At 37.3% G+C, this 115,343-nt stretch carries 110 protein-coding genes and 5 tRNA genes (2 of these 115 cut by a window edge); 41 read left to right on the plus strand and 74 right to left on the minus strand.

Translation table 11 applies throughout. The features are described from left to right. From KRODI_RS01685 to KRODI_RS01710, 6 genes are all read right to left on the minus strand, one after another. A protein-coding gene (locus KRODI_RS01685; protein ID WP_013749837.1) for a PAS domain-containing sensor histidine kinase crosses the window boundary here: on the minus strand, nt 1-327 show its beginning. The gene continues 1,209 nt to the left of window position 1, outside the view; 327 of the gene's 1,536 nt are visible here — the first part of the coding sequence; the start codon lies at nt 325-327; its stop codon lies beyond the left edge, outside the window. A 163-nt stretch (nt 328-490) separates the two neighbouring features. Beyond that, nucleotides 491-2,029 (minus strand): YifB family Mg chelatase-like AAA ATPase, encoded by a 1,539-nt coding sequence (locus KRODI_RS01690; protein ID WP_013749838.1) that lies wholly within the window; start codon nt 2,027-2,029, stop codon nt 491-493. Between the two features lie 497 nt (nt 2,030-2,526). After that, the gene (locus KRODI_RS01695; protein WP_013749839.1) at nt 2,527-4,404 is read right to left on the minus strand and encodes a CocE/NonD family hydrolase; all 1,878 of its coding nucleotides are present in this window, start codon (nt 4,402-4,404) and stop codon (nt 2,527-2,529) included. Then, nucleotides 4,405-6,414, minus strand: coding sequence for a protein-disulfide reductase DsbD family protein (locus tag KRODI_RS01700; RefSeq protein ID WP_013749840.1), 2,010 nt, complete (start codon nt 6,412-6,414; stop codon nt 4,405-4,407). Then, on the minus strand, nt 6,411-7,718 hold the full coding sequence (gene tilS / locus KRODI_RS01705; protein ID WP_013749841.1) for a tRNA lysidine(34) synthetase TilS: 1,308 nt from the start codon (nt 7,716-7,718) through the stop codon (nt 6,411-6,413). The genes KRODI_RS01700 and tilS overlap by 4 nt, the downstream gene beginning before the upstream one ends. Nucleotides 7,719-7,727: 9 nt before the next feature. Then, the gene (locus KRODI_RS01710; RefSeq protein ID WP_013749842.1) at nt 7,728-7,910 is read right to left on the minus strand and encodes a CAL67264 family membrane protein; all 183 of its coding nucleotides are present in this window, start codon (nt 7,908-7,910) and stop codon (nt 7,728-7,730) included. Between the two features lie 161 nt (nt 7,911-8,071). Between KRODI_RS01710 and KRODI_RS01715 the strand changes: the two genes are divergently transcribed. After that, nucleotides 8,072-9,700, plus strand: a complete 1,629-nt coding sequence (locus KRODI_RS01715) for an acyl-CoA carboxylase subunit beta (RefSeq protein ID WP_013749843.1) — start codon at nt 8,072-8,074, stop codon at nt 9,698-9,700. Between the two features lie 123 nt (nt 9,701-9,823). Here the strand turns inward: KRODI_RS01715 and KRODI_RS01720 are convergent, their stop codons facing one another. Then, nucleotides 9,824-11,215 carry an alanine/glycine:cation symporter family protein gene (locus KRODI_RS01720; protein ID WP_013749844.1) on the minus strand — a complete coding sequence of 464 codons (1,392 nt, stop codon included), beginning with the start codon at nt 11,213-11,215 and terminating at the stop codon, nt 9,824-9,826. Between the two features lie 106 nt (nt 11,216-11,321). Here KRODI_RS01720 and KRODI_RS01725 point away from each other — a divergent pair, with 106 nt between their 5' ends. Further along, nucleotides 11,322-12,401: a DNA topoisomerase IB gene (locus KRODI_RS01725; protein WP_013749845.1), complete on the plus strand. Its 1,080-nt coding sequence runs from the start codon at nt 11,322-11,324 to the stop codon at nt 12,399-12,401. Between the two features lie 84 nt (nt 12,402-12,485). Here the strand turns inward: KRODI_RS01725 and KRODI_RS01730 are convergent, their stop codons facing one another. Together KRODI_RS01730 and KRODI_RS01735 are read right to left on the minus strand one after the other, a co-directional pair. Continuing rightward, nucleotides 12,486-13,436 (minus strand): phosphoribosylaminoimidazolesuccinocarboxamide synthase, encoded by a 951-nt coding sequence (locus tag KRODI_RS01730; protein ID WP_041295590.1) that lies wholly within the window; start codon nt 13,434-13,436, stop codon nt 12,486-12,488. Between the two features lie 112 nt (nt 13,437-13,548). Beyond that, nucleotides 13,549-14,505: a PhoH family protein gene (locus tag KRODI_RS01735; protein WP_013749847.1), complete on the minus strand. Its 957-nt coding sequence runs from the start codon at nt 14,503-14,505 to the stop codon at nt 13,549-13,551. Between the two features lie 184 nt (nt 14,506-14,689). Between KRODI_RS01735 and KRODI_RS01740 the strand changes: the two genes are divergently transcribed. After that, the gene (locus tag KRODI_RS01740; RefSeq protein ID WP_013749848.1) at nt 14,690-15,526 is read left to right on the plus strand and encodes an S-adenosyl-l-methionine hydroxide adenosyltransferase family protein; all 837 of its coding nucleotides are present in this window, start codon (nt 14,690-14,692) and stop codon (nt 15,524-15,526) included. Further along, the gene (locus KRODI_RS01745) at nt 15,523-15,819 is read left to right on the plus strand and encodes a putative quinol monooxygenase (protein WP_013749849.1); all 297 of its coding nucleotides are present in this window, start codon (nt 15,523-15,525) and stop codon (nt 15,817-15,819) included. Before KRODI_RS01740 ends, KRODI_RS01745 begins: the two co-directional genes overlap by 4 nt. On the opposite strand, the gene KRODI_RS01750 is transcribed toward KRODI_RS01745, so the two are convergent. The 30 genes from KRODI_RS01750 to KRODI_RS01895 form a co-directional block, all read right to left on the minus strand. Then, the gene (locus tag KRODI_RS01750) at nt 15,816-16,832 is read right to left on the minus strand and encodes a helix-turn-helix domain-containing protein (RefSeq protein ID WP_013749850.1); all 1,017 of its coding nucleotides are present in this window, start codon (nt 16,830-16,832) and stop codon (nt 15,816-15,818) included. The genes KRODI_RS01745 and KRODI_RS01750 overlap by 4 nt on opposite strands. 104 nt (nt 16,833-16,936) lie before the next feature. Further along, nucleotides 16,937-17,512, minus strand: coding sequence for a biliverdin-producing heme oxygenase (locus KRODI_RS01755; RefSeq protein WP_013749851.1), 576 nt, complete (start codon nt 17,510-17,512; stop codon nt 16,937-16,939). A 106-nt stretch (nt 17,513-17,618) separates the two neighbouring features. Next, a complete protein-coding gene (locus tag KRODI_RS01760; protein WP_013749852.1) occupies nt 17,619-17,939 on the minus strand; it encodes a DUF3467 domain-containing protein in 321 nt (106 codons plus the stop codon). 309 nt (nt 17,940-18,248) lie between these two features. Continuing rightward, nucleotides 18,249-18,794, minus strand: coding sequence for a response regulator (locus tag KRODI_RS01765; RefSeq protein ID WP_013749853.1), 546 nt, complete (start codon nt 18,792-18,794; stop codon nt 18,249-18,251). 2 nt (nt 18,795-18,796) lie between these two features. Continuing rightward, on the minus strand, nt 18,797-19,204 hold the full coding sequence (locus tag KRODI_RS01770) for a response regulator (RefSeq protein ID WP_013749854.1): 408 nt from the start codon (nt 19,202-19,204) through the stop codon (nt 18,797-18,799). Then, on the minus strand, nt 19,204-21,411 hold the full coding sequence (locus KRODI_RS01775) for an ATP-binding protein (protein WP_013749855.1): 2,208 nt from the start codon (nt 21,409-21,411) through the stop codon (nt 19,204-19,206). Before KRODI_RS01775 ends, KRODI_RS01770 begins: the two co-directional genes overlap by 1 nt. A gap of 7 nt (nt 21,412-21,418) precedes the next feature. Next, the gene (locus KRODI_RS01780; RefSeq protein ID WP_013749856.1) at nt 21,419-25,021 is read right to left on the minus strand and encodes a CheR family methyltransferase; all 3,603 of its coding nucleotides are present in this window, start codon (nt 25,019-25,021) and stop codon (nt 21,419-21,421) included. Between the two features lie 651 nt (nt 25,022-25,672). Further along, the gene (gene rpoC, locus KRODI_RS01785; protein ID WP_013749857.1) at nt 25,673-29,974 is read right to left on the minus strand and encodes a DNA-directed RNA polymerase subunit beta'; all 4,302 of its coding nucleotides are present in this window, start codon (nt 29,972-29,974) and stop codon (nt 25,673-25,675) included. 96 nt (nt 29,975-30,070) lie between these two features. Next, nucleotides 30,071-33,892, minus strand: coding sequence for a DNA-directed RNA polymerase subunit beta (gene rpoB, locus KRODI_RS01790; protein ID WP_013749858.1), 3,822 nt, complete (start codon nt 33,890-33,892; stop codon nt 30,071-30,073). 194 nt (nt 33,893-34,086) lie between these two features. Then, on the minus strand, nt 34,087-34,458 hold the full coding sequence (gene rplL, locus KRODI_RS01795) for a 50S ribosomal protein L7/L12 (RefSeq protein WP_013749859.1): 372 nt from the start codon (nt 34,456-34,458) through the stop codon (nt 34,087-34,089). Nucleotides 34,459-34,514: 56 nt separating this feature from the next. Then, on the minus strand, nt 34,515-35,036 hold the full coding sequence (rplJ, locus tag KRODI_RS01800) for a 50S ribosomal protein L10 (RefSeq protein WP_013749860.1): 522 nt from the start codon (nt 35,034-35,036) through the stop codon (nt 34,515-34,517). Nucleotides 35,037-35,051: 15 nt separating this feature from the next. Further along, the gene (gene rplA / locus KRODI_RS01805; protein ID WP_013749861.1) at nt 35,052-35,750 is read right to left on the minus strand and encodes a 50S ribosomal protein L1; all 699 of its coding nucleotides are present in this window, start codon (nt 35,748-35,750) and stop codon (nt 35,052-35,054) included. Nucleotides 35,751-35,770: 20 nt separating this feature from the next. Next, the gene (gene rplK / locus KRODI_RS01810; RefSeq protein WP_013749862.1) at nt 35,771-36,211 is read right to left on the minus strand and encodes a 50S ribosomal protein L11; all 441 of its coding nucleotides are present in this window, start codon (nt 36,209-36,211) and stop codon (nt 35,771-35,773) included. 81 nt (nt 36,212-36,292) lie between these two features. Beyond that, nucleotides 36,293-36,847 (minus strand): transcription termination/antitermination protein NusG, encoded by a 555-nt coding sequence (gene nusG / locus KRODI_RS01815; RefSeq protein WP_013749863.1) that lies wholly within the window; start codon nt 36,845-36,847, stop codon nt 36,293-36,295. Nucleotides 36,848-36,857: 10 nt separating this feature from the next. Beyond that, the gene (secE, locus tag KRODI_RS01820; protein WP_013749864.1) at nt 36,858-37,061 is read right to left on the minus strand and encodes a preprotein translocase subunit SecE; all 204 of its coding nucleotides are present in this window, start codon (nt 37,059-37,061) and stop codon (nt 36,858-36,860) included. Nucleotides 37,062-37,167: 106 nt separating this feature from the next. Further along, nucleotides 37,168-37,240 (minus strand) — tRNA-Trp (locus KRODI_RS01825). Between the two features lie 168 nt (nt 37,241-37,408). Beyond that, nucleotides 37,409-38,596 carry an elongation factor Tu gene (gene tuf / locus KRODI_RS01830; protein WP_013749865.1) on the minus strand — a complete coding sequence of 396 codons (1,188 nt, stop codon included), beginning with the start codon at nt 38,594-38,596 and terminating at the stop codon, nt 37,409-37,411. A 118-nt stretch (nt 38,597-38,714) separates the two neighbouring features. After that, nucleotides 38,715-38,786, minus strand: a tRNA-Thr gene (locus KRODI_RS01835). 49 nt (nt 38,787-38,835) lie between these two features. Continuing rightward, nucleotides 38,836-38,908: transfer RNA gene (locus tag KRODI_RS01840), tRNA-Gly, on the minus strand. Nucleotides 38,909-38,951: 43 nt separating this feature from the next. Beyond that, nucleotides 38,952-39,033: transfer RNA gene (locus KRODI_RS01845), tRNA-Tyr, on the minus strand. Nucleotides 39,034-39,135: 102 nt separating this feature from the next. Then, nucleotides 39,136-39,209 (minus strand) — tRNA-Thr (locus tag KRODI_RS01850). Nucleotides 39,210-39,327: 118 nt separating this feature from the next. Continuing rightward, entirely contained in the window at nt 39,328-39,624 is a 297-nt protein-coding gene (locus KRODI_RS01855; protein ID WP_013749866.1) for an HPF/RaiA family ribosome-associated protein, read from the minus strand. Nucleotides 39,625-39,693: 69 nt separating this feature from the next. Continuing rightward, nucleotides 39,694-40,581 (minus strand): tyrosine-type recombinase/integrase, encoded by an 888-nt coding sequence (locus KRODI_RS01860; protein ID WP_013749867.1) that lies wholly within the window; start codon nt 40,579-40,581, stop codon nt 39,694-39,696. A gap of 157 nt (nt 40,582-40,738) precedes the next feature. Then, nucleotides 40,739-40,933 carry a 30S ribosomal protein S21 gene (gene rpsU, locus KRODI_RS01865; RefSeq protein WP_013749868.1) on the minus strand — a complete coding sequence of 65 codons (195 nt, stop codon included), beginning with the start codon at nt 40,931-40,933 and terminating at the stop codon, nt 40,739-40,741. Nucleotides 40,934-41,016: 83 nt separating this feature from the next. Beyond that, the gene (locus tag KRODI_RS01870; protein WP_013749869.1) at nt 41,017-42,201 is read right to left on the minus strand and encodes an acyl-CoA dehydrogenase family protein; all 1,185 of its coding nucleotides are present in this window, start codon (nt 42,199-42,201) and stop codon (nt 41,017-41,019) included. A gap of 128 nt (nt 42,202-42,329) precedes the next feature. After that, the gene (locus KRODI_RS01875; RefSeq protein ID WP_013749870.1) at nt 42,330-43,211 is read right to left on the minus strand and encodes a ComEA family DNA-binding protein; all 882 of its coding nucleotides are present in this window, start codon (nt 43,209-43,211) and stop codon (nt 42,330-42,332) included. Between the two features lie 11 nt (nt 43,212-43,222). After that, entirely contained in the window at nt 43,223-44,914 is a 1,692-nt protein-coding gene (locus KRODI_RS01880; RefSeq protein ID WP_013749871.1) for an alanine/glycine:cation symporter family protein, read from the minus strand. A 96-nt stretch (nt 44,915-45,010) separates the two neighbouring features. Next, nucleotides 45,011-46,030 (minus strand): potassium channel family protein, encoded by a 1,020-nt coding sequence (locus KRODI_RS01885; RefSeq protein WP_013749872.1) that lies wholly within the window; start codon nt 46,028-46,030, stop codon nt 45,011-45,013. Next, nucleotides 46,027-46,257: a hypothetical protein gene (locus KRODI_RS01890; RefSeq protein ID WP_013749873.1), complete on the minus strand. Its 231-nt coding sequence runs from the start codon at nt 46,255-46,257 to the stop codon at nt 46,027-46,029. The genes KRODI_RS01885 and KRODI_RS01890 overlap by 4 nt, the downstream gene beginning before the upstream one ends. 127 nt (nt 46,258-46,384) lie before the next feature. Continuing rightward, the gene (locus tag KRODI_RS01895; protein ID WP_013749874.1) at nt 46,385-48,583 is read right to left on the minus strand and encodes a RecQ family ATP-dependent DNA helicase; all 2,199 of its coding nucleotides are present in this window, start codon (nt 48,581-48,583) and stop codon (nt 46,385-46,387) included. 87 nt (nt 48,584-48,670) lie between these two features. Here KRODI_RS01895 and KRODI_RS01900 point away from each other — a divergent pair, with 87 nt between their 5' ends. The 5 genes from KRODI_RS01900 (at nt 48,671) to KRODI_RS01925 (ending at nt 52,775) form a co-directional block, all read left to right on the plus strand. Then, on the plus strand, nt 48,671-49,636 hold the full coding sequence (locus KRODI_RS01900; RefSeq protein WP_013749875.1) for an SIS domain-containing protein: 966 nt from the start codon (nt 48,671-48,673) through the stop codon (nt 49,634-49,636). After that, nucleotides 49,636-50,475, plus strand: a complete 840-nt coding sequence (gene tatC / locus KRODI_RS01905) for a twin-arginine translocase subunit TatC (RefSeq protein ID WP_013749876.1) — start codon at nt 49,636-49,638, stop codon at nt 50,473-50,475. Before KRODI_RS01900 ends, tatC begins: the two co-directional genes overlap by 1 nt. A 68-nt stretch (nt 50,476-50,543) precedes the next feature. After that, a complete protein-coding gene (locus KRODI_RS01910; protein ID WP_013749877.1) occupies nt 50,544-50,903 on the plus strand; it encodes a carboxymuconolactone decarboxylase family protein in 360 nt (119 codons plus the stop codon). A gap of 220 nt (nt 50,904-51,123) precedes the next feature. Next, entirely contained in the window at nt 51,124-51,864 is a 741-nt protein-coding gene (gene lptB, locus KRODI_RS01920; protein WP_013749879.1) for an LPS export ABC transporter ATP-binding protein, read from the plus strand. 65 nt (nt 51,865-51,929) lie between these two features. Next, a complete protein-coding gene (locus KRODI_RS01925; RefSeq protein WP_013749880.1) occupies nt 51,930-52,775 on the plus strand; it encodes a phosphatase PAP2 family protein in 846 nt (281 codons plus the stop codon). Between the two features lies 1 nt (nt 52,776). Here KRODI_RS01925 and KRODI_RS01930 read toward each other — a convergent pair whose 3' ends face one another. Further along, on the minus strand, nt 52,777-53,151 hold the full coding sequence (locus KRODI_RS01930) for a MotA/TolQ/ExbB proton channel family protein (protein ID WP_013749881.1): 375 nt from the start codon (nt 53,149-53,151) through the stop codon (nt 52,777-52,779). 274 nt (nt 53,152-53,425) lie between these two features. Here KRODI_RS01930 and KRODI_RS01935 point away from each other — a divergent pair, with 274 nt between their 5' ends. The 7 genes from KRODI_RS01935 (at nt 53,426) to KRODI_RS01965 (ending at nt 59,385) form a co-directional block, all read left to right on the plus strand. Then, complete coding sequence (locus tag KRODI_RS01935) at nt 53,426-54,475, plus strand: sensor histidine kinase (RefSeq protein ID WP_013749882.1); 1,050 nt, start codon at nt 53,426-53,428, stop codon at nt 54,473-54,475. Further along, complete coding sequence (locus KRODI_RS01940; protein WP_013749883.1) at nt 54,475-55,173, plus strand: LytR/AlgR family response regulator transcription factor; 699 nt, start codon at nt 54,475-54,477, stop codon at nt 55,171-55,173. The genes KRODI_RS01935 and KRODI_RS01940 overlap by 1 nt, the downstream gene beginning before the upstream one ends. 118 nt (nt 55,174-55,291) lie before the next feature. Next, nucleotides 55,292-55,993, plus strand: coding sequence for a GTP cyclohydrolase I FolE (gene folE, locus KRODI_RS01945; protein WP_013749884.1), 702 nt, complete (start codon nt 55,292-55,294; stop codon nt 55,991-55,993). Between the two features lie 117 nt (nt 55,994-56,110). Then, complete coding sequence (gene cysS / locus KRODI_RS01950) at nt 56,111-57,595, plus strand: cysteine--tRNA ligase (protein WP_013749885.1); 1,485 nt, start codon at nt 56,111-56,113, stop codon at nt 57,593-57,595. Continuing rightward, nucleotides 57,595-57,849: a membrane protein insertion efficiency factor YidD gene (yidD, locus tag KRODI_RS01955; protein WP_013749886.1), complete on the plus strand. Its 255-nt coding sequence runs from the start codon at nt 57,595-57,597 to the stop codon at nt 57,847-57,849. The genes cysS and yidD overlap by 1 nt, the downstream gene beginning before the upstream one ends. A gap of 113 nt (nt 57,850-57,962) precedes the next feature. Beyond that, nucleotides 57,963-58,901: a prolipoprotein diacylglyceryl transferase gene (gene lgt, locus KRODI_RS01960; RefSeq protein WP_013749887.1), complete on the plus strand. Its 939-nt coding sequence runs from the start codon at nt 57,963-57,965 to the stop codon at nt 58,899-58,901. After that, nucleotides 58,888-59,385, plus strand: coding sequence for a DUF192 domain-containing protein (locus KRODI_RS01965; protein WP_013749888.1), 498 nt, complete (start codon nt 58,888-58,890; stop codon nt 59,383-59,385). Before lgt ends, KRODI_RS01965 begins: the two co-directional genes overlap by 14 nt. 265 nt (nt 59,386-59,650) lie before the next feature. Here the strand turns inward: KRODI_RS01965 and KRODI_RS15325 are convergent, their stop codons facing one another. The 7 genes from KRODI_RS15325 to KRODI_RS01995 all read right to left on the minus strand — a co-directional run bounded on the left by KRODI_RS15325 (nt 59,651) and on the right by KRODI_RS01995 (nt 63,423). Beyond that, entirely contained in the window at nt 59,651-59,803 is a 153-nt protein-coding gene (locus KRODI_RS15325) for a DUF4295 domain-containing protein (RefSeq protein WP_013749889.1), read from the minus strand. A gap of 3 nt (nt 59,804-59,806) precedes the next feature. Next, nucleotides 59,807-59,989, minus strand: coding sequence for a 50S ribosomal protein L33 (gene rpmG / locus KRODI_RS01970; RefSeq protein ID WP_013749890.1), 183 nt, complete (start codon nt 59,987-59,989; stop codon nt 59,807-59,809). 20 nt (nt 59,990-60,009) lie between these two features. Further along, entirely contained in the window at nt 60,010-60,249 is a 240-nt protein-coding gene (gene rpmB / locus KRODI_RS01975) for a 50S ribosomal protein L28 (RefSeq protein WP_013749891.1), read from the minus strand. A 195-nt stretch (nt 60,250-60,444) separates the two neighbouring features. Continuing rightward, entirely contained in the window at nt 60,445-61,692 is a 1,248-nt protein-coding gene (locus KRODI_RS01980) for a competence/damage-inducible protein A (protein ID WP_013749892.1), read from the minus strand. After that, a complete protein-coding gene (locus tag KRODI_RS01985; protein ID WP_013749893.1) occupies nt 61,693-62,028 on the minus strand; it encodes an Hpt domain-containing protein in 336 nt (111 codons plus the stop codon). 3 nt (nt 62,029-62,031) lie between these two features. Next, nucleotides 62,032-62,646, minus strand: coding sequence for a fumarylacetoacetate hydrolase family protein (locus KRODI_RS01990; protein ID WP_013749894.1), 615 nt, complete (start codon nt 62,644-62,646; stop codon nt 62,032-62,034). Between the two features lie 3 nt (nt 62,647-62,649). Beyond that, a complete protein-coding gene (locus KRODI_RS01995; protein ID WP_013749895.1) occupies nt 62,650-63,423 on the minus strand; it encodes a 3'-5' exonuclease in 774 nt (257 codons plus the stop codon). Between the two features lie 99 nt (nt 63,424-63,522). On the opposite strand from KRODI_RS01995, the gene KRODI_RS02000 reads away from it, so the two are divergent. Next, a complete protein-coding gene (locus KRODI_RS02000) occupies nt 63,523-63,993 on the plus strand; it encodes a hypothetical protein (RefSeq protein WP_013749896.1) in 471 nt (156 codons plus the stop codon). Then, on the plus strand, nt 63,986-64,645 hold the full coding sequence (locus KRODI_RS02005) for a hypothetical protein (protein WP_013749897.1): 660 nt from the start codon (nt 63,986-63,988) through the stop codon (nt 64,643-64,645). Before KRODI_RS02000 ends, KRODI_RS02005 begins: the two co-directional genes overlap by 8 nt. Before the next feature lie 91 nt (nt 64,646-64,736). Here KRODI_RS02005 and KRODI_RS02010 read toward each other — a convergent pair whose 3' ends face one another. The 4 genes from KRODI_RS02010 to KRODI_RS02025 all read right to left on the minus strand — a co-directional run bounded on the left by KRODI_RS02010 (nt 64,737) and on the right by KRODI_RS02025 (nt 68,665). Beyond that, nucleotides 64,737-66,047: a dihydrolipoamide acetyltransferase family protein gene (locus KRODI_RS02010; protein ID WP_013749898.1), complete on the minus strand. Its 1,311-nt coding sequence runs from the start codon at nt 66,045-66,047 to the stop codon at nt 64,737-64,739. A gap of 79 nt (nt 66,048-66,126) precedes the next feature. Then, the gene (locus KRODI_RS02015; RefSeq protein ID WP_013749899.1) at nt 66,127-67,260 is read right to left on the minus strand and encodes a glycosyltransferase family 2 protein; all 1,134 of its coding nucleotides are present in this window, start codon (nt 67,258-67,260) and stop codon (nt 66,127-66,129) included. An 87-nt stretch (nt 67,261-67,347) separates the two neighbouring features. Continuing rightward, nucleotides 67,348-67,965: a recombination mediator RecR gene (gene recR / locus KRODI_RS02020; RefSeq protein ID WP_013749900.1), complete on the minus strand. Its 618-nt coding sequence runs from the start codon at nt 67,963-67,965 to the stop codon at nt 67,348-67,350. Nucleotides 67,966-68,023: 58 nt separating this feature from the next. Beyond that, nucleotides 68,024-68,665 (minus strand): protein-L-isoaspartate(D-aspartate) O-methyltransferase, encoded by a 642-nt coding sequence (locus KRODI_RS02025; protein ID WP_013749901.1) that lies wholly within the window; start codon nt 68,663-68,665, stop codon nt 68,024-68,026. A gap of 145 nt (nt 68,666-68,810) precedes the next feature. On the opposite strand from KRODI_RS02025, the gene KRODI_RS02030 reads away from it, so the two are divergent. The 7 genes from KRODI_RS02030 (at nt 68,811) to miaA (ending at nt 75,907) form a co-directional block, all read left to right on the plus strand. Then, nucleotides 68,811-69,770: a Gfo/Idh/MocA family oxidoreductase gene (locus tag KRODI_RS02030; protein WP_013749902.1), complete on the plus strand. Its 960-nt coding sequence runs from the start codon at nt 68,811-68,813 to the stop codon at nt 69,768-69,770. Nucleotides 69,771-69,829: 59 nt separating this feature from the next. Further along, nucleotides 69,830-70,720, plus strand: coding sequence for a 3-hydroxyacyl-CoA dehydrogenase family protein (locus KRODI_RS02035; RefSeq protein ID WP_013749903.1), 891 nt, complete (start codon nt 69,830-69,832; stop codon nt 70,718-70,720). A gap of 60 nt (nt 70,721-70,780) precedes the next feature. Continuing rightward, nucleotides 70,781-72,001, plus strand: coding sequence for a DUF1015 domain-containing protein (locus tag KRODI_RS02040; protein WP_041295594.1), 1,221 nt, complete (start codon nt 70,781-70,783; stop codon nt 71,999-72,001). Further along, the gene (locus KRODI_RS02045; RefSeq protein ID WP_013749905.1) at nt 72,001-72,648 is read left to right on the plus strand and encodes a YggS family pyridoxal phosphate-dependent enzyme; all 648 of its coding nucleotides are present in this window, start codon (nt 72,001-72,003) and stop codon (nt 72,646-72,648) included. The genes KRODI_RS02040 and KRODI_RS02045 overlap by 1 nt, the downstream gene beginning before the upstream one ends. Nucleotides 72,649-72,717: 69 nt before the next feature. Further along, a complete protein-coding gene (locus KRODI_RS02050; protein ID WP_013749906.1) occupies nt 72,718-74,094 on the plus strand; it encodes an exonuclease domain-containing protein in 1,377 nt (458 codons plus the stop codon). Between the two features lie 45 nt (nt 74,095-74,139). Next, the gene (locus KRODI_RS02055; protein ID WP_013749907.1) at nt 74,140-75,003 is read left to right on the plus strand and encodes an ion transporter; all 864 of its coding nucleotides are present in this window, start codon (nt 74,140-74,142) and stop codon (nt 75,001-75,003) included. After that, a complete protein-coding gene (gene miaA / locus KRODI_RS02060; RefSeq protein WP_013749908.1) occupies nt 74,996-75,907 on the plus strand; it encodes a tRNA (adenosine(37)-N6)-dimethylallyltransferase MiaA in 912 nt (303 codons plus the stop codon). Before KRODI_RS02055 ends, miaA begins: the two co-directional genes overlap by 8 nt. A gap of 51 nt (nt 75,908-75,958) precedes the next feature. On the opposite strand, the gene KRODI_RS02065 is transcribed toward miaA, so the two are convergent. The 13 genes from KRODI_RS02065 to KRODI_RS02125 all read right to left on the minus strand — a co-directional run bounded on the left by KRODI_RS02065 (nt 75,959) and on the right by KRODI_RS02125 (nt 88,486). Continuing rightward, complete coding sequence (locus tag KRODI_RS02065) at nt 75,959-76,669, minus strand: response regulator transcription factor (RefSeq protein WP_013749909.1); 711 nt, start codon at nt 76,667-76,669, stop codon at nt 75,959-75,961. Nucleotide 76,670: 1 nt separating this feature from the next. Continuing rightward, the gene (locus KRODI_RS02070) at nt 76,671-78,218 is read right to left on the minus strand and encodes a sensor histidine kinase (protein WP_237699375.1); all 1,548 of its coding nucleotides are present in this window, start codon (nt 78,216-78,218) and stop codon (nt 76,671-76,673) included. A gap of 106 nt (nt 78,219-78,324) precedes the next feature. Further along, entirely contained in the window at nt 78,325-78,924 is a 600-nt protein-coding gene (gene coaE / locus KRODI_RS02075) for a dephospho-CoA kinase (protein ID WP_013749911.1), read from the minus strand. Between the two features lie 4 nt (nt 78,925-78,928). Beyond that, on the minus strand, nt 78,929-79,873 hold the full coding sequence (locus KRODI_RS02080; protein WP_013749912.1) for a CdaR family protein: 945 nt from the start codon (nt 79,871-79,873) through the stop codon (nt 78,929-78,931). Between the two features lie 14 nt (nt 79,874-79,887). Beyond that, a complete protein-coding gene (locus KRODI_RS02085) occupies nt 79,888-80,898 on the minus strand; it encodes a glycosyltransferase (RefSeq protein WP_013749913.1) in 1,011 nt (336 codons plus the stop codon). 114 nt (nt 80,899-81,012) lie between these two features. Continuing rightward, nucleotides 81,013-81,840, minus strand: a complete 828-nt coding sequence (locus KRODI_RS02090; protein ID WP_013749914.1) for an enoyl-ACP reductase — start codon at nt 81,838-81,840, stop codon at nt 81,013-81,015. A gap of 91 nt (nt 81,841-81,931) precedes the next feature. After that, complete coding sequence (gene recN / locus KRODI_RS02095; protein ID WP_013749915.1) at nt 81,932-83,584, minus strand: DNA repair protein RecN; 1,653 nt, start codon at nt 83,582-83,584, stop codon at nt 81,932-81,934. 120 nt (nt 83,585-83,704) lie between these two features. Next, nucleotides 83,705-84,592, minus strand: coding sequence for a DUF4835 family protein (locus KRODI_RS02100; RefSeq protein WP_013749916.1), 888 nt, complete (start codon nt 84,590-84,592; stop codon nt 83,705-83,707). Further along, nucleotides 84,589-85,797 (minus strand): bifunctional phosphopantothenoylcysteine decarboxylase/phosphopantothenate--cysteine ligase CoaBC, encoded by a 1,209-nt coding sequence (coaBC, locus tag KRODI_RS02105; RefSeq protein WP_013749917.1) that lies wholly within the window; start codon nt 85,795-85,797, stop codon nt 84,589-84,591. The genes KRODI_RS02100 and coaBC overlap by 4 nt, the downstream gene beginning before the upstream one ends. A 4-nt stretch (nt 85,798-85,801) precedes the next feature. Next, complete coding sequence (locus KRODI_RS02110) at nt 85,802-86,143, minus strand: DNA-directed RNA polymerase subunit omega (RefSeq protein ID WP_013749918.1); 342 nt, start codon at nt 86,141-86,143, stop codon at nt 85,802-85,804. An 11-nt stretch (nt 86,144-86,154) separates the two neighbouring features. Beyond that, complete coding sequence (locus KRODI_RS02115; protein ID WP_013749919.1) at nt 86,155-86,967, minus strand: outer membrane protein assembly factor BamD; 813 nt, start codon at nt 86,965-86,967, stop codon at nt 86,155-86,157. A gap of 113 nt (nt 86,968-87,080) precedes the next feature. Continuing rightward, the gene (dapA, locus tag KRODI_RS02120; protein ID WP_013749920.1) at nt 87,081-87,965 is read right to left on the minus strand and encodes a 4-hydroxy-tetrahydrodipicolinate synthase; all 885 of its coding nucleotides are present in this window, start codon (nt 87,963-87,965) and stop codon (nt 87,081-87,083) included. Further along, complete coding sequence (locus tag KRODI_RS02125) at nt 87,965-88,486, minus strand: DUF6913 domain-containing protein (RefSeq protein WP_013749921.1); 522 nt, start codon at nt 88,484-88,486, stop codon at nt 87,965-87,967. Before KRODI_RS02125 ends, dapA begins: the two co-directional genes overlap by 1 nt. Before the next feature lie 56 nt (nt 88,487-88,542). On the opposite strand from KRODI_RS02125, the gene KRODI_RS02130 reads away from it, so the two are divergent. Continuing rightward, complete coding sequence (locus KRODI_RS02130) at nt 88,543-89,316, plus strand: 5'-nucleotidase C-terminal domain-containing protein (protein ID WP_013749922.1); 774 nt, start codon at nt 88,543-88,545, stop codon at nt 89,314-89,316. Beyond that, the gene (locus tag KRODI_RS02135; RefSeq protein ID WP_013749923.1) at nt 89,313-90,236 is read left to right on the plus strand and encodes a bifunctional metallophosphatase/5'-nucleotidase; all 924 of its coding nucleotides are present in this window, start codon (nt 89,313-89,315) and stop codon (nt 90,234-90,236) included. The genes KRODI_RS02130 and KRODI_RS02135 overlap by 4 nt, the downstream gene beginning before the upstream one ends. Nucleotides 90,237-90,290: 54 nt before the next feature. On the opposite strand, the gene KRODI_RS15515 is transcribed toward KRODI_RS02135, so the two are convergent. From KRODI_RS15515 to KRODI_RS02165, 6 genes are all read right to left on the minus strand, one after another. Next, nucleotides 90,291-90,623: a hypothetical protein gene (locus tag KRODI_RS15515; RefSeq protein ID WP_144783256.1), complete on the minus strand. Its 333-nt coding sequence runs from the start codon at nt 90,621-90,623 to the stop codon at nt 90,291-90,293. A 539-nt stretch (nt 90,624-91,162) separates the two neighbouring features. Beyond that, nucleotides 91,163-91,879 carry a hypothetical protein gene (locus tag KRODI_RS02145; protein ID WP_041295595.1) on the minus strand — a complete coding sequence of 239 codons (717 nt, stop codon included), beginning with the start codon at nt 91,877-91,879 and terminating at the stop codon, nt 91,163-91,165. Beyond that, nucleotides 91,872-93,866, minus strand: coding sequence for an NAD-dependent DNA ligase LigA (gene ligA / locus KRODI_RS02150; protein WP_013749926.1), 1,995 nt, complete (start codon nt 93,864-93,866; stop codon nt 91,872-91,874). Before ligA ends, KRODI_RS02145 begins: the two co-directional genes overlap by 8 nt. Nucleotides 93,867-93,980: 114 nt before the next feature. Continuing rightward, a complete protein-coding gene (locus KRODI_RS15705; protein ID WP_013749927.1) occupies nt 93,981-94,577 on the minus strand; it encodes a TIGR00730 family Rossman fold protein in 597 nt (198 codons plus the stop codon). Between the two features lie 63 nt (nt 94,578-94,640). After that, on the minus strand, nt 94,641-95,507 hold the full coding sequence (gene prmC / locus KRODI_RS15710; protein ID WP_013749928.1) for a peptide chain release factor N(5)-glutamine methyltransferase: 867 nt from the start codon (nt 95,505-95,507) through the stop codon (nt 94,641-94,643). Next, nucleotides 95,504-95,989: a GNAT family N-acetyltransferase gene (locus KRODI_RS02165; RefSeq protein ID WP_013749929.1), complete on the minus strand. Its 486-nt coding sequence runs from the start codon at nt 95,987-95,989 to the stop codon at nt 95,504-95,506. Before KRODI_RS02165 ends, prmC begins: the two co-directional genes overlap by 4 nt. Before the next feature lie 26 nt (nt 95,990-96,015). Here KRODI_RS02165 and ribD point away from each other — a divergent pair, with 26 nt between their 5' ends. From ribD to KRODI_RS02180, 3 genes are all read left to right on the plus strand, one after another. Then, a complete protein-coding gene (gene ribD / locus KRODI_RS02170; RefSeq protein ID WP_013749930.1) occupies nt 96,016-97,017 on the plus strand; it encodes a bifunctional diaminohydroxyphosphoribosylaminopyrimidine deaminase/5-amino-6-(5-phosphoribosylamino)uracil reductase RibD in 1,002 nt (333 codons plus the stop codon). Further along, on the plus strand, nt 97,014-97,880 hold the full coding sequence (locus KRODI_RS02175) for an EamA family transporter (RefSeq protein ID WP_013749931.1): 867 nt from the start codon (nt 97,014-97,016) through the stop codon (nt 97,878-97,880). Before ribD ends, KRODI_RS02175 begins: the two co-directional genes overlap by 4 nt. Before the next feature lie 211 nt (nt 97,881-98,091). Beyond that, nucleotides 98,092-98,400 carry a hypothetical protein gene (locus tag KRODI_RS02180; RefSeq protein WP_013749932.1) on the plus strand — a complete coding sequence of 103 codons (309 nt, stop codon included), beginning with the start codon at nt 98,092-98,094 and terminating at the stop codon, nt 98,398-98,400. A gap of 14 nt (nt 98,401-98,414) precedes the next feature. Here KRODI_RS02180 and KRODI_RS02185 read toward each other — a convergent pair whose 3' ends face one another. The 3 genes from KRODI_RS02185 to KRODI_RS02195 all read right to left on the minus strand — a co-directional run bounded on the left by KRODI_RS02185 (nt 98,415) and on the right by KRODI_RS02195 (nt 100,843). Further along, entirely contained in the window at nt 98,415-99,590 is a 1,176-nt protein-coding gene (locus KRODI_RS02185; protein WP_013749933.1) for a GlmU family protein, read from the minus strand. A gap of 80 nt (nt 99,591-99,670) precedes the next feature. Next, on the minus strand, nt 99,671-100,138 hold the full coding sequence (locus tag KRODI_RS02190; protein WP_013749934.1) for a DUF4442 domain-containing protein: 468 nt from the start codon (nt 100,136-100,138) through the stop codon (nt 99,671-99,673). Between the two features lie 78 nt (nt 100,139-100,216). Next, nucleotides 100,217-100,843: a hypothetical protein gene (locus KRODI_RS02195; RefSeq protein WP_041295596.1), complete on the minus strand. Its 627-nt coding sequence runs from the start codon at nt 100,841-100,843 to the stop codon at nt 100,217-100,219. 342 nt (nt 100,844-101,185) lie between these two features. Here KRODI_RS02195 and KRODI_RS02200 point away from each other — a divergent pair, with 342 nt between their 5' ends. The 6 genes from KRODI_RS02200 to KRODI_RS02225 all read left to right on the plus strand — a co-directional run bounded on the left by KRODI_RS02200 (nt 101,186) and on the right by KRODI_RS02225 (nt 106,164). Further along, a complete protein-coding gene (locus KRODI_RS02200; RefSeq protein WP_013749936.1) occupies nt 101,186-101,719 on the plus strand; it encodes a DUF4870 domain-containing protein in 534 nt (177 codons plus the stop codon). 132 nt (nt 101,720-101,851) lie between these two features. Continuing rightward, nucleotides 101,852-102,193 carry a PadR family transcriptional regulator gene (locus KRODI_RS02205; RefSeq protein WP_013749937.1) on the plus strand — a complete coding sequence of 114 codons (342 nt, stop codon included), beginning with the start codon at nt 101,852-101,854 and terminating at the stop codon, nt 102,191-102,193. Continuing rightward, nucleotides 102,190-103,986 (plus strand): PspC domain-containing protein, encoded by a 1,797-nt coding sequence (locus tag KRODI_RS02210; RefSeq protein WP_013749938.1) that lies wholly within the window; start codon nt 102,190-102,192, stop codon nt 103,984-103,986. The genes KRODI_RS02205 and KRODI_RS02210 overlap by 4 nt, the downstream gene beginning before the upstream one ends. A 9-nt stretch (nt 103,987-103,995) precedes the next feature. After that, nucleotides 103,996-104,442: a nuclear transport factor 2 family protein gene (locus KRODI_RS02215; RefSeq protein WP_013749939.1), complete on the plus strand. Its 447-nt coding sequence runs from the start codon at nt 103,996-103,998 to the stop codon at nt 104,440-104,442. Nucleotides 104,443-104,548: 106 nt separating this feature from the next. Next, the gene (locus KRODI_RS02220; protein WP_013749940.1) at nt 104,549-105,298 is read left to right on the plus strand and encodes a hypothetical protein; all 750 of its coding nucleotides are present in this window, start codon (nt 104,549-104,551) and stop codon (nt 105,296-105,298) included. A 128-nt stretch (nt 105,299-105,426) separates the two neighbouring features. Continuing rightward, on the plus strand, nt 105,427-106,164 hold the full coding sequence (locus KRODI_RS02225; RefSeq protein ID WP_013749941.1) for a head GIN domain-containing protein: 738 nt from the start codon (nt 105,427-105,429) through the stop codon (nt 106,162-106,164). 82 nt (nt 106,165-106,246) lie between these two features. On the opposite strand, the gene KRODI_RS02230 is transcribed toward KRODI_RS02225, so the two are convergent. Then, nucleotides 106,247-107,002: a helix-turn-helix domain-containing protein gene (locus KRODI_RS02230; RefSeq protein ID WP_013749942.1), complete on the minus strand. Its 756-nt coding sequence runs from the start codon at nt 107,000-107,002 to the stop codon at nt 106,247-106,249. 266 nt (nt 107,003-107,268) lie between these two features. On the opposite strand from KRODI_RS02230, the gene KRODI_RS02235 reads away from it, so the two are divergent. The 5 genes from KRODI_RS02235 to KRODI_RS02255 form a co-directional block, all read left to right on the plus strand. Beyond that, nucleotides 107,269-107,664, plus strand: coding sequence for a molecular chaperone Tir (locus KRODI_RS02235; protein ID WP_013749943.1), 396 nt, complete (start codon nt 107,269-107,271; stop codon nt 107,662-107,664). Nucleotides 107,665-107,675: 11 nt separating this feature from the next. Continuing rightward, the gene (locus KRODI_RS02240) at nt 107,676-108,389 is read left to right on the plus strand and encodes a PspA/IM30 family protein (RefSeq protein WP_013749944.1); all 714 of its coding nucleotides are present in this window, start codon (nt 107,676-107,678) and stop codon (nt 108,387-108,389) included. A gap of 59 nt (nt 108,390-108,448) precedes the next feature. After that, on the plus strand, nt 108,449-109,165 hold the full coding sequence (locus KRODI_RS02245; protein ID WP_013749945.1) for an OB-fold-containig protein: 717 nt from the start codon (nt 108,449-108,451) through the stop codon (nt 109,163-109,165). A 65-nt stretch (nt 109,166-109,230) separates the two neighbouring features. Next, the gene (locus KRODI_RS02250) at nt 109,231-111,297 is read left to right on the plus strand and encodes an SPFH domain-containing protein (protein WP_013749946.1); all 2,067 of its coding nucleotides are present in this window, start codon (nt 109,231-109,233) and stop codon (nt 111,295-111,297) included. A 153-nt stretch (nt 111,298-111,450) separates the two neighbouring features. Then, nucleotides 111,451-115,343 carry the 5' portion of a DNA repair ATPase gene (locus KRODI_RS02255; RefSeq protein ID WP_013749947.1) on the plus strand. The gene runs 985 nt beyond the window's last position, so 3,893 of the gene's 4,878 nt are visible here — the first part of the coding sequence; the start codon lies at nt 111,451-111,453; its stop codon lies beyond the right edge, outside the window.

Here is a 115,343-nt window from a genome sequence, read left to right on the forward strand (position 1 = left end):
AGCCCCTGATGGCAAAAGAAATCTAAATTGCTGAATCCAAGGATTAAAGGTTCTCATAGATTCATAAATAGCATCTAGAACCAATTTTCTATCATCTATATATATTAAATCGGAAACTACATGCGCATTATCTTGAAGATATTCTAGTGTGAGACCATACAGTGATTCTGCATTCTCTGTAATAAAGGGAAATGAATATTTTTTAGACCGCTTATCGAATTCAATTCTAAAGAAAAAACCTTCTACTTGATCTAAGAATTTCTTGAAACTATTGAGGCTTACTGCCTCGTGAGCGGTCTGGTCTAGAGATTTTTTTTGTGATATCATAGTAAGGGGGTGCTATCATGTTAAACAAAGATATTGTTTAATAAAAAGCAACACTCTTACCGTTATCATAAATTAAAAAAATACCAAAATCATCGATTAAATACAATATTAATCGATAAAGTGCAAATATAGATAGTTTATGAATTAACTAGTTATGAAAATATTAACCCAACCATCCATCACGATCTAAGCTTCTATATTGTATTGCTTCAGAAATATGAGTACCTGTTACGATAGCGGCACCTTCAAGATCTGCTATGGTTCTTGATACTTTCAAAATACGATCATAAGCCCTAGCAGATAGATTTAAACGTTCCATCGCAGTTTTTAATAACTCTTTTGATGCATCGTCAAGTGCGCAATATTTTCTTATTTGCTTCACATTCATCTGAGCGTTATAATTGGTTTTTACGCTTTCGCGAAAGCGTTCTACCTGTAATTCTCTCGCTGCAGTTACACGTTTACGTATGTCAACACTTGACTCTGCCTTCGTCTCATCACTAAGCTTTTCAAAAGGAACAGGCGTTACCTCAATATGTATATCAATTCGATCTAGTAAAGGTCCAGATATTTTACTTAGATAGCGCTGCATCTCTGCAGGGCTACTAGTAACCGGAGCATTAGGATCATTAAAATAGCCTCCCGGACTAGGATTCATACTCGCTACGAGCATAAAACTAGAAGGATAAGTAACCGTAAATCGCGCTCTGGATATAGTAACTTCTCTATCTTCGAGTGGCTGTCTCATCACTTCTAATACCGAACGCTTAAATTCTGGTAATTCATCTAAAAATAGTACGCCATTGTGAGATAAAGATATCTCACCAGGTTGAGGGTAAGCTCCGCCACCTACGAGTGCAACATCACTAATAGTATGATGCGGACTTCTAAAAGGGCGCTCAGACATAAGACCTTGATGCTCCTTAACTCGCCCTACTACAGAATGAATCTTAGTAGTTTCCAGCGCTTCTCGCAATGACATGGGAGGTAAAATACTAGGTAATCTTTTACTAATCATGGTTTTACCAGATCCTGGTGGCCCTATGAGTATGATATTATGCCCTCCTGCTGCAGCAATTTCCATACAACGCTTTATAGATTCTTGTCCTTTTACATCTGCAAAGTCAAACTCTGGATGCTCAAGATTTTTATAAAACTCGGCTCTAGTATCTATAACCGTAGGTTCAAGAGGTGTCCCTTTATCAAAAAAGGCAATTACTTCACTTATATTTTCTACTCCGTAAACATCAAGTCCATCTACTATAGCTGCCTCTTTTGCATTTTGAGCGGGTAAAATAAACCCTTTATATCCTTCTTCTCTTGCTTTTATGGCTATGGGCAAAGCTCCTTTTATAGGTTGTAAACCTCCATCGAGAGAAAGTTCTCCCATAAGGATATATTTCTCTACCTCATCTCCCTTAATTTGTTCGGTGGCAATAAGTATACCTGTAGCAAGAGGTAAGTCATATGCAGATCCTTCTTTACGTAAATCTGCGGGTGACATATTAAGAATAAGTTTCTTCCCTGGTATCTTGTAGCCATTATTCTGTAATGCTGCTGCAATACGATAGCTGCTTTCCTTAATTGCGTTATCTGGTAGCCCTACAAGGTGGTAACCTACTCCTTTATCTACATTTACCTCTATTGTAATTGTAGTAGCATCTACCCCAAAAACAGCACTTCCATAAACTTTAGTTAGCATCTAATCAATTGTTTGCATAAATATAGGTAATACTCTGGTAATCAAACCCTACAATTTCAACAAGCTGTTTTAGGGGCAAACACCCCTACATCATCTTGTAAAATCCCCCTATTTTTACAGTACATAAAGGGATTCTTAATTCAATTATCAAAAAACTATACTCAATAAATCATATTAAGAATATAACAATACGATAGACATTATTTAGGGGTGAAAGGCATCTCTGCGCTCGCAGAGGTGCTTTTCTTTTTTAAATCATTAAAAATTACCTTTTTAGAATAAAATATTATCGCTAAGTAAAAAATGTAAGTTATATTTGGCGCTCCTAAGAAATTAGGGGACTGTGAGCTATTCATTTAGCTATCATGAATTTAGGGGTGAAAGGCATCCCTGCTTAGCAGGGGTGTTTTTCTTTTTAAAACTATACTTTACACAAAAAAGCCTGAGAAATTAGTTTCTCAGGCTTTTTTGATTATTGTGATTATTGATTAGTACTCTTATTTGGTAAGAATATTAAATTCAATTTTTGAAGAGTGGAACACGCTATGTGTTTGTTTAGTAAAATCTTCTTCTTTTGCCTCAAAGATATTATCCACATACGTTTGCGGATTTAAATCTATAAGAGGAAACCATGTGCTTTGTATTTGTACTTGCAATTTGTGTCCCTTCTTAAAAGTATGAAGCACGTCTTGTAGCTTAACAAAAACCTCATCTTTCTCTCCGGCAACAAATGGTTGAGGGCGCTCAAAGCTCTTTCTAAAACGACCGCGCATTACCTCACTACGTACCATCTGGTGATATCCTGCCATCTCTACACCTTCTTCTGTTTCTTGAGTATTAGGAACATCATCTGGGTACACATCAATAATTTTTACAATCCAATCTGCAGATGTTCCTGTAGTGGCTACATTAAGTTTTGCCATGATGTCTCCTACTAGCGTCAAATCATCATCAAGTACCGGTGTTTCATATACCAATACATCCTCACGCGCTGCAGCAAATCGCTGATCGTCAGACATGTATTTACGTGGTGTAAATACCATCTTTTTACCTTCTGCATACGGAACTGGGTTTGCTGGGTCACTTACAAACTTCTCTGCATCGTATTTACTGGAAGGGCTTCCAGTAAGTGCATTATCTTTTCCTAAGAAGAATGAAGCCGGCATAGCCTTTTTAGGTGGCCATTGTTCAAAAGAGTTCCACTCTTTACTTCCTGAATCAAATATATGTGCTTCTGGCAATCCTGTAGCTCCGTCTTTATCACCACCCTTTAAGAAGTGATTAAAGAATTTTGTCTCAATATCTCTTTGAAAATAATCTGAAATATTATCACCAAAATATACATTACCCACTGCTTGTCTCGGCTTATTACGAGCCCAGTCTCCATGACTCCAAGGTCCAAAAACAACCGTATTGTAATTATTACTGCGTTTCTCGATGTTCTTGTACGTCTCCCAAGGTCCGTATAAATCTTCGGCATCATATAGTCCTCCTACAACCATTACGGCTGGCTCTATATTTTCTAGGTGCTGTATAAGCCCTCTAGATTGCCAGAACTCATCATAGTTAGGATGTTCTTTTAATTGCGTCCAGAACTCATTAGTCTCATCATAATATTTATCCAAGTTTGATAAAGGACCTGTTTTCAAGAAAAAGTCAAACTGGTCATCACTATCTAAATCTGGAAAATCATACCAAGACTCTGTAGTAGGAGCATCTTTCTGGTAACCAAAAACTGCAGTTGCTCTCCAGTAGCTTAACAAATAAGCTCCGTTATGATGAAAATCATCAAAAAAGAAATCGCCTATACATGCTTGTGGTGATGCCGCTTTTAAAGCTGGATGACCACTTAACAAAGAATAAGTTGCATAAAACCCAGGGTAAGAAATACCCCATGTCCCTACGTTTCCGTTATTATTCTCTACGTTATTTACTAACCACTCTATCGTATCATAGGTATCACTAGCTTCATCTATTTGGGTTCCTGTTTTATTAGGAATAAATGCTCGCATGTTATCATACTTACCTTCACTCATCCAGCGACCACGCACATCTTGATATACGATAATATTACCCTCCTGCATTAAATAAGCATTAGGAGCTATCGCCGTACGCATTTGCCCCTCACCATAAGGCTTTGAACTATATGGCGTGCGCTGCATTAGAATAGGATACGATTTTGAGGTATCCTTTGGAGAGTAAATGGTTGTATGAAGATGCACGCCATCTCTCATTTTGATACGCACTTCTTGTTTGTTATAATGCTCAGAAACTTGATAGGTGGTATCCAAAATAGTTTCTCGAGATTGTGCAGATGACGCTTTCGCGAAAGCAAAAAAGCATACTATACAAAGTAGTTTAAAGGTGTAATTCATTTATTGATTGTTAAAGGTTGTGATGGCAGTTTTAAGCCAGTTTTCATACTTTTTTGCATCAGGAGTATAAGCTACAGGCTTGTTTAACGGTTTTTCATCATGATCCAGCATTACATAATATGGTGCTGCGACAAGATTATAACGTTCTATCTGGAAGTTACTCCACTTGTTACCTACTGTTTTAATGCGACGTCCTGAAGCACTTACTCCCTGCTCGGCTTCTGGAAGCTCTTCTTGAGAGTCTCCGTATAAAGATATCAAAACAACATCATTCTTTAAGATATTTAACACGCCCGGTTTAGACCACACTAGCTCTTCCATACGACGACAGTTTACACAAGCTTTTCCAGTAAAATCTAGCAGTACAGGTTTGCTCTCATTACGAGCATACTCCATACCTGCTTCATAATCTGTAAAGGATAATAATCCGTGCGGTCCTATTTCTGCATTTTCTGGAAACTCTGCCGTACTATTAGAGAGTGTAGGCTGCCCTCCTATTCCATAAGGCGACTCGCTATAATTCATAGGCGGTGGGAAACCACTTATAAGTTTAAGTGGCGCACCCCATAATCCAGGAATGAGGTATAAAATGAAAGCAGTAGTCATTATCCCAAGTAGTAATCTGCCCACAGAGATATTCTTTACTTCTGTGTCATGTGATAGTTGGATTTTACCAAATAAATATAGTGCTAGCCCAACCATGATTGCAATAAGCAATACTAAAAACACCTCGCGCTCTAGGTAATGACCATCAATTACCAAATCTGCATTTGATAAAAATTTAAGTGCTAGTCCAAGCTCTAAAAATCCTAAAACTACTTTTACTGTGTTAAGCCATCCGCCAGATTTTGGCAAACTATTTAACCACCCTGGAAACATTGCAAATAATGCAAATGGCAGCGCTATCGCAGTAGAGAATCCAAGCATACTTATAACTGGGGTAATACCGCCTTCTGTGATAGATTGTACTAGTGCAACGCCTACTATAGGACCCGTACAGCTAAAGGAAACGATAGCGAGTGCAAGCGCCATAAAAAATATACCTGCAAATCCTCCACGATCTGCTTTGCTGTCTATCTTATTTGCCCATTTTTGAGGAAGCATAATCTCAAAGGCTCCGAAAAATGAAACGGCAAATACTACTAGTAATATAAAGAACACTAGATTAAAAGTAACACTAGTAGAGACCTCAACAATTGCGGTAGCTCCAAAAATACCAGTTACTGTGAGTCCCAGTACTACATATATAATAATGATAGAGATGCCATAAATGATAGCATTACGTATACCAGCAGCTCGAGATTTACTTTGTTTTGTAAAGTAGCTCACCGTCATAGGGATCATAGGGAACACGCAAGGGGTAAAAAGAGCTGCAAGACCTCCTAGAAAAGATAGAAAAAATGTAGCCCACGAACCTTTGTTACTAGGTCCATTATCATCTATCACACCTTCCTCTTCTTCTCCTTTATCTTTTTGTGCTGGTGTTGCTCCATATTTTTCAAACTCATTATAATCTGTAAAGGCTTTGACTTTACCCGTTTTGAGGTTGTGAGCAATATAAAAGTCTTGTGGAATACACACTTCTTTACATACCTGATAGTTTATAACCGACTTGACAATGGTAATATCTTTATCTGTTAGCGTAATAGGCATAGATAGCTTAGGACGCTGTCCTGCATATTTAATCACATCCTCTTCAAAAATCTCATCGTAAGCGGTTTTGGTCTCGCTCTCTCGTGCAAATTTCTCACGGATAACACCTGCATCCTTTTGTAAAAACTCAAAGTTAAAAGGAATTCCAGCTGGAGTTTCTTGAGCATAGATATACCATCCATCTTCTACAGTGGCTTGGTAATGCAAGACATACTCAGTGTCTGACACTTTCTCTACAGATCCTTCCCAGGCTACGGGATCAAGTGTTACTTGAGTGATGCCAAATCCTTGTGCGGCCACTCCACTTACTATAAATAATAGTAGAGAAGTTGCTATAATGAATGCTTTACGCGTCATACGATTGTAAATTTTATTGTTTTTAGTGTAGTATCTACTACTTTAAAACGGTCGTCTGCTCTGTGGCCTATCACCCATATTACAGCATTATCACTGCACAAAAGCCAGACCTTTTTCTTTGCTATCAAAGATAACTTTTCATCTTTAAGATACTTACTCAACTTCTTCCTTCCTTTCATCCCATAAGGATAAAAGTAATCACCATCTTTCCACTTTCTGATGGTGAGTGGGTACCCTATAAGCGATGCATCTACTACTATCTCTTTTTTAGATAAACTAGTTACAACAGGTCCTTCTCCCACAGACAGTATTCCAAAATCTCCTTTAATACGTTCCTCTCCTTGCTGCCATTGATAAGAACGTGTGGTTTCCATCTTAATTACAGAAATAATTAACTTCTCTCTATTTTTTAATAAGCGATGCGTACTAGAGGTTATCTCTTTTCCAGACTGCGCCTGTGGCAACTTATAAATGTCATCCCAAGCAGTAAACCCATAAGGGGATAATAATTGATACAACACGGCTTCTGGTTCTGGATGACTTGCTAGTTCAACTAGATCCATGACTTCATCACCGTTAGAAACAGTCATAAACTGTTGTCGTAATTGGTCTGTATAAACTTTCAGTAAACGTTCACTTTGTTTTAAGTGCTCCTGCGTATGCTGCAACCCTTTGAGGATATTGGGTTGAGCTTCCTCTAGATTAGGTATTGCATGATGGCGTATATGATTACGCACATAATTATCTGTTCCATTACTGCTATCTTCTCGCCATTGCAAACCTTCTTTTAAAGCATAATTTCTTATTTGCTTTCGCGAAAATTTGAGCAACGGCCTCACAATCTCTCCATTTACCACAGGGATTCCTGTGAGTCCTTTTATACCTGTACCGCGACCTAAATTAATGAGAAATGTCTCCAAATCATCATTGAGATGATGAGCAGTTAAAATGTAGTCGAAATCTTCGGCAACCGAAAGTTCTTTAAACCATTGATAGCGAAGTTCTCTTGCTGCTATCTGAGTTGATGTCTTGGAAGTTTTCGCGTAAGCGGAAGTATCAAACCCCTTTATATAAATAGGAATGTTGTGGAGCGTACAATAGCTTGCAACAAAAACTTGATCACCGTCACTCTCTACTCCTCTTAAATTAAAATTGCAGTGTGCTACACTCATGGTAAGCCCGGCCTGACGACATAGCAATAATAAGAGCATACTATCAAGCCCGCCACTTACAGTAACGAGTATCTTACTATCAAGAAGAAATGGTAAATCTTGTGCGATATGGTGCTTAAAATCCTCAAGCATCCTTGTACATTATACGCGCCCCTTAAGGGCATTAAATACCCAAGCAATAGCAAAAAAGCCAATACCCACAGATGCAAAACCCCAGCCGGCTACATCAGTATATCTAAAAACGCCTAGAGCAATAAGTCCTAAGCCTACTAAAATCATTATAAAAGTGGCCCAAGCCAGAACGGTATTTTTATTCATACCCATAGTTTAATTTTTAGGGAAAATCTTATTAAATAAGATAAGCTACAAATATCGGTTATTTATTGGAATTTGGGTAGCTGGTAATTTTTACAATTCTCATTTCAAGCTTGTGCTACAATACTTACCTTTATAGACAGAAAAACATTCAAGCACACACACATTTTATGGATTTAAAATTCAATAAAAACGAAGATCATAATAAGTTACTCTTATCAGATATGAGAAACCGCCTTGCCGAAGTAAAACTTGGCGGTGGTCAGAAAAGAATAGATAAGCATAAAGCAAAAGGTAAAATGACTGCTCGCGAGCGAATAGATTACCTAGTAGATAACCCAAACAAGTGTATCGAGATTGCTGCTTTTGCGGGTGAAGGTATGTATGAAGAACACGGCGGTTGCCCTTCTGGTGGTGTGGTTGTAAAAATAGGGTACGTATCTGGCAAGCAATGTCTCATTGTTGCAAATGATGCTACTGTAAAGGCTGGAGCTTGGTTCCCTATAACAGGGAAGAAAAATTTAAGAGCGCAAGAAATCGCAATGGAAAATAAGCTGCCTATCATCTACCTAGTAGATAGTGCAGGTGTTTATCTCCCTATGCAAGATGAGATTTTTCCAGACAAGGAGCACTTTGGACGCATCTTCCGCAACAACGCGGTGATGAGTAGTATGGGTATTACGCAAATATCTGCTGTAATGGGTAGCTGTGTTGCCGGTGGTGCATACTTACCTATTATGAGTGATGAAGCGCTTATAGTAGATAAAACGGGAAGTATTTTCCTTGCGGGAAGCTACCTTGTAAAAGCAGCAATAGGCGAGTCTATAGATAATGAGACATTAGGAGGAGCCACTACGCACTGTGAGATTTCTGGTGTAACAGATTACAAGTCTAAAGATGACAAAGACGCTCTTGATACCATTAAAAAATTGATGGGAAAAATAGGCGATTATACAAAAGCAGGTTACAACCGTATTGAACCTGCAAAGCCTGCAAAAGATCCAGAAGAACTTTTCGGACTATTACCTGCTTCTCGTGCAGATCAATATGACATGCGTGACATTATTGATAGACTAGTAGATAACTCAGAGTTTGATGAGTATAAGGAAGGATACGGGCAAACAATCCTTACAGGATACGCTCGCATTAATGGATGGGCAGTAGGTATAGTTGCAAATCAGCGCAATCTTGTAAAAACTAAAAAAGGTGAAATGCAGTTTGGTGGAGTGATCTACTCAGACAGTGCAGATAAAGCGACGCGCTTTATAGCCAACTGTAACCAGAAAAAGATACCGCTTGTATTCTTACAAGATGTAACTGGCTTTATGGTAGGTAGTAAAAGTGAGCACGGTGGTATTATTAAAGACGGAGCAAAAATGGTAAATGCTGTTTCAAACTCGGTTGTGCCTAAGTTTACGATTATTATAGGAAATTCTTACGGAGCAGGAAACTATGCAATGTGCGGTAAAGCTTACGACCCAAGACTTATTGTAGCATGGCCTAGTGCTGAGCTTGCAGTAATGTCTGGTAATAGTGCTGCAAAAGTATTACTACAGATAGAAACTGCATCTCTTAAAAAGCAAGGAAAAGAAATTACACCAGAGGTAGAAAAAGAACTTTTTGACCGCATTAAGTCTCGTTATGATGATCAAGTGTCACCATACTACGCAGCGTCAAGAATTTGGACAGATGGCATCATAGACCCGAGAGATACCCGTAAGTGGATCTCAATGGGTATCGAAGCCGCAGACCACGCTCCTATCGAGAAGCCTTTTAATCTTGGGGTGATTCAAGTGTAATTGAACAGGCGATATTAGATAAAAAAGCTAGGTCATTTATTAAGTTAAATGACCTAGCTTTTTTTATGTCTTACAGTATTAATTCTTCAGTTGGCCAACTTTAGAAAATAGCCATCAATATTTCTATTCTTTTAAAGCCTTAAAATACCTCCTCGCTTCCTTCATCACTCTTGGTGCGAGATACAAGGTTGCAATCATTGTTGGGATTGCCATGATGGCAAAAAATCCGTCTATCAAATTAATCATCATACTAAGTGATGTAGTTGCACCTATCAAGATACTTGCGATATAAGCGATGTTATAATACTTTTTATTATGTGCTCCAAAAAGGAAACTCAAACACTTGGTACCATAATAACTATATGAGAAAAGTGATGAGATACTAAACACGGCGATGCACAATAATAATATGTATTTACCTGCAGGTGATAACGCTTTCGCGAAAGCGGAAGCCGTAAGTGTAACTCCATTTGCATCGCTCGTTTGCCATACATCTGTTACTAAGATCGCAAGCGCCGTAAGAGTACACACCACGATGGTATCGATTGCTGGACCGAGCATTGCTACGAGTCCTTCACGTATAGGTTCTGCTGTTTTTGCAGCGCCGTGCGCCATAGGTGCCGTACCTACACCAGCCTCGTTTGAAAAAGCACCACGTTTAATACCGAGTAATATGAGACCACCTACAACGCCACCCAGCAGTTTATCTCCCGTATAAAAATCAGCAGAGAAGGCGTCTGTAAATATGAGACCTAGATACTTAGGAACTACATCTATGTTTACAAAGAGTATTGCCATTACCGCTACAAAATAGATGAGCACCATGGCTGGAACAAGTTTGGCAGCTGTTTTTGAAATACGATCGAGACCTCCTAAAATTACTACAGAAGTAATTGCAACAAGCACAAGACCAATAATTAAATTCGAAGTAAAACCTACCTCAACACCCTGCGGAACGAGTAAAATATCATTTGCCGCCTGTGTGAGTTGGTTTACATTAAAAACCGGCAATGCTCCCACGAGTCCCGCAATACTAAAAATTACGGCAAGCGGTTTCCAAGCTTTACCCATTCCTTCTGTGATAAAATACATAGGTCCTCCCTGTGTTTTGCCCTCACTATCTTTACCTCTATACATTATGGCAAGTGAGCCTGTAAAAAACTTTGTTGCCATACCCACAATGGCACTCATCCACATCCAGAAAACAGCACCTGGACCTCCTATCGCAATTGCTACTGCCACACCTGCGATGTTACCCATACCCACAGTTGCACTAAGCGCTGTAGTGAGCGCCTGAAAGTGTGTGATCTCTCCTTCGTCGTTTTCTCCATCATATTTCCCTCGCAGTACTGCAACAGCATGACCTAGATATCTAAACGGTAAAAACCTCGAATAGATGAGCAAAAACAAACCGCCACCTATAAGTAAGCATACGAGCGGGATTCCCCACATAGCGCTAGAAAAATCTGCTATAAGTTCATTAGCCTGATCGTAAAATGATGGTTGTGCTTGCATACAAGGTCTATTTATATGGTGAAGAAACAAAAATTAAGAGCAGTTTACCAAAACGTTCACATATATTTTTGAACAGTCATTTGTTTTCATAACTAAATTTACTATTATGACACTCACCGCCAACCAAATTGAAAACATCCTGAGAAACCCAGAGGAAACTGCAGCCGCAGCAAATCTCATTTACGTCTCTGATGCAGACCTCAACATAAGAAGGAAAAAGAAGAAGAAAAACTTTCATTATTACTTTAATGATAAACCTCTTGAGGACGAGAAGGAACTAGATCGCATCAATAATCTCGTAATACCGCCTAACTGGGAGAAAGTGCGCATTGCATATCCTCCTAACGGACATTTACAAGTGGTAGGACGAGATGCTAAAAACAGAAAAGTATACCGATATCACGATCTGTGGTCAAAAATTAGAAACCAAACTAAGTTTTATAAACTAGCCAATTTTGGAAACGCACTGCCTAGCATACGCGAGCGCATAGATGAGGATCTTGATGCTCCAGAGATGTCAAAACGCAAGGTACTTGCACTTGTCCTCAGGCTTATGGAAGAAACCCACATACGCATAGGTAACGACTACTACGCAAAGCGCAATAAAACCTACGGCCTCTCTACCTTACGCACCAGACACGTGACAACCACCAAGGAAAAAATCCGCTTTGAGTTTGTGGGTAAAAAAGGTAAAAAGCACAACATCACCCTACGCAATAAGAAACTCGCAAAGCTTGTAAACCGTTGCGAAGAAATACCTGGCTGGGAGTTATTTCAATTTTATGATGCAAATGGCGAAAAGCACCGCGTAGATAGCTCGATGGTAAACAATTATATACACGAGCTAAGCGGAGACTTGTTTTCGGCAAAGGATTTTAGAACTTGGGGAGCTACAAAAACTTTTTTTGAAACCGTGCACGACCTAGGCTACACAGAAGACGCAAAAGAAAACAAAGCAAACATACTCACCGCTTTTGATGCCGCTGCAAAAGCTCTAGGTAACACACGCAACGTATGTCGCAAGTACTATGTGCATCCTCAAATAGTAGATGCCTATGAGTCTGGATCTATCGTCGCTGAGTTTAAAAAGGTAGATGCTCATCAAGGAGCAAGACCATTTTTTACAGAAACTGAGGAAGTCTTACTGCAAATGATTTCAAAGTTTGAATTAGATTTTAGTAAGTGATATAAGTACGCTTTCGCGAAAGCGTAACACAAAAAAAGCCCCTTCGTAACGAAAGGGCTTATTAATTTTTAAGATGCTATGCTCTTATTTTGCAAGGTATGCGAGCACGTTCTTCTCGATACGATTAAGGATATTTGAAGTATCCGCTTTCGCGAAAGCGTCTCCCGTAATATTCTCATACAACTCAATATACCTTTCTGATACAGTCTCAATGTACTCGTCTGTCATCTCAGGCACCCTTTGTCCCTCTAGACCTTGAAAGTCATTTGAGATGAGCCACTGTCTCACAAACTCTTTAGATAGTTGTTTTTGAGCTTCGCCAGCTGCTTGACGCTCCTCATAACCTTCGGCATAGAAGTAACGAGAAGAGTCTGGAGTATGTATCTCATCTATGAGAACAATCTCACCATCTGCTGTTTTTCCAAATTCATACTTGGTGTCAACCAATATAAGTCCTCTAGATGCTGCTATCTCACTTCCTCTTTGAAAAAGCTTGCATGTGTAATCTTCTAGCACTAGGTAATCTTCTTCTGAAACGATAGCCTTTTTAATAATATCTTCTCTTGAGATATCCTCATCGTGGTCACCCATCTCTGCCTTAGTCGCTGGTGTAATAATAGGCGCTGGAAATGCATCATTTTCTTTCATCCCTTCTGGCATTTCAACACCACAAAGAACTCTGCGTCCCGCCTTATACTCACGAGCAGCATGACCAGACATGTATCCACGTATTACCATCTCCACTTTAAAAGGCTCACATCGCTTCCCTATTGCCACATTAGGATCTGGCGTAGCCACGAGCCAGTTAGGCACTAGGTCTTCTGTATCCTTCATCATTTTAGTAGCAATCTGATTTAAGATTTGTCCCTTAAAAGGAATTCCCTTAGGCATTACCACATCAAAGGCACTAAGCCTATCTGTTGCAACCATCAGTAATAAATCATCTTCGAGCGTGTAGACTTCTCTCACTTTACCCTTATAGATAGATTTCTGACCAGGGAAGTTAAAATTAGTGTCTGTAATAGTGTTCACTATAGGTTTGTTTGAACAGTTGTGATAAACCTTTTAAGGCATTAAAACAACACGATTATTTATTTTTCAAAAGTAAAATTCTAAATGCTTAATCAAGCATTATGCTTAACAAAAATTAATCATTTCTATTTTCTATCTCTCTATAAGCTGCAATCATTTTCTTAACTAGAGGATGGCGTACTACATCTTTATCATCTAAGTAAACCATACCAACTCCTTGTACAGTTTTTAAAATAAGAAGTGCCTCTTTGAGACCACTGGTAACTCTCCTTGGTAAATCTATTTGCCCTGGATCTCCTGTAATCATAAATTTGGCATTGCGACCCATACGAGTAAGGAACATTTTCATCTGAGCGTGTGTTGTGTTTTGCGCCTCATCAAGAATCACAAACGCATTATCTAAGGTACGACCGCGCATGAACGCCATAGGAGCAATCTGTATAACTCCCTTTTCAATAAAAGTCTCTAGCTTTTCATGAGGTATCATATCGCGCAATGCATCATAAAGTGGCTGCATATAGGGATCTAGTTTTTCTTTTAAATCTCCTGGTAAAAAACCTAAATTTTCGCCAGCTTCAACTGCTGGACGCGTGAGTATAATGCGCTTTACTTGTTTTTCTTTGAGTGCCTTGACAGCAAGTGCCACTCCCACATATGTTTTTCCGGTACCTGCTGGTCCTATGGCAAATGTTAAGTCATTCTTCTTTGCCAACTCAACAAGTTTTCGCTGGTTTGCAGTTTGCGGCTTTATAAGCTTACCACTTACACCATGTACAAGTGTATCCCCGCTTTCAACTGGAGTTTCATAATCTGCTTTGCTTACACTAGTCAATACGCGTTCAATAGAATTCTCATCGAGCTTATTGTATTTACCAAAGTGCTCCATAAGCATTGTCATACGCCTATCAAACTCCTCAAGGAGATCTTCATCACCATAGGCTTTAATTTTGTTACCTCTGGCAACAATTTTAAGCTTAGGGTAATACTGTTTTAAAAGTTCGATATTTGAGTTACGCTGACCGAAAAATTCGCGCGGATTGATTTCTGAGAGTTCTAAGATTAATTCGTTCAAAAGGCAGAAGGATTTAGTGAGTTACGTCCGTAAAATATTTTAGATTTGTTTACTACTAAAATACGTCTTTTTTAACCAGCATTTGCATAACTCATGCCTTTCTAAGTTAAGAAATAATAAAAAATTTTAGTTTATAACTATAACAGAATTATATGCTTTTTAATAAGCATACACACATAACTCGATGAAAATTATCACTCTTACTACAGATTTTGGAGAGAAAGATCCCTTTGCAGGTGCTGTGAAGGGTGCTATATATTCAGAGTTAGAAGAAGTACGCATTGTAGATATATCGCACTCTGTTTCCCCTTTTCACCTTATGGAGGCAGCATACATTATTCAAAATGCTTATCAAAATTTCCCCAAAGGAACCATACACGTTATAGGTGTAGATAGTGAGCTTACACCAGAGACTAATCATATTGCTGTAAAACTAGACGGTCATTACTTTATATGTGCTAACAATGGTATTATTTCTCTCCTAACTAAAGATATAGTACCTGAGGAAAAAGTAGAGATAAATATTCATGACCGCACGCAAACCAACTTCACCGTGCTTGACGTCTTTGTAAAAACTGCTTGCCACATTGCACGTGGCGGAACATTAGGAGTTATAGGAAAAAATATAGATACCATCAGACAACTTACAGGAATTTCTCCTGTAATAAACACCTCTCGAAATCAAATTTCTGGAAATGTAATTTACATTGATAATTACGGTAATGTGATTAGTAATATCACAAAAAAACTCTTTGATGAGATAGGAAAAGGGCGTGATTACAAGCTTCAAGCGAGAGGTGCAGATATTTCAAAAATTCACAATCAATACAGTGACGCAATAAATTTTACTATTGATAAATCTAAACGAGAAGAAGAAGGCAAAAAACTGGCTGTTTTTAATTCTGGTGGATATGTAGAGCTTGCTATCTATAAGAGTAATCCAAGTACTGTAGGAAGTGCGGCAAGTCTCTTTGGCCTCAATTATAGAGATACTGTAATGATTAACTTTATAGATAAATGATCGTAAGACTTGTAAAATTACGCTTTCGCGAAAGCGAGATACCAGCTTTTCTATCAAATTTTGAGAAAGTAAAAGAGAAAATTAGAGCATCTAATGGATGCCTATATTTAGAACTATTACGTGGTGAAGATGATCCATGCATTTTCTTCACACATAGCCACTGGATATCTGACGAAGCACTACAGAATTATCGGAACTCAGAACTTTTTAAGGGAATTTGGGCAGAAACAAAAACCAAGTTTAGCGCAAAGCCTGAAGCTTGGACTACCTCATCTCTAGAAAAACTATCTTAAATGTCTGGATTTCGTCGCAAAGAAGAAGGACTAATACCGTATTTCTCCTTAAAAATTTTTGAGAAATAACTTCGACTAGACAACCCAAGTGCATATACTACCTCTGAAACATTTTTATCCTCTGAGGTGAGCATAGTCAGTGCTCTTTTAAGTCTAAACTCCTTGATATAATCATTTACAGTCATACCGTAATTGCGTTTGAAGCCATCTTGCAGTCTGTAAGTTTCGATACCCACAACTTCTGCAATTTCTGGAATAGTTACGAGCTCAGAAATATGCTTTTCTATATACTGAACAGCTGCTGCAATGTTATCTAAATCTGATAATCTAAGTGTGGTACGCTTATTACCTTCAAGAGAATCTTCCTTAAATAATTTAAGCATCAACGAGGTACACTCTAATGCCTTTGCTCCAAGATAATTTGTTCTCACTAGACCTTGATCATCGTTAGTCAAGATATCGTCTATAATATCTGAAATTTGCAAACTATAGTATCCTTTATAGCAAACTTGAGTGAGAGCGTTAACATCTGCAAATAGTGGATAATACACTTCATCTACCTTTGATAAGTCGTAAGAAAGCTGCTCTTGAAATTTCGCCTTGTTGATTTCCAAATAGCAAACAATTGCCGGCTTTTCTTTTTTTATAATATAGACTTGATCTTCATTATATCTAGGCGCTGCAATAAGATGCTCTGCTCTTCTAATGGCCATTTCTTCAGAATCTCTAGAAAATTTGTGACCTACCTCCCCTTTCATGCAATAAATGAAACGCAGGGAATTCATCCCATTATTCTCAAAATAAAGTTCGGTATCGTCTATCATATCACCATTAATGATGTGAAGACCGATACCGTTAGGAAAATTAATACCTTTTATGAAACCTTTACCCAAATGTGTTGGAATTTGCATTGCAAATTCACCAAAATTATTTGTGAAATTAACTCCAAAGGCCTTTGCAATTTCAGGTACGAAGTCGTCTACTTGTTCAATTCTTAGTCTGTATGATTTCATGTATTTACTTATTGACCATGAAGTTCAGGAATATTTACTTATAAAAAATGAATCATGCCACTTTTAACCATGCTTTAACCAGAATGTATAATTATATGTGAATGCTAGATAAGCTCTTTTTTGTAGGCCTTCTTAAACAATTTGAAAGTAGCTTTTGCGCTTTTAACTGCGGTTTTAATTTCTTCATAGCTAAAGTCTAAAGAATTTACAGCCTCTTTGAACACGTTCCATCTCAACAAACCATCATTAACATTTCCATTAAAAAAATGATGATGCTCAATATGTGATAAATTACTACAAGACTTAAGCTTTTTGCTCATCATAATTCCGCCTATCATAGACCCTTCTATGACGTACAACTTACCTACTAAAGTTGCCTCATCTCTAGCTCCAGTGATACGCATAGGCTCTGGCAGCGGTAAACTTGAAAAAGCTGTAATATCTTTGGCAAGCGCATTTGTTTTTTCATAACCTGCAAAAGGTTTCAGTCCTAGTGGCAACATCTCATAACGACCATTTATAAAATCTTCTACAGCTTTGTATACTTTAAAATTATGACGTAGTAATGATTCATATTGATCTTGATCAATAGAACCATCCATAATATAATTAGTTAAATTATTCTTTTCTACCGTATCGTGAATAGACGACGTTCCATTTTTGAGTGCTTCTAAAATCATAGGGATGTTTTTATAAGTAAACTATTCATATGTAATATTACCTTGCGTTTATGTAGAGCTAATTAATTATGGATCAGCTCATCACAAACTATACCAATAAATAAAATTAAGCTTGACCAGTTGGTCCAAAATTTAATGGAACAGGTTGTCTTTCATAATCCTTTATTACACCATGTGCATTTTCAAAGCGTTTTACATTTTCGGCTAATGCCTTTGCAAGTCTCTTAGCATGTTGCGGCGTTAATATGATACGGCTCTTTACCTTGCTCTTAGGCGTACCGGGCATAATATTTACAAAGTCTACTACGAATTCTGAAACAGAATGATTGATAATAGCCAGATTTGAATAAGTGCCTTGTGCAACTGCCTCATCTAGTTCAATATTAATTTGTTGTTGGTTTTTTTGAGTCTTTTTATCTTCAGCCATGTGGGCGAGTATTGTAACGAGAGTAACACTCTCAATTTGATTGATTTAGTCTTTTTAATTTGATCTATAAAGAAGTCTGGAAAGGTAAGAATTGCCTTTCTTTCACGAAAGCGTAAATCCTCATCTCAATGTTAGATATTCGTTAATAAATGCTTAATATTTCCATAAAAATTAAGTTTTATGAAATAAAAAACCTGCTCAGTGGTTCTGAACAGGTTTTAAACATATATCATATTTTGTTTATTGTATACTTTTAAATCATAGCAAGTCTAAAATTTTATAAACTGCTTATATAAATAATTTATAACATCATAATGAGTTTTTTATTTTTTCTAGATGCTCTCTTATTTTAGCTATTCGATCTTGATGAGAGATATTTTCTCTATTAATATCCTCCATATACTCCTTTATATCATTTACAAGATCTGTGCTCTGCTTAATACGATTTCTAGTGTTTTGAACAATAACAGGTCTGTTTTTGATTTTATCTATATATGGAGCTAGCTTAGAAGCAAGTACATTCATGTGTTTTTTTAAAATAAAGCCATCTGCACCGTTTAAAATGGTCTCTGCTGCCAGTTCTTCATCTTGAAGAGTGCCTGTAACAAACAAGAAGGTGGCAGTAGGAGATTTACTTCTAGCAACTTCTAGTACTTCCATCCCAGAGCACGTAGGTAAATTATAATCTGAAATTATCATTTGCGGATTAAAAGTCTTTATAGCAACCTCTAAATCTGCTAGATTATCAACAACCTGCACTTTATATGCTTTATCTAACTTGTGAATTTGCCTTGTAATAAGGGCAGCATCTGAGTCTGTATCTTCTACAAGTAGTATATGTACTTCTGTTGACATAGTTATTTATTTAATGTTAACCAATATTTGGCGACAATAGGAATTCGCTCCTTTAACTCGGCATAATTTTTAGGCTTTTCTAGGTAGCTATTTGCTCCATTGAGATAAGCCTTATCCTTATCACTTATTTGATCTGATGAACTCATCATAACGATAGGTGCATATTTAAATAGCTCTATTTTTCTTATTTCCTTTAATAAGTCTAAGCCATTTAATCTAGGCATTTTTATATCTAACAATATAAGATCTGGTATGCGACTCACATCATCATAAGCCTTAAACCATGATAGAGCTTCTAAGGAATCATCTATAAAACGAACTTCAACAAGGGGCATTTCTTTATCAAAAATACGACTCATTAATGCACTGTCTGTGGCATTATCTTCTACGGATACTATAAGTCCCTTCATTATCTAGTGGGTAGTTGAAAATAAAATGTGGCTCCTTCATCTATCTTACCTTCTGCCCAGATGCGACCTTGGTGTTTATCTATAACACGTTGAGAGATAGCAAGACCTATCCCAGAACCTTCAAACTCATCCTTTACAAGTCTATTAAAAACTCCAAAGATTTTTTCGTTATACTTATTGTTGAAACCTATGCCATTATCCTTTACATAGTAAACCGAAGGAGACTCACTACTATCAAAACCTACTTCTATAATAGGCTTTTCTACCATTTGAGAATACTTAAGAGCATTACCTAGAAGATTATTAAGCAATTGAAAAACCATACCTCGATCTCCAAAGGCATCAGGTAATTCTGGGTCAATAATAAATTGTGCGTCTTTGTACTTCATATCTACTTGCAAAAATGCAACTACCTCTTCTACTAAGTCTTTCATAGAAAAGACTCCCATAGCTATCTGGTTTTTACCTATTCCAGAAAATGCAAGGATATCATCTATAAGCGTATTCATTTTGCTTGTAGAATCGATGATTGTCTGAATGGCTTTTTGACCGTATTCATCCAGCGTTTCAAAGTAATCTTCTTTAATTATTTGTGCAAAACCATCAATACCACGCAAAGGAGACCTCAAATCATGAGAAACACTGTAGCTAAAAGATTCTAACTCTTTATAAGCTTCTTTAAGTTTATCGTTAAGAAGTTTTACCTCTTGATACCTACTTATAATAATATTTGAAATACTAGTTTTGAGTGCTTGAGCAGAAGCTATTTCATAATCTTTCCAAGGAAGCGATGTATTTACTTGCTCTTTATTCCATTTTTCAAAAGATTTCCTAGGGCTTAGTTTTTGCGCCTTTTCTTCCATCGCTTTTTCTGGATTTCCTCCCCAGGATATAACTTGTTTAAGTTCTGGTTTAAACCAGAGAAGACAATCCTTTTCTCCTTTTGCAATAAAAACACAAAGTAATCCCGAGCCTATTTTGGCGAAAGCCGCCCCCTTATCATACTCTTCTGCAATATTTTGAGTGGTATATATATCGCCCATCTGCGTGTCATATATCCAGTCTATTAAGGCTATAATTTCTTCATTACTGGGAGTCTCTCCTACAGTGGACACATTATTTTCTAAAAATACTGCTCCACCCGTAGCTTCTGTAATAGTGAGCATTGATGTAGACTTCTGTGTCAAACCATTTGCCACGTCCCATCCATCACTCATTTGCTCTACAAGGCTAGCTCGTATAGCAGAAGTTGCGTTAATACGGCTGAGCACTTCATTTGACGCTCTTAATGTGAGCTGCGTAGAAAATACCTGAGTTAAAAACTTAACCGTTTGTCTTTGATAATAGTTTACAAACTTAGGACTATAATGATGACACGCTATTAAACCCCATAATTCTCCATCACTCACGATTGCTGCCGTGAGTGTTGCTCCGACTTTCATATTCTCCAAATACTCTATATGTATAGGAGACGATGCTCGAGACTCACAAAGACCTAAATCTACTGGCTCATCTTCTGCACTAGGCTTTGCATAAACGGGAACCGTCTGTGATGCAACATCTGCAATGATACGCACGCCTTGTTTTAAAAACAGTTTACGTGCTTGCTGTGGTATATCTGTCGCTGGGTAATGCATTCCTATCCAGCTATCAAGGTGCTCTTCACGAGCCTCAGATATAATCTTACCGTTCCAGTTTTCGTCAAATTTGTATATCATTACACGATCATATGCAGTAAAACCCTTAATGAGTCTTGCTGTTTTATCGCACATTGCAGAGACAGAAACAGCCTCACTTAAATCTGATATAATTTCAGATAACTGGCGTTGCATGTATTGAGCACTTTCTTGCTGTTGTATGAGCTCTAATTCTATATATACTAATTGATTGTTGTGGTGAGCGACTACTACATAACGTTTATCATCAATTGTTACTTCTAGAGAGGTCTTATTTTTACTTTTTATATATGTTTCTATAAGTGTACCATTTTGTCCCAACACATCTTCAAGACGCTTAGAATAAAACTCTTCACGCTTTCGCGAAAGCGTAGAAATCACATTTTCAGATATGTGTGATATCTCAAAAGATGAGCTATCTATCACAAAAAGCATCGCATGAGATTGTATACGACCTATGAGATGTATAGGTTCTTTATCACAATTAGTTAGGTCAATCTTTTTTGGATATAAAGCAGATGGACTCCCCATAGTTTACTTATTTTTTAATTTTGAAATAAAATGTACTACCTACATTTAACTGAGAGTCCACCCATATTGAGCCATCGTGAAGTTTTACAATTTTCTCACAGTGTGCAAGACCGACACCAGTACCTTCATATTTATGCTGGGTGGATGCACGACCAAAAATTTTAAAAACCTGGTCAAGATCTTCTTCGGCTATACCTATACCATTGTCATTGATCACAAAGGTCCAGTACCCTTCATCTTCAAAAGATGAAATACGCACTATAGGACTTACATCTGGCTTTGAATATTTGAGTGAGTTACCTATTAAGTTCTGGAACAATAACCTCAACTCCGTATTATAAGCCTGGATAGTAGGCATTTTACTAAGATGTATTTTACCACCACACTCTCTCAGTCTTTTGCCGAGATCATACTTTACAATCTCTAGTAGTTCTTGAACATTTACTTCCGTACGCTCTAGTTCTTGCCCTATGCGGCTATGCTCTAGAAGTCCTTTGATTTGGTTTGCCATTCTACCTGCTGCACCATAGATGTAACCCAAGTATTCGGCAGCCTTAGGGTCTAGATCATCTCCAAATTTCTTTAGAATAACATCACTACTAAAGCGTATCGTACCCAAAGGTTCTTGTAAGTCATGTGAACATATGGATACAAACTGTTCTAGGTCTGTATTAATGCGTTGTAACTCTTCATTCTTATCATACATTAACTGCTGTGCACGCTGCAAATCTGATATGTTTATTAAGGTAGAACGCGAGTACGAGTTACCTTCTTCTGGAATCACCAGCTCAGAATTAAGAATAATAGGAATCTCGTTACCTTCTGTATCTATAAGGGTCATTTGCTCACCTTCTATCACTCCAGTTCTTTGAATCTCATCCAAGAGACCAAGGCCTTTAGCCTTAGAATCGTCTGTGTAGAAATCAAATATACGCCTACCTACAACTTCGCTACGAGAATTTAAGCCAAGCGTCTCGATGAAAATTTTATTACATTCTACAATACGTCCTGTAGAAGGATCTACACTAACGTGCATCACAGGATCATTTTCATAAAAATCTTTAAACTTCTGCTGGCTTTCTTTTAATTTCTTTTGTGAATCCACCGTTTTGGTAATGTCTACAAAGGCGATTACAGATCCTTCTATTTTATTAGTCCCTGTATAGAAAGGAGAAATACGTCGTATATAAGAGCGTCCACCTTTTTTATCAATTTGTGTTTCATTTACCTCACCTGTACTCATCACTGTTTCAATCTTACTTCTAAGTGACGATTTTCTCCCTGTTCCTAACTGGGTTAAGAAGTGATCTATAGGTCTCCCTACATCTTGCTTCATTAACTTGAAATGTTCTTGTATGGAAGGTGTAAATTTTCTAATTGTAAGTTGCCTATCTAGAAAGATTGTAGCTATCTGAGTACTATTAAGAATATTGTCCATATCTGCATTAAGCAATGCGAGATCATCCATTTTTTCAATATGCTCCACATTTACAGTATGCAATTCTTCATTTACACTCTGCAACTCCTCGTTTGTGCTCTGCAATTCTTCATTTGAGGCAAGCAACTCTTCATTGAGCGTTTGTAATTCTTCATTACTAGTCTCTGCATCCTCTAGCGCTTTTTTAAGCTCTCCTCTTGTTTCTTCTATCTCGTCTATAAGGTCTTTAATACGCTCGTCTGGAGCTACCGCAAGATTCATTGTGCCACGAGCTACAGCTGAGTCTGGATTTAATTCCTTTTCAATAAATGTTACTACGTAGTTGCAATCATCTGTGTTATTTTGAAAAACAGGTTTTACCAGTACGTTAACAACGGTATCGGCACCTGCCTTTGGGGTAATCACGTCGTTGTAAATAAAGTCTTTTTTAGAACGCTTTGCTTTTCTCGCAGCCGAGTTTACTGCCGTTTTCAAATTATCAGGAAGCATCTTTAGTAAGTCTAAAGAAAAACCGCTTTCTGGTAATTGTGCATACTTAGAAAAAGAACCTAAAGCATCTAGTACTTTAAAGTCTGCATCGACATATACACTAGCAGTATCAAATTGAGATAAAAGCACATTGCTTATACTCATTTTAATATCATTGGTAAATGTTTCTTTCTTGTGAATTACCGTTTTTTTCTGCTTTCGCGAAAGTAGAAAGTCACTCTTATCTGCATTTGAAGTAAGTAACTCACTATGCAATCTCTCTGATGGGTGTATATTCTTAAAAATTTTAAGCTTCCCATTGATTGTCTCAAAGGAATTACGCAAGGCAGTAATAGACTCACTAGAACCTAAAAACAAAAATCCATTAAGTTTCAATGCGTAGTGTAATGTATGCAATACCGCTGTTTGCACCTCTGGCTTTAAGTAAATCAAAAGATTACGGCATGAGACCATATCCATATTTTTAAATGGAGGGTCTTTTAAAATATCATGATTAGAGAAAATAATTTTCTTTCTAAGATCTTTAGCAACCTTATATTCTTCTCCATCTTTAATAAAGTACTTCTGTAATTTACTTGGAGAAACGCTTTGAACAATGGTATTACTAAAAACTCCTTGAGATGCAAGTGCTATGTGCTCTTCAGAAATATCTGTAGCAAATATTTTGAGCTTTATATCCTTTTCCTGACGATCTATTTCTTCTTGAAAAAGCAACGCCATTGAATATGCCTCTTCTCCTGTAGAGCAAGCCACATCCCAAACTTTTATAGTATCTCCATCCCTTTTATTTCTTACAATACCTGGTATGGTCTCCGCCTCTAGTAAATTCCAAGCATTTGTATCTCTAAAAAATTTTGTGACTCCTATTAAAAACTCCCTATATAACACAGAAACCTCTTCTGGATGAATTTTAAGATATGCTATATATTGATCAAAACTACCCATTTTAAGGTTTTGCATACGCCTTTCTGTTCGTCTCAGAATCGTAGGACGCTTGTAGTAATTGAAATTTATATTTGTATTAGTATGGAGGATATTTAAAATGGAACGCAAACGTTCATTATCTTCTGTAGAAATATCTTCCTTAAAATTAAACACATCCTCATTATTAAAATAGCGATGTATTTCATCTATCATTTCTCCTGCGGGCACAATATAGTCTACATTACCACTATTTATAGCGCTTGTAGGCATCCCATCAAAGCTAGCCTCATCTGGTTGCTGTACAAGTACAACTCCTCCATGTTCTTTGATAGCTTGCACGCCTTTTGTACCATCACTACCTGTACCACTCAATATAACGCCTACGGCTTCCTTTCCATAAGCTTCTGCAAGGGAACTCATGAATAAATCTATAGGAAGATTGAGCGTTTTGGCTACTGGTTTATTCAATAAAATAAGATGTCCATTTTCAATGATGAGATTCATTGAAGGAGGTATAACATATATATGACTTCTTTTGATTTCAGAGTCATTTGTAACAGCGACAATAGGAACGTTTGTTTTTTTTGACAACAACTCTGCCATGAGGCTTTTGTGGTCTGGCGATAAATGTTGTATGATTATATAACTGTAATCATAATTTTCTACTACATTATTAAAAAAGGCATTAAGAGCCTCTAGGCCACCAGCACTGGCTCCTACAGCAACAATTATATGCTTCTTATTTTGTGTGTCTTCCAAAAAAGTAGGGGTTAAATCTAAAAAAAAGTACTAAAAAAAATGATCGAAGATATATTAAATATCTCAAATTAAGTTTTGTTTAAGAAATTTACGATTTAAAATTAACATTTCGTTTATGTCAGAAAAAAAATGAGATAATGATTCTTATTTTCACTTAAAAGTGTTCAACTTTTATTCAATACAGCACGTTCTAGTCCAATTATATAAATGAAAAGGCTAAAAGTCAAACTAACAACGAAAGCATTAGATACGTCTAGTAGCGCCTAGATAAAAAAGTAAATAATTCCTTCATATTGCTCATTACACATTGAAATTCTTGCAGATCTTCTCAACTTTTCGGTGAGTGATTTGATAACAGGATTTTCACATTAAAATAGTAGCATTACTTCAAATAGTGGTAAATACTCATCACCATTTTCGATGTGAAAAATCATAGAAATCGTTCTAATGCAACTATAAATTATAAAAATAATTACGCTTTCGCGAAAGCGTAAATGATCTAATGCGCATTTCTCTTGACACGAAAAAACGAACATAATCTAAGCAATGATTAGTCATATAAAATACAAAACCCGCTCAGCGTTGCTGAACGGGTTTTAAACATTATTAAAGCTTTTGTTTCTTAAAAGATTAAAAAACTCAAACTATATACTAGTTGTAATTTACTTCTTGCTTTTCAGTCATCATATTCTCAAGATCTTCTTTGCTTCCTACGAGTATATTATCGTAACGACGCATTCCCGTTCCTGCTGGAATTTTATGACCTACAATTACATTCTCCTTAAGACCTTCTAAGTGATCAATCTTACCGCTTACAGCAGCTTCGTTTAATACTTTTGTTGTCTCTTGGAATGATGCTGCAGAGATAAATGACTTAGTCTGTAGCGATGCTCTTGTAATACCTTGAAGGATAGGAGAAGCTGTAGCTGGACTTACATCACGAGCTGTAACTTGATTCTTATCTTCTCTTCTAAGTAAAGAGTTTTCATCGCGAAGCTCACGTGGTGAAACGAGTTGACCTGGTTTAAGGCTCTCAGATTCTCCTGCGTCTTCTACGACTTTCATACCGTACATTGCATCATTTTCTTCAATGAAGTCTGCTTTGTGTACCAATTGATTCTCTAGGAAGATAGTATCTCCTGGATCTTGTATACGTACTTTACGCATCATCTGGCGCACAACAACTTCAAAGTGCTTATCGTTAATCTTCACCCCTTGTAGACGATATACTTCTTGTACTTCGTTTACTAGGTACTGCTGTACTGCAGACGGCCCTTTGATATTAAGAATATCATTAGGTGTCACAGATCCATCAGAAAGTGGCATACCTGCGCGTACATAATCATTTTCTTGAACTAGAATCTGATTAGATAACTTCACTAAGTACTTCTTGATTTCTCCAAGTTTAGACTCTACGATTATCTCACGGTTACCACGTTTGATTTTACCAAATGAAACCACACCGTCTATTTCAGACACTACTGCTGGGTTAGATGGGTTACGTGCTTCAAATAATTCAGTTACACGTGGAAGACCCCCTGTAATATCCCCAGCCTTTGCAGACCTACGAGGTATTTTTACAAGAATCTTACCTTCTTTAATTTTATCTCCATCATCAATCATAAGGTGAGCTCCTACTGGTAAGTTGTAAGAACGAAGCGCGTTTCCTTTGCTATCCTCAATAATCAATGTTGGTATCTTCTTCTTATCTCTAGATTCAGATATTACTTTTTCTTGGAAACCTGTTTGCTCATCTGTTTCTACACGGTATGTAATACCTTGCTCAATAGACTCAAACTTAATTTTTCCAGCAAATTCTGAAATAACTACACCGTTAAATGGATCCCACTTACAGATTACATCTCCAGCTTTCACTTTATCACCAGAGCTGGCAAATATTTGTGAACCGTAAGGAATTGTATTTGTACTTAATGTGATACCCGTTTTAGGATCAGATACTTTTGCTTCAGATGTACGAGAGATTACGATTTGAACATCGTTTCCTTCGTTATCTTGTCCAGTTACAGTCTTAAGATCTTCGATCTCAAGTAGTCCAGGGAATTTAGCTGTTACACTAGAATCCTCAGACACGCCTCCTGCTACCCCTCCTACGTGGAATGTACGAAGCGTAAGCTGTGTACCTGGTTCTCCAATAGATTGTGCTGCTACTACTCCTACAGCTTCACCCATTTGCACCGTTTTGTTAGTTGCTAGGTTACGACCGTAACATTTCACACAAATTCCTTTCGTAGCCTCACAAGTAAGCGCAGAACGAACCTCTACAGTTTCTATTGGTGCAGCACCTATAAGATCTGCTATATCTTCGTCTATCTCTGCTCCTGCTTCAACAATCACTTCGTTAGTAAGTGGGTTGATAACATCATTAAGAGATGTACGACCTATTATACGTGCACTTAGAGATTCAATAACCTCTTCGTTTTTCTTAAGAGCTGCTACTTCTACTCCTCTTAATGTACCACAATCTGTACTATTAATAATAACATCTTGTGATACATCTACAAGACGACGGGTTAAGTAACCTGCATCTGCCGTTTTTAAGGCTGTATCTGCAAGACCTTTACGAGCACCGTGTGTTGAGATAAAGTACTCAAGAATTGAAAGACCTTCCTTAAAGTTAGAAAGAATAGGGTTTTCAATAATAGCACCACCTCCATCGTTAGATTTTTTAGGTTTTGCCATAAGACCACGCATACCAGTAAGCTGACGTATCTGCTCCTTAGATCCACGTGCTCCAGAGTCAAGCATCATGTACACCGAGTTAAACCCTTGTTGATCCTCACGAATACGCTTCATAGAAAGCTCCGTGAGAGTCGCGTTTGTTGATGTCCATACATCAATAACTTGGTTATAACGCTCTGTGTTAGTAATAAGACCCATGTTATAAGATCCAGTAATACCTTCCACTTGCTCGTTTGCATCATCAATCATTTCCTGCTTCTCCTTCGGGATAATAATATCTCCAAGAGAGAACGATAGTCCACCGCGGAATGCAAATCCATAACCCATCGTTTTGATACGGTCAAGGAAATCTGCTGTTACAGGTACACTAGTCACTTTAAGAATCCCACCGATGATATCACGAAGAGACTTCTTAGTCAATACTTCGTTAATATATCCAGCAGCTTCTGGCACAGCTTCATTAAATAGCACACGACCTACAGTCGTCTCCATTACTTTATAAACAAGCTCTTTATTTTCATTAAAATCCTTAGCACGTATTTTAATGATAGCATTAATATCTACACGCTTTTCATTGTAGGCAATGTTTACCTCTTCTGCAGAATAGAAAGTGATTCCTTCTCCTTTTACGTGAAATTCTGGAGTCGATTTTCTGGCCTTTGTCATATAGTAAAGACCTAATACCATATCCTGAGAAGGTACTGCTACTGGAGCACCGTTTGCAGGGTTTAGGATATTATGAGAAGCAAGCATTAATAGCTGCGCCTCAAGTATCGCTTCAGGTCCCAATGGTAAGTGTACTGCCATCTGGTCACCGTCAAAATCGGCGTTAAATGCTGTACATACTAATGGGTGTAACTGTATTGCTTTACCTTCAATAAGTTTAGGCTGGAAGGCCTGTATACCTAGACGGTGAAGCGTAGGAGCACGGTTAAGGAGGATAGGGTGTCCTTTAAGAACATTCTCTAAAATATCCCAAACTACTGGCTCTTTTTTGTCTATTATTTTCTTTGCTGATTTTACTGTCTTTACAATCCCACGCTCAATAAGCTTACGGATTACAAATGGCTTATAAAGCTCTGCAGCCATTCCTTTAGGAATACCACATTCAAACAATTTAAGCTCAGGTCCAACAACAATTACAGAACGTGCTGAATAATCCACACGCTTACCAAGTAAGTTTTGACGAAAACGCCCTTGCTTACCTTTTAAAGAATCAGAAAGAGACTTTAATGGTCTGTTAGAATCTGTTTTAACTGCAGATGACTTACGAGTGTTATCAAAAAGTGAATCTACAGATTCCTGTAGCATACGCTTCTCGTTACGTAAAATTACCTCAGGAGCCTTGATTTCCATCAATCTCTTAAGACGGTTGTTACGTATAATTACACGACGATAGAGGTCATTTAAATCTGATGTTGCAAAGCGACCTCCATCTAGTGGCACTAGTGGGCGTAATTCTGGTGGAATTACTGGTACAACCTTCATAATCATCCACTCAGGTTGATTCTCACGATTCTTGTTTGAATCACGAAGTGCCTCTACAACTTGAAGACGTTTAAGCGCCTCCGTTTTACGTTGTTTAGACGTCTCATTATTTGCCTTGTGACGTAACTCATAAGAAAGCTCATCAAGATCAATTCTTTTAAGAAGGTCGATCAAACACTCAGCACCCATTTTGGCGATAAATTTGTTTGGATCCTCGTCATCAAGATATAGGTTTTCTTGAGGAAGACTATCAAGTATATTTAAATACTCCTCTTCTGTTAAGAAATCCATCTTGTTAAGCTCCTCACCTTCTTCACTCTTTGCAATACCTGGTTGTATAACCACATAACGCTCGTAGTAAATGATCATATCTAATTTCTTAGATGGAAGACCAAGTAAGTAACCTATTTTGTTAGGTAACGATCTAAAGTACCAAATGTGTGCAACAGGAACCACAAGATTAATGTGCCCCACGCGATCACGACGTACTTTCTTTTCTGTTACTTCAACACCACAACGATCACACACGATCCCTTTGTAGCGTATTCTTTTATATTTACCACAAGCACACTCATAGTCCTTTACAGGACCAAAAATACGCTCACAGAACAACCCGTCACGCTCTGGCTTGTGCGTACGGTAGTTTATTGTTTCCGGCTTTAAAACTTCTCCTCTTGATGCCCCTAGAATAGATTCTGGAGACGCAAGACCGATCGAGATAGCATTAAACTTCGGCTGTTGTACATTATCATTATTTCTTGCCATAATTCTGTATATGTCGAATTAATTATTGTTGTGAATGGTTATTGTTACGCTTTCGCGAAAGCGGAACCTCAAAAGACTCCGCTTTCCAAAAACCATTTACTTATTCTCTAGACGAATGTCTAGTCCCAGTCCTTTAAGCTCATGCATCAATACGTTGAAAGATTCAGGAAGTCCCGGCTCTGGCATAGGCTCTCCTTTTACAATACTTTCATACGTCTTAGCACGACCAATCACGTCATCAGATTTTACAGTTAAGATCTCACGCAATGTTGCCGAAGCTCCATATGCCTCAAGAGCCCAAACCTCCATTTCACCAAAACGCTGACCTCCAAACTGCGCCTTACCTCCAAGAGGTTGCTGCGTAATAAGAGAGTATGGTCCGATAGAACGCGCGTGCATCTTATCATCTACCATGTGTCCTAGTTTAAGCATATAGATAACTCCTACTGTTGCTGGTTGATCAAAACGATCTCCCGTACCTCCATCATATAAGTAAGTATGTCCAAAACGTGGAATACCCGCCTCATCAGTAAGTGCATTAATCTGATCTAATGTAGCTCCATCAAAAATAGGCGTCGCATACGTTCTTCCTAATTTTTGACCAGCCCATCCTAGTACCGTTTCATAAATCTGCCCGATGTTCATACGAGATGGTACACCAAGTGGGTTAAGAACGATATCTACTGGAGTTCCATCCTCAAGGAATGGCATATCTTCTTGACGAACGATACGAGCAACGATACCTTTGTTACCGTGACGTCCTGCCATTTTATCACCTACTTTAAGCTTACGTTTTTTGGCAATGTACACTTTTGCAAGTTTGATAATACCAGCTGGTAATTCATCTCCTACAGAAATTGTAAATTTCTCACGACGTAAGTTTCCTTGTAGATCGTTTTCTTTAATCTTATAGTTATGTAATAAATCTGCTATAAGTGTATTAGTCTTATCGTCTGTAGTCCAAGTACCTTGCGTAAGGTGCGTGTAATCTTCTACAGAGTTAAGCATCTTAAGAGTGAATTTCTTTCCTTTAGGAAGAACTTCCTCACCTAAATCATTCATAACACCTTGAGCAGTTTTACCGTTTACTAGCTTAAATAATTTTTCAATTACTACAGCTTGTAAATCATCAAACTTATCATCATACTCATTCTCAAGAACAGCGATATCTTCTTTATCCTTTGCACGCTTGCGCTTATCTTTTATTGCTCTTGCAAACAACTTCTTATTGATAACCACACCATGTAAAGAAGGTGAAGCTTTAAGAGAAGCATCTTTTACATCACCAGCTTTGTCTCCAAAGATTGCACGTAAAAGTTTTTCTTCTGGAGTAGGATCAGATTCTCCTTTTGGAGTAATCTTACCTATTAATATATCTCCAGGTTTTACCTCTGCTCCTATACGGATCATTCCGTGCTCATCAAGATCCTTAGTAGCTTCCTCAGAAACGTTAGGGATATCATTAGTAAGCTCTTCGTTTCCTAACTTAGTATCACGCACATCAAGAGAATACTCATCAATGTGAATAGAAGTAAAGATATCATCACGTACTACCTTTTCAGATATTACGATCGCATCCTCAAAGTTATATCCTTTCCAAGGCATGAAGGCAACCTTCATGTTACGTCCTAGTGCAAGCTCCCCTTTCTCGGTAGCATACCCTTGACATAATACTTGACCCTTTTCTACTCTATCACCTACTTTTACAATAGGCTTCAAGTTGATATTTGTTCCTTGGTTCGTTTTACGGAACTTAATAAGGTTATATGATTTAGAATCTTCGTCAAAACTAACTAGACGCTCATCTTCCGTACGATCATATTTGATAGTAATCATGTTTGCATCAACATACTCAACAGTACCCGCACCTTCTGCGTTAATAAGTACTCTAGAATCTGTAGCTACTTGACGTTCCAGACCTGTTCCCACGATAGGCGCATCTGCCATAATAAGTGGCACTGCCTGGCGCATCATGTTTGATCCCATCAATGCACGGTTTGCATCATCATGCTCCAAGAATGGAATAAGAGATGCAGATATAGAAGCAATCTGGTTAGGAGAGACATCTGCATAGTGTACGGTATCAGGATCTACAACTGGAAAATCTCCTTCCATACGTGCAATTACTTTTTCTTCAGTAATTGCCCCGCTATCATCCATCGGGTTGTTTGCTTGTGCAATTAACATCCCTTCTTCCTCCTCTGCACTTAAATAAAGTGGTTCAGATTTTAGATCGATTTTACCGTTTTCTACTTTTCTATATGGAGTCTCAATGAATCCCATGTTATTCACCTTTGCATATACTGCAAGAGATGAAATAAGACCAATGTTTGGTCCCTCTGGTGTTTCAATTGGACATAGTCTTCCGTAGTGTGTATAGTGAACATCACGTACCTCAAATCCAGCACGCTCACGAGATAGACCTCCAGGTCCAAGAGCAGAAAGACGACGCTTGTGCGTTATCTCTGCAAGAGGATTGGTTTGATCCATAAATTGTGATAACTGGTTTGTTCCAAAGAAAGAATTAATAACAGAAGACAATGTCTTTGCATTAATCAAGTCAATAGGGGTAAAAACTTCGTTATCACGAACGTTCATACGCTCACGAATAGTACGAGCCATACGTGCAAGACCTACACCAAATTGTGCAGATAATTGCTCCCCAACTGTACGTACACGACGGTTTGATAAGTGATCAATATCATCAATCTCTGCTTTTGCATTGATCAACTCAATTAAATACTTAATAATGGTAATAATATCAAGCTTAGTAAGCACTTGCTTATCCATCTCAATATCAAGACCTAGTTTTTTATTCATTCTGTAACGACCTACTTCACCTAAGTTATAGCGTTGGTCTGAGAAGAATAATTTATCAATAATACCACGTGCTGTTTCCTCATCTGGCGGCTCAGCATTACGTAGTTGTCTATAGATATGTTCAACAGCCTCTTTTTCTGAGTTTGTTGGATCCTTTTGTAGTGTATTATGGATAATCGCATAATCTGCTTGCTGATTATCTTCTTTGTGAAGTAATACAGTCTTAGCTCCAGCTTCAAGAATTTCTTCTACATGCTCTTTTTCTAATACGGTATCACGGTCAAGTACAATCTCGTTACGCTCGATAGAAACTACTTCACCAGTATCTTCATCTACGAAGTCTTCATGCCATGTGTTAAGAACACGCGCAGCAAGCTTACGACCTAAATATTTTTTTAATCCTGTTTTAGAAACTTTTACTTCTTCTGCAAGGTCAAAGATTTCAAGGATATCTTTATCTCTTTCAAAACCGATTGCACGGAAAAGTGTAGTAACAGGTAATTTCTTTTTACGATCGATATATGCGTACATAACGCTATTAATATCTGTCGCAAATTCTATCCAAGATCCTTTAAAAGGAATTACTCGGGCAGAATATAATTTTGTTCCATTTGCGTGGAACGATTGTCCAAAGAAAACTCCAGGTGAACGGTGTAGTTGAGAAACAACAACACGCTCTGCGCCATTGATCACAAATGTTCCGCTAGGAGTCATGTATGGAATTGTACCTAGATATACATCTTGTACAATAGTTTCAAAATCCTCGTGCTCTTCGTCAGTACAGTATAATTTTAGACGTGCTTTTAAAGGCACACTATATGTAAGACCACGTTCAATACACTCTTGAATAGAGTACCTTGGTGGGTCAACGAAATAATCTAAAAACTCGAGTACAAAGTTGTTACGAGTATCTGTAATTGGGAAGTTCTCGAGAAAAGTATTATAAAGACCCTCATCACCTCTCTCATCAGACTTTGTTTCCAGTTGGAAAAAATCTTGGAAAGACTTTACTTGAATATCCAAAAAGTCTGGATAATCAGGTCTATTCTTTACCGATGAGAAACTGATTCTTTCTCCTTGTTTTGCATCTTGCATCATCAACGAACGGAATTTGATTAGAACTAAACTTGCCCCTTAGCAAGTTTAAATATGATTTATTATGTACGATTAAAATCAAGTAAATATCGAGTTACAAAAAAGGTAACCATCTTATACGACAAATGGTTTAGGTATAATCGTACTCCCGAAGAAGTACAATTAACCTAAACCTTTATCTAGTTATTATGGTAAGCTTACTTAAGCTCAACCTCTGCACCAGCTTCTTCTAATTGAGCTTTAAGTGCTTCAGCTTCGTCTTTAGAAACACCTTCCTTAATAGGAGATGGTGCATTATCTACAAGCTCTTTTGCATCTTTAAGTCCAGCTCCAGTTAATTCTTTTACAAGTTTAACTACAGCAAGTTTAGAACTACCAGCAGCCTTAAGGATCACGTCAAATTCTGACTTTTCCTCAGCAGCTTCAGCTCCAGCTCCAGCTGGTCCAGCTACTACTGCAGCAGCAGCAGGCTCGATACCGTATTCATCTTTTAAAATAGTAGCTAACTCGTTTACTTCTTTTACTGTAAGGTTAACTAATTGTTCTGCGAAATCTTTTAAATCTGCCATTTTCTATCGTTTTTGAAAATTGTAATTGTTATATAATAAATAATAGTGCGTACTAATTATCCTTCCTTCTCAGAAAGGGTTTTGATAATACCTGCGAGTTTACCTCCACTTGACTTAAGAGCGCTAACAACGTTCTTAGCAGGTGACTGAAGCAATCCAACGATGTCTCCAATGAGTTCTTCTCTCGATTTGATATTTACCAGACTATCAAGTTGATCGTCCCCAACATAAATAGCTTCTTCAATAAATGCTCCTTTTAATAAAGGCTTATCAGATTTCTTACGAAATTCTTTAATAACCTTAGCAGGTGCATTACCCGTCTCGGCAAACATGATTGCAGTGTTTCCTTTTAATACATTTGGAAGTTCTGCAAAATCCTTATCTGATGCCTCCATTGCCTTTGACAGCAATGTGTTTTTAACTACTGCTAGACTAACTCCTGCTTTAAAACATGCACGACGTAAATTAGAAGTCGCACCTGCATCTAAACCAGATATATCTGCAAGATAAATATGTACATTATCCCCTAACTGCGCAGTTAAATCTTTAATTACTATTGATTTTTCTTCTCTTGTCATAATTTAAAATTTGAACTAGTCAGTAGCGAATCGCTTAGCATCTACCTCTACAGATGGGCTCATTGTACTTGACATAAAAATACTCTTTATGTAAACACCTTTTGCCGTAGTAGGTTTAAGCTTTACTAATGTTGTTATTAATTCTCTTGCGTTTCCTGCAATTTTCTCAGCATCAAAAGATGCTTTACCTACAGAAGCGTGAATGATACCAGTTTTATCAACCTTAAAGTCAATCTTACCTGCTTTTACATCAGATACTGCTTTTGCAATATCCATAGTAACTGTACCAGTCTTAGGGTTAGGCATTAAACCACGTGGCCCTAAGACACGTCCTAAAGGTCCTAATTTACCCATTACACTAGGCATAGTAATAATTACATCTACGTCTGTCCAACCACCTTTGATTTTCTCAAGGTACTCGTCTAGTCCTACGTAATCTGCACCAGCCTCTTGAGCCTCTGCAGCCTTGTCTGGAGTAACAAGTGCAAGCACCTTTACATCCTTACCAGTACCGTGAGGTAATGTAACCACTCCACGAACCATCTGGTTAGCTTTACGAGGGTCAACATTAAGACGTACAGCAATATCTACAGAAGGATCAAAGTTTACGTTACTTACTTCTTTAATTAAAGCAGAAGCATCAGCAAGATTGTAGGTTTGACCCGCTTCAATCTTAGTCTGATTTTCTTTTTGCTTTTTTGTTAATTTTGCCATTTTAATTTTGTTTTAAGCTGTTAAGCTGGAGCATCTCCACCTTTAACCGTTATTCCCATTGAACGAGCTGTACCAGCCACCATCTTCATTGCACTATCAATTGTAAATGCATTTAAATCAGGCATCTTGTCCTCTGCAATTGCACGTACTTGATCCCAAGTAACTTTTGCAACTTTCTTACGGTTAGGCTCACCAGAACCACTTTTAACTTTAGCTGCTTCCAATAATTGAACTGCTGCTGGAGGAGTTTTGATTACAAAATCAAAAGACTTATCCTTATAAACAGTTATCGCAACAGGAAGCACTTTACCAGCTTTATCTTGAGTTCTAGCATTAAACTGCTTACAGAACTCCATGATGTTTACACCGGCTGCACCTAAAGCAGGTCCTACTGGTGGAGAAGGATTTGCAGCCCCTCCACGTACTTGTAACTTAACAACCTTACTTACTTCTTTTGCCATTTCTAAAAATTTAAACAGACCTGTTCATAATGTGGAAGCATAGAACAAAATCTAAAATATATTAATGTAACAATTAATCTCTTATACTTTTTCCACTTGCATATAGCTAAGCTCTAACGGAGTTTTTCTTCCGAATATCTTTACCATCACCTCAAGCTTACGCTTTTCCTCATTCACTTTCTCCACCGTACCGTTAAATCCATTAAATGGACCATCAATCACCTTGATTGTCTCACCTATAGTGAAAGGTATAGATATACTGTCTTGCTTTACAGCAAGCTCATCTACCTTACCTAACATACGATTAACTTCAGACTTGCGCAATGGAACAGGATCCCCACCTTTAACCTCACCAAGGAAACCAATTACACCATTAATAGACTTAATAATGTGAGGAATTTCTCCGCCAAGATTAGCTTTAACCATTATATATCCCGGAAAATAAACACGCTCTTTGTTAACCTTTTTACCATTACGGATTTGGATAACTTTCTCAGTAGGCACTAACACCTCTTCAATACTATCCTCAAGATTTAAACGAGAAATTTCTTGCTCGATATACGCCTTTACTTTATTCTCTTGACCACTAACGGCCCTTACCACATACCACTGTTTCGTGTTACTTGTCTTAGCCATCTTGCTTGAATTAATTTGTTCCAACTACTTTATCAAAATATAACTTAATCACATTACTAAAAACGGTATCAACACCCCAAATAGCCAATGAAAAAATTATAGAAAACACAGCAACCACCACCATTAGACGTTGCGCTTCTGGAAGCGGCGTCCACGTTACGTGGTTTCTAAGCTCATTATATGATTCTTGAACGTAATTAATTAATCCAGCCATAATAGTTATTTCTTTCTAAACAAACACCTAGCAAGCGCCAAGATGTTCTAATGTTTTCAAAATATAAATTAGCTCAAAAAATTAATTTTAAAGCTAATTCAAGTTGCACGGGATGAGAGACTCGAACTCACGACACCTGGTTTTGGAGACCAGTGCTCTACCAACTGAGCTAATCCCGTATACTTTAAGTTTTGAATCTCAAATTTCAAAAGAAATTATCGTTATTATTCATAAACTTAGGACTTCAACAAGCAACACTTTCGCGAAAGCTAAATAGAACCCCTCTTAACAAAAGTCAAGGCGTCTTGCAAAACAAGACACCTTTACTTTTTATCTATAGACTAGAATTAATCTAATATCTCAGTTACCTGACCAGCTCCTACAGTTCTACCACCTTCACGGACAGCAAAACGAAGACCTAAGCTAAGTGCGATAGGCTGAATAAGCTCAACAGTAATAGTTAAGTTATCTCCAGGCATAACCATCTCAACTCCATCAGGAAGCATGATGTTACCAGTTACATCAGTTGTACGTACGTAAAACTGTGGACGGTAGTTATTGTGGAATGGAGTGTGACGTCCACCTTCTTCTTTCTTAAGGATGTAAACCTCAGCTTTAAACTTAGCGTGTGGTGTTACTGATCCTGGCTTAACAATTACCATTCCTCTAGAGATCATTGACTTCTCAATACCTCTTAAAAGGATACCAGCGTTATCTCCAGCCTCTCCTCTATCAAGGATCTGACGGAACATTTCAATACCAGTAATAGTAGATGTAAGTTTTTCTGCACCCATACCAATGATCTCAACAGGATCTCCAGTGTTTGCAATACCAGTTTCGATACGACCTGTAGCAACAGTTCCACGACCTGTAATAGAGAATACATCTTCTATTGGCATAAGGAAAGGCTTTTCAGTCTCACGAAGTGGCTCTTCAATCCAAGCATCAACAGCAGCCATAAGCTCTAATACCGTATCAACCCATTTTTGCTCACCGTTTAATGCTCCAAGAGCAGAACCAGCAATTACAGGACCGTTATCTCCATCATACTCGTAGAAAGAAAGAAGATCTCTGATCTCCATCTCTACAAGCTCAAGTAATTCTTCATCATCAACCATATCCACTTTATTCATGAATACAACGATACGAGGAATACCTACCTGACGACCAAGAAGGATGTGCTCACGTGTTTGTGGCATTGGACCATCTGTAGCAGCAACAACAAGTATAGCACCGTCCATTTGAGCAGCACCAGTTACCATATTCTTTACATAATCGGCGTGACCTGGACAATCAACGTGTGCATAGTGACGGTTTGCTGTCGCATACTCAACGTGTGAAGAGTTTATTGTTATACCTCTTTCTTTTTCCTCAGGAGCATTATCAATTTGATCAAAAGCAGAAGCTTCTGAATAACCCGCATCTGCCAATACTTTTGTAATCGCAGCTGTTAAAGTTGTTTTACCGTGATCTACGTGTCCGATAGTTCCAACATTTAAATGGGGTTTCGAACGATCGTATGTTTCCTTTGCCATAATGTAATTATTTAATCTTAGTTATTATTAGTGTACTAGTTTACTATTGATCGAATACCTTCTCATTTAAACACGAAAAGTGAGTGCGACCAGCACTCATTGTTATTAATTCTTTTTGAGCCAACGACGGGAATTGAACCCGTGGCCTCTTCCTTACCAAGGAAACGCTCTACCCCTGAGCTACGTCGGCGGATTTTTTTTACGCTTTCGCGAAAGCTCAACACCTCAAAGGCATTTAGAGCGGGAGACCAGGTTCGAACTGGCGACATTCAGCTTGGAAGGCTGACGCTCTACCAACTGAGCTACTCCCGCGTTTATAACCTCACTAACATAAGTGATAATGAAATTAAAGGTGTGGGGAGAGCAGGATTCGAACCTGCGAAGTTAAAAACAACTGAGTTACAGTCAGTCCTCGTTGGCCGCTTGAGTATCTCCCCATTGTATTGTCAAAATTCAGTGCGCAAAACTACGTATTAATTTTGAATAATAAAACAATATTTTAAAGAACTTTTTAACCTTTTTATTTCGGTTAAAAAAAGAGCCGATGGAGGGACTCGAACCCACGACCTGCTGATTACAAATCAGCTGCTCTAGCCAGCTGAGCTACATCGGCTTTTTACTTACATACACCTCTTTTAAGAGGCATAAAAAAGTCCGCTATTTCTAACGGACTGCGAAGATAACTAATTATTATACTTATCCAATTTTTTTTCAATAAAAAATCAAAAAAATTAAGACCTAATTTTCTCTTTTCTCTTCAAAAGCATCCTCTCCATAGACTGTACACACCCATCAGTAGCCTCTTCAAAAGACTTAGCCGTTTTCTTTACTATAAATTCATCCCCTGGAACACTGATTAATAGCTCGACAATTTTATTATTTGGCTTCACATTGGGCTCTAATTTTAAAAATACATCTGCGTGAATTATCTTATCATAAAAATGCTCAAGCTTTCCCACTTTTTTTTCAATGAATTCAATGAGTTTTACATCTGCATCAAATTTTGGCGCTTCTACAGTTACTTTCATAAGATTATATATTTAAAGTTCATAACTTAAACACCTACTTATAAGTGTTCTTTTACATTACGCCAATTATCATTTCTTATTGCGAGGATGCGCTTTAGAGTAAACATCTTTGAGGGCTTGCACACTATTATGAGTATAAACTTGCGTTGATGCAAGACTAGCATGTCCCAATAACTCTTTCACAATATTTAAATCTGCACCCTGATTAAGTAAATGTGTTGCAAACGAGTGTCTCAATATATGCGGACTCGTTTTTAACTTATCTGACGTCTCACTAAAGTAACGATTAATTATCCTGTACACAAGGGTGCTATAAATTTTAGCACCTTTATTAGTCACCAAGAGAGCATCTTCACCACTACTAGCTACAGAAGACCTAACAGCTATATACCTATCATAGGTAACAACCACACTAGAAAGCATAGGAACGATGCGCTCCTTATTACGTTTACCTATAATTTTTATGGTTTTCTGAACGACATCAATGCTCCCCACAGTCAGATCCACTAGCTCAGCACGTCTCATTCCAGTTGCATACAGAAGCTCCACTATTAATAAGTCTCTTAACGTTGCAAAATCATCAGCTTCCTTTAACCGATCAAAGACAGCTCCCACCTCTACTTCAGAAAATGGAATTTGTAGTCGCTTGGGAGTTTTTAATGATGTATGCTTCGCAAGTGGCGAAGCTTCTACCTCACCTATTTTAAGTAAAAATTTATAATAAGCCTTTAACGAAGATATCTTTCTATTGACCGTTCGGTTAGAAACGTCGTTATCAACAAGACTTACAATCCAAGATCGGATTTGCGCATAGTGAATATCTACTAGATTACTTTCATCAAAAGTTATTTTGACGAAAGCCAAAAACTCAAGCACATCTTTTTCATAAGCTATAACTGTATGCTTACTATAGTTTTTCTCAAGACTGAGATAATCAAGAAAAGAGACCAATGACATAAATAAGATAGATTATTAAAATTAACATATGTCTAAAATAAAAAACCGTTGCACTGTAAAGATAAACTTTACAACACAACGGTTTTATATGATTTAGAGAGGTTTAATCTCCCTGTTAATCCAGATCATGCTTTGCATGACAACGGATTAATAAATGCTAGATATTCTCTGCATCCCTCATCCCTTGGATGTACGATGCTTTTTGAATCTCACGTCTTCTTACTACAGAAGGCTTAGTAAACTGCTTACGCTCTCTAAGATTACGCATAGTTTTTGTGCGATCAAATTTACGCTTAAAACGTTTAAGCGCTCTATCTATATTTTCTCCGTCTTTTACTGGTATAATTAACATAGTGGGACCTCCTTTCTTTAAGTTCTTATTCGGTTTTCAGGCTGCAAATATACGTTTTAAAAGTAACCCTGCAACCCTATCCTTTAGTTTTTTGAAATTTCTTCTGACTTTGCTTTATAAGTCTTCTTATCGATCACCATTTTTGCAATGATTTCTCGCAGTATTTCTGAGGTACCACCACCTATAGGTCCTAGCCTACTGTCACGTAACATACGTGCAAGTGGATACTCTTCCATATAACCATAACCACCTAGCATCTGTAAACAGTCATAAATTACTTCATCTGCAATTTTTGTTGCAGTAAGTTTTGACATCGTCGCTTCTTTTACAACATACTCTCCCTTATTAAGGCGATATGCAATTGTATAATTAAAAGCTTTTGACATCTCTACCTCTGCTTGACGCTCTGCGAGTTTATGACGTAATGCTTGAAATTTATCAATAGTAACACCAAAGGCCATTCTCTCTTTCATGTAATCTAGTGCATACTCAATAGCATACTCTGCTCTCGCATGAGCATTTATACCCATAATAAGACGCTCTGAAGCAAAATGCTGCATGATGTACCCAAAACCTGCATTCTCTTCACCCATAAGATTTGCTACTGGTACTTTCACATTGTCAAATGCAATCTCTCCTGTATCTGATGCTCTCCACCCTAGCTTATCCAGCTTTGTAGCGCTTACACCCGGCATGTCTCTATCTAAAAGAAAGATACTCATCCCTTTCCCTCCTAATTCAGGAGCCGTCTTAGCTGCAACTATTAAATAATCTGAATACACACCATTTGTGATAAAGGTTTTAGAACCATTAATCACGTAATGATCTCCATCCTTCACAGCCGTAGTTCTCATTCCTGCAACATCACTTCCGCCAAAAGGCTCTGTGATACATAGACAACCTATTTTATCTCCAGCAATACTAGCTGTAAGATATTCAGATTTTATTCTTTCATCTCCCTCTACATTGAGGTGTGTCATTGCAAGATAAGCATGTGCCCATATAGCAGCTGCAAATCCGCCGCTGTTAATACGTTGTAGCTCCTCTAGTAAGATAACAGTATAGAAAAAATCAAGATTCATTCCTCCATAGGCCTCAGGGTAACTAATCCCAAAGAATCCCATGTCACCAAATTTCTTCCAGATAAAACGCTCTATCTGCCCTGTCTTTTCCCACTTATCAATATGCGGTACTACTTCTTTTTTGAGGAAATCTCTTAAGCTTTCGCGAAAAAGGTTATGCTCCTGCGTAAAATACATGTTTGTCATATTTAAAATTTCTTTTTCGATCCAATTATAAAAATTTTACAACTCTTAACAATCGGAAATCTCATTCTCTACGTAGTTCTTTAAAAAAAGAATAGTCACTAAGAATGTGATAATTATTTATAGCAATTTCAATCAATATGTAAATATAAACTTATTATATCATATTTAAAGTCTGTCATACCATCCAAATTTTTCAATTCTTCTATTGATTTGATCCCTTCTCTGAGAATTCGATAATCTACTATCTCTTTGGCAAGATCAAAATTAAGTAAAGGAACGGTAGATAAATCTGATGCGGTTGCCGTATTTACATTTACTAACCTAACCACTGGCTTTTCCTTTACAGTGTATTCATTAAGGATTGCACGTTTCACATTTTTATCAACACCAAACACACTGTAAAGCTGAAAATCTACTAGATATCCTCCAGTTTTATCACGATGTCTAAGTATTCTGGTCGCTATATCTTCATCTACACCATCAATAGCTATCAACTTTTCATAAGAGACACTATTGAGATCACCTTTTTCTTCGGCAGTTTTCCATTTATTTTTAAAACTAGATTTCTTTTTAGGAGATTTCTTTTGCTCTTCAATCCATTTCGGCCATTTAAAATAAGGCTCCATAACAGCAAGTAAAGAATCTGAGACTCCTGAGACTTTTTGAAACTGAGCGGTGGAGTCAAACCATTTCCCGCTTTCGCGAAAGCGTAACACTCTATCTATCTCCTCTGTGGTCATACCAAATTTGTAACCGTTGAAGTCTGTAAGCAATGCAGGGTTGAAAGGAAAAATCTTAGGCTTACGTTTTTCAAGCTCTATTACCTTAAGAGAATCTATCTCTTTCTGAAACGCAAAAACTTTAAGTTCTTCTTCTTTAGATATTATCGCTTCAGATTCTGGACTATAAAAAATGACGACGGCAGTACAAGCAATGATTATTGCCATAAAAAAGAAAATCCCATTCCTCTTACGTCTGTCGTAAATGAAATGGGATTTAAAACTTATCATACTATTAAGTGTTACTCTATAGCTTCCTCCTTAAGCTTAATAGCATTAAGGTATCTAGTTAATTGCTTTTTAACAACAGGGAATAGGAAGAATAGTCCTACCATGTTAGGGAATACCATTGCAAAAATCATTGCATCAGAGAATGCCCATATTGAGTTCATACTTGCAGATGCTCCTACAACTACAAAAGTTAAGAATAATAATTTGTATACTAAATCTGCAACCTTACCACGCCCGAAAAGGAATTTCCATGATTGTAGCCCGTAGTAAGACCATGAGATCATCGTTGACACTGCAAAGAGTACCACTGCAATTGTTAAGAATACATCAGAATAAGGAATATATTCTGCAAAAGCTTTTGCAGTAATACCAGCTCCTTCAAAAGATTCTCCATCTATCATTACCGCTCCTAGTCCATCACCTCCATACTGGAATGCTCCTCCAAAATTGAAAATAATAATCACAAGTGCAGTCATCGAACATATAAGTACTGTATCGATAAATGGCTCAAGTAAAGCAACTAGACCTTCACTTGCTGAGTATTTAGTACGTACTGCAGAGTGTGCAATAGATGCAGATCCTGCTCCAGCTTCATTTGAAAATGCTGCCCTTTTGAAACCTACTAATAATACTCCTATAAATCCTCCTACACCAATAGCTGTAGGGTTGAATGCTTCTTGAACTATAAGTGCAACCGCATCATCAATAAGACTAAAATTACTTAGAATTATATATAAACATGCAACCACATACATGATTGCCATAAAAGGCACTACTTTTTCTGTTACTTGAGCGATACGCTTGATACCACCTATAATGATAATACCCACAACTAGAGCAAGTACAATGCCTACAATAAATCCTGAGGCTGCACTCGTCATGTTAAACATCTCCTTAAGAACAATAGTAGCTTGGTTAGATTGAGCTGCGTTACCACCTCCAAATGAACCACCTATACAGAAAATTGCAAAAATTACTGCTGCAATCTTACCTATTGTAGCAAATCCTCGCGCCTTTAAACCTTTAGTAAGATAATACATAGGACCACCATATACTGTACCGTCCTCTCCCACATCTCTATACTGAACACCTAACGTACATTCTACAAACTTAGTAGACATTCCTAAGAGACCACAAACTATCATCCAGAATGTAGCTCCCGGACCACCCAATGCGATAGCAAGGGCAACACCAGCAATATTACCATTACCTACAGTTCCAGATACCGCAGTGGCTAGTGCTTGGAAGTGAGAAACTTCTCCTGCAGAACTCTCATCTCTTATTGTGTCTACAATGTCTCCATCAATAGCCAGGCTATCATCCACCTCTAGATTTTCAATGTGCTCTTCAATATCAACCTTAGACAAATCTTGTCCTTGTGCAATACCATCTTCACCATAAAGCTCTGAAGCCCCATGCTTTTCGATATCTTCATATTTACCGCGTACTGTTTGAATTGCTCTCCAAAAGAATCGAATGTTTGGAAATCCAAAATAAATCGTAAAAAAAGCGGCACTCGCCACTAATAAAATAAGAACAAAAGGTGTTCCTGCAACTTCAAAAAATACAAGTGCCGAAAAGAAATCTGAAACGGGTTGAAATGCTTGGTCAATTTTCTGGTCAATTCCTACTTCTTGAGTTTCTTGTGCAAATGAAAGCAGCGGGATAAAAACAGAAAGAATGAATAAAAGGTATTTCTTCATTAGTATGGATATATTAAGTTATTGTAATTTCAGCTAGCAATATCCAAAAAAATGCCCCTTATTCAAAGGAAACTATCTTAAAATCCTTAACAATATTTAAATACCAAAAGTCTCGTGCAATCTTTTGATTTGTTCAGGGCGCCCTATGACTATTAATTTTGACTCCTTCTCAAGGCGCATATCTGCTTCTGGATTAACAACATACTTCCCAGATGGAGATCTATAACCTATAATTGTACAGCCTGTCTTATAACGCAAATCGATTTCCTTAATACTTGCCTCATTGCCATCTGCACAAATTTGATCAAAGCTTATTTCTTCAACATTTATGCTATCTTCCTCCCCCACTACAGATAAATTATCTAAAAATTCGATAAGATCAGGCACAACAACAAGCGATGCCATATGATCTCCACCTATTTTATCAGGCATAATTACATTGTCGGCTCCTGCAAGTTTTAGTTTCTTCTGTGAAGTCTCGGCGGTTGCTCTACTTATAATCTTAAGTTTACTATTAAGTTGACGTGCACTCAGCACGATAAAGAGATTATCTGCATCCTCAGGCAAGGCACATAATAGTGCAGATGCCTTAGTGATTCCGGCTTTTTCCAATATTTCGTCTTCATTTGCATTGCCATATACAAAATGGATATTCTTGTCCATTTCAAAACGCTCAATAATATCCAAATCCATCTCAATAACCACAAATTGTTTATTGTAAGCCATGAGTTTTCGCACTGCTTCTTGTCCATTACGTCCATAACCACACACAATTATGTGATCTGTCATTTTATCAATTTCTTGCTGCACCTTTTTATGTATTAAATCTTTATAAGAACTCTTACTTATTATGTACTCCGAAATCACTGTCAAAGCATAACCTACAATTACAACACTTAATAGAATAAGTATTACTGTAAAAATCTTTGCTTCAGGCGTGAGTGGTATCACTTCTCCAAAACCTACGGTCGTTATAGTAATTACTGTCATATAAACAGCATCTACCCAATTATAGTCTGCAATAAAACGATAGCCAACAACTCCTAAAAGTAACGTCGTCACTAGGAGTACTATAGCTAGATAAATTTTATTTTTAAAGAAGGAAAACAAATTCATAGGTCAAAAACAGAAGTACGCTTTGTATAAATAAGATCCTTTAATTTAAGCCAAAACGCTACTGTAAGATACAATGCAAAGCCTACTCCTAATGTTGCAAATGACACATATATAAAAAACAGTCTCACATTCTTTGCCCGCATCCCTAGACGGTCTGCAAGTCTAGAGGAAACGTAAAATCCACGTTTCTCGAAATAATGCCGTATATCGTAAACTAATTTCAACATGATATGAAGGTTTTAAATACTGGATATTCGATCTTTCCTTTTTGGAACACAATACGTATAAGAATTTAAATAAAGTACGCTTTCGCGAAAGCATACCCAAGATTACAAAAACCTCTGTAGCTATTTTCTAATTTGCCACCTCACTCATAAATTTGATCCTATACAAACGAAGCTCCTCGTCTTCATAATCACCATCAAATTCTTCCATTGCAACTTCGATTTTATCTGTCTCTGCCTCCATAAAGTAATCATGAAGCTCCTCTTGTTGATCTTCGTCAAGTATGTCGTTAATCCAGTAATCTATATTAAGACGTGTACCGCTGAAAACGATTGCCTCCATCTCTTTAATAAAGTCTACCATATCCTTACCTTTTGCAGAGGCGAGGTCATCCAATGGTAATTTGCGATCTACGTTTTGGATAATGTATAATTTTAATCCACTATTTGCTCCTGTACTTTTTACAACGAGATCGTCTGGTCTTAAAATTTCATTATCAGAAACATATCTATCGATGAGCGCTACAAATTCTTTTCCGTATTTCTTTGCTTTACCATCACCTACTCCATGTACATTACCAAGTTCTTCTACGCTTACAGGGTATTTAATAGACATATCTTCTAGTGAAGGGTCTTGAAAAACCACAAATGGTGGCACATCAAGCTTCTTTGCTACTTTTTTTCGCAAGTCTTTGAGCATTTCTAGGAGCTTCTTATCGGCTCCAGCTCCTGCTTTTTGAGCAGATACTATTGCATTATCAGTATTTGCATCAAATACATGATCATCTGTCATCATAAATGAGACAGGGTTCTCTATATAATCTAGACCTTGTGGTGTCATTTTTACAACGCCATAAGTCTCAATATCCTTCTTTATATATCCAGCAACGAGAGCTTGACGTATAAGGGCAAACCAGTATTCCTTTTTCTGGTCATGACCTATACCGAAAAATGGCTGCTCATGAGTTTTATGCGAACTAATAATAGCATTTTCCTTTCCTCTTAACGTAAGAACAATCTCTTTACTTTTATAGATCTCGTTAGTATCTCGTATTACAGATAACACTTTTACAAGTTCCTCTTTTGCCTCATGTTGATTTTTAGGATTACGCATGTTATCATCAAGCATGCCTCCTTCTCCAGTAATATTATCAAACTCTTCTCCAAAATAGTGAAGTATAAATTTACGCCTAGACATACTAGTTTCTGCAAAAGCTACTACTTCTTGAAGTAAGGCATGACCTATTTCCTGTTCGGCAATGGGCTTGCCACTCATGAATTTCTCAAGCTTCTCTATGTCCTTATATGCATAAAAAGCAAGACAATGTCCTTCTCCTCCATCTCTTCCCGCTCTACCAGTTTCTTGATAGTAGCTCTCTATACTTTTAGGAATGTCATGATGTATAACAAATCTTACATCTGGCTTATCAATTCCCATCCCAAAAGCTATGGTAGCAACTACCACATCTACATCTTCCATCAAGAACATATCTTGATGTCTCACTCGTGTTTTTGCATCGAGTCCTGCATGATATGGTACCGCTTTAAGTCCGTTTACTTGCAATGTTTGCGCTAACTCCTCTACACGCTTACGTGCGAGGCAATATATAATACCACTCTTACCTTCATTTTGCTTTACAAAACGAATAATATCTGCATCTACTTGTGCCGTTTTAGGTCGTACCTCGTAATATAGATTAGGCCTATTAAATGACGCCTTAAAAGTATTTGCATCTGTAATCCCTAAGTTTTTAAGAATATCCTCTTGTACTTTTGGAGTAGCAGTAGCTGTTACCGCTATAATTGGGATATTATCACCTATTCTACCTATAATCTTACGTAAATTACGGTATTCTGGTCTAAAATCATGTCCCCACTCTGAGATACAGTGCGCTTCATCTATAGCCAAAAAAGAAACAGTAACTCCCCTTAAAAACTCAACATTTTCTTCTTTAGTAAGTGACTCGGGAGCCACGTACAAGAGTTTTGTCACTCCTCTAGTGATATCTTCTTTTACTTTTTTTATCTCTCCTTTAGTGAGCGAACTGTTAAGTACATGAGCTATTCCCTCTTCTTGTGAGATACCTCTAAGTGCATCTACTTGGTTTTTCATTAATGCTATAAGTGGCGATACCACAATAGCAGTACCCTCTGCAATAAGTGCAGGTAACTGATAACATAATGATTTTCCACCTCCTGTGGGCATAATCACAAAACTGTGATTACCACCTACGATGCTTCTTATAACTTCTTCCTGCAGACCCTTGAACTGACTAAAGCCAAAATATCTTTTAAGTTCTTCGTGTAAGTCTATTTGCCTTGTCCCCATATGTATTCAAATACATTTTTACATACCTTTGTGTTTTCTAAAGATAGTAATTTCCGCACGTTAAACAAATCTTAACAAAACCCAGTTTTGAACAACTTCCAGCAAATCATTGCTAGCGCACAGAAAACCATTCATATTGAGCAAACTGCGATTGCAAATCTCAGTTCATTAATAGACGAAGAATTTGCTCAAGCAGTACAAGCCATCTATAAATCTAAGGGCAGAGTGGTCATTACTGGCATAGGCAAGAGCGCAATTATTGCTCAAAAAATCGTTGCTACCTTAAATAGTACAGGAACTCCTGCACTATTTATGCATGCAGCAGATGCTATTCATGGAGATTTAGGAAGCATTTTAATAGATGATATTGTAATCTGCATATCAAAAAGCGGAAACACCCCAGAGATTAAAGTCCTTGTACCTCTTATTAAAAAGACAGAAAATACGCTCATCGCAATTACTGCAAACAGAGATTCCTTTTTAGGTAAAGAAGCAGACTATATTTTACATGCAAACACAGAAGAAGAAGCATGCCCTAATAATCTCGCACCTACCACAAGCACCACTGTACAGCTCGTGCTAGGTGATGCTGTAGCTGTTGCTTTGCTAGATTTGAGAGGATTTACAGAAAGTGATTTTGCAAGATACCATCCAGGTGGCTCGCTAGGCAAGAGATTGTACCTTACTGTTCACGATATTTGCGCTACTCATGAAAACCCACAAGTAACTCCCGACGCAAGTATCAAAGAGGTTATTATTGAGATTACCAATAAAATGCTAGGCGTAACCGCTGTTGTGCTCAACGGAGTTATCCAAGGAATTATAACCGACGGCGACCTGCGTCGCATGCTCTCAAAAAATGATTCACTTGACGGTCTCACCGCTGCCGCAATCATGAGTGCTACACCAAAAACTGTACGTCATGATGCTATGGCGATTGATGCAAAAGAAATTTTAGAAGCACATAATATTACCCAGTTATTAGTTGAAAAAGATGGAAACTATGCTGGCGTGGTGCACATACACGATCTTATAAAAGAAGGAATCGCATAATGGCAAAAAAAGTAAAAAAACATCCAGATGAGATGTCCTTCCTTGACCACTTGGAAGAATTGAGATGGCACTTAATAAGAGCTACCCTTGCTGTAGTTATAATAGGTACCGTTGCTTTTATATTTAAAGGAACTCTTTTTGAAATTATTTTTGGACCTCAAAATCCAGACTTCGTGTCTTATGACATACTCTGTAAAATCTCCCAATTTTTTGGAGCAGAAAAAGGATGTATTGCAGATGGCGATATGGACTTTATCATCCAGAGTAGAAAAGTAGCTGGCCAGTTTAGCGCAGCTATATGGACTTCTATCATGGCAGGAGTTGTAATAGGCTTTCCATATATACTGTATGAATTTTGGAAATTTATATCTCCAGGACTCTATGAAAATGAGCGTAAATCTAGTAAGGGCTTTATTGTAGTTGCTTCCCTACTTTTCTTTTTAGGAGCAGCATTTGGATATTTTGTTGTAGCTCCTTTATCCATTAATTTTTTGGCAACTTTCAAGATATCTGACGCGGTTCAAAATGAATTTGATATCGATTCTTTTATAGGACTTGTAAGAGCATCCGTGCTAGCATCTGGATTAATATTTGAACTACCTATCATTATGTACTTCCTTACTAAAATAGGGCTTGTCACTCCAGAATTCCTTAAAAAGAATCGCAAGTACGCATTAGTTATTGTATTAATTTTGGCGGCAATTATAACGCCTCCAGATATTTCAACGCAAGTAATCGTTGCCGTACCTATCATTATATTATATGAAGTAAGTATTTTTATTTCTAGAGGTGTTATCAGAAGAGAAAAACGCCGACTCAAGAAACAAGGACTTGCATAATATCACTTAAGTAACATTTAATTTTTTAACGCTTTCGCGAAAGCGTAAAACCACTACTCCCCACAACTATGAGCAATAATATTATAGACGATTTTAATAGCTACCGTTCTACAATGAACGATAAAATCCTTGCCGATAACAACAAAATCGTCAAGCGTATTTTTAACCTAGACACAAATGCATTTTCTGAAGGTGCGCTAGATAAAAAGACAAAAGAACTCCTAGGACTTGTGGCCTCTACAGTGTTACGTTGTGATGATTGTGTAAAATATCACCTCGAGAGCTGTCATGATGAAGGTGTAACTAAGGAAGAAGTAATGGAAACATTAAGTATAGGGACTCTTGTAGGAGGAACTATTGTAATACCTCACTTACGCCGCGCTTATGAATACTGGGAAGCGCTAGACGAGAGAAAAGCAGGTAAATAATTAAAACGGTATGCCATGAAGAGATTTTTAAAATATTTTATGTCCTTTTTCATGGCGTACAGTCTTATACTCACTGCTTTTGAATATTTGAGCAATGACAACATAAGCTGGTTTGGAATTTTATTTCAAGCTTTGTTTTTTGGTTTGATAATGGCTTTCACTTTTACACGTTATAATAAGGTCAAAACAGAGGATTAAACAATTTGTATATTTACTTACTATGAAACTACGTGCTGAAAATTTAATGAAATCCTATAAAGGCCGAAAGGTGGTTAAAGGAATTTCTGTAGAGGTAAATCAAGGAGAGATCGTAGGATTACTAGGCCCTAACGGCGCTGGAAAAACTACCTCCTTTTATATGATTGTAGGTCTTGTAAAACCTAATGGTGGAAATATCTATCTAGAGCAGCAAGATATTACAAAGTACCCCATGTACAAGCGTGCTCAGAATGGAATAGGTTATCTCGCGCAAGAGGCATCTGTTTTTAGAAAACTAAGCATTGAGGATAACATATTAAGTGTTTTACAACTCACAAAACTCTCAAAGAAAGAGCAACTTCATAAAATGGAGGAGCTCATAGAAGAGTTTAGCTTAGGTCATATACGTAAAAGCCGAGGTGATTTACTTTCTGGAGGTGAACGTCGCCGTACAGAAATTGCACGAGCACTAGCAACCTCTCCATCTTTTATATTACTAGATGAACCTTTTGCAGGTGTAGACCCCGTAGCAGTAGAAGATATACAGCGCATCGTAGCACAGCTTAAAGATAAAAACATAGGTATACTTATTACCGATCATAATGTTCAAGAAACACTTGCTATTACAGATCGTACTTATTTAATGTTTGAGGGAAGCATTCTCAAACATGGAGAACCGGAGGAACTTGCAGCAGATGAGATGGTACGTAAAGTATACTTAGGCCAGAACTTTGAACTGCGTAAGAAAAAACTATTTACATAGTTTACCATTAAACCAACCATAGTGTGAGTTTTCTAGTCAACCTCACACACTAAATTATAATCCTCTTGAAAACGACCTTCACCATCATATTCATTTGTTTCTTTTCTATTTTTTGCAAAGCGCAAACACCTATTACTTCACAAACTCAAGACACCTTGAGTGTTTTAAAACTAGCATTGTACGATACAAAAGTTATGCTCAAAGGTATAGGTCACGCATACACAGGGCCTCTACGATGGAAAAAAGATGACTGGATTGTGGCTGGTACCATTGCTGGAGGAACAGCACTACTCTATTTTGTGGATGATGATGTAAATAATTTTTTTTCAAAAAGAAGTGATGATTTACCAGGAGTACTAGACGAGGTTGGAGAACGTGGGGGTAGTCCGCAGGTAATATATGGTCTGACCGCTGGAACATATTTATTTGGATTATTTACTAAAAACCAAAAGGTACGCAGAGCAGGAGCTTTGATGACTTCTTCGGCAGTTACAGCTGGACTGTTACAAACCATTCTCAAAGCCTCTACAGGTAGAAGCAGACCAGAAAACGGCAAAGGTAAATTTGAATTTAACCCTTATAGCGGAATGGCGGGCTTTAGATCATTTCCTTCTGGCCATACTATACTATCTGTTACAATGGCGCATGCAATTGCAAAGCAATTTGACAATACTTGGGTAAAAGTTGGCGTGTACGCCTTAGGATCTATTGCACCTTTGCAAAGAATTTGGGGAGGAGCCCATTGGCTTACAGATGTTGCCCTTAGTGCTGCATTGAGTATTGTTATTGTAGATTCTATAGACAACTACATGAACAAAAGCAACGTCTATCCCGACGGAACTAAAAAGAATAAAATCACTTGGAATTTTAATGTAGGTCTAGGTCGTGCCGGGATATCAGGTACTTTCTAAATTATACTTTAGTTCGCTCTTCTTGTTGTGCTTTTATAATAAGTACCAACATAGACAACCTACCAATCACAAAGGTAAAAAGACCAAATAGCGTACAAAGCAATGCTACTTTAAGTCCGCCTGCCATCATGGGTTGCGATATATTACCGCTTCCTTCTATGGCATCAAAAGCTGTAATTAAACCCAAGGTAGAACCTAGAAAGCCCCACATCATTGCAAATAAACTAAGGTGACTTATAATTTCTGAGGTTGCTCTCTTAGCTCTTTTTCCCATGAGAGAAATTACAAGTAGCGCGATAATTGCAATAATTACAACTAGAATAGGATACATAAATAATGGCCCTCCCTCGTTCATGCGATCAATTAATTGTGACATAGTGTATAGTATTAATGGTTAATATATTTCTTTTGATATTAAATGATTGAAAATAACATGCTGGGCAAGTTATTCGTAAACGTTTATGAGGTAAATATATAACTGTATTACAATGCTCATTTATAAACTCGACCAACTTCCATTATAACACACATTATAACCTAATAAGCCTTTTAAGTGGTTACTCGCTTGGTAAAAGTGTTATTCCCATAATGAATCTCGTCGTTCATCTCAAAAAATTAAATCGTTCTTATATTTTTCTCATCTTTGAAAGATGTATGAATTCAAGCTTAAAAATCTTGCGATTATCCCATTACATATTATACTGTGGATAGTCGTATGGCTATTTTACATTTACTTTTTTAGCTATGCAGCAGCAAATGAAGAATTTGTCTTATACTTTGCAACAAGTCTTTTGCCAATAACGATTACAGTAACTTATATTATAGCCTACTATTTAATTCCAAAGTTCTTGCTTGAAAAGCGCTATCTACTATTTAGCACCTACTTACTGTACACCATGGTTGGCTCGCTATTTCTTATTATCATTATCACTTTTATCAACTTCATATTTTTATCTAATTATGATATGAAGCAAATGCCATTACTCACTCGTAATTTTCTATTTGTATTCATACTTGTCTATATAATTGCTGGATTGGTATCACTTGTTCAAGTACTGCGATACAACTACAAAGCGATTAATCGAAATACCGCGTTAGAAAAGAAACTTCTAGAAGGTCAACTTACGCTCAAAGAGAAAGAACTTTATTACCTAAAAGAGCAAATCCACCCTCATTTTCTATTCAACACACTAAATATTATTTATGGCGCAGCACTAACAGAGTCTAAAGATACTCCTGACTTGATTTTAAAATTGTCCAATCTGCTCGATTATACTCTTAATCAGATTGAGAAAAAAACTGTTGCAATCTCTGAAGAGGTTCTCTACATATCTTCTTATATAGGACTAGAGCAAGTGCGCTTTAGAGACACATTAAAAGTTTCATTCTCAAAAAAAATAGACAACGACATACAAGTGCCGCCAATGTTATTTATTGCATTTATTGAAAATGCATTTAAACATGGCAGTCCACATGACAGTATATTACACATCGCAATATCTCTTGAAGTCAATGTCAACCAACTACATTTTTCCATAAAAAATACTATCAAAGAAGATCCCTCTCCAAAAGAAAATCATGGGCTAGGAATGCAAAATAGTATCAAGAGGTTGGATACTTTATATCCAGACGCTTATACTCTTAACACCCACACTTCAAAAGGATGGTATTACCTTGAGCTAATTATCAACATAAACTAATGGAAACTTATCAAGCGATTATTATAGATGACGAGCCCATGGCTCGTGAGATTTTAGAAAATCATCTTGCTAAAATAACTCAAGTGAATGTAGTTGCTGTTTGCAAAAATGCAACCGAAGGCTTCAGCGCTCTAAGTAAGCATGATGTTGATCTCGTCTTTCTAGATATAAATATGCCAGAGGTTACCGGACTTATGTTTGCCAAGGCAATTCAAGGAACAACAAAAATAATTTTTACTACTGCTTATCGAGAATATGCCGTAGAAGGGTTTGACTTACAAGCGGTAGATTACCTACTTAAGCCTATATCCCTAGAGCGCTTAATGAAGGCTTTACAGAAGTTTTATAAGGAAGTGAGTCCAAAAGTTGAGAGTACAAATCAAGAAACCTTTAGCTTTTTTCGCTCTGATCGTAAAATGATAAAAGTAGACTTCAACAATATACTTTACATAGAAAGCATAGGTGATTACTTGAAAATACACACCACAAATGACGTTATCGTCACTAGGGAAACCCTACTTGCCACTCTAGAAAAACTACCCGCTACCCTATTTTTGAGAACACATAGATCATATGTGGTTGCGATAAGTAATATTGAAAGTTTTACAAACGAACATATTAATATTAATAATAAAGCAATTCCTATCAGCCGTAGCTACCGTGACCAAGTACTTAGCATATTAAACCGCATAAAATAATGTAGTTTATTATGTACCTTTGCAAGCCTTAAAAAATCATTACGACAAAGATTAAAAAGGTGCTTATTATGCTTTCGCGAAAGCGTAATAAATTCCATTAAAAGGATTGCAGATTACTATGAAAACAGATTTAGATAGAGGAATACAAGTAGACGACGCCAGTCTTCTCAACGAAGAAATAGGCGATAATCACGTTGCTACAAGTGCTATTACACCATTGCGTGATGATGCTTTTGAGATGAGTAACGCAGATAAAATGGCGAGCATTCAAGAAGATGTTGCACATATTATGCAAACACTAGGTCTTGACATGACTGATGATAGCCTTAAAGGTACTCCAAAGCGTGTGGCAAAAATGTTTGTAAACGAGATCTTCGCAGGTTTACATCCAGATAATAAACCTAAGGTTTCCGTTTTTGATAATAACTATAAGTATGGAGAGATGCTTGTAGAAAAAAATATTACAGTGTACTCTACCTGTGAGCATCACTTACTACCTATTGTAGGTCGTGCACACGTGGCTTACATTTCTAACGGAACTGTTGTAGGTCTTAGTAAAATGAATCGCATTGTAGATTATTATGCAAAGCGTCCTCAAGTACAAGAGCGCCTTACTATGCAGATTGTGCAAGAATTACAACGCGCAATGGGAACAGAAGATGTAGCCTGCGTTATCGATGCAAAGCATCTCTGTGTAAATAGTAGAGGAATAAGAGACATCGAGAGCAGCACAGTTACTAGCGAGTTTGGTGGTAGATTTAAAGATGCTGCTACTCGCAGAGAATTTTTAGATTACATCAAGCTAGACACAGATTTTTAAGAAGCTACAACTTGCTTATAAATACTTATAAAAAAGCGGTTTCTTTTTAGTTACCGCTTTTTGAGTTTTACAATTAAGATATTTACCTTCGTCACACACACATAAATAGCACATAAAATGCCATTATACCAAGATCAAGAACTTACAGTTTACAATTCCCTTTCGGGAAAAAAGGAACTTTTTAAACCCCTTCTTGAAGGATATGTAGGCATGTACGTTTGTGGTCCTACCGTATATAGCAATGTACACTTAGGTAACGTACGTACTTTTATGAGCTTTGATATGATTTTTAGATATCTCAAGCACCTTGGATATAAAGTGCGATATGTGCGTAACATCACAGATGCTGGTCACCTTACAGATGATGCAGATCAAGGAGAAGATAAGATTGCAAAAAAGGCGAGATTAGAAAAAATCGAACCTATGGAAGTTGTGCAGAAATACACACTAGACTTTCATGATATTCTCAATAAATTCAACTTCTTACCTCCTAGTATTGAACCTACAGCTACAGGTCATATTATCGAGCAAATGGAAATCATTAAGAAAATCATAGATAATGGTTATGCTTATGAAAAAAATGGCTCTGTATATTTTGATGTTGTAAAGTTTAATAAAGACCATGAGTACGGTAAACTTTCTGGCCGCAAGCTAGAAGATATGATTGCAAATACTAGGACTCTCAACGCACAAGATGAAAAAGAGAACCCTCAAGACTTTGCACTCTGGAAGAAAGCAGAACCACAGCATATCATGCGCTGGCCCAGTCCCTGGGGAGATGGCTTTCCAGGATGGCACTTGGAGTGTACTGCTATGAGTACAAAATACTTAGGAGACCAGTTTGACATACACGGTGGAGGTATGGATTTAAAGTTCCCTCACCATGAGTGTGAGATTGCACAAAACGAGGCAGCCCTAGGTACCGAACCCGTGCGCTACTGGCTTCACGCAAATATGCTCACTCTCAACGGACAGAAAATGGCCAAAAGTACCGGGAACAGTATTAATCCTGGGGAGATATTTTCTGGAGATAGCGAGCATCTCTCTAAAGGATTTGCTCCTAGTGTTGCGAGATTCTTTATACTTCAAACAAGCTATCGTAGCATCATGGATTTTTCTAATGACGCTTTACTTGCTAGTGAGAAAGGCTTTCATAGACTTATGGAAGCACTCAAAATAGCAAAAAATCTTACGGTTTCTAAGGAAAGTAGCTTTGATGTGACAGCATGGAAGCAATCTTGCTACAATGCCATGAATGATGATTTTAATACACCTATTCTCATAGCACAACTTTTTGAAGCTGTCAAGCAAATCCATTTAATAAAAGATGGCAAGGCGACAATCACAGCCGAAGATTTGAAACTTCTACTAGACACTCTTGAAGCTTTTGTTTTTGACGTTTTAGGACTTGAGGATAATAACGCTTTCGCGAAAGCGGACGATTCAAAACTCAATGGAACCGTTGAACTACTAATAAAGCTGCGCAAAGAAGCTAGAGAAAACAAAGATTTTGCCTTAAGTGACAAAATACGCGATGAACTTATTGAACTAGGAATACAACTGAAGGATAGTCGAGAAGGTACAAGCTTTTCGGTAAACTAATGGTTTCTATCAAGAAAATAGCCATTGCTCCATTTTTAGGACTTATCTGGTTTTATCAAAAATTCATCTCTTCATGGACGCCAAGCTCGTGTCGCTATAGCCCTACTTGCTCGAGTTACACAAAAACGGCACTAGAAAGACACGGACTTATCACTGGAGGCTGGTTATCTATCAAGAGAATATTTTCTTGCCACCCATGGGGCGGTCAAGGATATGACCCAGTTCCCGAAAAAGAAGAATTAAATAATACATAAAGACTTTTAGTATCTGCTATTAAGGTTTTAAATTGCTTATTGAAAATAAACAACACACTCGATCTACTGTGGAAACACTAACTAATGATCTGAGTAGCTAACAATCCCAATATATGCTTGCATTAAAATTTACATGGAATCCAATATCAGGACTTGACCTAGGCTTTATTACCATCCATTTTTATAGTTTAATGTTTGTAGTTGCATTCTCATTAGGTTTTTACCTGATGAAGAAGATGTTTATACGTGAAGGAGTTGCTATTGAAAAATTAGACAGTCTATTTATTTATGCTGTAGTCTCAATTCTATTAGGAGCACGACTAGGTCACGTATTCTTTTATCAAACAGAATTACTTTGGGAAGATCCGCTATCTGTATTATTACCTTTTAGGTTTGTCCCAGAATTTGAATTTACCGGGTTTAGAGGACTTGCTAGTCACGGAGCTGCGATTGCTACTATTTTTGGATTGTACCTGTACAACAAAAAGGTTTTGCATAAATCGGTTTTATGGATCTTAGATCGCGTAGTTATTACCTGTGCATCAGGAGCTGTGTTTGTACGTATAGGTAACTTTTTGAACTCAGAAATGGTAGGAAAAATTACAGACAGCAACTTAGGTATTCAATTTGTTCAAGACGAAATTTCTGAACGCCGAGCAGTATCGCTTACTAATATTCCAAACCCAGCACAAGCATACCAAGCACTTACAAGCGACCCACAATTTGCAGATATTATAAGCACCATTCCTTTTAGGTATCCTGGACAGCTTATGGAGGCTTTTGGTTATGTATTTGTATTCCTAATCCTATTTGTTCTGTATTGGAAGACAGATGCTCGTAAAAAGTCAGGATTCTTATTCGGTCTATTCTTATTACTTCTAATGGGCGTACGTTTTATAGTAGAAAACTTTAAGCGTGAGCAAGTAGAAAATCGTGAAGATTGGATTTTTAATCTGAACACAGGTCAAGTATTGAGTATACCCTTTATAATTATAGGCTTATACTTTGTTATAACATCATTTACTAAAAAGTCATCTTATGAAGCTTCGTAACGCTGCTTATATTTCACTTTTCTCACTTCTTATTGCTGGAGTGAGTTGTAAAGAAAACACAAATACTGATAGTATTATATCTATCGAAAAACCAGCTTTTAATAAAGAAGGAGAGCTTACACTTATCAAAGCTTCTGGTCAAGTAATACGCACGATAGATATTGAAGTAGCAGATACTGCATACGAGCAGGAAGTTGACCTTAAGAATAGAGATAGACTCAAGTCACACCAAGGAGTTCTTTTTCTATATCCACAAGAAGAGTTAAGAGGATATTATATGACAGATATTAGGTTTCCTTTAGACCTTATACATATCAATGCAGAAAATGTGATTGTGAGCTTTTCTGAAAACACAATGCCTTTAGATGATAAGACCTTCTTACCCTCACAAGTGCCGTCACAACTAGTTTTGAAGATCAACGGTGGCTTATCTGAAGAATGGGTTATTGAGGTAGGAGATCGCGTAGAATGGAAGTTTCTTTAATATACACTTTACAACGTAGCTTAAGTTAATACAAAACCCTCTAAACAGAGGGTTTTTACATTTACAGACTATTCAGACTATTCAGTAAATCTGTTCATAAACAACACAGACAGCGCCGTCATGCTATAAAAAGAACCATAACATGTCTGTCAAGTAACCGTAGCAGCCTTATGTTATTGACAACGATTATATCCCTATCAAATCTTATGCAACAAAAAACCCGCTTCTATTAAGAAGCGGGTTTTAAAATATTGTATAGTATAACTTATTTCTTAGCTAAGAAATCGCTTACTTGGTCTGGAGCCATTACTGCCTCCACAAATGTATAAGCTCCAGATTTTGGAGACTTTACCATTTTTATCGCTTTAGTTAAACGCTTTGATCCTGTCTGTAAAGATGCTACTGATTTCTTTGCCATAACTTATTTGATTTCTTTATGAACAGTCATCTTCTTCAATACGTTGTTGAATTTCTTCAACTCCATACGGTCCGGTGTGTTCTTTTTGTTTTTAGTCGTGATATATCTTGACGTACCTGGTTGACCAGTCGCTTTGTGCTCAGTGCACTCTAAGATTACCTGTACTCTATTCCCTTTCTTTGCCATCTCGGTGTTTCTTTATGGGATTATTTAGTTAAGAACCCGTTTGCGCGTGCCTCTTTAACAACCGCATCGATTCCTTTCTTATTGATATTCTTTAACGCAGACGTTGATACTTTCAACGTGATCCACTTATCTTCTGCTGGAAGGTAAAAACGTTTTTTCATAAGATTCACGTTAAATTTACGCTTCGTCTTATTCATCGCGTGGGAAACATTATTTCCGACCATCGCTTTCTTACCTGTAAGCTCACAAACTCTAGACATTCCTAAAACTTTAAATAGTTATTTCAAAACAGGCTGCAAAAATACGTAATTTTATATCTCACAACAAAACTTATTGGTAGTTTTTTTTCTGTTTCTTCAAGTGACTTTCACTTTTATTTACTTTTACTCTTTAATTCACCTCGCACAAGCACTGAAATGGCACTTTTTCACGAAAGCGTACTCTTAATATAACATCTACTTAGAGAGTAATTCTTCCTTAAGTAACTCTAAGGCTTTATTTACAGCCTTGCCTATTACTCGCTCTCTGTGATTACCCATCATGAAATGATGCGCCGTAACACCGTTCTCTGTAGCAATACCTATATAAACCGTTCCCACCTCTGCATCACTATCTCCTTTTAAAGGCCCTGCGTTACCAGTAGTAGAAATACCTATATCAGATTTATAAAGTTTTCTAGCATTTACAGCCATTTGCTCTGCCACTTGTGCACTTACGACAGAATGCTCTTTAATTACTTCTGGATCTACGCCTAAAATATCAACCTTAGACTGTGTAGCATAAGTGACTAGACTTCCCTTTAAAAATTGCGAAGCACCGCTGTGTGCCGTAAATCGCTCTACCATTTGCCCTCCAGTACAACTCTCTGCTATTGCAAGTGTTTTACCTTTTTCAACAAATAAGCCTGCTACAACTTGCTCAAATTCTCCATCGCTTTCATACCCAACAAAAATGTCGTCTATAAATGGTAAAAGCTTATCTGCTTGTTCTTGCATAGCAACCTCTACCACCTCTTTGTAAAGACCTGAAGTAGATAAACGTAAACGTACTCTACCTAATGAAGGAAGATAAGCTAGCTTAATTTCGGCAGGAAGTTCACTTTCAAAACGCTCTATCCTTTCGGCGATGGCGCTTTCACCCATTCCGTACGTTAAAAACGTTTTATGTAGTATGTAAGGAAGTTTAAACTGCTTTTGTAAACGCGGCAGCACTTCATTTTCCATAAGCCCCTTCATCTCATAAGGAACACCTGGCATAGAGACAAAGATAGTGTTATCATTCTCAATCCACATCCCTGGAGCTGTACCAAATTCATTTACTAGCACTTCTGCCTTTCTAGGCACCATAGCTTGCGTTTTATTTGCATCAAGCATTGGCTTTTTAATATATTCCTTAAAGAGATGCGCTACATGATCTAGTACTCCTTGATTAAACACAAGCTCATCATTAAAGTACTTACATATGGTATGCTTTGTAATATCGTCTTTAGTAGGACCTAGACCGCCTGTAACAATCACAAGATCTGCTCTAGATTGTGCAGCTGCAAAAGCTTCTAGTATATGACTTTCATCATCTTGAATAGAAGTGATCTGATATATAGAAACCCCTATTTTATTGAGAGCAGATGATATATATGCACTATTAGTATCTACAATCTGGCCTATGAGAATCTCATCACCTATCGTTATAATTTCAGCTTTCATTTAAAAATCCTCTTGAAGCTCAGTAATTACAGTACCTAATGTAGAAGTTATATCGTCTAGCTTAGATTGTATTGCAGATGTAGGCTTATTGCTATCACTCCACCTTTCCATAGCTTTGATTTGATCTAATAAATCAATACCAAACATATCGAGATTAGGTTTCATTTTATGCGCAAATTGATATGCCATCTTGTGGTTATTATTCTCAATAGCACTTTGCATGGACTCTAAATCTGGCGGAATTTCTTGTAAGAATGTCGCTACGATAATGCCTACAAAATCCTCATCACCACCAGCAATCTCTCTTACTTTTTCTAGATTATAATGTCTCAACATGTCTTATTTTACGTTTATAGAGAACATCTCTGTTTCTCCTATATATCCTTTTAATTTATCATTCTCTTGTACGCGTGCAACTCCCGCAGGCGTTCCCGTAAATATAACATCTCCTATCTTAAGTGTAAAATACTGAGACACATAACTTATCAAAGCATCTATTTTCCATAACATTTCACTTGTAGAACCTTCCTGAACTATAACACCGTTACTCTCCAATCGAAAAGAAATATCATTTACAGAGTCAAAATCTGACACAGATAACCACTTAGGACTTATCACAGCCGCACCGTCAAAACCTTTGGCCTTTTCCCACGGCAACCCTTTCTCTTTGAGTTGTGCTTGCAAATCACGAGCTGTAAAGTCAATACCTAAACCTATCTCATCATAATACGTGCTAGCATATTTCTGATCTATATACTTTCCTATCTTCTTGATTTTTACAAGAATTTCCACTTCATGATGCACATCATTAGAAAATGGAGGTATCACAAACGGATGTTTACTTAATAAAATAGAAGAATCTGGCTTTAAAAACACCACTGGATGTTCTGGACGCTCATTCTCTAGCTCTGCAATATGCTTTGCATAATTACGACCTATACATATAAGTTTCATAAGTTATGCTTTAGTGTTAAGTTTACGCAGTTTTATAGCCGTAAGCACTTTCTTAGTATAAAGAGGGAAATCTGCATTTTGAATCCAGCCAAAATATCCTGGCTCATTATCTAGCACCTCTTCTACTTTTTTACCTTTATGCTTTCCGAAGGTAAAAATCTCTACATCATCCTTATCGTAGCCTATGAAACCAGCAAAATCTGCTTGTTTCTTACGCGTACTAAAGTCTCCTAAGAATTTCATATCATTCTCTAGCTCATCATATCTGTCAAGCTGTGACTTTAACACCTCATAGGTCGCCCATGTATCGGCAGAGGCGCTGTGCGCATTCGTAAGGTCTTTACCGCAATAAAATTTATAAGCTGCAACAAGTGTGCGTTGCTCCATCTTGTGAAAAATGTTTTGCACATCAATGGCATTACGATTTTTCATATCAAAATCAATCCCAGAGCGCAGTAGCTCTTCTACTAGTAATGGGATATCAAATCTATTAGAATTGAATCCCGCAAGATCTGCATCCTTTATAATATCATAAACATCCTTTGCGCGAGCGGCAAACGTAGGCTTGTCTACCACATCTGCATCGCTTATTCCATGTACCGCAGTTGTTGCCGCAGGGATAGGCACTGTAGGATTTATACGTTCTGTAAACTCTTCTTCCCTTCCATCTGGAAACACCTTTAAAATAGAAATCTCTACGATTCTATCTTTGGCTACATTAATTCCAGTAGTCTCTAGGTCAAAAAAGCAAATCGGTCTTGTAATTTTTAATTGCATGGTACAAAAATACTTGTTTCAATCTACAAAATTAACTCCCGCTTTCATTAAAAATAGGAGATTCTGTATCTTGGTACGTCTTTTGATTTTCAGATAATTATGAAAAATAAATTTTTATTGTTAGCCTTTTTAATGCTCGCTTTCGCGAAAATGGGAAATACACAAACCTCAGCATTTACCACAGATGATGTCTCTGGAGTTTATAGTAAAGGGTTTGAAACCACCTCAGAAAATGCTAAATTTAATACTAGTACAAAATTCACAAGGTCACTTATCCTATCTCCAAATGGCAGATTTGAGTATCACAATTTTAGACAACTCAAAGGTCAAGAAGAAGAGCACTGGTGGGCACGCGGCAACTGGAGACTTGAGGGTAAAGTTGTTTTTTTTACAACCACCAAAGATGATATAAACGATCAATTTACGATTGATTTAAATAATACAAAGGCACGATTCTTCAAGAAGTCACCTCGAAGTAAATCGCCTAAAATTCAGCCAACGTACATTCGATTTTTCGAATCGGATTACTCACTAACTAAGAATTTAAAACTTCCTAAAACAGATGAATAAATTACAACTGTTACTTTTTATAGCCTTGGTGTCAGGGTTTCAATTTTTCGCGAAAGCGCAACTAAACAACACGCCTCCTGTAGAATTGATAGAAGATAAACAACCAAAAAGATGGTTACTCTATGCTCAAAACAATACAGATGAGGAGCAAGAAGCTTTTTTAATCGTGCAAGGAGAAGGCTTTAGAAGAAGTGCTGATAGGCCTGTGATAAAAAAACTTCCTCCTAACTCAAAAGTCCTCATGATTACGCTTATCCCTCTCAAAGGAGTGGAACCCACCTACACTAAGATTTTTACTTACGAGAACGAATTGCAAGACATCTCAACCAGAAAAGGAGCAGACAGAGAGGAGTTTGTAAACATAAGACCCCTAAAGGACGATGAACTCACTGTATTTACGGAGCCAGATTGCGAGAAATGTAAGTTGCTAACAGATTTTTTAAATAAAAATCATTACAAATACCGTGTGCTGGATGTAAGCACTAACAACAAGGTGAATGACTTTATGTTTGATCATCTCAAAAACTCAAGCTATAAAGGAGGGATTATAGATTTACCAGTAGTAATGTTTGAAGGAAGAAAGCACTGGAGCATTGTAGATATTAAAAACTTCATACGTGAGTACGACTGGAAAGGATTAAAAAAAAGCTGATCCTTACGATTCAGATATTAATAACTCCTATAAAACAAGAAAGGCGCAACTCACGTTGCGCCTTTGGCTTATATAATTTTAATCGCTTTACTTATACTTCGCGATTTACATCAAATCCTTCCAGATACTCAGCAACACGTTTTACAAACTGTCCGCCCAGTGCTCCATTTACCACACGGTGGTCATAAGAGTGTGAAAGGTACATTTTCATACGTATCCCGATAAAATCTCCGTCTGGAGTTTCTATCACTGCAGGTACTTTGCGTATGGCTCCTAGCGCAAGAATTGCAACTTGCGGCTGATTGATAATAGGAGTTCCCATGATAGATCCAAAGGTTCCTACATTTGTTACCGTATACGTTCCTCCAGCAGTATCATCTGGTTTTAATTTTCCATCTCTAGCACGTCCCGCAAGATCATTAACAGACTTTGCCATCCCTACAAGATTAAGCTGGTCTGCATTTTTTATTACAGGTACTATAAGGTTACCATCTGGTAAAGCTGCTGCCATACCAAGGTTTATATTTTTACGTTTTATGATCTTATCACCATCTACGGCAATGTTAATCATAGGGAAATCACGTATAGCTTTTGCTACAGCCTCCATAAATATAGGAGTAAAGGTTAAATTCTGACCTTCTTTTGCTTTAAAGCTATCCTTGTGTTTCTTTCTCCAGTTCCAGATGTTTGTTACATCTGCCTCAATAAATGATTGAACGTGTGCACTTGTTTGTACAGATGCTACCATGTGATGCGATATGAGCTTGCCCATACGTGTCATTTCTATGATCTCATCTTCACCATTTACACTTACTGGTGCAACTTTTACTGCAGGAGCAGCCTTAGCAGCAGGCGCTTGTTTTTGTGCAGCTGGCTTAGCCGGAGCTGTACCACGTGTAGAAAGATATGTTACCATATCATCCTTAGTCACTCTACCATCTTTACCTGTACCTGCGATTGCATCAAGCTCTGCTTGATCAATACCTTCTTCCTTAGCCATGTTACGCACCAGTGGCGAGTAAAAACGGTCTCCAGAACTTACAGGAGCAGCTACTGCGTCTTTTGCAGCAGTTACAGTTTGAGCGACTGCAGCAACTGCAACCTCTTCTTCTTTAGTTTCTTTTTGAGCTGGCGCTGGCGCAGCGTCACCGCTTCCTTCACCTTCGGTTTCTATAATAGCAATAGTCTGCCCTACCTCAACAACATCATCTACCTCAAACAGTTTTTCTATTAAAATACCGTCTACTTCACTAGGAACTTCACTATCTACCTTATCTGTAGCGATCTCTAGTACAGGCTCATCTGCCTCTATAGTATCTCCTACTTCTTTTAACCAAGTTGTAAGCGTTGCTTCTGCAACACTTTCTCCCATTTTTGGTAGCTTTAATTCAAATCTTGCCATATTCGTAAAATGTAGCTGTTTTTAATACTCGTTTTTGCAAAAATAGTAATTAAATCAATCCAATAGTGATTATAAACTATTAATCTCTATTAAACTCAATCACATCGCCCTTCCCTAGACTACTATTACTGCCTATTGCAAAAGTACCATTTTTAGGAATGATTTTATAGGTAGCACCACTACCTCGATATGTTATAATTTCCTTAATTATGTCACTATACGCTACATATGCCGCATCAAAAACAAGCTCTTGCCCTTCCTTAGGAACACACATATCACCTATAACTGTTACAGGTTTTGTTACCGCTTTCGCGAAAGCGTCACTTAAAAATTTATTATCCGTAAGCAACAAATATTCCTGTATGTTATACTTACTACCATCGAGATTAGACTGTAAATATCGTTTATGAAATCCAGCTTTAAACTTGGCTAAACTCACACCAATATTCACAAGAAAACCTTTGAATACATTATCATTAAAGTGCTTTTCATAAAACAATTGCATTGCTCCATAAAAACACTTTCTATAGTGCTCATCCCTTACAGTGCTTTCTCCTTTAAAATGCAATATCGTCTCATCGCCTATGTAGTGATTGCTATAACCTGCCTTTGTTATGGTATATGATAAGTCTATATCTTCTCCAAACATAAAATAGCGCTCATCAAATCCTCCCACTTCCTCATAAAGATTACGAGACATAAACATAAATGCACCCACTAGAATAGCTACTTCACCCCTAGCGTCACTCACTATATGAGTGGCGTAATAAGAGGATCCATAACCCATCATCTTACTCAATGCAACTCTGAGAGTAGGAACATTGCGCTTACTTTCTGGTAAATAAGCCCCTCTACCATTTACAAGACGTACTCCTTGAGCTCCGGTATATTGTTCTTGGGTAGTTATTTTTAGTAAACTCTCAAATACACTCGATGGAACCACTGTATCCGGATTAAGAATACAGATATAAGTTCCTTTTGCTAAGGCAACCCCTTGATTATTTGCAGACGAAAAACCAGCGTTTTTCTTATTGGCAACAATCTTTACGGTAGGAAACTTATCCTTGACCATTTGTACACTGCCATCTACAGAAGCGTTATCTACCACTATAATCTCTGCATCTGTGAAAGCTATTGCATCTTGTACACTGTCTAGACATAACTCTAGGTAGTGCATCACATTATAACTTACAATGATTATGGAGAGTTGCAAAAAGCTTAAAGGAATTTATTATTTATAGTAGTATATAGGTTATACTGACTATTGTGCGACATTTTTAACAAAGCACAATATATTAATTTAATTCTTTAAAGAATTTTCAAAAGGTATGCGATGTAAAATACTTCTACCTAGCGTTACCTCATCTGCATACTCTAGCTCGTCACCCACAGCAATACCTCTAGCAATCGTAGATGTTGCGATATCATAAGCCTCTAGCTGTCTATAAATATAAAAGTTTGTAGTATCTCCCTCCATAGTAGAGCTTAATGCAAAAATCACCTCTTTCACCACTCCGCTTTTTGCTCTATCTATGAGCGAAAAGATATTTAAATCCTGAGGCCCTATACCGTCCAGCGGACTGATTTTACCTCCCAGCACATGGTACAAACCACGATACTGACTCGTATTTTCTATCGCCATTACATCCCTTACGTCTTCTACCACGCAAACTATACTTTCATCTCTATTAGGATTTGAGCATATCTCACATAATGCTACATCTGAGATGTTGTGACACTTTTTACAGAATTTAATAGTATCACGCATCGTATTTAATGCTTCTGTAAGGTGGTGTGTCTGTGTCTCAGGCTGGCGTAATAAATGTAATACTAATCGTAACGCAGTACGCTTGCCTACTCCTGGGAGTTGAGACATTTCATAGACTGCATTTTCAAGAAGTTTTGAAGAGAATTCCATAGTTGTAAAGATAACTCTTTAGTGACGTTATGTAAAAATCACTGAGTTGATAGACGCACTAATTCTTATCCTCCAGTAACGGTACAAATCTAAACTCTCCATATTCCTTTTTCTCAAAAGAAGTCGCCGAGGTTCGTATATAGCGCTGCATAATTTGTGGGTCATCACCTACGGGTATAATAAGCCTACCTCCTATCTTAAGTTGAGCTAGTAACGGTTTTGGAACAAAAGGAGCTCCAGCTGTCACTATAATACTGTCAAAGGGTGCATAAGATGGTAACCCTTTATATCCATCACCAAAACTCAAAAAACGAGGCCTATAGCCAAGCTTAGTAAGAAACAATTTTGTTTTCTTATACAACTCTTGCTGGCGCTCTATAGAATATACTTTGGCTCCCAGCTCACAAAGCACAGCAGTTTGATAACCGCTTCCTGTTCCTATCTCGAGAACTTGATCTCCTTTTTTAATCTCCATTAATTCACTTTGAAAAGCAACTGTATATGGTTGTGAGATGGTTTGATCTGCAGCAATAGGAAACGCTTTGTCTTGATATGCATGATGCTCAAAACTACTATCCATAAAAAAATGACGCGGAATCTTCCCAATAGCATTGAGAACAAGATCATTTGTGATTCCCTTATCTCTCAATATTTGAACAAGTTGGCGGCGTTTTCCTTGGTGGCGAGTAGTGTCTTTCATGGATTACTAAATTAGAAGAAAAGTTGGAAAATCAATATACCTATCTGTAAGATTTTACAACCATTATAAAAAAATCACCTTTGTAGAAAGCTGTATCCTATTAAAAAGTATCTAAAACCTTATTTTTGTATAAAAATCAAACACTATGCTTAAAGCTGGCGTACTCGGTGCTGGACACTTGGGAAAAATACACTTAAAACTTCTTAACCTTTCTGAACACTATGACCTTGTAGGTTTTTACGACACCTCAAAAGAGGTTAGGGATGCCATCTCTCAAGAATTTGGTTACACTGCTTTTGAGACCGAAGAAGATTTAATCAACGCCTGTGATATGGTAGATGTAGTAACTCCTACCACCTATCACTATGCAAGTGCAGAAAAAGTAATCAAAGCTGGAAAGCATCTCTTTATTGAGAAACCAATAACAAACACAGTTGAGGAGGCAGAAAAACTACTCACGCTTGCAAAGGAACATAATGTTTTAGGTCAAGTAGGTCATGTAGAACGCTTCAATCCGGCATTTATGTCTGTGAGCGATTCCATTAAAAGCCCTATGTTTATAGAGGCACATAGACTTGCAGAATTTAACCCTAGAGGAACCGATGTCCCTGTAGTTTTAGACCTTATGATACATGACATTGACGCAATATTAAGCGTGGTAAATAGTCCTGTAAAAAGTGTGAACGCAAGTGGTGTATCTGTCATATCAGAAACTCCAGATATCGCAAATGCCCGCATTGAGTTCGAAAACGGATGCGTCGCAAACCTTACCGCAAGTCGTATCTCTATGAAAAACATGCGCAAAGCACGTTTCTTTCAGAAGGACGCATACATTTCGGTAGATTTTCTTGAGAAAAAAGTAGAAGTTGTAAAGATGAAAGACGCTCCAGAATCTCCAGATGATTTTGCGATGATTCTTCAGAATGCAGAAGGAATCAAGAAGCAAATTTATTTTGACAATCCAGATGTACCTAGCAATAACGCAATACTTGATGAGCTAGACGCTTTCGCGAAAGCAATAAAAGAAAACACCACCCCAATCGTATCATTGAAGGCTGGAACCGAAGCTTTACGAGTAGCAAAAATGATTATTGCAGATTTTTAGAAAACACATATTCAAACATACAACTCCTTGAAAGAGGAAACATACTAAGCACTTCACTTATGAAAAATATAGCAGTTATAGGAGCAGGAACAATGGGTAACGGTATTGCACACACTTTTGCTCAAAGTGGTTACCAAGTTCAACTAGTAGATATCTCTCAAGATTCACTAGACCGTGGGATTAGTACTATCTCAAAAAACCTAGATAGAATGGTTGCCAAAGAGCGTATTACCGCTATAGAAAAGCAGCAAACTCTTGACAACATCACTACGTACACAAACCTTGCAGAAGGTGTTAAGAATGCTGAGCTTGTAGTGGAAGCCGCTACCGAAAATGTAGATTTAAAACTAAAGATTTTTGAATCTCTAGATGCAGCTACAAGTGACTCATGCATACTTGCTACAAACACATCTTCTATTTCAATTACTCAGATTGCGGCTGTTACAGAACGTCCAGACCAAGTAATAGGAATGCACTTTATGAACCCTGTGCCTATCATGAAACTTGTAGAAATCATAAGAGGTTATAATACAAGCGACCTTACTACAAAGACCATCATGGAACTTTCAGAAAAGTTAGGTAAAGTACCTGTAGAGGTTAATGATTATCCTGGTTTTGTAGCAAATCGCATCCTCATGCCTATGATTAATGAGGCTATAGAAACATTATACAACGGTGTGGCTGGCGTATACGAAATAGACACAGTTATGAAACTAGGAATGGCGCACCCTATGGGACCATTACAACTTGCAGATTTTATAGGTCTAGATGTTTGTTTATCTATTCTTGAAGTAATGCACGACGGATTTAAAAACCCAAAATATGCACCTTGCCCGCTTTTAGTAAACATGGTAAGAGCTGGAAAATTAGGAGTGAAGTCTAGTGAAGGTTTTTACGATTATAAAGAAAGTCGCAAGGCAGAGAAAGTCGCAGCAATGTTTGCTTCATAATCTCCACACCACTCAAAGCTCAATAAAGGCGCATTGTTTTGCGCCTTAAGTACATATAACATGGCAAAAATTCTCCCATTCCGTGCGGTAAGACCTACTAGAGATAAAGTAGGGCTGGTTGCTACACGCGCTTACCAATTTTATGATCAAGTAGGACGCGACCACAGAATGGCACAAAATCCGTTCTCATTTTTGCACATTATCAATCCTGGATATAAATTTCAAAAAGAAATTACTGGGAAACAGCGTTTTGAATTAGTACGTAATCGCTATCAAGAATTTAAAGATGATGGTGTTTTTATTAAGGAAGAGCAACCCGCATTCTATATATATAGAATTGTAGATAGAGAGAAAAACACCTTTTGTGGTATTGTCGCTAGCGCTTCTGTAGAAGACTATGAGAATGATGTTATAAAAAAGCACGAAGACACGCTCGAAGATCGCGAGACTCTTTTTACAGAATACTTAGATACTGTGGGCTTTAATGCAGAGGCTGTATTACTTACCTATAAAAATTCTGATGAGATTAAGAGCATTCTCAACAATGTAATGACCAATCGCGCTGAGTATGAGTTTACAACCACCTATCGTGACACGCATTACTTATGGCCAGTAACAGATACACCAACTATAGAAAAGCTGCAACATGCTTTTGCTAGCATGGATAGCCTTTATATTGCAGATGGTCACCACAGATCTTCTTCCTCTGTCCTACTTTCTAAAAAACATACAAAAGATCAAAAGAGCTATCATTCATTTATGAGTTTTCTTATACCTGAATCAGAGTTACTTATTTATGAGTTTAATAGACTTATAAAGGACCTTAATGGCTTAAGTAAGGAAGCTTTTTTAATTGCTCTTGACAGTAAGTTCAGAATTGAAAATCGAGGTAAAACTCCCTATAAACCTTCCAAGAAACATCATTTTAATATGTATCTAGATGGTGAATATTACAGTCTTTACTTGAGACACAGCCTACGTAGCTTTGACACTCCACTAGATAGACTAGACACTCACATACTGTATGAAACGGTGCTCAAACCTATTCTGGGAATCATAGACTTGAGAAATGATGACCGCATAGTATATGTAGATGGCAGACGCGATATTACAAGCTTAACAGACCGTATAGACAATAAGGAATATGCGGTAAGCTTTGGTATGCTACCAGTCACTATAAATGAGTTAAAAGAAATAGCAGACGCTGGATTAAAAATGCCACCAAAAAGTACGTATATTGAACCTAAACTACGCAGTGGCGTAACCATTTACGAATTTTAATGAGTATAGCAGAAAATATCTTACGCTTTCGCGAAAACATTCCTTCACATGTTACTCTTGTAGCTGTTTCAAAAACTAAACCTGTTTCAGACCTTATGGAGGCTTATGAAACTGGGCAACGCATTTTTGGGGAGAATAAGATTCAAGAAATGACAGACAAGTGGGAAGAAATGCCCAAGGATATAGAGTGGCATATGATAGGCCACGTTCAAACAAACAAAGTTAAATTTATGGCTCCATACGTGAGCCTTATACATGCTGTAGATCGTTTAAAACTTATAAAAGAAGTAAACAAACAGGCAGAGGCAAATGACCGAGTGATTGATATTCTTATTCAGATTAAAATTGCTCGTGAAGATTCAAAATTTGGAATGGCTGTTCAAGATGCCGTTAAGCTTTTTGAAGAAAACACATTAGAAAATTATCCCCATGTAAATGTGGTAGGACTGATGGGAATGGCAACTTTTACTGACAACCAGGATCAAATTACGGCAGAGTTTGAGTTACTAGAAGGATTATTTTTACGCTTTCGCGAAAGCGCAAATCTCACCATTCTATCCTCAGGAATGAGTGGTGATTATAAACTCGCAATTGACAAAGGAAGTACCATGATTAGAGTAGGAAGCAGTATTTTTGGTGCTAGATAATTTTAAACACTTGAACTCATTTTTAAAATAACGTAATTCCCTAAAAACTGGAATTTTAAAAAATAGCATATTTACGCAATACTAGACATAGAAACCACTGGCGGTAAGTACAACGAAGAAGGTATTACAGAAATCGCCATTTATAAATTTGACGGACATCAAGTTGTAGATCAATTTATTACTCTCGTAAATCCAGAACGCCCCATACAAGCATTTGTAGTAGGACTTACTGGTATTAATAACGGGATGTTAACAGATGCTCCAAAGTTTCATGAAATAGCAAAGCGTATTATTGAAATCACAGAGGGATGTATTATTGTGGCTCATAATGCCCAGTTTGACTATCGCATTTTAAGTCTAGAATTTGACAGGCTTGGATACCCTTATGAAAGAACGACCTTATGTTCTGTAGAGCTTTCTCAAGAATTACTTCCCGGACATGATAGCTATAGTTTAGGAAAACTAACTAAGACATTAGGAATCGCGATGTCTAACAGACATAGAGCAGATGGTGATGCTATTGCAACTGTCAAACTTTTCAAGTTACTCCTAGAGAAAGACCCAGAAAAGACAATTATAACTAAAGCCATACGCTCTTTCCCAAAAAAGCATATGGACACCAAACTTAAGGACCTTATAAGAAGTGTGCCTTCTGAGACTGGTGTGTACTTTATGCATAATGTAAATGGAACCATCATTTACATAGGCAAAAGTAAAAACATGAAAAAACGTCTTACGCAGCATTTTACTAATGATAATCGTAAGAGTAAGCAAATACAAGATCAGGTAGAAACGGTTACCTACCAGACTACAGGTACTGAACTCATTGCACTTCTAAAGGAGAATGCAGAAATAAAACGTCACAAGCCAAAGTTTAATAGAGCCTTACGTAGAACTAAATTTAAAGTACAACTCACTCACTATACAGACAGTGAAGGTTATATACATCTCAAGACCGAAAGAGCAGATGGTCGCAAGGAATCTATAACAACTTATAGCAACTCTATGAGTGCAAAGGCTAATCTAGAGCGCATTATCGACTCGTATGATTTATGCCAAAACAAGACACTGTACAATGAAAAGAGTGGCAACTGCTTTAATTATACTATTAAAAAATGTAATGGCGCTTGTATAGGGGGGGAATCACCAGAATCATATAACCAGCGTGTGCAAGCTTTTCTAGACAAGCATAGTTACAAAAACAAAAGTATGATAATCGTTGAGCGTGGTCGCACCTCAATTGAACGTTCTGTAGTACTTGTAGAAGATGGTATTTTTGTAGGAATAGGTTATTATAAATCTGATTTCCAACTCAACGACCTTGAATCGCTTAAATCTATTATAACCCCTATGGAAGATAATAGAGATGCTAGACACATTATCCAGAGTTACTGTCGTAGCAGAAAACGACTTAAGATTATTCCGCTAGATCAGATTACTAACTAGCACAGAAAACAGTATTTTTAGGCTACTGTATAAGAACTAGATATTTTGACAAAAGAGGGCACATCATTTTGGCGCAGAAAACTGCACGATATTATTTACGAGGCAGACACGCCTGCGGGAAAACTTTTTGATGTAGTATTACTCATACTTATACTTGCCAGCATCGCACTAGTAATGCTCGAAAGTGTAAAAAGCATAGATGCAAAATATCACGATGTTTTTGAAGTAGGAGAATGGATCATCACCATCTTCTTTACACTAGAGTACTTTGCGAGAATTATAACGATAAAAAAGCCTACAAAATATATTTTCAGCTTTTATGGTCTCATCGACTTCTTCTCAACAATACCGCAGTACTTAGCTTTTTTCTTCATTGGCTCAAATGCTTTACTTACCGTAAGAGCGCTTCGCTTATTACGAGTATTCAGAATTTTAAAAATCACGAGATACGTAGGCGAGTCTAATAAGCTCTCCAAAGCTCTTAAAGATAGTAGAGCAAAGATTAGTATATTTTTATTTGCAGTACTTATTCTCTGTATTATCGCTGGCACAATCATGTATATGATAGAAGGTGAGCAAAGTGGCTTCTCCAGCATCCCTGTAAGTGTTTACTGGTGTATTGTAACGCTTACTACGGTAGGCTTTGGAGATATCGCACCTGTTACTCCACTTGGACAACTTATAGCGGCTATTATTATGATATTAGGATATGGAATCATTGCAGTACCTACAGGTATTGTGAGTGCCGAATATGCAAAAGACATGAGCTCAGAAAAAATCACGATAGATGGTGAAGACTATGTGCATATGAACACGCAAGCCTGCGTAAACTGTAATGCAAAGAAACATCGTGATGATGCCGAATTTTGTCATAAATGCGGACACACGCTTAACGTCTCACATGAGTAAATATCTCATCCCCATCGTAGGACCTACTGCAATAGGTAAAACTGCACTTTCCATTAAAGTAGCACAATATCTCAAGACAGAAATTCTATCTGCAGACTCAAGACAATTTTTTAAAGAGATGTATATAGGTACAGCCGTTCCAGAACCTGAGGAGCTCGCTGCAGCCCCGCATCATTTTATACAACACCTCTCTGTAAATCAAGACTACAGTGTGGGACACTTTGAAAAAGACGCTATCGATAAAATTACCGCACTACATAAAAAATACGACACCGTGGTTATGGTAGGTGGTTCTGGGATGTATGTAGACGCCGTTATTAATGGATTAGATGAGTTTCCCGCAGTAAAAGATGGTGTACGAGCAAAGCTCAAAGATTTGCACGAGAGGGTGGGTATTGAAGCGCTACAAGATCTCTTACTAGACAAAGACCCAACGTATTACAAGCAAGTTGATATACATAACACACAGCGCGTTATAAGAGCTTTAGAAGTATGTCTTTCGGCAGATGAGCCTTTTTCATTTTATAGAAATAGACCTAAACCTAAGCGCAATTTTGAGACCATCAAAATAGGATTACAAGCAGACCGTAAAATTATGTACGACCGTATTAATCTACGTGTAGATCTTATGATTGAAAATGGTCTGGTTAAAGAGGTAGAAAGTTTGCTTTCGCGAAAGCATAACAACGCCCTTATAACTGTAGGCTACAGGGAGCTCTTTGAATATTTTGAAGGCACAGTCACCCTAGAACGAGCTATTGAAAATATAAAGACCAATACGCGACGTTTTGCTAAAAGACAAATGACATGGTATCGCCGTGATGAGACTATCAATTGGTTTGACTACCAGACACCTTTTGAAGAAATAGCATCGTTTATAAATAAAAAAACGCACCACTCATAGAGCGGCACGTTTTTATAGGTACACTAATATCGTTTATACCGATATTGGCTATTAGTCATCTTTCTTTACAACCAGACGGAATCCTTCTCCGTGAATGTTTAAAATCTCTACAAGGTCATCCTTTTTAAGGTACTTACGTAGTTTTGCAATATATACATCCATACTTCTAGATGTAAAGTAATTATCATCTCTCCAGATTTTTGTAAGAGCTAGTTCACGTGGCATCAAGTCATTTTCATGAAGTGCAAGCATACGTAATAACTCATTTTCTTTAGGAGATAATTTTATAGGCTCCTCTTCTTTATACGTTAAGAAACGTAGTTTTGAATTTAAGTGGAAGTTACCAACATTAAATTCGAACTGCTTAGAATCTGCAACAGAATCAACAGACTTACGCTGTATGATTGCCTTTATTTTCATAAGTAATACTTCACTATCAAATGGCTTATTCAGATAGTCGTCTGCTCCTACTTTATAACCTTTAAGTACATCTTCTTTAAGAGCCTTAGCAGTTAAAAAGATGATAGGAATATCTTCATTCTTCTCTCTAATTTCTTTGGCTAGTGTAAAACCATCTTTATATGGCATCATTACATCAAGAATACAAAGATCATAATCGTCTTTTTTAAATTTCTCAAATCCTTCCATACCATTTTTTGCATGAGTGACATTGTAGTCATTCATCATAAGGTAATCTTTAAGAACAGTTCCAAAATTCGGATCATCCTCTACTAGTAAAATCTTTTTGTTTTCAGTTTCCATATTAATATGATATTAGTGGTATTTTGATTATGAATGTACTTCCCATTCCTTTTTCACTTTCAACGGAGATTTCTCCTTGGTGGTCGTCTACGATTCTTTTTGCGTAGGCAAGCCCGAGTCCGTGGCCTTTTACATTATGTATGTCTCCTGTGTGCTCACGATAAAATTTGTCAAATATTTTTTTCTGCACGGCTTTGGTCATTCCATCACCTTTATCTTGAATCTTGATAATAATTGAGTCTTTTGTGTTTTCTGTATACACATCAACTTCTGGCGCTCTGTCTTCTGGAGTATACTTTACAGCATTATCCATAATATTTACTAATACATTAGTAAAATGCGACTCATTTGCGAGTACTGGAGTACGCTCTGCGTCCAGATGAAGGTCTATATAGCCACCACGATCTTCTACGATTAATAGAACATGATTACTAGCATCCTCCACGAGCTCGTGCATATCTAAACGTTCTTTTTGGATATCTAGTTCATTCTTTTCAAGTTTTGAAATACGTAAAACGTTTTCCACTTGACCGTGCATTCTTTTATTTTCTTCTCTTATAAGTCCTTGATAATAACTTACCTTTTCGGGATTAGAAGATATTTTTGAATTTTTTAAAGCATCTAGTGCAAGATTAATAGTTGCTATAGGCGTCTTAAACTCGTGTGTCATGTTATTTATAAAATCTGTCTTTATTTGAGAGATTTGACGTTGCTTATTGAGTTGATGCAATGCGCTAGAATATGCGATAACGATAATAAGAGTAAATATTATAGACAGACCAGCCATTCCTAAAATTGAAGAAATTACAAATTTCTTTTCTCCGGGAAATTGTACATATAATGAGTAGTCACTTAAATCTTGATTATAAAGAAATATTGGCTCGCTATATCCTGGAGCAGATTTTCTAAATTTGAAATTATCAGACCTTACTTTAGTTAATAGATCATTACTATAAACTCCAAAATCAAAATCTGTTTCTAGGTTTCTTTCTGAAAGCTCTATCGTCAAAAGTCTTTCTATCTCTTCTGCAGTAAGTCTCTTGTGGATAGGAATTTTAGTTGCAATCCTACTAACAATGTCAGAAAATCTAAATTTCTCATAATCAATAAGTCTTGAGAACTCCTGAATTCTATTAGATGTAGACTCCTCTCCACCTTCTACATTATTCTTTCTTATAATTTGAGTAGACTTTCTGTTTGCATAACGTTTAAAGGATATACTATCACCTTTTTCACCTATGAAACCAGGTGCGGTTATCTTAAAATCTTCTTGAAGTATACCGCTTGTATAAAGAATAAGCTCATTATTTACCAGATCTTCATTTAAATAAAAGTACTCATCAAATGTCAGATCATCTGGAACTCCAATACTATCTACCATATTTTGCACTGGGTAGTAGTAATCTTCTAACTCTCTGTTTTCAATTTTATCGACAACAGCAGATAATGCTTGTCTAGCATTAAAGCTAAATTGCTCCCGCTTTGTCTCAACACTACTTGTTATCCAGTAGCCTTGAACAAAGATGATTCCTATGAGTGAAAGACTCATGAGAATGATTAATAAGTAAAACAGTTTTTTATTCACTATCCAAAAGTAAGATTTTAACATTTGAAGCCGATTCGGTTTAACCAAATGTTAACAAGCAGCTATTTTACTACTTCCACCCCTTACCTATACGTGACATGATGTGAGTGTGAATGCGACTTACAGACATTTTTGATGACTCCAAGAATTCATTATTTATGAGTACATCTGCCATAGCGGTCTTACGATTATCTGTCCATTGCGAATTCATGCGTTTAATTACGTCTTTTTCTGAAGCTCGATCCCTTTTCATTACACGCTTAATTCGATCGCTTTTTGGAGCAGTAACTAGAATAGTATAATCACAATCAAGATGACCACCGTTTTCAAAAAGTATAGCTACTTCTTTAATAACGTAAGGAGAGTTTTGCTCAGAAACCCATTTTGAAAAATGAGTTTTTACCGCTGGATGCACAATGCTATTTAGCCTTTTTAATAACTTAGGACTACTAAAAACTTCATTTGCGATATAAGCTCTATTCAGCTTACCATCTTTATAAGATTGATCACCAAGCAAAAAAGAAATTTGCTTTATTAAGACCTCATCTGTATTCATGAGTTTCTTAGCCTCCACATCTGCAATATAAATGGGAACACCTAGTTCATTAAAAAACGAGCCTACCGTTGTTTTACCACTTCCTATTCCTCCTGTGAGACCTACAATAATCATACTTTTAGTTTACAATAATAAATTTAACTTGCTTATTAATAAGTCGCACAGACTTAACTCCTTTAGGTTCTCTAGCGATTGTAAGCGTTAAATATGCATCGGAATTATTTGCTGTGGCATAATCGCAAGTAACTAGAAAATCTGATGGTGTTATACTTTCAAAATTTTCAAGTTCAACCAGATAAATAATTTCAGCGGTTTTAGGTAGTATTTTTACGCGCTTTTTTGGATCATTTAATACTGTTATAGGTACAGTAATTTTACCCTCCGTAAACTTGGCAATCTCTTGATGCAGCATTATAGATTTATGTGAAACCCTAAGCTCCTCCGGTAATTTATCAAGTGACAACAACACATTGTCCGAAAGGTCTGTGTTAATATTTGTAATTTCCTTTTGTTCTGTAGGTATCGCTTCTATGTTTGCCAATAATGAACTAGGTCCTACAACGGTAACACTATCTGGATTTATAATCATTTTATTACGACCACCATATCCGGTTTTGTAAATCAAGCTTGCTTTAGATATCACAGGAACCTTTTTTGAAGCAACTGAATCAATTGTTACGGTAATTTGAGAAGGTGTCATCGCTAGAATAGAAAGCTCCCTATCAATAGCATTTTTAATTATCTCCTGATTTTCGTTAGTATTGAATGTAAATTCTCTATTCGACACACGTTGTAACTGCTCGTAACTAATAGCAATCTCTGGTGAATCTAATGCACTAGTAAACAAAGTAAATCCAGATCCTTCTGCTTGTATCTTAATAATCTCGGGCACAATGACCTGCACAGTTCTATCTATAGGAACTTCTGTAATACTTAAGGTCACTTCGTATTGTGTACTATATGTTTTTGAAAGTTTTATTAGGGCAGCGACGATAGTGGTAAGCAACAAAAAGAATAAGAATTCTCGCGCAGTCACACTATTAATCTTAATTCCCTTAAACATAGATTACAAACCTTTTACTGCTCTAATGTACTAAAAAAAAGGTGTGGATATCGCTTAAGAGGCTCTTTGTCCAACCATTTAATATGTATCACAGAGGCTAGAAAGCCTTTACCATAGCCATAAAACTGTATAAATGTGGCTATTACACTAAGCAATCCGATAGCTATACTTTTATTAACAATAGAAGCATGTATTAAAATAATTACTAAATAAAGAGCATAAAATAATATTGCAACATAATAACCCGCAAAGAGCAACCCTAAGCTCACAAAGAGACCTAGCATAAAAAGTGTAGGAAACCAGTACGTTATTTTGGCTGTCGTAGGATGCCACTTATTTAAGATAGGTCTCACAAGTCCAAATTTATTCACTTGTATATAAAACTTCTTCCAAGAAATACGACGCTTATGATATACAAATGCCTGAGGAATAAGCGCTGTTTTGAAACCAAGCTCCCATAATCTCAACACCAAATCTGGATCTTCACCTGGGTGAATATTTCCAAAACCTCCACTTGCTTCAAATGCTTTTTTAGAAAGACCCATATTAAAACTTCTAGGCTGGAATTTGCCTGTATCTTCTCCTCCACCTCTTATTCCGCCAGTGGTAAACAGAGAGGTCATGCTATAACTTATTGCCTTTTGTAAATTAGAAAAATCCGGATGCGCTGCGTCTGGGCCTCCATAACAGTCTACATAATTGTTTTGTAATCGCTCATTCATGACGCTCACATATGATGGTGGCAATATGCAATCAGAATCTAGAATTATAAAGTAATTACCGCTTGCTCTTTGCATCCCATAGTTGCGTGAACTGCCTGGTCCAGAATTCGGTTTTGGTAAATAGGTGATATTGAGATTAGGGTATGCTGCAAGTTCATTCTCACAAGAGATTGTAGATCCATCTTCAATAATTACTATCTCATAAGGAATCGTAGATTCTTGCGCCTCAAAACTTGCTAGTAGTTCGGCAATTTCATCTGGACGATTAAAAACGGGTACAATAAAAGAATATGATAATTGCATAGAAGACAAAGCTAACGGTTACACAATGGGTAAGCAACAAAAAACCACCGAGAGAGTATCGATGGTTTTAATGTGTTTTTAGTACGCTTTCGCGAAAGCGTAACAAATAAAAATCTATTCGTGTCCTTCTGCTTTCATGAACGATTCCATCACCTCATTACTTACACCCGTATTACTAAAACCTCCATCATTATAAAGGTTTTGCATAGTTACACGCTTTGTAAGGTCTGAAAATAATGTAATGGTATAATCTGCACAATCTTGAGCAGTAGCATTACCTAACGGGCTCATTTTTTCTGCATAAGCTATAAATCCATCAAATCCTTTTACTCCTTGTCCAGCCGTAGTAGGTGTAGGAGATTGAGAGATTGTATTTACACGTACGTTCTTTTCTTTTCCGTAGAAGTAACCAAAGCTACGTGCGATAGACTCTAAGTATGCCTTATTATCTGCCATGTCGTTATAATCTGGAAAAACACGCTGTGCTGCCATATAAGTAAGAGCAACAATGCTTCCCCACTCGTTCATTGCGTCTTGCTTATAAAGCGTTTGCATCACTTTGTGGAAAGACATTGCAGAAACATCTGTTCCCTTCTGTGTCCAGTCATACTTTTGATCTGTGTAAGCACGACCTTTACGTACGTTTATAGACATTCCAATAGAGTGTAAAACGAAGTCTAATTTACCACCTAGAATTTCTTGTGCCTTAGTTACAAGGTTTTCAAGATCTTCTAAAGATGTTGCGTCTGCAGGTATGATTTCTGAACCTGTCTTTTCGGCAAGGTCATTAATCTGTCCCATACGCATAGCGATAGGTGCATTTGTAAGAACAAAAGTTCCTCCTTCTTCGTGCACACGCTCTGCGGTTTTCCAAGCAATTGAATTAGGATCCAATGCTCCAAAAATAATTCCGCGCTTTCCTTTAAGTAAATTATAACTCATAATATTATTAATGGTTTGATGTGTTTTTTTTTGCTCTCTAGCTTGTTGTTGCTAGAAGAGTGTAAATATCGTGGTTTCTGTGTAAAAAATCCTAATTAAGTAGATTTTTTGCGTGGTCTATTGCTGCTTGACTTTGCTGGTTACCACCTAACATTGCCGCTATCTCAACAATACGAGCATCTTCATCTAGCTGCTCGATAAAGGTTTGTGTACGCTCCTCTGTATCTTTCTTGTACACTTTAAAATGAGAAGCGCCTTGACCTGCTATTTGCGGTAAGTGTGTGATGCTTATAAGCTGCATAGTACGACCCATTTTTTTAAGGATACCACCCATTTTTACTGCAATATCTCCACTTACTCCAGTATCTATTTCATCAAAAATAAGCGTAGGCAATTGCTTGTGCTTACTTAGTACCGACTTGAGTGCGAGCATAACTCTTGAAAGTTCTCCTCCAGAAGCACCTTTTCCTAATGGTTTGAGCTCACTCCCTTTATTTGCCGAGAATAAAAACTCCAACACATCATTACCTGAAGCATGAAGATCTTCTTGCATAGCTAGAGACACTTGAAATTGTGCATTAGGCATTCCTAACTCTATCAGTAATTTCTCAACCAGCGACTTTAAATGCGGCGCTGCCGTTGTGCGCTCTTTATGCAGCTTTGCTGCTAGTGTACTTGCTTTGTTATGTTGCGTTTTAATTTTATCTTCTAGTGCTTGAATCTTATCATCAACTCCTGCAATATCTTGTAAACCATTATCAAGATTATTTCTAATAGCTATTAGTTCTTCTACTGTCGCTACTTGATGCTTTTTGAGTAAAGAATGCAGTAATTGCATTCTGTTATTAAGTCGCTCAAGTGCAAGAGGATCTGCATCTACCGCGTCAGACATCTCACTCAATGATGCTCCTATATCTTCTAGTTCTAAAAGCGCACTATTAAGCTGCTCATAAATTGCCGTATACTGAGTACCGTAGCTATTTAATCTTGATAACGCAGCTCTAGCCGCTGTGAGCTGATCTATAGCACCGTTTTCATCTAGAGAAATATTTTGAACAGCTATAGCAAGCTGTTGCATAATCTCATCTGCATTACTCAACGTATTAAGCTCTTCTTCTAAAGACTCATACTCACCTTCTTTTAAAGAAGCCTCATCTAGCTCCGTAAAAAGAAAAGACTGATAATCATATTCAAGCTGCGCTTGTTTTTTTCTTTCTAGTAATTCTTTTAGTTCGCTCTGCAAAAGCTTCCAAGCTTTAAAAGACTCTTTGTATTTCCCAAGTAATTTGAGATTGTCTGAAAATGTATCAATCATCTCAAATTGAAAATCATTTTCTACTACCTGTAAAGTTTTATTCTGGCTATGTATGTCTACTAGTCTCGCTCCTAAAATAGTAAGCTGTGCTAGTGTTACAGGAGTGTCATTTATAAATGCCCTACTTTTTCCAGAAGGCAGAATCTCCCTTCTTACGATTGTCGCATTTTCGTAATCAAGATCATGGTCTTTAAAAAAAGGATGAAGTTGATATCCATCTATATGGAAAACACCTTCTACAATGCACTTCTGTGTTGCATCTCCAGCACTTGACATATCTGCCCGTTTACCAGTAATAAGACCAAGCGCTCCTAAAAGGATAGACTTACCTGCACCTGTCTCACCAGTAATAACTGTAAAACCTTTATCAAATCTCAGTTGAACAGACTGGATGAGTGCATAATTTTTTATAGATAATGATGTAAGCAATAGTTATAAATATTTAATTAATCTTAATGCTATTATACGTTTACAAAAGTCGATTAAAGCTAATGAAAAATTCCCGCAAGACGGGAATTTTAAACATGGATTATTTTAGATAAAATTATTCTAAAATTTAATCTGCCTCCAGAAATTAGATTTAGTTGGCGCTACTTGATTAAGTACTTCTACAAGTGATGTGATGTTAACCGAAGGTCCTGAAGAAAATATAGATGCAATTTCCTCTGCCTTAGTATCAAAGAATACTCGAGTTAAAAAATTATTGGGCCTCTTCTTATATAAAGATTGAAACTCAGATAAGGTAGTAGATATGGTTTGCTTACTACGTTTTTTATCATCAACCATAAGATCTAAACCTGTACGGTGATAGCTGTACATAATGCCAGCAAACTCCCTAAAGTTAGGAGACAATAAATCTTCGTTTAATCGATATCTAGATTGCGCACCATCTTGAGGATTCCACCCAGTCTGGCTATTAGGTTGAGCCGTAGTTACAATTTGCTTTGCTTCTTGAAAATACTTGTCCCCATCATTAAGCTTAAAGGTATTTGCATCCATACCTATGATGGTATAAGCATAGAAAGCCATTACAGAAACTAAGTTAGAGTCAAACGTATTAGGATTATAAATAAGAGGTTGAAACTCTGTGTACTCAAAATCAAACTGCTTATCATTAAAATTAAAAGTAGCTGTATCATAATTAGATCCATACACAGGTCTCGATGCACCTACTTGCACGGTAGCTCTAAAATTATTTCCATCTTGCTGGGTGATGATAATATTAAAAGAGCAATCGATACGCTCTTGCTGTTTGAATCTACGATCTGTCCACTTTGTATTATTAACGAACTCTGTAAGTGATCGCTCAAGTGTTTTAAAAACTTGAAGATCTGCTTTGTTAGTCTGCTCTGCATTAATAACAACGACAGCATTAAGTTCCTGTGCTATAGAATTTAAAGAAAACAATAAGACTATTAATAAAGTAAAGATTCTCATAGTACTTGGGAGGCTATTTTATCAAATATATCAATAGATACTGCAGCCTTAGACTTTAACTCATATGGTGTTGCGGTACCTTCTTTATCAATAAACGTAATTTTATTAGTTTTGGTCTGAAAACCAGCACCTTTATCATTAAGCGAATTTAAAACAATCCCGTCAAGATTCTTTTTCTTTAGTTTCTTTCGTGCATTTTCTATCTCATTTTGAGTTTCTAATGCAAACCCAAGAAGATATTGATGTGTTTTAATCTCACCTAGTGAAGCTAGAATATCCTTAGTTTTTACTAAATCGATACTCATTGAGCTATCATTCTTTTTTATTTTTTCTGTGGCAACAGTAGCTGGTTTATAATCTGCCACAGCCGCAGATGCTATTGCAACATCTACATCTTTAAAAATAGTGTGTGCCGCATCATACATTTGCTCTCCGGAGACCACATTATGCACTGTGATTGCACTATTGGCAACTTTTATTGCGCTAGGCCCTAAAATTAAATCTACTTGAGCACCCAGGCTTGCCGCTCTAAGAGCTAGCTCTACTCCCATTCTACCGCTACTATGATTACCTATAAAACGCACAGGATCTATAGCTTCATAAGTAGGTCCGGCTGTAATCATCACTCGCTTCCCTTTAAATGGAAGTTTATTAAGAACATCTTTCTCTATAAATGAAACGATATCCTCTGGCTCTGCCATTCTCCCTTTTCCCACAAGACCAGATGCTAGCTCACCACTAGTGGCTTCTATCATCACATTTCCGTAGGATTGTAATTTCTGAAAAGAATTTTCTGATGAAGGATGGATGTACATATCTAGATCCATTGCTGGAGCAAAATACACTGGACATTTTGCACTAAGATAGGTTGCAAGAAGCAAATTATCTGAAGTACCATTTGCCATTTTTGAGAGTGTATTTGCCGTAGCTGGAGCAATCACCATAAGATCTGCCCACAGGCCTAACTCTACATGATTAGTCCACACCGCATTCTCATCTCCTTCTATTGTAAATGAAGAGTGTACTGGATTACGTGAGAGTGTACTTAACGTAAGTGGAGTTACAAATTCCTTTGCTGCCTCTGTCATTACTACTTGCACAGAAGCGCCAGCCTTTATGAATGCTCTCACAAGACTGGCGCTTTTATATGCTGCAATGCCAGCGGTAACTCCTAAAAGTATTTTTTTACCGCTTAAAACTGACATCTATCTAATCGTTACTTTTTCCTTCTTCAGTAACTGTAGTATCTCTATGATAGATACGATCTTCTAACCACTCTTGCACTGCAAGTGCGTGTGCTTTAGGAAGACGCTCGTAAAATTTAGAAACCTCTATTTGTTCTTTGTTCTCAAAGATCTCTTCAAGACTATCATTAAATGTTGCAAATTCATCCAACTTTTCTGATAATTCTTTCTTGATTTCAGTGTTGATTTGTGTAGCACGTTTTGCGATAATAGATATCGCCTCATAGATATTATTTGTAGGTGCATCTACAAGATTTTTATCAATAGTCGTGGTACTCAAAGGTGCATCAATGTCCTTGATATTCATAGTATTCATCTTTAATTTAATAAATCTTTTGCCTGCAGTTCTTCATTAACCTCTGCAATTTCCTTTGCTGCCTCATCAGCATATTTACCTTGAGGGTAATATTTTTCTAGTGCATTGTAAGCTGCTTTAGCAGCTTCAAGACGCTCTACTTGAAGACGCTTTACGCTGCCCATTGCTAGTTGGTACGCAGAGTTAAATTTCCAGTATAGAGCATCTTCTCTATAAATAGAACCAGGATTATCGAGTAAGAAATTATCAAATGCACTTATCGCATTTGGAAACGTTCCTCTACTAGCTCCTATTTTATTATACCCTTTTGCTATCTCATAAGATTTACGTTCTAGCTTAGTATTGAGTTCTTGTACTTTAGCATTAGCATCATCCACCTGTTCAGAGTCTGGATACTCGTTGATAAACCCTTGCAGCTTTTCTAGTGCTATATACGTATCTCCTTGGTCTAGATTAAATCTAGGCGAACGTCTGTAATAACTTTCTGCACTCTTAAATGCAGCTTCCTCTCTTTTCGTACTCTGAGGAAAGGACTTGACAAAACGCTCAAACTGGTAACCACCACTATAGTAATCTCCTAGTTCATAAAACGTATTTGCATATAAATAAGTAACACGTTCTGCTTGAGGTCTTCCTCTATACAAAGGAACGATCTGCTCCCAGAGCCTTAACGCTTTCTTGTATTTCCCTTGACTATATAAGGAATCTGCAAATTCATATTTTGCTTTAATATCATCGTTCTTGAGAACATCTTGATATGTTGAACAAGAGCTCAATAACACTACGGAAACTAATAGGAAAAATATATTCTTCATAAGGGTCTGAAACAGCAGGCAAAACTACGTAAAATCAATTACATAACATAACATAATTAATAGTGCTCAAAAATAAACGCTTTGACCCTGCTAATTATTTTGTTATGACACGTTTAACTTTTTTGAATAATAGAAAGTGCATTACCTATTTTTTGATGTAACGCATTACTTGCTGCTATTAACGGCAATCTTACGTAAGGCTCGCAAATCCCTTGATGAGACAGTAATGATTTGATTCCTGCAGGGTTTCCTTCTTCAAAGATTAAATCTATCATTGATAGCAGTGGTAAGTGTTTTTGGTACGCTTTCGCGAAAGCGTTATTCAAACCATCATTCATAATCTGAGAAAAATAGGAAGGTAATCCTTGACCTATTACAGAAATAACGCCACTTCCTCCTGCCGAAACTAACGGCAATGCAAGTGCATCATCTCCAGAAAGCACGACAAAATCTTCTGGAACCTTGTGTATCAAGTGTAGTACTTGGGCCATATCGTTTACAGCTTCTTTAATAGCTACGATGTTCTCGAAATCACTAGCCAGTCTTGCCGAAGTTACTGGCGACATATTGCTAGAAGTTCTACCTGGCACATTGTATAAAATGATAGGTAAAGGACTCGCCGCAGAAATAGCTGCAAAGTGTTGATATATTCCCTCTTGGGTAGGCTTATTATATGCTGGAGAAACTGAGAGAATCGCTGTAATTCCATCAAAATCCCCAGTGGCAAACTCCTCTACTATTGCAGCGGTATTATTACCACCCACACCTAACACTATAGGTATACGCTTATTTGTAACTTTTATAATATGAGCAACAATCTGTTGCTTTTCTTTACTAGTAAGCGTTGCTGTTTCGGCAGTGGTACCTAGTGCTACTAGATAGTTAATACCTCCTGTAACACAATGCTCTATAAGACGCGTAAGCCCGTCAAAATCTACAGATAAATCCTTGTGAAATGGCGTTACAAGTGCAACACCCGTCCCTCTCAACTCTTTCATTAATGTATAACTTTTAAAATCTTTAAATACTTCTCAAACTCTTTTATAAAAATTGATTCTTGCCCATCATTCACATGAATGGTTAGATCATTCACAGATTCCATTTCTGGAGATACTCCTATTTTTAAAACTGCATTAGACATAGCCGTCATAGCCCTAAGAGCAAGCGCATCTGAGTGGTAATAACTGATTAAAATATCAAAACGCTGTTTTTTAAAATTTTCAAGAGCTGCCGTTTTAAATACACCTTTCCAGCCTAATTGCTTTTCTGAGAAAAGTGATGGAAGCTCCTTTTGATCTTTAGTCATCGTTTTCACATACGCTAGCAGGACCAAGTTTTTTTCTGAAAGATTTAAAATCTTAAGAATCTTTTTTAGGGATACAGGATCAAAAGGCTTTGTACTGTCTTGCAATAATGCCACAACAACCGGCTTTGCCCCACTAGGCTTATAATCGCGTTTGCGTAGTTGCTTGTCTATTTGCTTATGAATAGATTTTGCTTTTAATCCGTTTAAAAACATGTAACTTTACTTTCATACAAATGTAGCCAAAATATACTGCTACTTATGACACAAAAATGAAGAGAACAAAGCTTATAACTATCATTAGTTCTATTGTTATATATACAACAGTAGTCTCATGTAAAAAAGAACTTCACTACGCACCAGAACGTATAAAAAGCGAACTCATTACTGTAAATAGCAACACAGAAGAAAACGCCGAAATTGTATCGTTTATAAGTCCTTATAAAAATACCATACGAGCAGAAATGGATAGTGTGCTTGCTGTAGCACCTGCATCTTACACAAAAAAAGATGGCAAGTTTAATACAGCAGTGGGAAATATGATGGCAGATGCTGTTTATGAAATGACAAATCCTGTGTTTGAAAAAAGAGCGGGATACCCATTTCATGCCGTTCTATTAAATTACGGAGGGATACGCTCTGCACTTAACCAAGGATCTATTACTACAGGTACAGCATATGAGTTAATGCCTTTTGAAAATGAAGTAGTCGTTGTTGAGTTAAGTGGCAAGCAAATGAAAGCTATGTTTCAATACTTAAAAAATGGAACTGCTCACCCTATCTCTGGAATGGAAATTCAACTATCAGATGACGGCGAAATAAAAAAAGCCCTAGTTCAAGGAAAAGAGGTTGCTGATAATAACACTTATTTTATCGCCACAAATGATTACCTCATGAATGGTGGAGATAATATGACCTTTTTTGAAAACCCAATAAGTGTACTCCCTTTAGACTATAAAATTAGAAATGTGCTCATAGATTACTTCAAGAAATATGACACTATAGCACCGGTGAGAGACAATAGATTTACAAGAGATAGCAAATGATACGTAGAAAATTTATAAAACAAACTGCGGCTGCTAGTAGCCTTATAGGTTTCGGAGGGTTAACTATGGGAATGAGTAATAATTCACTCCTAAAACCAAGTAAAAAGCACATCACAATACTTCACACTAATGATGTACATAGTCATGTAGAGCCATTTCCATCAAACGACCCTAGATATGCAAATCTAGGAGGAGCCGCTCGTAGAATGAACATTATTCAAAATGTGCGTAAAGAAAATCCAAACACGCTTCTTCTAGACGCTGGAGACATCTTTCAAGGCACTCCATACTTCAACTTTTACGGTGGAGAACTAGAGTTCAAGCTTATGTCTATGATGGGATATGATGCAGCAACTATAGGTAATCATGATTTTGATAACGGAATAGGCGGTCTTGCTGCCCAAATGCCTAATGCATCATTTGAACTGCTTTCTTCTAACTATGACTTCTCAAACACCATTATGGATGGCCTTACAAAACCCTATAAAGTTTTTGTAAAAGATGGCGTGCGTATAGGCGTTTTTGGAGTAGGAATACAACTCAGCGGACTTGTAAATAAAACGATGTTTAAAGAGACTTCCTATCTCGACCCTATAGAACTAACCACAGACACCGTAGATGCACTTAGAAACAAAGAGCAATGTGATATCGTAATTTGTTTATCGCATCTTGGATATTCTTACAAGAACGAAGACAAAATCTCTGACCTCACACTAGCTGCAAAAACTGCTGGAATTGATTTAATAATAGGTGGTCACACTCACACATTCTTAGAAAAACCAACAATCGTCCAGAATAAAGATGAAAAATTTGTGCTTGTTAATCAAGTGGGTTGGGGAGGTATTAACTTAGGGAGGATAGATTTCTATCTTGATGAATCTAACAAGCTCAAGTCATCGAGTTTAGTACTTGACGTGTAAATCTTGTAACATCATTTTCTCTTAATTTTTAAACTGAAAAATAATTGAAACGTATTAAATATACGCTTCATCTATTTTCTTAGTGCTCTCTAAGCGCGTTAAAAACATTGCAAACACAACCTTGGCTATTCCTGCACAAAAGAGCGTTACTAAAAGAAAAAAATCAATGTTAAGAATATACTTATAAATAAACGCAAAAGCAGACTCTACTAGCACTGCGGTAGCAATAAAGGTTAATAAAAGGTTTGATGGGTGCTTATTAAACAATGGAATTGCATACAGCAATAAAATAAAAACAAGTAACCCCGCAAATGAAATCAAAAAGACGGTTAAATGAGCTATTTCTGGAAGTATCTCATAAGCTAAATAACCTATAAAAGTAGTCACCGAAAAAACTCCCAATAACACCTCAAGGTACAAGTGCCTAGGAAAGTTCTCAACTCGAAAGCGCATAACCTCCCTTAACGCATAAAGCATTGATAAAAAACAAAAAACCATTGCTATAGATACGGTGTAAGTGTACTTATTGAAATCGATTAAAAAGAATATCTCTGCAGTGATTCCTGAAATAAGTGTAATCAAGAAAGGAAAGTGAAATTGTCCAGTTGCCTTGAAAACGTATAAAAACAATAAGATTCCAAATATTGGGTAAAGATAAAAGGAAGCCTCAAGACTTAAAACAATCGTTACAATTACAATTAAAATCGTAGTTGAAATTGCCGCTAGTCTATAGTTACGTCCGTGTATGCCATAAACCCTATCGATACTTCAAAGCTAACTAAACCAAAACAATTAACTACCACATTATCTGTGTTTTACAAAATATTCAATTACTAAAATCCAGTAACTATTAAGAAATAAAACCCTCAACTCGTGATTATTAATTAATATTTCAAGAAGATACAGTACTTAGAATCCCCTATTTATCAAACATTTGTACCACTACCATCAAAATCTGAAATAGCATCTATCTTAGTCAAATAAGTTGCCAAGACTACCTTTAAATAAATAGTAAAAATCCCTCCTACAAGAAGAAAACCGATTTCTTGGTAAATGTATTTATATATAAAAGCAAAAACCATTTCACCCATATATGCACCTCCAATAGCAAAAAGAGAAATATTGCCTGTATGCTTGTTGTAGCTAGGCGTAATAAAATATGCTCCGATTGTAATAATAAATATTATTGTAGAAATTATGAAAATGCTTAAATCTGGAACTACTGGAGCTATGGAATATATAAGATAACCTAGCACGAACCCAAAACCTAAAAATCCAATTATAAGCTCTAAAATATAGTGCTGAGAAAAAACCTTAGAACGTTTCTTAAGAACAGGCTTAAGCAGAAGAAGTAGGCAAATAGATGAAATAACAGAAAAGAGAGAAGCTATTACAACGTAAGTGTCATAATCAAACAAAAACAATATCTCCGTAATATTTGTACTTAGCAAAAACAAAAAAAACACAATATTAAATTTATTGGTCTCTTTGTATTCGTACATAAACAAAGACAGTGAAAATATAGGATACAGATAGAATGAATAAAATATATTCCAAAACCCCATTATAAGCATAATAAGCAGACCAGTAATTAAACCAGCTGTCCTATATGACCTTCCGTTTTGTATATTAATTTTATCCAATAACTAAATTTAAGAATTCTTCTTCAGATATGATTGTTACTCCTAAGCTTTCTGCTTTCTCCAACTTACTTGGTCCCATCTTATCTCCTGCCACAACGTAGGTTGTTTTACTAGAAATAGAACTAGACACTTTACCGCCATTATCTTCTATTAACTTTTTCAATTCGTTGCGAGGCATTTCAAAAACACCAGACACTACAAATATGTATCCCGCTAGTTTGTCAGATTGATTGGCAAGTTTCTCTGCAGAAATTTCTAATTGTACTCCGTAAGATCTTAAACGCTCTATGAGTGTAATATGTTCCGCTTTCGCGAAAAATGCCATTACACTTTCTGCAATCTTACTTCCTATTTCGTCCACCGCAACCAGCTCTTCCTCTGTTGCCGAAATAATAGCGTCTATAGATTTGTAATGTTTTGCAAGTTTCTTGGCTACGGTCTCACCTACATACCTAATTCCTAGACCAAACAACACCTTCTCAAAAGGAATCTGCACCGAGGCTTGCACTCCGCTTACTAGATTTTCGGCACTTTTTTGAGCCATACGCTCTAGTGGTAATAATTGCGCTACAGTAAGCTCATATAGATCTGCATAATTTACAATCAGCCCCTCGTTTACTAAGAGCGCTACGGTTTCCCCTCCTAGACCATCAATATCCATTGCCTTTCTAGAGATGTAATGCTGTATTCTACCTATAATTTGAGTGGGACAGCCCATGTCATTCGGGCAATAGTGCTGTGCCTCGCCTTCTTTACGCACTAACGGCGTGCTACATTCTGGACACTCAGTAATATATGTTGTAGGTTCAGAATCTGCTGGGCGCTTTGTAAGATCTACTGCTATAATTTTTGGAATAATCTCGCCGCCTTTTTCTACAAACACCTCATCACCTTCTCGTATATCGAGTCGCTCTATCTGATCTGCATTATGCAAACTAGCTCGCTTCACGGTCGTTCCAGCAAGTTCAACAGGTTCAAGGTTTGCGACTGGTGTGATGGCTCCTGTGCGACCTACTTGGTATGTTATTTCGCGTAAGCGTGTAGAAACTTGTTCTGCTTTAAATTTATACGCCATTGCCCATCGCGGAGCCTTTGCTGTATAACCTAGTTCTTCTTGTTGTTGTAATCCGTTGACTTTTACCACAACACCATCTGTCTCATAAGGTAAGTCACGCCTTGCCACATCCCAGTGATTGATAAATTCCAATACCTCATCAATATTCTTTGCCAGTTTTGCCGCCTCAGGAACGCGGAAACCCCAATCGCGAGCCTTCTGTAAGCTATCCATTTGGGTAGCAATACCTAGATTATTTCCTGTAATATTATACAAAAGGCATTGCAGTGGTCTTCTAGCAACCTCAGCACTATCTTGTAATTTTAAAGATCCGCTGGCTGTATTTCTTGGATTGCGATAGAGCTCAAAACCTAGCTCTTCACGCTCTGCATTCATGGCATGAAAACCTTCCCATGGCAATACAATCTCCCCTCGTATATCAAATTTTTCAGGATAATCACCTTTCAGTTTTAAAGGAACCGACTTTATCGTTTTAATATTTGTAGTCACATCATCTCCTTGCAAACCATCTCCTCGAGTAACCGCTTTAAGCAACTCACCATTTTCATAAGTAAGACTTATTGAGGCTCCGTCATATTTAAGTTCGCAGGTATAATTAACCTCTCCATCTACCATTTTCTTTACGCGTGCTTCCCAATCCTCAAGATCTTCTTTTGAATATGAGTTATCCAGAGAGTACATTCTGTTCTCATGTACAATAGTCTCAAAATTTTTAGTCACCGCTCCACCTACACGATGCGTAGGCGAGTTAGGGTCGTCAAATTCCGGATGAGCAGCTTCTAGTGCTTCCAGTTGCTTCAGTTTTTGATCAAAGTCAAAATCTGATATCGTTGGTGTATCTAGCACATAATAGCTATGATTATGTGATTGTAGTTCGTTGCGTAAAGCGAGGATTTGCTCTTCTATTGTCATAATAACAAAATTAAAAATTAAACCTCCGATATTCAGAGAATATCGGAGGTTTAATTAACCACTTACAAACAGTGTATATAAGTCATTTTCACCTAACAAAAAGAAGGTCTTCTATTACTTCTTAGATTCGAGTGAAGCCTTTAACCACTTAGGCATTGCCATAGGCTTAAAATTCTCCATCTGATCAAGAAGCCCTTCTACCGTGGTATCTACAAGAAGGATATCGTAATTTTCTTGCTTTAAAAATCCTTTATCTACCATATTTCTAAGCGCACTTAAAAGATCATCATAAAAGCCATTTACATTAAGCATACCCACCGGTTTTTGGTGTAATGCTAGTTGGCTCCAGGTCAGCACTTCAAAAAGCTCTTCCATAGTTCCAAAGCCTCCTGGCAATGTAATAAATCCATCAGAACGCTCTTGCAGTTCCATCTTACGCTCGTGCATGGTATCATTTACGATAAGCTCCGTAAGTCCTGTATGGACAACCTCCTTTATTTTTAAAAATTCTGGAATCACACCTACTACCTCACCGTTGTAATCGAGAGCTCCTTGAGCCACGGCGCCCATAATACCAATTTTGGCAGCTCCGTATATGAGCGTAATATCTCGCTCAGCCAGTGTCTTACCTAGTATTTGAGCTTGCTTTATAATTTCTGGATCTGTACCTGCACTGCTTCCGCAGTACACGCATAGTGATGTTAATTTCATAATAGCTATTTAATTTTAAGCAAGCATAAAGTGCTTCCCTTTATTTCTCAATTATAATAATCTCTAGCGACTCGCTTTAATCATTCTATCTTTTCCAAACATATCTTCTCGCAACTCCACATTCTCAAAGCCTATTACTTTTAAAAGATCAATCATTTCTTTTCCTAAGTATTCATTAATCTCAAAATATAAGAATCCATTTACAGAAAGACTTTCAAAAGCTAGCTCACCTATTTTTCTATAAAAAATCAATGGGTCATCATCTGAGACAAAGAGCGCGCTATCTGGTTCATTACTAAGCACATTATCTCTCATCTCCTTTTTCTCGAGCATACGCACATAAGGAGGATTACTCACGATAATATCATATTTGTGCTCTAGTTCCTCTACAGCTAGCACATCTTGATTGTAAAAAGTAACATCTACTTCGTTCCTTTTTGCATTTTGATACGCTGTTGCAAGTGCATCTTGAGAAATATCAATCGCCTCAACATGCGCCTTTGACATATATTTAGCTAGCGAGATTGCGATGCATCCAGAACCAGTTCCTATATCAAGAATTTTCAATTTTTCTTGCGTCTCACTCTTGACAAAGCTCTCAGCTTTATCTGTAATAATCCAATCAACCAATTCTTCGGTTTCTGGTCGAGGTATTAAGGTAGCGGGATTTACTTGAAATTCTATCCCGTAAAATTCTGTAGTACCTACGATATATTGGATAGGTTCGCTACGTGATAATCTACCAGTTACATCATTCAATTGTGTAAGGGCAGATGTGGAGATATCCATTTTTCGCGAAAGCGAAACCTCTACCCTATTCATTTTTAGCACATGTTCTAAGGTAAGAAAGCAAAGGTTTTCCACCTCTTCTCGCTCGTACATACCTGCGAGCTGCTGCCTGAAATCAATGCGAAACTCGTCTATATTCATAAATCAATTATCATATGCACTGGGCAAGAAAAATGCCCTGTATCACCCATAGGGCCGTCTATGTATCTAAAACCTGTACGCTTGTATAACTTCTGAGCCGCCTCCATATAAGGCATGGTCTCAAGGTAGCATTGATCAAAACCAAAATCACGTGCTTGATTAAGACAAGCATCCATCATTTGCGACCCTATACCGCGGCCTCTCGCCTCTTCTAGAAAATACATTTTTTGTAACTCACACACATTACCATCATAATTATCTAGTTGCGCAACACCTGCACACCCTATAATTATTCCGTTGTCCTCCACCACAAAATACTCAGCTTTTGGTCTGCTATAATGCTCAAACATCGTGTCTAAAGCAGCATCTGCATAAGCAGTCCCTACCTTAGGAACGCCTAGATCTACAAGTACCTTTCTCACCACTGCCGCTACTTGAGCATTGTCTTCTTTTTTAATCGGTCTAATGATTGGTTTGTCCATCACTTACAAAGGGTTATTTTTGTGCTGTGAAGATACATAACACCTACATAAATCGCTGTATTGCGCTAGCAAAAAATGGACTTCCCGTAGCCATGCCTAATCCATCTGTGGGTGCAGTACTCGTGCACAACAACAAGATTATAGCCGAAGGTTATACAAGTGATTATGGTGGGCCTCACGCAGAGGTGAATTGTATCGCTTTCGCGAAAGCGAATACTCCAGAACTAATAGCAAAATCAACCTTATATGTATCTCTAGAACCTTGCTCGCACTGGGGGAAAACACCGCCATGTGCAGATCTTGTAGTTGCTTCTGGTATAAAAAAAGTTGTTATAGGAACCATTGATCCTTTTGCCAAAGTAGCAGGCGCTGGTATTAAGAGATTAATACAAGCTGGAGTTGATGTCACCGTGGGTGTTCAAGAAAAAGAATGTCAAGAAATCAACAAGCGTTTCTTTACCTATCACGAGAAAAAGAGACCTTACGTCATTCTAAAGTGGGCAGAAACAGCAGATGGTTTTATCGCTCCAAAAACACGAGATGCTCAGCAACCTGTATGGATTACAAATCCCTACTCGAGACAACTCGTTCATAAATGGCGCAGCGAGGAAATGGCAATTCTCGTAGGCGGAAAAACCGTACTAGAAGACAATCCTAGCTTAACCACGCGAGATTGGGAAGGTAAAAACCCAATACGAGTTGTTATTGATACTAAAGGAAATCTAGATAACAACCTTACCGTTTTTAATCAGGAAGCTGAGACACTTGTAATAGCATCAACAGATTCTCAACTCATAAGTGAGACACTTTATGATAAAGGAATCCAATCTGTAATTATAGAGGGTGGCGCGCAGACATTACAACATTTTATTGATGCAAATCTCTGGGATGAGGCACGTATTTTTAAAGGCAACACTAGCTTTTCTAAAGGCACAAAAGCACCTCAACTCTCGCAGCATTTTCTATTAGAAAAAACAGACACGATTCTAGACGACACCCTACACTATTATAAAAACTCAAGCATTTGATTTACTTACTTCTTAGTATTGCTGCATCTAGTTTCATCTTTGTAGTATTTAAACTTTTTGCAAAGTTTAATGTAAACACCCTGCACGCAATCATTGTAAATTATGTGATTGCCTGTTCTTGCGGACTATTGTTGTATGACGGACCCACGTCTATCGCTGTAATTCCTGAGCAATCTTGGTTTTACGCATCGGCGGGGCTAGGAGTATTATTTATTCTTGTTTTTAACTTAATGGCAGCAACCACACAACGCAGCGGACTCTCAGTAGTCTCTGTTGCTACTAAAATGAGTGTGGTTATCCCAATACTTTTTGGTGTACTCTATTACAGAGAATCTCTAGGCATATTAAAGATTACAGGGATTCTAACGGCACTTGTCGCTGTGTATCTTGCTTCTATAAAAGCAAAAGATGGGATTGCTATAAAGAAAGAAAACCTCATCTTCCCTATCCTTGTGTTTTTAGGCAGCGGAGCTATAGACACGAGTATAAAATTTATAGAAGGTGCTTATGTAAATGAGAGTGATGTACCCATCTTTGGCGCAACTATTTTTGGAGCAGCTGCTTGTATTGGTTTTTTGGTCATCATGTATCAAGTCATTAAAGGCACATTTAAATTTGAGATTAAAAATATGATTGCCGGGATTTGTCTTGGGATTCCTAATTACTTTTCTATTGTCATGCTTGTGATGGCCCTTCGAGATTCGGCTTTTGAGAGTTCTACATTATTTACAGTAAATAATGTAGCCATTGTGATGGTGAGCACTTTTATTGGAATTCTACTTTTTAAAGAAAAATTACTAACTAAAAACTGGGTTGGAATTGGACTAGCAGTAATTAGTATTTTGCTAGTTTCTATGTCTTAATCCTCCTCAGAAATTAAAAATTCTCTGATTAATTTTTAATTTTTTAAGTCCGCTTTCGCGAAAGCGCAATAATCCTCGCTCTATGATATTACTGCAGTTTTCTGAGACGACATAACTCTTAACGCCTGCTATCATGGAATCTACAAAACATTCACACTGTAACATTTACTTTTATTAAGCTACATATCTATGTAACCAAAATGAAAATGATATGGGATTCGGTGGAGCAGCTCTTGCAGCAAATCAAGTAATACGTAATAATAGAAATCTACTTAAAAATAAGAGAAATGTAGGAAACCTATCTTTTGTCTCGAGTACCAATGAGAAATGGGTAGACCCAAAAAAAGCAACTTTTGATCAGTTAATGGAAATAAGAAAGCGGATACGCTATGAGAATAAAGTGCGTTTGTATAAAATCATTTTCCTCACCATTTTGGGGTTTGTAATACTGACCTTGCTACTCGCTGTAGTTCCTTGGGATTTGATATTCACAAATACGTTTAATCCTTATAGCCATTAAAATTATTGACAAGCTTACTCTCTACGATATTGCTTTGTCTCCTCAAAAACATGATTAAGGATTGCTTCATCTTGTTCTGTAAGTTCTAGATCACGACGTGCCATGGCAATTTTTGCAGTTTCGTAAGCTTTATTGGTCTTGTGTGTCACAAAGCCGCTAGCGCCTCCCCAAGAAAAAGAAGGAACAAAATTGCGAGGAAATCCGCTTCCAAATATATTTGTTGCCACTCCTACCATTGTACCAGTATTAAACATGGTATTTATACCACACTTAGAATGGTCTCCCATCATCAACCCACAAAACTGAAGTCCCGTATTTGCAAAGCGACCTGTTTCATAATCCCATAACTTAACAGGAGCGTAGTTATTCTTTAAGTTAGAATTATTAGAATCTGCACCTATATTACACCATTCTCCTAGTACACTGTTTCCTAAGAAACCATCATGACCTTTACTTGAATAGCCCATAAGCACGGAGTTATTTACCTCTCCGCCTACTTTACAATGAGGACCTATGGTTGTGCCGCTATAAATTTTGGCTCCCATTTTTACAGCTCCATGATCACAGATTGCAAAAGGGCCACGTATGAGTGCGCCCTCCATAATCTCTGCATCTTTACCTATATAGATAGGCCCATCTGTAGCATTGAGATGTGAGTAATGAACCGTAGCTCCTTCCTCTATAAATATCTGATCTTTATTTATCGCTATTACGTGTGCTGGTATCTCTTCAGAATCTCTATCCTCGGTAAGCATCTCAAAATCTCTAGTGATTGCTTCTCCATTTTTGGCAAAAATATCCCAGGTATGCTCGATCCTTAAAATATCTGAAGCCGTATAGTCAATACTCTCATAAGTGTCAAAAGCTACTTCTTGACCTTCTTGTACTGAAAACGCGATTATTTCTTCCCCATCAAGCAACACTTGCTTTGATGACAAATTTTTAATAATATCAGCTAAGTTGTCTGAAGGAAGATAGGATGCATTAATCATCACATTTTCTTCAAGCTCTATCATGGGCCACTTATCTGAAAGATACTCTTCTGTTACAGTTGAGGTCGTTGAGCCAAGCACAAACTCCCACTTTTCACGTATGGTCATAATACCTACACGCAAGTCTGCAACAGGTTTTGTGTACGTGAATGGTAAGAGCTGATTGCGTACGTTTCCGTCAAAAAGGATAAAGTTCATGGATTAGATTTTAGTCTCTACATAAAGCGCATGAGACAGATAGACTTATGGATAAAACTTATTGAAAACGAAGTTACTTATTATTTACGAGGCTTCTTTACTAAAAGTGTCCACTCAAAGTTAAACTCAGATACTTGCACACCATCTTTATTTGTCCCTATAGCTTTCATCCAGCATGTTTGTCCTTCTCCAGTAGCTACAGCATTTGCTATAGCTTCTTTAATAGCTAGACCATCATCACACACAAAGTTAATTCTACCTGTAGCTTTTTTTGTGAAGCTTGCATTATTGTTTGCTACAAGCATTGATATTTTCTGACCGCTTTCTTGTATGTGAGCAATTACTAAAGCTCCCGTAGCAAGCTCTGCCGCCATACCTTGTACTGCCCAGAACATACTATTAAATGGATTCTGATTAATCCATCTGTGTTTTACAGAAGTTGTACAAGAGTTAGGAGAAAGTTTTTTTACACGTACTCCCGAAAGCCACGCAGATGGAAGCTTAAACATTGTGAACGTGTTGAATTTACCAGGTAAGGGGAATGACATAATATCTTATTTGAAGCAAAAATAGGCAATAAAAAAGGTTCCCAAATGAGAACCTTTTAAGAAAGAATATATAAATCTTTAATTGTCTATCAACTGTATTTTTAAGTAACTCCCTATACCCGTACCTGTGGACCCCACAGGATTAGCAAGAAGAACAAAATCACCTGATGCAAATCCAAAATCATAAACCTTACCTGCCGTTAGCTCTGCAATACCTGTATATGTTTTTGCACTTCCCACGGCTCCAGTTCCATTCACCTCTTCCCTAGGCATTGAAAATCTCATTATCCAAGAACCTGTATCATCCATTAAACCTGCTACATAATTAGTGCTAGCTGTAGAATAACCTGAAATGGTTAACGTAATTGTAACTTCATAGATTCCTGTAAGAGGTGCAGTAAAACTACTAGTGGCAATATCAAAATCTCCTCCCGCATCTATAAGTTCTGTCATTGTATTAATCTTATATATACCATTAGCATTTGGTGTATTGATCGACAGACGAGAATCAAAATCTGTAAGCAGCCTCCCTCTAAAGTTACCTAGCAAACTACTAAGTTGCTTCTTCACATTACCCTCACTGTCTATCACTAAAGGTATATCATCTGTAGATGAACTTGCTGTAGTACTGCGCACGCGCAAATCACCATTTACATCCAGCATTGTAGTAGGATTTGTAGTATTAACCCCTACTTGAGACCACATTAATTGAGTTAACAACATGGCTATTATACACAAAGGGGTTTTAAAAATATGTCTTATTTGCATGACTTTCTAATTGTAAAAAACCTTAATTGGTTTCAATGATGCAAATTTAAGACGCTCATGAAAATGTTAAATTTCAAAAAGTTCCAAACTAAAATTTTCAGACAAAAGAACAGTTTAACAAGCTGTAATACGCAACATCACCACATTTACAAGACATTAGTTATTTATTTCTCTTGAAGTAAGCAGACTCCTAAATCTTAATTAAAAGTTAATTTTTAGTACTATGCGTAACAAAGTACCTTTTTTTAGACATATATTTGCATAAGACATTAATAGACTATGGAAACTAGCATTACAACACATCAAAAAAATATAGGTACATTAATACACCTATCTACATTCTCTAAATACTTATTTCCTTTTGGAAATTTTATTGCACCTCTCATTTTATGGAGCGCTCAAAAAAGGAATGCTGCTTTTATAGATAAGCATGGTAGAGATGCAATCAATTTTCAATTAAGTATTCTATTATACCTCATTGCCTTAGTTGTCATTAGCATTCCATTCTTTATTTATTTCGCAATAAGTGCAGGTAATGGAAGCGAGAGTTTACTCACAAATGGCTATATAAATGATCCGAGTGATTTTGCAGACTTGGGAGGGTTTCTTATTACCGCAATAGTGGTTGCCATTCTTGCATTGGGAATTTTTCTTTTAGAAATTATAACGGTGATTTCAGCAGCGGTTAAGGCATCGCAAGGAGGTATTTATAAATTCCCGCTTACTATCAACTTTATTTCTGCGGCTTCGGTTTCAGATTCTAGAGAGACTCAAGAGACTTCATCACCTATTGAGGATAACACGGTAGTTTAATATATGAGGTACGCTTTCGCGAAAGCGTAAAAAAAGAAAAATCATCAATCAATCAATCAATCAATCAATCAATCTCCCGAAAGTTATTGGGACAAAAGCGAACAGTTTAATGCATTTAAAAAATGAACATCTATGAAGATTGAAAACACCAAAGCGCAGATGCGTAAGGGCGTGCTAGAGTATTGTATCCTCTCTGTATTAAAAGACGAGGATGCCTACGTAGCAGAGATCTTAGGCACACTTAAAGACGCTAAGTTGCTGGTGGTGGAAGGAACGATATACCCACTACTTACACGACTCAAAAACGCAGGCTTGCTCAATTATCGCTGGGAAGAATCTACCAGCGGGCCGCCACGTAAATATTACGGACTTACCGAAACAGGTAAAATATTTTTAAAAGAACTCTCAACCACTTGGGATGAGTTACAGACCGCAGTAACGGTAGTAACCACCACTAAAACCGCAACAAAATGAATAAGACAGTAAACATAAATTTAGCAGGGGTTTTCTTTCACGTAGATGAGGATGCTTACGGTAAATTACAGAGATATCTTGCTGCCATCAAACGTTCTTTTGAAGGCGTACAAGGGGAAGACGAAATCATAGCAGACATAGAAGCGCGTATCTCAGAACTTTTTTCTGAACGTATTAAAGACGAACGCCAGGTTATAAGCACTAAGGAGCTTGACGAGGTTATCGCTATCATGGGACAGCCAGAAGATTACATGGTAGATGACGATATTTTTGAAGATACAGCATCTTCTCAAAAATCATCTAGCCGCTCTTCAAGTAAAACACAACAAGCTAAGCGCATCTCAGACCGAAGGTTTTTTAGAGATACAGATAACGCATACATAGGTGGTGTATCTAGTGGTATGGCACATTACATGGGACTTGATCCTTTGTGGGTTCGTGTAGGATGGGTATTACTAATTGCACTTACTTGGTTTACACTTGGTGGCACAGCTCTTATTTATCTTGCGTTATGGGTATTTGTACCAGAAGCACAATCTACTGCAGATAAACTCGCAATGCGGGGAAAGGCTGTTAACATTGACAATATCACAGAGAAAGTAAAAGAAGGATTTGAAAATGTTGCAGACACGGTTAAAAACGTAGATTATGATAAGTACGGTAATAAAGTAAAAACAGGAGCTCAAGGAGTTTTTGGGACTTTAGGAAAGATCATCATGTTCTTCTTTAAAATCATTGCAAAAATTGTGGGCGTACTATTAATAATCACGGGTGCTACAGTGGTGATTTCATTATTAATCACACTACTTACTGGAGGAGTGGTAGATATTTTCACTCCTAACTTAGCAGACATGCCGTGGATTTCTAATGATACAGGTTTACCTATATGGCTCATGTTACTACTTGTATTATTTGCAGTTGGGATTCCATTTTTCTTCTTGTTTTACTTAGGATTAAAAATTCTTTCTTCTAATGTAAAATCAATGCCTTTAAGTGCAAAACTAAGCCTATTAGGATTATGGCTTATCGCATCAATCACCATTGGAGTATTTTCTGTAAAACAGGCTATACAGTATTCTAACCTCGAGTCATCAAAGGTGACTACTACAGAGACACTAGCTATTACAAAGAACGATACGCTACGTATCAAAATGAGAGGAAGCGAGCGTTTTGATATCCCTTTTGGGAGGTCTTCTCAATATGTACAGCTTATTAATAGCAACACAGAAGATGTAGCTGTGTATAGAAATGTGCGTCTTATAGTACGATCTACTCGTGACAGTCTTGCATATGTGCAAACAGTAAAAAGAACGAAAGGATCATCATATGACGTTGCAAAGGAACAAGCAGAAGCCATGATGCTCAACTATGACTTATCTGATAACGAACTAGCCATAGATGGTTTTTTTACTGGAGAAAGAGATGCACAATATAGACATGTAAGACCAAGTGTTGAGTTTATTGTGTATCTCCCAGAAGGAGCTACACTCATCGCAGATGAGAATACTTACTCCTACCATAGAAATGACAGACAGTATCGTGATATTCTAGATAATGGTGATGAAGAAAAATTTCTTACCGTAGGTAATGGCAAACTTATATGCAGCAATTGTCCTGAGGATCGTGACAATGATGATGATAATTCTTGGCAACAGTCTGATGATAATGACGCTTGGGAAGAGCGTAGTTATAGAGAAGGTGAAGATACACCAGCATGGGAGACAAATAATCAAGCTCCAAACTCTCCTACGCCTCCACCGACTCCTCAAATTGATAGAAATTCGATTAATTAATAAGAGATAATGTCCAAGCTCACTAATTTTATTACAATCCTGCTGCTACTCCCTATAATTGGAGTAGCACAGGTTTCTAAAGACAGTGATCTTTACAAAGAGATTCTAGCTACAGATGCTGCCCTTTTTGAGTCCTACAATACGTGTGACCTCGAGACTCATGCTTCACTCATATCAGAAGATTTAGAGTTTTACCATGATAAAGGAGGACTCGCTACAAGCAAGGAAGAGTATATGACCTCCATGAAGGCAAATATATGCGGCAAGGTGGAAAGAATACTTACTCCAGATACATTTGAAGTGCATAAGATTAAGGATTTTGGAGCCATCGCTCTAGGGAAACACAGTTTTCATAATCTTATGGAAGACAGCTATTCTGAACCTAGTAAGTTTATCACCATATTTAAAAAAACAGAAAATGGCTGGAAAATCACTCGTGTAATAAGCCTGCACTAGTGATGTCTACAACTCAGCCGCACATAAAATACATTGGCATAGGTTAAGCTTTCGCGAAAGCAGAATTGTTCCCAATTACTAATCATCAATCATTAAATCAACTAAAATGACCAACCATCAAAGCACCCAAAAACTTGACAAAAAAATTAACATTCTAACTACTTACGCTGTAGTAAGTGCATTAGTATTTTCCGCATTTGCACTTAGTAGTTTTAGTAAAAAAGACAATAACAAATCGTATGACGAGCTTATTGTAAAAAAATTAACAGTCATAGGTGAGGATAACCTACCTAGAATGGTGCTGAGTAATGAAGACAGACAACATTCTGGCAGAATGAATGGAAAAGAAATGGATAGAAGAGAGCGGCCTTCTGGAATTATATTCTTTAATAATGAAGGTGATGAGTGTGGAGGCTTAGTGTATAAAACAAAAATTAAAAATGGAAAAGTAACCTCCGGAATGTCTTTTACAATGGATAATTACAAAGATGACCAAGTAGTACAAATCCTTAATGACGAGTACTATAAAGATGGAAAAGCCTATATAAAACGAGGTATATCAATAAACCAATACCCCATTGGATCAAATATGGAGAAGCGCAACAATAAGCTTATGAAGCTGCGCTCTATAGAAGATGATGAAGAGAGAAAGCAGAAAATAAATGAATTAATGGAAAACGAAGGACCCGTAAATCGTTTGTTTATAGGTAAAACAAAAGGTAATAGTTCTGGGCTATTTCTTGCAGGACCAGATGGAGCGCCTAAAATGATGATTTATGTAGATGATAAAGGAAATCCTAAAATCCAGACATTTAACAAAAACGGAGAAATAAAAGATCTTTTAGAAGTAGAATAAATCAATAGACAGTTGAGCACCCATAATCTACAACTGGGTAGCTTAAAGTTTTAAAGAAAAGTAATTTTGTAGAAGTTTACATCATCAATCAAAACAATTAATTATTCATCAATCTAAAACCAACCACCATGACAACACTTATCAAATTTATTATTGGGTTTCTTACTGCAATACTCGTCACCTCTTGTCAGTTTGACATTAACCTTGGGCAAATAAATGGCGACGGAAATGTAGTTACAGAAGATTTTAACATCACAGAAGACTTTGACGAAGTAGTTGCTGGTAATGGCTGGGAAGTCTTTTTAGAAAAAGGAAATACAAATGGCGTAATACTTGAAGCCGATCAAAATCTAGTAGATGCAGCTGAAATTTATGTGAAAGACGGAAAGTTAAAAATATACTGCGAGGATAACATAAAAAATGCTACCTCAAAAAAGGTTTTTGTAACCTACTCAGAAAACCTTACCGAAGTGAGTGTAAACAGTGGTGCTAGTCTTACTACAAAAGAAGCGCTCACTGGAGATGAAATAAATCTGGACGCATCATCCGGAGGAACATTACGTGTTGAGGTTACTGTAAATGACGTAGAGACAAATGTAAGTAGCGGTGGCGTAGTACGCATCTCAGGAACAGCAAATCGCGTAGATGCATCTGTTTCTAGTGGTGGTGTTGCAAGAATAAGTAAGCTCAAATCTGTATCTGCTATTGCAGATGCTTCTTCTGGAGGAGTGATGGATGTATATGCATCACAAGATCTTCGAGCAGATGCATCATCAGGTGGTGTCATAAATTATTATGGAAAGCCAGCAAACGTAGACAAACCAAAGGAAAGTTATTCTGGAGGTATCATACGTTCAAAAGATTAAATACTACCTCATCAATCAAATCAATACACAACAAAGGCTCGATATCATCGAGCCTTTGTTATTTTATAAATACACGCTAAACTTATAATTCTCCTTTTATCTGTAAGAATTGCGCTTGAAGCATTGCCATTTTTTCCTCAAGTCCATCTGCAAGTTCTGGCACTCTATGATAAAACACATAGCGTATGCGCCACAGCTCTTTCACTTCCTGGATAGGGAATTCAAGATCATCTATATTCTTATGATCTGCACGCAGTGTTATGGTATTTTCAGAAAGATAGCATCGCCTCAATACGAGCTGATCTTCAAATACAGCGAGCACTAGATGACCATTATTTAGCTTTTTATAAACATCTTTCGGTATCATCTCCCCTATTACAATATCCTTAGGGAAGAGTCCTTTGTCATTACTACTCATCTCTAGATTATCCACCGTAAATGCTCTGAACTCCTTTTCAGGATTGATAGGCAACTGTAATACTTGCATATCACTTACAAAAGCTTCTTTATCATTATAGAGAAGATATTCTTTTGCATTTTTTGACGTTATGCAAGGAATACTTGCAAAGGCTTGCTTTGTGATGATATCATGATCTGTTGTAAGATTTGCTTTGAATTTGAGTAAACTATTTACCGTAAGCTCTTTTGTTAGCAAGTCATCGATAGGTATGCTAAAATAATTAGCAATCTTAATAATAGTATCTATTTTAGGTTCACTCCTACCTTCCTCATAAGCTCCTAACGTCCCTCTTTTCAAGTCAAACAGCTCTGCAAACGACTGCTGACTCAATGTCTTGACAGTTCTAATCTTTCGTATGTTTTTTCCAAAAAATGACATATTTTGCTAATTTTATTTGCAAATTGTAAATTTATCTGTATATTTACCTAACAATTTTAGCAAAAAGAATTCAATTTTGCTAATTTATTTAGCTTTTTCGTGAAAGCGTAATTGCATCATCAAACATTCATCAATCAAAAAACAATCATTATGACCACTTTAATTATTTACATCCTGAGCCAGTTATAAACAATTGGGTATTTACAGAGACAAGTTTTCGTATTATTAACCTTCCAACGCATTGGAATACAACATCAACACTCTTTATGAAGAACCACTTTAACATAACACGAGATTTTCTACTTGAACTTAACTTCAATATCACCACCGAAAACACCGAGGATGGTATTATGGTAGTACAAAAGGAAAACTCAGGAATTAAAAACCTCATTCTAGGCGTCGCTCCTCCTATCTTAATCATAGAGCAGTTTATTTTTACCATAAATAATCAGTCTGAAAAGATTTTTAAAAGTCTGCTACAAAAAAACCGCGATATCATTCATGGAGCATTTGTACTAGATGAGACAGGTAAGAAAGTAATATTTAGAGATACCTTACAAATAGAAAATCTAGATTTAAACGAACTAGAAGGAAGCTTAAACTCGCTCAGTTTATTAATGAGTGAATACTCAGATCACATTATCGAATTTTCAAAATACTAAAACACAACGTTATGAACATATTTAAAAGACTTTTTAAAATAGGCCAGGCAGAGGCAAATGCTTCTATAGATAACATGGAAGATCCTATTAAAATGACCGAGCAAGGCATAAGAGATATGAAAGAAGATCTTGCCAAAAGTGTAGAAGCAATGGCTCAAGTAAAAGCCATGGCAATACGCTCAAAAAACGAGCGCGATGAGCACCAAGAGAAAGCAAAAGATTATGAAGGTAAAGCAATTACCATTCTTAAGAAAGCACACGCAGGTTCTATGGAAGCTACAGACGCAGACCGTCTAGCAAAAGAAGCGCTTGCCAAAAAGGAAGAAGCACAAGCGCATGCAGATCGCGCTGGTGAAGACACAACAAAATTTGAAGGAAATGTAGCCCAGCTGCAATCTACTATCCAGACTATAAAAGATAATATAGGCAACTGGGAGAATGAGCTTAAAACACTTAAAGCAAGAGTAAAAGTAAGCTCTGCCACTAAGAATGTAAACAAGCAAATGGCTGCTCTTGATAGCACTGGAACCGTAAGTATGCTAGAACGTATGAAGGAAAAAGTAGCTCAAGAAGAAGCACTTGCAGATGCTTATGGCGATATTGCAAATGCAAATAAAAGCATAGACGACGAGATTAATGCTGCAGCAGATACTAGCAAAGAAAAAGTAGACGACGAACTTGCAAAGCTTAAGGAACAACTAGGTCTCGACAAGGACAAAGCATAAGCACGCACCGCATTGCGTTACTAGCACTTTGGATTATGAACCATTAAAACCACCAACCATTGGATAACTATTTCGAAATTTTATTTTCACCAGTAAACATCACGTTAACGATACTACTGTCTCTACTCCTTGTCTATTGGATATTTACAATGATCAGCGGTGTAGACTTTGATCTAGATGTAGATGTAGACATCGATATCGATGTGGACGTAGATGCAGATATTGATCTGGATTCTGGTCTCGAAGGCGGCAATATGGATTTCTCAGATGTAGCAAATGCAGAGGTAGATCGATCACACGTTGTAAATAGAAAACGTAAGCCTCTTAAATGGTGGCAAGTCGTTTTGATTTACTTCAATTTTGTCGGACTTCCATTTATGTTTACGTTTACTTTTTGGATCTTTATATGGTGGTTTTGTTCCCTTATTGTAACATCTATTACAGGAAGTTACGAGAATACATTTGGGCACCTTATCGTCTTAGCTTTTATGATTCCTGCGCTATTTATTAATAAAATTATCACGACTCCTTTCAAGTCATTCTTCAAGAATTTGAATAAAGATGGAGACAAGGCAGTAGATTTTCTTGGTAGACAAGCCACTTTATTATCCACAGTTTCTGGAGATAAAATGGGTAATGCAGAGCTTCAGGCAGATGGCAATACGATGAGCATTTATGTGAAATCACTAGATGGTTCTGAGTTACGCTTTCGCGAAAGCGTCCTAATCATCAAACAATCAACAGATAAAAATTATTTCTACGTCAGTAAAGATTAATCTATGCTGATACCAATCATTATTATTTAAAAGAAAATTAACCAAAACCAAAAAAATCAGTTTCTATGGATGCAATCCCATCGTTTGTAATTACCGGAATAGGAATCCTCTTATTTCTCGTTGTCGTTTATTTCGCAATCATCGCGATGTTCTACAAAAAAGTACATCAAGGTCAAGCCTTGGTCCGTACTGGATTTGGAGGAACAAAAGTTGCAACAGACAAGGGACTTTATGTAGTTCCAGTATTCCACCGTGTAGAAGTAATGGACGTTTCGGTAAAGAAAATCCAAATTGAGCGTCTCGCTACCGAAGGTCTTATCTGTAAGGATAACATGCGTGCAGATATTAAAGTGGCATTCTTTGTTCGTGTTAATAACGAAGTTGAGTACATCAAAAAAGTGGCACAAACGATTGGTGTAGAAAGAGCTTCACGTCAAGAAACACTTGAGGATCTTTTTGAAGCAAAATTCTCTGAAGCACTTAAAACCGTAGGTAAGAAATTTGACTTTATACAGTTATATGAATCCCGTCGTGAGTTTCGTGATGAGATTGTAGATATCATCGGTACAGATCTTAATGGTTATACACTAGAAGATTGTGCAATCGATTATCTTGAGCAAACGTCTGTTTCTTATTTAAAAGCAGATAATATTCTTGATGCAGAAGGTATTAAGAAGATCACAGACCTTACTGCTGCACAAAACGTGCAATCTAACTTGATTAAGCGTGATGAGGAAAAAACCATCCGCAAGCAAGATGTAGAAGCTCGTGAAGCAATCCTTGAACTAGACAAACAACTTGCTGAAAAAGAAGAACAACAACTCCGTGAGATTGCCAACATAAAATCTCGTGAAGGTGCCGAAACTTTAAAGGTAGCAGAAGAAGAGCGCCTCAAGTCTGAAACAGCTCGTATCGCAACCGAAGAAAAAGTAAAAGTTGCCGAAGAAAATATGCAACGCCAGATTATAGTTGCCGAAAAGAACAAGCAACGTACCGAGGCTGTAGAAACTGAACGTGTAGAAAAAGATCGTTTACTAGAAGCAACCGAAAGAGAACGCGTAGTTACACTCGCTCAGATTGAAAAAGAGAAAGTAGTAGAAGTTGAGAAAAAGAACATTCAAGATGTGATAAGAGACCGCGTAGTTCTTGAAAAAGGAGTGGTTGAAGAGCAGGAAAATATGAAAGATATTGAGGCTTTCAAAACTGCAGATCGTAACAAACAAGTTACCATCACAAATGCTGAGAGTGCTGCTCAAGAAGATTTGATTAAAACTATCAAAGCTGCTGAGGCATCTAAAGAAGCTGCTAAGCAAAAAGCTGAAGAAATTAATATCGAAGCGCTTGCACATAAAGAAGCAAGTGAAAAAGAAGCAGATGCACGTAAGATTCTTGCCGAAGCACAAGCTAAGGAAGAAGCAACCGTAGGTATGTCTGAGGCGCAAGTAATGCACGCTAAGGCAGATGCAAACGAGCGTCAAGGTATTGTAGAAGCGACTATCATTGAGAAGAAGGCACTTGCAGAAGCAGCCGGAATTCAAGCAAAAGCAGAAGCAAAACGCCAAGACGGACTTGCAGAGGCAGATGTAATCAAAGAGAAAGCTCTTGCAGATGCTGCGGGAATCGAAGAGAAAGCCAATGCAATGAAGAAACTTGACGGTGTAGGTAAAGACCACGAAGAGTTTAAACTACGTCTTGATAAAGAACTTCAAGTTGACCTTGCTGAAATCAATATCCAGAAAGATATTGCAGATGCTCAAGCACAAGTTATTGGTGATGCACTTAAAGCCGCAAACATTGATATTGTAGGTGGTGAGACCATGTTCTTTGACCAGATTATCGGGCAAATTACAAAGGCCAAAGGATACGACAGACTAGTGAAGCATTCTGACACCGTGCATGAGGTAAAAGATGCCATTTTAGGTAGTGATGATGTAAAGGGAAACTTGCTTGAAAAAGTAAAAGAATTTGCAGGTAAGTACGGCATCTCTTCTGAGGATCTTAAGAATGTGACCATCGCAAATCTTTTGATGGACTTAAAATCTAAGTCTTCAGATAATGATGAGCAAACCTTATTCAGCAACCTATCTAACCTTGCAAAGGGACTTGGGTTATCTGATAAGAAGTTGAGATAATTATAATAAAGCAGTAACAGTTTGCAGTCGTGAGATTGTAAACTGTTGCCCGCTGTTTTTTTTACGCTTTCGCGAAAGCGTAAACCTCCATTTTCTGTGGAACTATACTACCTATAAGTCAATCATTAAATCAACGCACAGTTTCCAACATCTATGGCAAACGAAACTCCAGATACACAACCTAAAGCATCACAGTCACTAGACGGCGGTACTTATGAGATCATACAAGGTAGACTGCAAAAGCAGAAAATCGATCTCCAAGAACGCCTTCAAAAACTGAATGAGGAACGTAAAGATGTCTTTGGCTCTCTTGAGACAAAGCTCATTGCAAATGACCGTATCAATACAGAGAATAACTGTATTGCTCGTGACATCGTTTCTCTCAATAATCTATGCCTTTTTGGATATAATGTGCATTTTGGATTGCGCACAGACATTCACCTTAGTGATGTTTTTAGTGCCTATGAGTTCAAAGACAATCGTTTTGAGCCAAGGCCACTAACATTACTAGAAGATGATATTTTTCTTCTTGATTTTGCAAATTTATACAAGTACTACCGTAATACTATTTTCTCAAAGTTTGCCATCATCGGGAATTACCTTTACATGGTGTTTCAGCTAAGTGATAGTGTTACAGATATTAAAACATTTAAATGGCTTATAAGCGATGACACCTTAAAATACGTAGATAATCGTAGTGAACACGAATACAAGTTTCCAAAACAACATGATTTTAAATGGCTAGAAGCTACGCGCGATATGCATCGTTATGGTGTGCACGCACACGTTTCTATACTTGACAAGGTTTTTGTAGAAACCATAGGTGGTGATCTTACTATTAAAATAGAGGACAATACAGAAGAAGGAAAAGGAATCCTTGACGAACCTGTGGAGCACATCGACCAGACACTTGATGACGGGCAATACCGTTATGCAGACCTTGGTAATTTACTGGCGCTTGAGATCAAACCTTTTCAAGAGGAAGCTCGTTATTTTGTCTATAATCACAAACTCAAGCAAGTTCAAAAAATACAAAGTGTAAAAGATACTTGTGTATTACTTCCAGATGATCAGGGTATTATTTTCCCAACAGGTTATTACTTGCAAACAGGAGAGTATAACATCTTTGATAATGCAATCCCAAATGTAAAATTTCAAGAGAAAATCAGCTCGCCTAACGGAGAGGATTTCTTGTATGTTTTTTATTCCCCAGAGGCAGGACTTTACAACTTGATGTCATACAATGTGATTACTCAAGAAATTAAAACTCCGATTATCTGTAATGGATTTACCGTATTAAAAAATGGCGAACTCAGCTATTTTAAAACTGAAAATGAGCAGAGCAAGCATCACGTCATACAGATCTGGCAAACCCCATTTTTAAAGGGTGATTATATGCCTTCTCAACATGAGGACACACTACTGTATAAAATAGGAAATAAAGATATCGTAAAAGCGATGGCAGAGGTTAACGGCCTTGTCACGCTACTCAACAAGGAGGATAATTACGATGGATTATATAGTGATCTAGCCAAGTTTTCTAAAGATATTCTTGACGCCTATTACTGGCTTCCAGAGCCAGAAACGCAACAGCTTAACATACCACTTACTGAGATAAACGGAGCTGCAAATGCAGCAATCGATGAATTTGAAAAAGTAGTCCAACTTAAGCGTAATGCTGCAAAGCAAACGCAAGAGATTCAGAAAAAGGCTGATGAGATTTTTGGCAAAATAAAAAGTACTTCTTTTAAATCTATTAATGATTTTGTGGCGTTGCTCACACAGTTACGCTCGTTGCGTGGCGAGACCATATCTCTTAATGACATACGCTATGTAGATCCCACTTTCGTGAAAACGTTAGAGGAAGAAATCGCGGTACAGACCCAAAAGATCTCAGAGAAGTGTGTACAGTTCTTACTAGACGACAAAGCTTTAAAACCTTATCATGAAGCGGTAGCTGAGAAGAAAGGCGCAATGGAAAAGATCAAGAAAGTGATCGAAGCCAAAAAGCTTGAAGAGGAAGTAAATCAGATTGCGACAGATCTTGAATTGCTTATCGATATCATATCTAATCTTGATATAGAAGACACCTCCCACTCTACTAAAATTATTGATGATATCTCGCTCATTTTTGCGACTATCAATCAGTTGAAGGCTGGGATTAAGAATAAGAAAAAATCACTAGGAAGTGCAGAGGCGCAAGCAGATTTTGCCGCTCAACTTAAGTTAATTGATCAAAGTATCATAAACTACCTAGATATTGCCACCACGCCAGAAAAGTGTGATGAGTTCCAGACTAAAATCTCTATCCAACTAGAAGAGCTAGAAGGGAAGTTTGCAGATTGGGATGAGTTTATCACGCTTATTATTGAAAAGCGCGAGGAAGTGTACGGAGCTTTTGAAGCTCGTAAAAATGCCCTTGTAGAAAAGCGCAATAAAAAGGCGATGGCATTAAAAAATGCCGCAGAACGTATCTTAAAAGGTGTACGTAAAAAAGCCGAAAGCTTTAAAACGGCTTCGGAAATAAACGGATATTTTGCCGCAGATCTTATGATCAATAAGGTGCGCGATATCGTACAGCAACTTAAGGAGCAAGAAGATACTGGAAAGGCAGAAGAGATCGAGACTGGACTTAAAACAGCCCGTGAAGATGCATTGCGCAAGCTCAAAGACAAACTAGATCTCTATGAAGATGGAGATACGGTGATACGACTTGGTAAGCATAAATTTGGTATAAACAAGCAACCGCTTGACCTCACTATTGTTCTCAAAGATAGCGCGCTTAACTATCACCTTACGGGAACAGATTTTTACCAAGAACTCTCAAATGAAACGCTTCTCGCTTCTCGCCATATTTGGAATCAGGAGTTTGTTTCAGAAACTAGCGAGGTGTATCGCAGTGCCTACCTAGCTTACAAATTATTTAATAAACTAGACAAGCACACGCTACTAGAGGCTGGTGATGACGCGCTACTTGCGATAGTGCAAGAGGAAAGCCGCAATGACTATGCAGAGGGCTATGTAAAAGGGGTACACGATGTAGATGCTTCAAAAATTTTAAAGGTACTCGTACATAAACACAACGAGCTAGGGCTACTCACCTACGCACCAGAAATTAGGGCGTACGCTCAGTATTTCTGGAACAGTATTGAAGATAGCACTAAAAAAACACTAGATCAAACGATCAAGGCTTCGGGAGAGGTGTTGCAGTTTTTTCCAGATGCAAAGGAATACCAATTTATCGTTGAGACGTTAAGTGAGGAGATACACGCTTTCGCGAAAGCGGAATCCCTTTTCTCACCAGATTTGAGTCAAACTATAGCAAAGTACATTTTTGACGAATTACAAGAAGACACAGATTTTGTGCGCAGTAGCGTTGCTGTGCGATTGAAAGACGCTTTCGCGAAAGCGTTAAAACAACAACAAGCAGACCTTAAGTTTAAGAAAAGTTATGAGTCCCTCCCTAGCTTAAAAGGGAAAGTACAGCTCGTAAAACAGTGGGTGACCGCATTTGTACGCACCCAAGAAAGTCTTACCGATGTGCGCTACGTAGATGAAGTGGTGTGTTTACTACTCTTTGAAGATGAGTCGGTTTTAAAAACAAAAGCAGCTTCTCCAAATGAGAAAATCACTGGCTTAAGCGGTGATCATAGCACAATAACCGAAGGGGTCTTCAACTTTAACTACCACGACTTTACGGCAAGGCTCAACTTATTTGTAACAAAGCAAGTACCCGCATTTGAAACATTTAAGAAAGCAAAACACACGGTTACTGAAGAGTTAAAAGAAGCTTTAAAACTGGACGAATTTAAACCAAGAGTACTTACGTCCTTTATACGTAATAAGCTGATTGACCAAGTGTATTTCCCATTGTTTGGTGATAACCTTGCAAAGCAATTAGGAACCGTGGGCGATAATAAACGTACCGACCGTATGGGTATGTTGCTACTTATCTCGCCTCCTGGGTATGGTAAAACTACCCTGATGGAATATATAGCAAACCGTCTAGGACTCGTTTTTGTAAAAATAAATGGCCCTGCGATAGG

It is taken from the genome of Dokdonia sp. 4H-3-7-5 (assembly GCF_000212355.1).
In the GTDB taxonomy this organism is placed as follows: Bacteria; Bacteroidota; Bacteroidia; order Flavobacteriales; family Flavobacteriaceae; genus Dokdonia.

What these genes read in the sequence shown, in the direction of transcription:
- KRODI_RS01690 (WP_013749838.1), bottom strand. Translation starts at nt 2,029, where the DNA reads ATGCTAACTAAAGTTTATGGAAGTGCTGTTTTTGGGGTAGATGCTACT.
- KRODI_RS01695 (WP_013749839.1), bottom strand. Translation starts at nt 4,404, where the DNA reads ATGAATTACACCTTTAAACTACTTTGTATAGTATGCTTTTTTGCTTTC.
- KRODI_RS01700 (WP_013749840.1), bottom strand. Translation starts at nt 6,414, where the DNA reads ATGACGCGTAAAGCATTCATTATAGCAACTTCTCTACTATTATTTATA.
- tilS (WP_013749841.1), bottom strand. Translation starts at nt 7,718, where the DNA reads ATGCTTGAGGATTTTAAGCACCATATCGCACAAGATTTACCATTTCTT.
- KRODI_RS01710 (WP_013749842.1), bottom strand. Translation starts at nt 7,910, where the DNA reads ATGGGTATGAATAAAAATACCGTTCTGGCTTGGGCCACTTTTATAATG.
- KRODI_RS01715 (WP_013749843.1), top strand. Translation starts at nt 8,072, where the DNA reads ATGGATTTAAAATTCAATAAAAACGAAGATCATAATAAGTTACTCTTA.
- KRODI_RS01720 (WP_013749844.1), bottom strand. Translation starts at nt 11,215, where the DNA reads ATGCAAGCACAACCATCATTTTACGATCAGGCTAATGAACTTATAGCA.
- KRODI_RS01725 (WP_013749845.1), top strand. Translation starts at nt 11,322, where the DNA reads ATGACACTCACCGCCAACCAAATTGAAAACATCCTGAGAAACCCAGAG.
- KRODI_RS01740 (WP_013749848.1), top strand. Translation starts at nt 14,690, where the DNA reads ATGAAAATTATCACTCTTACTACAGATTTTGGAGAGAAAGATCCCTTT.
- KRODI_RS01745 (WP_013749849.1), top strand. Translation starts at nt 15,523, where the DNA reads ATGATCGTAAGACTTGTAAAATTACGCTTTCGCGAAAGCGAGATACCA.
- KRODI_RS01750 (WP_013749850.1), bottom strand. Translation starts at nt 16,832, where the DNA reads ATGAAATCATACAGACTAAGAATTGAACAAGTAGACGACTTCGTACCT.
- KRODI_RS01755 (WP_013749851.1), bottom strand. Translation starts at nt 17,512, where the DNA reads ATGATTTTAGAAGCACTCAAAAATGGAACGTCGTCTATTCACGATACG.
- KRODI_RS01760 (WP_013749852.1), bottom strand. Translation starts at nt 17,939, where the DNA reads ATGGCTGAAGATAAAAAGACTCAAAAAAACCAACAACAAATTAATATT.
- KRODI_RS01765 (WP_013749853.1), bottom strand. Translation starts at nt 18,794, where the DNA reads ATGTCAACAGAAGTACATATACTACTTGTAGAAGATACAGACTCAGAT.
- KRODI_RS01770 (WP_013749854.1), bottom strand. Translation starts at nt 19,204, where the DNA reads ATGAAGGGACTTATAGTATCCGTAGAAGATAATGCCACAGACAGTGCA.
- KRODI_RS01775 (WP_013749855.1), bottom strand. Translation starts at nt 21,411, where the DNA reads ATGGGGAGTCCATCTGCTTTATATCCAAAAAAGATTGACCTAACTAAT.
- rpoC (WP_013749857.1), bottom strand. Translation starts at nt 29,974, where the DNA reads ATGGCAAGAAATAATGATAATGTACAACAGCCGAAGTTTAATGCTATC.
- rpoB (WP_013749858.1), bottom strand. Translation starts at nt 33,892, where the DNA reads ATGATGCAAGATGCAAAACAAGGAGAAAGAATCAGTTTCTCATCGGTA.
- rplL (WP_013749859.1), bottom strand. Translation starts at nt 34,458, where the DNA reads ATGGCAGATTTAAAAGATTTCGCAGAACAATTAGTTAACCTTACAGTA.
- rplJ (WP_013749860.1), bottom strand. Translation starts at nt 35,036, where the DNA reads ATGACAAGAGAAGAAAAATCAATAGTAATTAAAGATTTAACTGCGCAG.
- rplA (WP_013749861.1), bottom strand. Translation starts at nt 35,750, where the DNA reads ATGGCAAAATTAACAAAAAAGCAAAAAGAAAATCAGACTAAGATTGAA.
- rplK (WP_013749862.1), bottom strand. Translation starts at nt 36,211, where the DNA reads ATGGCAAAAGAAGTAAGTAAGGTTGTTAAGTTACAAGTACGTGGAGGG.
- nusG (WP_013749863.1), bottom strand. Translation starts at nt 36,847, where the DNA reads ATGGCTAAGACAAGTAACACGAAACAGTGGTATGTGGTAAGGGCCGTT.
- secE (WP_013749864.1), bottom strand. Translation starts at nt 37,061, where the DNA reads ATGGCTGGATTAATTAATTACGTTCAAGAATCATATAATGAGCTTAGA.
- tuf (WP_013749865.1), bottom strand. Translation starts at nt 38,596, where the DNA reads ATGGCAAAGGAAACATACGATCGTTCGAAACCCCATTTAAATGTTGGA.
- KRODI_RS01855 (WP_013749866.1), bottom strand. Translation starts at nt 39,624, where the DNA reads ATGAAAGTAACTGTAGAAGCGCCAAAATTTGATGCAGATGTAAAACTC.
- KRODI_RS01860 (WP_013749867.1), bottom strand. Translation starts at nt 40,581, where the DNA reads ATGTCATTGGTCTCTTTTCTTGATTATCTCAGTCTTGAGAAAAACTAT.
- rpsU (WP_013749868.1), bottom strand. Translation starts at nt 40,933, where the DNA reads ATGTTAATTATACCAGTAAAAGACGGAGAAAATATAGATAGAGCGCTT.
- KRODI_RS01870 (WP_013749869.1), bottom strand. Translation starts at nt 42,201, where the DNA reads ATGACAAACATGTATTTTACGCAGGAGCATAACCTTTTTCGCGAAAGC.
- KRODI_RS01875 (WP_013749870.1), bottom strand. Translation starts at nt 43,211, where the DNA reads ATGATAAGTTTTAAATCCCATTTCATTTACGACAGACGTAAGAGGAAT.
- KRODI_RS01880 (WP_013749871.1), bottom strand. Translation starts at nt 44,914, where the DNA reads ATGAAGAAATACCTTTTATTCATTCTTTCTGTTTTTATCCCGCTGCTT.
- KRODI_RS01885 (WP_013749872.1), bottom strand. Translation starts at nt 46,030, where the DNA reads ATGAATTTGTTTTCCTTCTTTAAAAATAAAATTTATCTAGCTATAGTA.
- KRODI_RS01890 (WP_013749873.1), bottom strand. Translation starts at nt 46,257, where the DNA reads ATGTTGAAATTAGTTTACGATATACGGCATTATTTCGAGAAACGTGGA.
- KRODI_RS01895 (WP_013749874.1), bottom strand. Translation starts at nt 48,583, where the DNA reads ATGGGGACAAGGCAAATAGACTTACACGAAGAACTTAAAAGATATTTT.
- tatC (WP_013749876.1), top strand. Translation starts at nt 49,636, where the DNA reads ATGGCAAAAAAAGTAAAAAAACATCCAGATGAGATGTCCTTCCTTGAC.
- KRODI_RS01910 (WP_013749877.1), top strand. Translation starts at nt 50,544, where the DNA reads ATGAGCAATAATATTATAGACGATTTTAATAGCTACCGTTCTACAATG.
- lptB (WP_013749879.1), top strand. Translation starts at nt 51,124, where the DNA reads ATGAAACTACGTGCTGAAAATTTAATGAAATCCTATAAAGGCCGAAAG.
- KRODI_RS01930 (WP_013749881.1), bottom strand. Translation starts at nt 53,151, where the DNA reads ATGTCACAATTAATTGATCGCATGAACGAGGGAGGGCCATTATTTATG.
- KRODI_RS01935 (WP_013749882.1), top strand. Translation starts at nt 53,426, where the DNA reads ATGTATGAATTCAAGCTTAAAAATCTTGCGATTATCCCATTACATATT.
- KRODI_RS01940 (WP_013749883.1), top strand. Translation starts at nt 54,475, where the DNA reads ATGGAAACTTATCAAGCGATTATTATAGATGACGAGCCCATGGCTCGT.
- folE (WP_013749884.1), top strand. Translation starts at nt 55,292, where the DNA reads ATGAAAACAGATTTAGATAGAGGAATACAAGTAGACGACGCCAGTCTT.
- cysS (WP_013749885.1), top strand. Translation starts at nt 56,111, where the DNA reads ATGCCATTATACCAAGATCAAGAACTTACAGTTTACAATTCCCTTTCG.
- yidD (WP_013749886.1), top strand. Translation starts at nt 57,595, where the DNA reads ATGGTTTCTATCAAGAAAATAGCCATTGCTCCATTTTTAGGACTTATC.
- lgt (WP_013749887.1), top strand. Translation starts at nt 57,963, where the DNA reads ATGCTTGCATTAAAATTTACATGGAATCCAATATCAGGACTTGACCTA.
- KRODI_RS01965 (WP_013749888.1), top strand. Translation starts at nt 58,888, where the DNA reads ATGAAGCTTCGTAACGCTGCTTATATTTCACTTTTCTCACTTCTTATT.
- KRODI_RS15325 (WP_013749889.1), bottom strand. Translation starts at nt 59,803, where the DNA reads ATGGCAAAGAAATCAGTAGCATCTTTACAGACAGGATCAAAGCGTTTA.
- rpmG (WP_013749890.1), bottom strand. Translation starts at nt 59,989, where the DNA reads ATGGCAAAGAAAGGGAATAGAGTACAGGTAATCTTAGAGTGCACTGAG.
- rpmB (WP_013749891.1), bottom strand. Translation starts at nt 60,249, where the DNA reads ATGTCTAGAGTTTGTGAGCTTACAGGTAAGAAAGCGATGGTCGGAAAT.
- KRODI_RS01980 (WP_013749892.1), bottom strand. Translation starts at nt 61,692, where the DNA reads ATGAAAGCTGAAATTATAACGATAGGTGATGAGATTCTCATAGGCCAG.
- KRODI_RS01985 (WP_013749893.1), bottom strand. Translation starts at nt 62,028, where the DNA reads ATGTTGAGACATTATAATCTAGAAAAAGTAAGAGAGATTGCTGGTGGT.
- KRODI_RS01990 (WP_013749894.1), bottom strand. Translation starts at nt 62,646, where the DNA reads ATGAAACTTATATGTATAGGTCGTAATTATGCAAAGCATATTGCAGAG.
- KRODI_RS01995 (WP_013749895.1), bottom strand. Translation starts at nt 63,423, where the DNA reads ATGCAATTAAAAATTACAAGACCGATTTGCTTTTTTGACCTAGAGACT.
- KRODI_RS02000 (WP_013749896.1), top strand. Translation starts at nt 63,523, where the DNA reads ATGAAAAATAAATTTTTATTGTTAGCCTTTTTAATGCTCGCTTTCGCG.
- KRODI_RS02005 (WP_013749897.1), top strand. Translation starts at nt 63,986, where the DNA reads ATGAATAAATTACAACTGTTACTTTTTATAGCCTTGGTGTCAGGGTTT.
- KRODI_RS02010 (WP_013749898.1), bottom strand. Translation starts at nt 66,047, where the DNA reads ATGGCAAGATTTGAATTAAAGCTACCAAAAATGGGAGAAAGTGTTGCA.
- recR (WP_013749900.1), bottom strand. Translation starts at nt 67,965, where the DNA reads ATGGAATTCTCTTCAAAACTTCTTGAAAATGCAGTCTATGAAATGTCT.
- KRODI_RS02025 (WP_013749901.1), bottom strand. Translation starts at nt 68,665, where the DNA reads ATGAAAGACACTACTCGCCACCAAGGAAAACGCCGCCAACTTGTTCAA.
- KRODI_RS02030 (WP_013749902.1), top strand. Translation starts at nt 68,811, where the DNA reads ATGCTTAAAGCTGGCGTACTCGGTGCTGGACACTTGGGAAAAATACAC.
- KRODI_RS02035 (WP_013749903.1), top strand. Translation starts at nt 69,830, where the DNA reads ATGAAAAATATAGCAGTTATAGGAGCAGGAACAATGGGTAACGGTATT.
- KRODI_RS02040 (WP_041295594.1), top strand. Translation starts at nt 70,781, where the DNA reads ATGGCAAAAATTCTCCCATTCCGTGCGGTAAGACCTACTAGAGATAAA.
- KRODI_RS02045 (WP_013749905.1), top strand. Translation starts at nt 72,001, where the DNA reads ATGAGTATAGCAGAAAATATCTTACGCTTTCGCGAAAACATTCCTTCA.
- miaA (WP_013749908.1), top strand. Translation starts at nt 74,996, where the DNA reads ATGAGTAAATATCTCATCCCCATCGTAGGACCTACTGCAATAGGTAAA.
- KRODI_RS02065 (WP_013749909.1), bottom strand. Translation starts at nt 76,669, where the DNA reads ATGGAAACTGAAAACAAAAAGATTTTACTAGTAGAGGATGATCCGAAT.
- KRODI_RS02070 (WP_237699375.1), bottom strand. Translation starts at nt 78,218, where the DNA reads ATGAGTCTTTCACTCATAGGAATCATCTTTGTTCAAGGCTACTGGATA.
- coaE (WP_013749911.1), bottom strand. Translation starts at nt 78,924, where the DNA reads ATGATTATTGTAGGTCTCACAGGAGGAATAGGAAGTGGTAAAACAACG.
- KRODI_RS02080 (WP_013749912.1), bottom strand. Translation starts at nt 79,873, where the DNA reads ATGTTTAAGGGAATTAAGATTAATAGTGTGACTGCGCGAGAATTCTTA.
- KRODI_RS02085 (WP_013749913.1), bottom strand. Translation starts at nt 80,898, where the DNA reads ATGCAATTATCATATTCTTTTATTGTACCCGTTTTTAATCGTCCAGAT.
- KRODI_RS02090 (WP_013749914.1), bottom strand. Translation starts at nt 81,840, where the DNA reads ATGAGTTATAATTTACTTAAAGGAAAGCGCGGAATTATTTTTGGAGCA.
- KRODI_RS02100 (WP_013749916.1), bottom strand. Translation starts at nt 84,592, where the DNA reads ATGAGAATCTTTACTTTATTAATAGTCTTATTGTTTTCTTTAAATTCT.
- coaBC (WP_013749917.1), bottom strand. Translation starts at nt 85,797, where the DNA reads ATGTCAGTTTTAAGCGGTAAAAAAATACTTTTAGGAGTTACCGCTGGC.
- KRODI_RS02110 (WP_013749918.1), bottom strand. Translation starts at nt 86,143, where the DNA reads ATGAATATCAAGGACATTGATGCACCTTTGAGTACCACGACTATTGAT.
- KRODI_RS02115 (WP_013749919.1), bottom strand. Translation starts at nt 86,967, where the DNA reads ATGAAGAATATATTTTTCCTATTAGTTTCCGTAGTGTTATTGAGCTCT.
- dapA (WP_013749920.1), bottom strand. Translation starts at nt 87,965, where the DNA reads ATGAAAGAGTTGAGAGGGACGGGTGTTGCACTTGTAACGCCATTTCAC.
- KRODI_RS02125 (WP_013749921.1), bottom strand. Translation starts at nt 88,486, where the DNA reads ATGTTTTTAAACGGATTAAAAGCAAAATCTATTCATAAGCAAATAGAC.
- KRODI_RS02130 (WP_013749922.1), top strand. Translation starts at nt 88,543, where the DNA reads ATGAAGAGAACAAAGCTTATAACTATCATTAGTTCTATTGTTATATAT.
- KRODI_RS02135 (WP_013749923.1), top strand. Translation starts at nt 89,313, where the DNA reads ATGATACGTAGAAAATTTATAAAACAAACTGCGGCTGCTAGTAGCCTT.
- ligA (WP_013749926.1), bottom strand. Translation starts at nt 93,866, where the DNA reads ATGACAATAGAAGAGCAAATCCTCGCTTTACGCAACGAACTACAATCA.
- KRODI_RS15705 (WP_013749927.1), bottom strand. Translation starts at nt 94,577, where the DNA reads ATGAAATTAACATCACTATGCGTGTACTGCGGAAGCAGTGCAGGTACA.
- prmC (WP_013749928.1), bottom strand. Translation starts at nt 95,507, where the DNA reads ATGAATATAGACGAGTTTCGCATTGATTTCAGGCAGCAGCTCGCAGGT.
- KRODI_RS02165 (WP_013749929.1), bottom strand. Translation starts at nt 95,989, where the DNA reads ATGGACAAACCAATCATTAGACCGATTAAAAAAGAAGACAATGCTCAA.
- KRODI_RS02180 (WP_013749932.1), top strand. Translation starts at nt 98,092, where the DNA reads ATGGGATTCGGTGGAGCAGCTCTTGCAGCAAATCAAGTAATACGTAAT.
- KRODI_RS02185 (WP_013749933.1), bottom strand. Translation starts at nt 99,590, where the DNA reads ATGAACTTTATCCTTTTTGACGGAAACGTACGCAATCAGCTCTTACCA.
- KRODI_RS02190 (WP_013749934.1), bottom strand. Translation starts at nt 100,138, where the DNA reads ATGTCATTCCCCTTACCTGGTAAATTCAACACGTTCACAATGTTTAAG.
- KRODI_RS02195 (WP_041295596.1), bottom strand. Translation starts at nt 100,843, where the DNA reads ATGTGGTCTCAAGTAGGGGTTAATACTACAAATCCTACTACAATGCTG.
- KRODI_RS02200 (WP_013749936.1), top strand. Translation starts at nt 101,186, where the DNA reads ATGGAAACTAGCATTACAACACATCAAAAAAATATAGGTACATTAATA.
- KRODI_RS02205 (WP_013749937.1), top strand. Translation starts at nt 101,852, where the DNA reads ATGAAGATTGAAAACACCAAAGCGCAGATGCGTAAGGGCGTGCTAGAG.
- KRODI_RS02210 (WP_013749938.1), top strand. Translation starts at nt 102,190, where the DNA reads ATGAATAAGACAGTAAACATAAATTTAGCAGGGGTTTTCTTTCACGTA.
- KRODI_RS02215 (WP_013749939.1), top strand. Translation starts at nt 103,996, where the DNA reads ATGTCCAAGCTCACTAATTTTATTACAATCCTGCTGCTACTCCCTATA.
- KRODI_RS02220 (WP_013749940.1), top strand. Translation starts at nt 104,549, where the DNA reads ATGACCAACCATCAAAGCACCCAAAAACTTGACAAAAAAATTAACATT.
- KRODI_RS02225 (WP_013749941.1), top strand. Translation starts at nt 105,427, where the DNA reads ATGACAACACTTATCAAATTTATTATTGGGTTTCTTACTGCAATACTC.
- KRODI_RS02230 (WP_013749942.1), bottom strand. Translation starts at nt 107,002, where the DNA reads ATGTCATTTTTTGGAAAAAACATACGAAAGATTAGAACTGTCAAGACA.
- KRODI_RS02235 (WP_013749943.1), top strand. Translation starts at nt 107,269, where the DNA reads ATGAAGAACCACTTTAACATAACACGAGATTTTCTACTTGAACTTAAC.
- KRODI_RS02240 (WP_013749944.1), top strand. Translation starts at nt 107,676, where the DNA reads ATGAACATATTTAAAAGACTTTTTAAAATAGGCCAGGCAGAGGCAAAT.
- KRODI_RS02250 (WP_013749946.1), top strand. Translation starts at nt 109,231, where the DNA reads ATGGATGCAATCCCATCGTTTGTAATTACCGGAATAGGAATCCTCTTA.